Source organism: Pseudooceanicola nanhaiensis DSM 18065 (genome assembly GCF_000688295.1).
Taxonomy (GTDB): domain Bacteria; phylum Pseudomonadota; class Alphaproteobacteria; order Rhodobacterales; family Rhodobacteraceae; genus Pseudooceanicola; species Pseudooceanicola nanhaiensis.
Map to the genome: position 1 here is coordinate 57,672 of NZ_JHZF01000017.1, position 85,808 is coordinate 143,479.

79 protein-coding genes (1 of these 79 only partly in view) are annotated in these 85,808 nt (G+C 68.7%); 50 read left to right on the top strand and 29 right to left on the bottom strand.

Annotation, left to right across the window (positions count from 1 at the left end; translation table 11 throughout):
* Positions 1-502: the 3' portion of an efflux RND transporter permease subunit gene (locus Q344_RS0120440; RefSeq protein WP_028288415.1), read on the top strand. Its footprint begins 2,621 nt before the window's first position; only the last 502 of its 3,123 coding nucleotides appear in the window; the start codon falls outside the window, past its left edge; its stop codon occupies positions 500-502.
* A gap of 277 nt (positions 503-779) precedes the next feature.
* On the opposite strand, the gene Q344_RS0120445 is transcribed toward Q344_RS0120440, so the two are convergent.
* Genes Q344_RS0120445 through Q344_RS26420 form a run of 5 tightly spaced genes read right to left on the bottom strand, consistent with a single transcriptional unit; the run spans position 780 to position 5,370 of the window.
* The gene (locus Q344_RS0120445) at positions 780-1,652 is read right to left on the bottom strand and encodes an SMP-30/gluconolactonase/LRE family protein (RefSeq protein WP_036540169.1); all 873 of its coding nucleotides are present in this window, start codon (positions 1,650-1,652) and stop codon (positions 780-782) included.
* 11 nt (positions 1,653-1,663) lie between these two features.
* Positions 1,664-2,107 (bottom strand): tripartite tricarboxylate transporter TctB family protein, encoded by a 444-nt coding sequence (locus Q344_RS0120450; protein ID WP_028288417.1) that lies wholly within the window; start codon positions 2,105-2,107, stop codon positions 1,664-1,666.
* Positions 2,100-3,611, bottom strand: coding sequence for a tripartite tricarboxylate transporter permease (locus Q344_RS0120455; protein ID WP_051630944.1), 1,512 nt, complete (start codon positions 3,609-3,611; stop codon positions 2,100-2,102). The genes Q344_RS0120450 and Q344_RS0120455 overlap by 8 nt, the downstream gene beginning before the upstream one ends.
* A gap of 55 nt (positions 3,612-3,666) precedes the next feature.
* Positions 3,667-4,731 carry a type 2 periplasmic-binding domain-containing protein gene (locus tag Q344_RS0120460; protein WP_028288419.1) on the bottom strand — a complete coding sequence of 355 codons (1,065 nt, stop codon included), beginning with the start codon at positions 4,729-4,731 and terminating at the stop codon, positions 3,667-3,669.
* 24 nt (positions 4,732-4,755) lie between these two features.
* On the bottom strand, positions 4,756-5,370 hold the full coding sequence (locus Q344_RS26420; RefSeq protein ID WP_028288420.1) for a hypothetical protein: 615 nt from the start codon (positions 5,368-5,370) through the stop codon (positions 4,756-4,758).
* A 184-nt stretch (positions 5,371-5,554) separates the two neighbouring features.
* On the opposite strand from Q344_RS26420, the gene Q344_RS26425 reads away from it, so the two are divergent.
* Entirely contained in the window at positions 5,555-6,475 is a 921-nt protein-coding gene (locus tag Q344_RS26425) for a LysR family transcriptional regulator (protein WP_169739211.1), read from the top strand.
* Positions 6,476-6,727: 252 nt separating this feature from the next.
* On the opposite strand, the gene Q344_RS0120475 is transcribed toward Q344_RS26425, so the two are convergent.
* The 3 genes from Q344_RS0120475 to Q344_RS25290 all read right to left on the bottom strand — a co-directional run bounded on the left by Q344_RS0120475 (position 6,728) and on the right by Q344_RS25290 (position 10,861).
* Positions 6,728-9,181 (bottom strand): vitamin K epoxide reductase family protein, encoded by a 2,454-nt coding sequence (locus Q344_RS0120475; protein ID WP_036540203.1) that lies wholly within the window; start codon positions 9,179-9,181, stop codon positions 6,728-6,730.
* A gap of 69 nt (positions 9,182-9,250) precedes the next feature.
* The gene (locus tag Q344_RS0120480) at positions 9,251-9,796 is read right to left on the bottom strand and encodes a hypothetical protein (protein WP_156954773.1); all 546 of its coding nucleotides are present in this window, start codon (positions 9,794-9,796) and stop codon (positions 9,251-9,253) included.
* A 108-nt stretch (positions 9,797-9,904) separates the two neighbouring features.
* Positions 9,905-10,861, bottom strand: coding sequence for a CAP domain-containing protein (locus Q344_RS25290; protein WP_169739212.1), 957 nt, complete (start codon positions 10,859-10,861; stop codon positions 9,905-9,907).
* A gap of 306 nt (positions 10,862-11,167) precedes the next feature.
* Here Q344_RS25290 and Q344_RS0120490 point away from each other — a divergent pair, with 306 nt between their 5' ends.
* Entirely contained in the window at positions 11,168-11,878 is a 711-nt protein-coding gene (locus Q344_RS0120490) for a cytochrome c oxidase assembly protein (protein ID WP_036540170.1), read from the top strand.
* Positions 11,875-12,384, top strand: a complete 510-nt coding sequence (locus tag Q344_RS0120495; RefSeq protein WP_028288425.1) for a CopD family protein — start codon at positions 11,875-11,877, stop codon at positions 12,382-12,384. Before Q344_RS0120490 ends, Q344_RS0120495 begins: the two co-directional genes overlap by 4 nt.
* Here the strand turns inward: Q344_RS0120495 and Q344_RS0120500 are convergent.
* Positions 12,351-12,866, bottom strand: a complete 516-nt coding sequence (locus Q344_RS0120500; RefSeq protein ID WP_028288426.1) for a DUF2231 domain-containing protein — start codon at positions 12,864-12,866, stop codon at positions 12,351-12,353. The genes Q344_RS0120495 and Q344_RS0120500 overlap by 34 nt on opposite strands.
* A gap of 78 nt (positions 12,867-12,944) precedes the next feature.
* Here Q344_RS0120500 and Q344_RS0120505 point away from each other — a divergent pair, with 78 nt between their 5' ends.
* From Q344_RS0120505 to Q344_RS24645, 3 genes are read left to right on the top strand one after another with little or no spacing between them, the layout of a single operon-like run.
* Positions 12,945-13,541, top strand: a complete 597-nt coding sequence (locus Q344_RS0120505) for a cytochrome c oxidase subunit II (RefSeq protein WP_229669243.1) — start codon at positions 12,945-12,947, stop codon at positions 13,539-13,541.
* On the top strand, positions 13,538-15,994 hold the full coding sequence (gene ctaD / locus Q344_RS0120510) for a cytochrome c oxidase subunit I (RefSeq protein WP_028288427.1): 2,457 nt from the start codon (positions 13,538-13,540) through the stop codon (positions 15,992-15,994). The genes Q344_RS0120505 and ctaD overlap by 4 nt, the downstream gene beginning before the upstream one ends.
* A complete protein-coding gene (locus tag Q344_RS24645; protein WP_051630947.1) occupies positions 15,991-16,344 on the top strand; it encodes a hypothetical protein in 354 nt (117 codons plus the stop codon). The genes ctaD and Q344_RS24645 overlap by 4 nt, the downstream gene beginning before the upstream one ends.
* A gap of 15 nt (positions 16,345-16,359) precedes the next feature.
* Here Q344_RS24645 and Q344_RS0120520 read toward each other — a convergent pair whose 3' ends face one another.
* The 5 genes from Q344_RS0120520 to hmgA are packed head-to-tail and all read right to left on the bottom strand — an operon-like array spanning position 16,360 to position 21,897.
* Entirely contained in the window at positions 16,360-16,548 is a 189-nt protein-coding gene (locus Q344_RS0120520; RefSeq protein ID WP_028288428.1) for a DUF2783 domain-containing protein, read from the bottom strand.
* A gap of 6 nt (positions 16,549-16,554) precedes the next feature.
* A complete protein-coding gene (locus tag Q344_RS0120525) occupies positions 16,555-18,183 on the bottom strand; it encodes an FAD-dependent oxidoreductase (protein ID WP_036540172.1) in 1,629 nt (542 codons plus the stop codon).
* 54 nt (positions 18,184-18,237) lie between these two features.
* Positions 18,238-19,188, bottom strand: coding sequence for an MBL fold metallo-hydrolase (locus Q344_RS0120530; protein WP_028288430.1), 951 nt, complete (start codon positions 19,186-19,188; stop codon positions 18,238-18,240).
* 53 nt (positions 19,189-19,241) lie between these two features.
* On the bottom strand, positions 19,242-20,492 hold the full coding sequence (fahA, locus tag Q344_RS0120535; RefSeq protein WP_028288431.1) for a fumarylacetoacetase: 1,251 nt from the start codon (positions 20,490-20,492) through the stop codon (positions 19,242-19,244).
* Between the two features lie 49 nt (positions 20,493-20,541).
* Positions 20,542-21,897 carry a homogentisate 1,2-dioxygenase gene (hmgA, locus tag Q344_RS0120540; RefSeq protein ID WP_028288432.1) on the bottom strand — a complete coding sequence of 452 codons (1,356 nt, stop codon included), beginning with the start codon at positions 21,895-21,897 and terminating at the stop codon, positions 20,542-20,544.
* Between the two features lie 160 nt (positions 21,898-22,057).
* Here hmgA and Q344_RS0120545 point away from each other — a divergent pair, with 160 nt between their 5' ends.
* On the top strand, positions 22,058-22,507 hold the full coding sequence (locus Q344_RS0120545; protein ID WP_028288433.1) for a MarR family winged helix-turn-helix transcriptional regulator: 450 nt from the start codon (positions 22,058-22,060) through the stop codon (positions 22,505-22,507).
* A gap of 28 nt (positions 22,508-22,535) precedes the next feature.
* Here the strand turns inward: Q344_RS0120545 and Q344_RS24650 are convergent, their stop codons facing one another.
* Positions 22,536-23,324, bottom strand: coding sequence for an IclR family transcriptional regulator domain-containing protein (locus Q344_RS24650; RefSeq protein ID WP_051630950.1), 789 nt, complete (start codon positions 23,322-23,324; stop codon positions 22,536-22,538).
* A 110-nt stretch (positions 23,325-23,434) separates the two neighbouring features.
* Here Q344_RS24650 and Q344_RS0120555 point away from each other — a divergent pair, with 110 nt between their 5' ends.
* Positions 23,435-24,142, top strand: coding sequence for a 3-oxoacid CoA-transferase subunit A (locus Q344_RS0120555; RefSeq protein ID WP_028288434.1), 708 nt, complete (start codon positions 23,435-23,437; stop codon positions 24,140-24,142).
* Complete coding sequence (locus Q344_RS0120560) at positions 24,139-24,822, top strand: 3-oxoacid CoA-transferase subunit B (RefSeq protein WP_028288435.1); 684 nt, start codon at positions 24,139-24,141, stop codon at positions 24,820-24,822. The genes Q344_RS0120555 and Q344_RS0120560 overlap by 4 nt, the downstream gene beginning before the upstream one ends.
* Positions 24,823-24,948: 126 nt before the next feature.
* On the opposite strand, the gene Q344_RS0120565 is transcribed toward Q344_RS0120560, so the two are convergent.
* Positions 24,949-27,048, bottom strand: coding sequence for an acetate--CoA ligase family protein (locus tag Q344_RS0120565; RefSeq protein WP_028288436.1), 2,100 nt, complete (start codon positions 27,046-27,048; stop codon positions 24,949-24,951).
* A 20-nt stretch (positions 27,049-27,068) separates the two neighbouring features.
* Entirely contained in the window at positions 27,069-27,842 is a 774-nt protein-coding gene (locus Q344_RS0120570) for an IclR family transcriptional regulator (protein WP_028288437.1), read from the bottom strand.
* Between the two features lie 173 nt (positions 27,843-28,015).
* Here Q344_RS0120570 and Q344_RS0120575 point away from each other — a divergent pair, with 173 nt between their 5' ends.
* From Q344_RS0120575 to Q344_RS0120595, 5 genes are all read left to right on the top strand, one after another.
* Entirely contained in the window at positions 28,016-28,789 is a 774-nt protein-coding gene (locus Q344_RS0120575) for an enoyl-CoA hydratase/isomerase family protein (protein WP_028288438.1), read from the top strand.
* Between the two features lie 48 nt (positions 28,790-28,837).
* Positions 28,838-29,989 carry a TAXI family TRAP transporter solute-binding subunit gene (locus Q344_RS0120580; RefSeq protein ID WP_051630951.1) on the top strand — a complete coding sequence of 384 codons (1,152 nt, stop codon included), beginning with the start codon at positions 28,838-28,840 and terminating at the stop codon, positions 29,987-29,989.
* A gap of 94 nt (positions 29,990-30,083) precedes the next feature.
* Complete coding sequence (locus Q344_RS24655) at positions 30,084-31,985, top strand: TRAP transporter permease (protein ID WP_211249937.1); 1,902 nt, start codon at positions 30,084-30,086, stop codon at positions 31,983-31,985.
* An 11-nt stretch (positions 31,986-31,996) separates the two neighbouring features.
* Positions 31,997-33,163, top strand: coding sequence for an acyl-CoA dehydrogenase family protein (locus Q344_RS0120590; RefSeq protein ID WP_028288440.1), 1,167 nt, complete (start codon positions 31,997-31,999; stop codon positions 33,161-33,163).
* A gap of 13 nt (positions 33,164-33,176) precedes the next feature.
* Positions 33,177-34,769, top strand: a complete 1,593-nt coding sequence (locus Q344_RS0120595) for an AMP-binding protein (protein WP_028288441.1) — start codon at positions 33,177-33,179, stop codon at positions 34,767-34,769.
* 15 nt (positions 34,770-34,784) lie between these two features.
* On the opposite strand, the gene Q344_RS0120600 is transcribed toward Q344_RS0120595, so the two are convergent.
* The 4 genes from Q344_RS0120600 to Q344_RS0120615 all read right to left on the bottom strand — a co-directional run bounded on the left by Q344_RS0120600 (position 34,785) and on the right by Q344_RS0120615 (position 39,247).
* Positions 34,785-35,978, bottom strand: coding sequence for a CaiB/BaiF CoA transferase family protein (locus Q344_RS0120600; RefSeq protein WP_028288442.1), 1,194 nt, complete (start codon positions 35,976-35,978; stop codon positions 34,785-34,787).
* Entirely contained in the window at positions 35,975-37,687 is a 1,713-nt protein-coding gene (locus Q344_RS0120605) for an acyl-CoA dehydrogenase family protein (protein ID WP_028288443.1), read from the bottom strand. The genes Q344_RS0120600 and Q344_RS0120605 overlap by 4 nt, the downstream gene beginning before the upstream one ends.
* A 44-nt stretch (positions 37,688-37,731) precedes the next feature.
* Complete coding sequence (locus Q344_RS0120610; RefSeq protein ID WP_028288444.1) at positions 37,732-38,490, bottom strand: IclR family transcriptional regulator; 759 nt, start codon at positions 38,488-38,490, stop codon at positions 37,732-37,734.
* An 85-nt stretch (positions 38,491-38,575) separates the two neighbouring features.
* Complete coding sequence (locus tag Q344_RS0120615) at positions 38,576-39,247, bottom strand: DnaA N-terminal domain-containing protein (RefSeq protein ID WP_028288445.1); 672 nt, start codon at positions 39,245-39,247, stop codon at positions 38,576-38,578.
* Between the two features lie 477 nt (positions 39,248-39,724).
* On the opposite strand from Q344_RS0120615, the gene Q344_RS0120620 reads away from it, so the two are divergent.
* Positions 39,725-41,020 carry an AAA family ATPase gene (locus tag Q344_RS0120620; protein ID WP_028288446.1) on the top strand — a complete coding sequence of 432 codons (1,296 nt, stop codon included), beginning with the start codon at positions 39,725-39,727 and terminating at the stop codon, positions 41,018-41,020.
* A 10-nt stretch (positions 41,021-41,030) separates the two neighbouring features.
* Entirely contained in the window at positions 41,031-42,137 is a 1,107-nt protein-coding gene (locus Q344_RS0120625) for a ParB/RepB/Spo0J family partition protein (RefSeq protein ID WP_028288447.1), read from the top strand.
* A 188-nt stretch (positions 42,138-42,325) separates the two neighbouring features.
* Here Q344_RS0120625 and Q344_RS0120630 read toward each other — a convergent pair whose 3' ends face one another.
* The 3 genes from Q344_RS0120630 to Q344_RS0120640 form a co-directional block, all read right to left on the bottom strand.
* Complete coding sequence (locus Q344_RS0120630) at positions 42,326-42,655, bottom strand: type II toxin-antitoxin system RelE/ParE family toxin (RefSeq protein WP_036540175.1); 330 nt, start codon at positions 42,653-42,655, stop codon at positions 42,326-42,328.
* Complete coding sequence (locus Q344_RS0120635; RefSeq protein ID WP_028288449.1) at positions 42,652-42,918, bottom strand: type II toxin-antitoxin system ParD family antitoxin; 267 nt, start codon at positions 42,916-42,918, stop codon at positions 42,652-42,654. The genes Q344_RS0120630 and Q344_RS0120635 overlap by 4 nt, the downstream gene beginning before the upstream one ends.
* 116 nt (positions 42,919-43,034) lie before the next feature.
* Positions 43,035-44,876 carry a feruloyl-CoA synthase gene (locus Q344_RS0120640; protein ID WP_028288450.1) on the bottom strand — a complete coding sequence of 614 codons (1,842 nt, stop codon included), beginning with the start codon at positions 44,874-44,876 and terminating at the stop codon, positions 43,035-43,037.
* 105 nt (positions 44,877-44,981) lie between these two features.
* Here Q344_RS0120640 and Q344_RS0120645 point away from each other — a divergent pair, with 105 nt between their 5' ends.
* The 11 genes from Q344_RS0120645 to Q344_RS0120695 all read left to right on the top strand — a co-directional run bounded on the left by Q344_RS0120645 (position 44,982) and on the right by Q344_RS0120695 (position 55,294).
* Entirely contained in the window at positions 44,982-45,767 is a 786-nt protein-coding gene (locus Q344_RS0120645) for a crotonase/enoyl-CoA hydratase family protein (protein ID WP_028288451.1), read from the top strand.
* Between the two features lies 1 nt (position 45,768).
* Positions 45,769-46,239 carry a MarR family winged helix-turn-helix transcriptional regulator gene (locus Q344_RS0120650; protein WP_036540177.1) on the top strand — a complete coding sequence of 157 codons (471 nt, stop codon included), beginning with the start codon at positions 45,769-45,771 and terminating at the stop codon, positions 46,237-46,239.
* Position 46,240: 1 nt separating this feature from the next.
* The gene (locus Q344_RS0120655) at positions 46,241-47,119 is read left to right on the top strand and encodes an amidohydrolase family protein (protein ID WP_028288453.1); all 879 of its coding nucleotides are present in this window, start codon (positions 46,241-46,243) and stop codon (positions 47,117-47,119) included.
* A gap of 24 nt (positions 47,120-47,143) precedes the next feature.
* Complete coding sequence (locus Q344_RS0120660; RefSeq protein ID WP_028288454.1) at positions 47,144-48,268, top strand: C4-dicarboxylate TRAP transporter substrate-binding protein; 1,125 nt, start codon at positions 47,144-47,146, stop codon at positions 48,266-48,268.
* A 50-nt stretch (positions 48,269-48,318) separates the two neighbouring features.
* Positions 48,319-48,813, top strand: coding sequence for a TRAP transporter small permease subunit (locus Q344_RS0120665; protein WP_028288455.1), 495 nt, complete (start codon positions 48,319-48,321; stop codon positions 48,811-48,813).
* Complete coding sequence (locus tag Q344_RS0120670) at positions 48,810-50,111, top strand: TRAP transporter large permease (RefSeq protein WP_028288456.1); 1,302 nt, start codon at positions 48,810-48,812, stop codon at positions 50,109-50,111. Before Q344_RS0120665 ends, Q344_RS0120670 begins: the two co-directional genes overlap by 4 nt.
* A gap of 112 nt (positions 50,112-50,223) precedes the next feature.
* Positions 50,224-50,955: a GntR family transcriptional regulator gene (locus Q344_RS0120675; RefSeq protein WP_028288457.1), complete on the top strand. Its 732-nt coding sequence runs from the start codon at positions 50,224-50,226 to the stop codon at positions 50,953-50,955.
* A 19-nt stretch (positions 50,956-50,974) separates the two neighbouring features.
* On the top strand, positions 50,975-52,378 hold the full coding sequence (gene ligM / locus Q344_RS0120680) for a vanillate/3-O-methylgallate O-demethylase (RefSeq protein ID WP_051630953.1): 1,404 nt from the start codon (positions 50,975-50,977) through the stop codon (positions 52,376-52,378).
* 130 nt (positions 52,379-52,508) lie between these two features.
* On the top strand, positions 52,509-53,486 hold the full coding sequence (locus Q344_RS0120685) for a TRAP transporter substrate-binding protein (RefSeq protein ID WP_028288459.1): 978 nt from the start codon (positions 52,509-52,511) through the stop codon (positions 53,484-53,486).
* 12 nt (positions 53,487-53,498) lie between these two features.
* Positions 53,499-53,993 (top strand): TRAP transporter small permease, encoded by a 495-nt coding sequence (locus Q344_RS0120690; RefSeq protein ID WP_036540221.1) that lies wholly within the window; start codon positions 53,499-53,501, stop codon positions 53,991-53,993.
* Positions 53,990-55,294: a TRAP transporter large permease gene (locus tag Q344_RS0120695; protein WP_028288461.1), complete on the top strand. Its 1,305-nt coding sequence runs from the start codon at positions 53,990-53,992 to the stop codon at positions 55,292-55,294. The genes Q344_RS0120690 and Q344_RS0120695 overlap by 4 nt, the downstream gene beginning before the upstream one ends.
* Before the next feature lie 332 nt (positions 55,295-55,626).
* Here Q344_RS0120695 and Q344_RS0120700 read toward each other — a convergent pair whose 3' ends face one another.
* Together Q344_RS0120700 and purU are read right to left on the bottom strand one after the other, a co-directional pair.
* Positions 55,627-56,376 (bottom strand): sulfite exporter TauE/SafE family protein, encoded by a 750-nt coding sequence (locus Q344_RS0120700; protein WP_028288462.1) that lies wholly within the window; start codon positions 56,374-56,376, stop codon positions 55,627-55,629.
* 8 nt (positions 56,377-56,384) lie between these two features.
* Complete coding sequence (gene purU / locus Q344_RS0120705; RefSeq protein ID WP_028288463.1) at positions 56,385-57,269, bottom strand: formyltetrahydrofolate deformylase; 885 nt, start codon at positions 57,267-57,269, stop codon at positions 56,385-56,387.
* A 375-nt stretch (positions 57,270-57,644) separates the two neighbouring features.
* Here purU and minC point away from each other — a divergent pair, with 375 nt between their 5' ends.
* Genes minC through minE form a run of 3 tightly spaced genes read left to right on the top strand, consistent with a single transcriptional unit; the run spans position 57,645 to position 59,475 of the window.
* Positions 57,645-58,349: a septum site-determining protein MinC gene (minC, locus tag Q344_RS0120710; protein ID WP_051630955.1), complete on the top strand. Its 705-nt coding sequence runs from the start codon at positions 57,645-57,647 to the stop codon at positions 58,347-58,349.
* Complete coding sequence (gene minD, locus Q344_RS0120715; RefSeq protein WP_028288465.1) at positions 58,346-59,194, top strand: septum site-determining protein MinD; 849 nt, start codon at positions 58,346-58,348, stop codon at positions 59,192-59,194. The genes minC and minD overlap by 4 nt, the downstream gene beginning before the upstream one ends.
* Positions 59,191-59,475 (top strand): cell division topological specificity factor MinE, encoded by a 285-nt coding sequence (minE, locus tag Q344_RS0120720; protein WP_028288466.1) that lies wholly within the window; start codon positions 59,191-59,193, stop codon positions 59,473-59,475. Before minD ends, minE begins: the two co-directional genes overlap by 4 nt.
* A gap of 133 nt (positions 59,476-59,608) precedes the next feature.
* Here the strand turns inward: minE and Q344_RS0120725 are convergent, their stop codons facing one another.
* Both Q344_RS0120725 and Q344_RS0120730 read right to left on the bottom strand, forming a co-directional pair.
* On the bottom strand, positions 59,609-60,310 hold the full coding sequence (locus Q344_RS0120725; RefSeq protein ID WP_028288467.1) for a histidine utilization transcriptional repressor HutC: 702 nt from the start codon (positions 60,308-60,310) through the stop codon (positions 59,609-59,611).
* On the bottom strand, positions 60,307-61,668 hold the full coding sequence (locus Q344_RS0120730) for a formimidoylglutamate deiminase (RefSeq protein WP_028288468.1): 1,362 nt from the start codon (positions 61,666-61,668) through the stop codon (positions 60,307-60,309). Before Q344_RS0120730 ends, Q344_RS0120725 begins: the two co-directional genes overlap by 4 nt.
* Positions 61,669-61,739: 71 nt before the next feature.
* Here Q344_RS0120730 and hutI point away from each other — a divergent pair, with 71 nt between their 5' ends.
* The 15 genes from hutI (at position 61,740) to Q344_RS0120810 (ending at position 80,207) form a co-directional block, all read left to right on the top strand.
* Positions 61,740-62,933, top strand: coding sequence for an imidazolonepropionase (gene hutI / locus Q344_RS0120735; protein ID WP_028288469.1), 1,194 nt, complete (start codon positions 61,740-61,742; stop codon positions 62,931-62,933).
* Positions 62,930-64,468: a histidine ammonia-lyase gene (gene hutH, locus Q344_RS0120740; RefSeq protein ID WP_028288470.1), complete on the top strand. Its 1,539-nt coding sequence runs from the start codon at positions 62,930-62,932 to the stop codon at positions 64,466-64,468. Before hutI ends, hutH begins: the two co-directional genes overlap by 4 nt.
* Entirely contained in the window at positions 64,465-65,265 is an 801-nt protein-coding gene (hutG, locus tag Q344_RS0120745) for an N-formylglutamate deformylase (protein WP_028288471.1), read from the top strand. The genes hutH and hutG overlap by 4 nt, the downstream gene beginning before the upstream one ends.
* Positions 65,262-66,947 carry a urocanate hydratase gene (hutU, locus tag Q344_RS0120750; RefSeq protein ID WP_028288472.1) on the top strand — a complete coding sequence of 562 codons (1,686 nt, stop codon included), beginning with the start codon at positions 65,262-65,264 and terminating at the stop codon, positions 66,945-66,947. Before hutG ends, hutU begins: the two co-directional genes overlap by 4 nt.
* Before the next feature lie 225 nt (positions 66,948-67,172).
* Complete coding sequence (locus tag Q344_RS0120760; RefSeq protein ID WP_028288473.1) at positions 67,173-67,802, top strand: glutathione S-transferase family protein; 630 nt, start codon at positions 67,173-67,175, stop codon at positions 67,800-67,802.
* A gap of 135 nt (positions 67,803-67,937) precedes the next feature.
* Positions 67,938-68,588 carry a TetR/AcrR family transcriptional regulator gene (locus Q344_RS24660; protein WP_036540180.1) on the top strand — a complete coding sequence of 217 codons (651 nt, stop codon included), beginning with the start codon at positions 67,938-67,940 and terminating at the stop codon, positions 68,586-68,588.
* Between the two features lie 165 nt (positions 68,589-68,753).
* On the top strand, positions 68,754-69,659 hold the full coding sequence (gene osmF / locus Q344_RS0120770; protein WP_028288474.1) for a glycine betaine ABC transporter substrate-binding protein OsmF: 906 nt from the start codon (positions 68,754-68,756) through the stop codon (positions 69,657-69,659).
* 98 nt (positions 69,660-69,757) lie between these two features.
* Positions 69,758-70,843, top strand: a complete 1,086-nt coding sequence (locus tag Q344_RS0120775) for an ABC transporter permease (RefSeq protein ID WP_188781532.1) — start codon at positions 69,758-69,760, stop codon at positions 70,841-70,843.
* Positions 70,840-71,775, top strand: a complete 936-nt coding sequence (locus Q344_RS0120780; protein ID WP_028288476.1) for an ABC transporter ATP-binding protein — start codon at positions 70,840-70,842, stop codon at positions 71,773-71,775. Before Q344_RS0120775 ends, Q344_RS0120780 begins: the two co-directional genes overlap by 4 nt.
* Positions 71,772-72,518 (top strand): ABC transporter permease, encoded by a 747-nt coding sequence (locus Q344_RS0120785; protein WP_028288477.1) that lies wholly within the window; start codon positions 71,772-71,774, stop codon positions 72,516-72,518. Before Q344_RS0120780 ends, Q344_RS0120785 begins: the two co-directional genes overlap by 4 nt.
* Positions 72,519-72,795: 277 nt before the next feature.
* Positions 72,796-73,566, top strand: a complete 771-nt coding sequence (locus tag Q344_RS0120790) for an enoyl-CoA hydratase/isomerase family protein (protein ID WP_028288478.1) — start codon at positions 72,796-72,798, stop codon at positions 73,564-73,566.
* Complete coding sequence (locus tag Q344_RS25725) at positions 73,559-75,769, top strand: acyl-CoA dehydrogenase family protein (protein WP_084178525.1); 2,211 nt, start codon at positions 73,559-73,561, stop codon at positions 75,767-75,769. Before Q344_RS0120790 ends, Q344_RS25725 begins: the two co-directional genes overlap by 8 nt.
* A 12-nt stretch (positions 75,770-75,781) precedes the next feature.
* Positions 75,782-77,890 carry an acetate--CoA ligase family protein gene (locus Q344_RS0120800; protein WP_028288479.1) on the top strand — a complete coding sequence of 703 codons (2,109 nt, stop codon included), beginning with the start codon at positions 75,782-75,784 and terminating at the stop codon, positions 77,888-77,890.
* A 530-nt stretch (positions 77,891-78,420) separates the two neighbouring features.
* Positions 78,421-79,374: a Bug family tripartite tricarboxylate transporter substrate binding protein gene (locus Q344_RS24670; protein WP_051630957.1), complete on the top strand. Its 954-nt coding sequence runs from the start codon at positions 78,421-78,423 to the stop codon at positions 79,372-79,374.
* A 176-nt stretch (positions 79,375-79,550) separates the two neighbouring features.
* The gene (locus Q344_RS0120810; RefSeq protein WP_028288480.1) at positions 79,551-80,207 is read left to right on the top strand and encodes a TetR/AcrR family transcriptional regulator; all 657 of its coding nucleotides are present in this window, start codon (positions 79,551-79,553) and stop codon (positions 80,205-80,207) included.
* Here the strand turns inward: Q344_RS0120810 and trhA are convergent.
* On the bottom strand, positions 80,204-80,863 hold the full coding sequence (gene trhA, locus Q344_RS0120815) for a PAQR family membrane homeostasis protein TrhA (RefSeq protein WP_028288481.1): 660 nt from the start codon (positions 80,861-80,863) through the stop codon (positions 80,204-80,206). The two genes, Q344_RS0120810 and trhA, sit on opposite strands and share 4 nt — an antisense overlap.
* 183 nt (positions 80,864-81,046) lie before the next feature.
* Here trhA and Q344_RS0120820 point away from each other — a divergent pair, with 183 nt between their 5' ends.
* From Q344_RS0120820 to Q344_RS0120830, 4 genes are all read left to right on the top strand, one after another.
* The gene (locus Q344_RS0120820) at positions 81,047-83,548 is read left to right on the top strand and encodes a cation:proton antiporter (protein WP_028288482.1); all 2,502 of its coding nucleotides are present in this window, start codon (positions 81,047-81,049) and stop codon (positions 83,546-83,548) included.
* Between the two features lie 184 nt (positions 83,549-83,732).
* The gene (locus Q344_RS26730; RefSeq protein WP_268238670.1) at positions 83,733-83,855 is read left to right on the top strand and encodes a hypothetical protein; all 123 of its coding nucleotides are present in this window, start codon (positions 83,733-83,735) and stop codon (positions 83,853-83,855) included.
* A gap of 55 nt (positions 83,856-83,910) precedes the next feature.
* On the top strand, positions 83,911-84,369 hold the full coding sequence (locus Q344_RS25295) for a tripartite tricarboxylate transporter TctB family protein (protein ID WP_051630959.1): 459 nt from the start codon (positions 83,911-83,913) through the stop codon (positions 84,367-84,369).
* On the top strand, positions 84,369-85,808 hold a 1,440-nt coding region (locus Q344_RS0120830; RefSeq protein ID WP_028288483.1), incomplete at its 3' end, for a tripartite tricarboxylate transporter permease. The genes Q344_RS25295 and Q344_RS0120830, both read left to right, overlap by 1 nt.

Consider the following 85,808-nt stretch of genomic DNA (forward strand, 5'->3'; position numbering starts at 1 on the left):
GCTCGCCGCGGTCTTCCTCTCGCTGGCCGCGCTCTACGAAAGCTGGTCGATCCCCTTCGCCGTGATGCTCGCGATGCCGATCGGCGTGCTCGGCGCGCTGATCGGGGCCTGGCTCGGCGGCTACGAGAACGGCGTCTTCTTCCAGGTGGGCCTGCTGACGGTCATCGGCCTGACCGGCAAGAACGCGATCCTCATCGTGGAATTCGCGCGGGAAAGGGTCGAGGCCGGGGAAGAGCTCATCTCCGCCACGGTCGAGGCCGCCCGCCAGAGGTTCCGTCCCATCGTGATGACCTCGATGGCGTTCTCGCTGGGCGTGCTGCCGCTGGTCCTGTCCATCGGCGCAGGCTCCGGCGGGCGGAACGCGATCGGCGCCGGCGTCCTGGGCGGAACGATCTCGGCCACCGTGCTGGGTGTCCTGCTGGTGCCGCTGTTCTTCGTCATCGTGACGCGTCTGTTCACGCGGCGGCGCAAGCGCCCGACCGGCGCACCTGCGGAGGTCTGACCGCGCGCCGAAGGCAAGCGTGAGCGGAAACGGTTTGATTAGCCAATAGGCACCGCCCTGCGTCCACGCGGACCTTTGCAGTTCCGTGCCGCGTCGGGTGAGGAAGGCGTCGCAGTGCGGGCTGCGTCGCTTCTCGCCGAAGGCGCGTGACTCTGCGCGGTTCCTGACAGCACCCAAACGGTGTAAGACTTGTTATGTTTCATCCAGGGTGCCGGCGACGCCTTGAGGCGGAGTGGCCTCCGCTCCGCCCAGGGCGGGGATGCTGCGACGGTCCTCCTCACATATTCGAGAAACGCGGCTCCGGCAGCCCGGGCGTCGCGACACGAACCGCGAAAAGCCGACCGGCCAAGACATCGTTTTCGTCCAGATCGCCACGTGTCATGTAACGCGCCGTAGTGATGTACAGCGTGCGCAGGTCCGGCCCACCGAAAGAGATCATGGTGGGGTTCACCGTCGGCACGGCAATCCGCGCGACCTCACGCCCGTCCGGCGAGACACGCACGACAGCCCCGGCACCATAGAGCGCGGACCAGTAGTGACCTTCGCTGTCGACGGCCGCGCCATCCGGATGTTCGCCACTGGATGTCGTGAACACCACGTCTCGCACGTAGGTGTCCGGCGCGCGCGACGGCGTCAGGCGATAGACGACCCGGCTGCGGCTGTCGGAATGGTAGAAGCTTTCCGTCCCGACCGGAAAAGCCAGGCCGTTGGAATTGACGAAGCCACGTATGGCCACCACGACGCGGCCGTCCGGATCGATGCGGTAGAGCGCACCGTCGGGCGCGTCGGGCGCGGTGCCGAATGTGCCGACCCAGAAGCGCCCCTGGCGATCACACTTGCCGTCGTTAAGGCGACAGGTCGCCGCGTCGTTGGGCGTGGTGGCGAAATGTTCGATGGCACCCGTGGCCGGGTCGAGCAAAAGAAGGCGGTTGCGCAAGGCGCAGAGAACGCGCCCGTCCTCGCACAATGCGAAAGACCCGATTTCTTCCGGCATGTCCCACCTCCGAACCCCGCCGGCCGCGTCCAGCCGATAGAGGCAGGGCGCGTGGCTATCGACCCACCAAAGCGCGCCATCGCGCGCGTCCCACGTCGGGCACTCGCCAAGTTCGCTGACGACGTCGGTGATCGGTTCAGGGCGACTGTCGAGCATGTCGTCATCCTTCAATACAGGGGAAACCACGGTTCGGGCAGCGGCAGGCGCAGAACGCGTTCCACCAGAACGACCAGGAAAAGCAGGGTTCCAACCGCGGCCGGAACGGCAAGTGTCCATTTCTCGCCTTGCACCAGCATGTAGGCGAGCACGAAAACCGGGGCGGCAACGGGAAAGCCGAATGCGATGGCCGCTGCGAAGAAGGCGCCCATCCACAGGCAGCACCGCAGCACCGGCCGGAGGGGCGGGCCTTCCCACGACGCGACTGGGCTGGCCTTTACGAAGGGCAGGATCGTGTGGATCACGCCGCAGACGATCATCACGCTGCAGATGAAGACCGGGAAGGTTGCCGCCATCGCCTCCCATTGCAGGGCCGCAAAAAGTGCGGCCAGCGCCATCAGCGTGAGCGCCACGCCGAACCACCAAGACGGGTCCCTGAAGGGGGTGTCACGCATTGCCGCCTCCTGCCTGCTGGGCCCTCATCGCACGATCGCGCCTCCCGCGCAGGACCATCGCTGCGAGGAATGCGAGTGTCAGGCCCAGCGTCGCCAAGACGATCGGGCGCTGCCAGAGCCAGGAGGCGCCATAGACCTGCACGGAAATGAAGAAGTTCGCTTCGGCCAGTTGCCCCAGCACCATGCCGATCAGCAACGGAACCCGCGGCCAGTCATAGGCCTTCATGAACAGCCCGAGCGCGCCGAAGACGGCAAAGGCGATCAGGTCGTTGTAGCTGTTCGATGCGAACGTCGCGCCGATCGCCATGAAAGTGATAATCAGGGGGGCGATCACGCTCGCCCGGACCTGGCAAAGCTTCACGATATGCCGCTGCAGGACAAGGCAGATCAAGGCAACGACGATGTTCGCAAGGATCACGGTCCAGAGCATCTGGAACGTCAGCGGCAGCTGTTCGTTCAGCATCGCGCTGCCGGGCCGCAATCCGACGATCAGGAAGACGCCCAGCATGACCGCCATCGAGGCATTGCCGGGAATCCCGAGCGCAACCGTCGGGATGATGGCGCCGGGCTTCTGGGCCGTGGTCGCGGATTCAGCCGCGAGGACACCCCGGATATCGCCCTTGCCGAACTGCGAACTGTCCCTCGCGGACTGGACCGCGTGAGAATAGCCCAGCCATTCCGCCGCCGATCCGCCAAGGCCGGGAACCACGCCACAGACCCCGCCGATGACGGAACAGCGCACCACCAGCCACCGATGTCGGATCGTGTCGCGCAACCCTTCGAGGGCCCCGCCCTTCACCGCGAAGTCCCGCGCGATCGAGGTCCGCGACGCCATCAGCTCCATGACTTCGGGCACGGCGAAGAGGCCGAGCGCCACGGGAACCAGGGGAAGCCCGTCTTCGAGGTAGCTCCAGCCCAGGGTGTACCGGTAATCCCCTGTCGCCCCTGCCACCCCGATGCAGGAGATCAGAAGACCGGCAGCCGCGACCATCAGCCCGCGTGCGATATTCGGCCCGACCAGCGAGCCCGACATCACCAGTCCCATCATGGCCAGCATGAAGAATTCCGGCGACCCGAAACTGTTGATCACGGGCCGGATCACCGGCAGCAGGACCAGGAAGATCACCGAGAACACGATCGTTCCGACGATGGAGGCGAAATAGGACGCCGAAAGCGCCCTGCCGGCCTCGCCCCGCTTGGCCATCGGGTAGCCGTCGAGGTAGGTCGCCTGCGCCGCCGATGTCCCCGGAATACCCAGAAGGACCGCCGGGATCGCATCCGTCTGCGTCGTCACGGCATACATGCCGAGGAGGAAGGAAAACGCCACTTCGGGCGGTTGCCCGATCGCGAAGGGAAGCAGCAGCCCCATGCCCGTCAAGCCGGAGAGGCCGGGCACGAGGCCGAAGAACATCCCCGACACGATCCCGACCATGGTCCATACGAGAACCTTGGCGGTGAAGATCGTGCTCAGCCCGATTGCAAGCGCCCCGAAAATATCTTCCATGGATCCTCCCTCCCGGTTTGCCCGGACGCGACTCAGGTCGCGTCCGGGCGCGGTCTCACTTGAAGTACGCCGGGGCGAGTTCCATCAGGATCTCGACCACCTCGGGCGCCTTGAAGCCATCGTGGAGCGCTTCCAGCTTTTCCCGCGTTTCGGCGGTGTCCGAGAACGGGCGGACTGTCGCCTCCATTTGCTCTACCGCCGCTGCGTATTCGGGGTCCGCCACCGCCTTGGAGAGGGCGGTTTCCCAGGCCTGGACGTATGCTTCTGGCGTCCCGGGGGCGAGCAGGTAGATGAACTGCACGGCGGCCGCCTGATTGAAGGCCGAGAACAGTTTGTACTGGGGGGTATCCAGCGCATCGGGCTTGTATTCGCGAATGAGCTCGTCGAAGGTCGGCGCGTCGATGCTGGCATCACGCACAAATCCGTCCGGCCCGGGAATTCCGACCTGTCCGAAGGCATGAACCGTTCCCGCCTCCTCGACGGAGTCCTGCTGTACAGCGTAGTAATCGCCGTTCAGGCTCGTGATCGTGGTTTCTCCTGTCAGGACGGACTGGAGGTTGTTGCCGGCGGCGCCAAACCCGCCGATGATCCGCGACCTGGCGCCGAACATTTCTGCGAAGACATTGAAACGATTGCCGTTCAGGTCGGCTGGTGACGGTGCACTGAACAGCAACGGCTTCGGCGTGTCCGCAAGGTCTGCGGGGACTTCCACGCCCAGGTCGTTCCGGATCAACACCACCGTATTGACGGGCTGGCTGCCTGCTATCCCGAAGTCGCGCACGTCGAGTTCGAAATCCTTGAGCGTCACCCACCGTGTCGGGATCGAGTTGCAAAGGCAGATCTCGAGCCCGTCCGGCCTGGACGAGTTGTGCATGTAGGTGGCGGCCTGGATGCCAGCGGCTCCTGGCCGCGGCTCGACCACGACGGTCGGTTCGCCCGGCAGGTATTTGGCCACGAAGGGCGCAAGCGTCCGCGCGAACAGGTCGGTGGACCCGCCGGCCGCGAAATTCTGCACGATGCGGACGGTCTTGCCCGAAAAATCGGCCTCTTGCGCGGCGGCCACATTGGGTATCGCAAATGCGGACGCCATTGCCAGCGCTGCGAAAATCTTCTGTCTCATAATCTCCTCCCAGAGTTGGTGATGTCAGGTGGCGCTGGATCCGATGCAGCGCGTCGCCACCACCGAAGTATCGGTCATGTAGCTGCGTCTGCGCGCGAAGCTCTCGACCCATCGTGGCTTGGACTGCTCGGGCGGCAGGTTGAAGAACCGCGATGCAGACCAAGCCTCGAGGTCGTCGTACCTGGCGATCAGCAGGTAACGCGTCACGCCGTTTTCGGGCGCGGTGTGCCACATGCCGACGACGTGGCACTTCGTGTCTTTTTCAAACTCGTCCCACACGGGGATCGTGTCGGCCTCGAAGCTCCCGGCCTTGTCGCTTAGAACATGGAACCACCGGTTGGTGAACATCGCCCTGCTTTCCTCGAGCAGGTCGAGATCGCGCTCGGAGGCTGGCGACAGCGCCTGGCGCGTGACAGACACCACGTCATTCAGCGCTTCGATCTCCTCTACCGCCGCGTCCATCCGGGCCTGGTCCTCGGCGGACAGCACGGCGAAAACGGTGTTGACGCTTGCACCGATCTGGGGCGCGAAGAGGCCGATCGCCCGTACCGCGCCGTCGGCCAGCCTCAGTTCACGCAACTGGCGTCCCACGGCGTCCCACCGGTTGGGTGCGGTCGCAACGGTCAGGTATTCCTTCATCTGGCAAATCTCCTTCAACTGCGCTCCGAAAGGGGCGCATTGCCGTGGTCGTTTTCGGATTTCCTCCCATCGGGCAGCCTTCGCCGCCCGTCCACGGATAAGTTTAGACGGGGCGAGCTATAGAGATAAAATTCATAAAACCGTAAGCCCATCGGCAGAACCGATGGGCTGTGGAGTCGCTGCCGTGGATCGAAATCACCGGAACTTCCTCCTGGTGTCAGAGGCAGGCAGTTTTTCTGCAGCGGCCCGGTCACATGGGATCAGCCAGTCAGCATTGTCTGAATCGGTGTCGAAGCTCGAAGATCACTACCGGGTGCAACTCTTCGATCGCGTCGCGCGTGGGGTCCTGCTGACGGAATACGGCCAGATCGTCCTCGAACGTGTGAAGGCGATCCGGGCCGAGTACGACAACACCGCCCGCGAGATCGAGGCGCAAAGGGAAAAGTCGCTGGCCGAACTCCGGATAAGCTGCGGCCCTCGCTGGGCCATCAACCTGATGCCTGCCTTGATCGCCAGCCTGCAAAACGAGTTCCGGGGCTTCAACGCACGCGTCGTCATGGCCCATCGGTCTCAGATCATGGAGTCCCTGCAAAAGCGTGAGACCGACGTCGGTGTCTGCGGCATCGCGAAACCGCCCCAAGACCCCGGCCTGGCATACGAGATGCTTTCAACGGTGCATTCCAACATCTTCGCAAGGGAAGGCCATCCGGTGCACGCGACCGGCTCGGCAGTCGACCTTTCGGAATGGCCCTGGACGAACCTCCACCGAAGCCCCGTCGAGCAGCTGTTGCCCGAGGACGTGATCCTGAAGATGTCTCGAAAGCACATGGTCACGCTGACCACCGACAGCTTCACAATAGCGCTGCGCCACGCCGCACTCAGCGACAATCTGCTGATAATCCCCGAAGCCCTGGCCAACCTGGCAAAGAGTTATGGACTGAAGGCTGTCCAAGGCCACCTGCCAATCCGCGAGTTCCGAACGGCGGTGTTCTACCATCGCGCGATACAATCCCGCCCCGTGATCCGGCGACTAATCACCGTGATCCGCGACTGGGACAACGGCGGGCAGGACGAGGCGGCACTGGCCAGAGCATTATCGCGATAAATGCATACACCAGCGCTTGGAGGCCTGGGTATCCCGAACCGCGCGGACCGTTCCGGATGCACGACGTTCAAGGCGATCCCCGCCGCCTCGCCTGACGGGCCAAGAGTTGAGGGTCCCGAAACGACCGGACATCCGGCCGTGGCTTCCGTCACCGTCCGAAATTCGGGGAGGTGTCAAACAGAAGCGTGAGGCCGAGGACCGCGATGCTTCCTGCCCCGCCGCCACGCCGCAAGAGCACACGCGGCACCGGCCTCAGACCACGACCCGCGACCACGCGCCGTAGCCGTGGCGGACCGGACCACGGGGAATGCTCGCCGAGACAAGGGCGAGCCCGGCCGCAATGTCGGCCCCGCGCTGAAGCCATGTGCCCGCCATCACCAAGGCACAGACCACCAGACCGGCGCCGAGACAGACGTTCAGGAACCGCACCGGACGCGCGCTTTCTGCCAGTGCAGTCACCGCGACGGTCACCGCGAGCGCGCCGACCAGGTGATCGGCATCGGCCAGCATCCCCTCCGTACCGAGCGTCAGGCGGGTGAACATCAGCCACACCCCGATCGCCACGCTGGCGCAGAGCCCCCATGTGAGGCCGACGCCACCGCCCAGCATCTCGCCGAGAAGGGCACGCGGCGGACGCTCGAAGCTTTCCTGCCGCAGGTCGTCCGGCCCTTCGTCGGTGTCGCCCGTGAGGAGGATCCGCAGCACGGGGCGTCCGGCGCGGCGGCGGCGGGCGAGGAACTGGCAGGTGGCGATCAGCTCGTCCACCGAATAGGGAATCTGGATCAGCATTGCCGCCGCAGTCAGCAGGCAGAGCGTGCACCACGTGCCCAGCAGTATCGGCTGGATCACGATGAAGGTGATCGAAACGATACCGAGCGGCACGATCATGATGCCGAAGATCAGCACCAGCCACGGCATCGTCCGCCAGCGCCGGGCCGAGCCGACCAGCCCGATCAGGATCTCGAGCTGGTAGGTCAGCGCGCCCAGGCCGGCGTCCGGCACGGGCCAGGCTTCGGAAACCGAGGAGGTGATGATCTCCTCGGTGCCGTTCTTCGGGTCCTCCGGGCTGCCCGGAAAGAACGGTTCCCACACCGACTCCACATGGCCCAGCTGATAGGCGGCCAGGTAGCGCGAGATGAAATAGCCGATGAACGCGAGCGCGATGATCGGCAGTCTCTGGGTCCAGTCCGAGGGCGAATAGTCCCAGCCCTTCGGGATCGTCGGGCCCGTCACGGCGGCCATCGTGCCGACCCCCGGCGCCGGCCGTGTGCAGACGGCCAGGCCGAAGATGATCGCACCCACGAGCGAGCCGTTCAGATAGGCCGCGGGGCTTTCCGTCCAGAAAACCAGTGGCGCCGTCATCACCCAGGTCGCCACCACGGCCACGCCCCAGCGGACCAGCGCCGCCCGCCACGATAGGGCGAGGAAGCTGCCGGCCATGACCAGCCCTCCCGCAACCATGTCGCTCAGCAGCATTCCGGTGTCCGCCGCATACCCAAGCAGCATCGGCGCGATCAGCAGCCATGCGCCCATCCCGATATTGAGGAAGTGGGCCCAGATGTGCGCGGCATGCGCACGGCGGAACGCCTCCTCCGCCTGTCGGCGCAGCGATTCAGGGTCGTCCCGGTCGGCGGCCGCCTCCAGCCAACGAGGCTTGGTGAGCCCGTTGGCCTCGTACCACGCTACCGGATCCTCCTTGAGCGCGCTGACCATGGCCGGCAGCGTCTCGCGCAGCGAATGACGGGGGCGCCAGCCGAGAAGCGCCTCGGCCCGGCTGATGTCGAGTTCGTAATGGTCGTCCGCCATGCGCACCATGAACGGCTTGATGAACGGTTCCTCGCCGTGGTCGAAATCGTCCGGCACGACGGGTTCGGATTTCTGCTGGAGCCATGCGCCGGCGGCCGCCAGAGGCTTCGGGACCGACAGCGTCGTCCAGTCGTCTTCGTCGTGGATCAGCCGCGCCAGTGTCTCCTGCAGCTCTCCGTATCCCATGGCTTCGGATTCGCCGACGAGGATCACCGCCTCTTCGGGCAGCTCGGCGCGGCGGTCCACGACCCGGGCGAAGGCGTCGAGCATGTCCTCGCGATGAAGAAAGGACTGGCCCGTCGCGAGGTCTCCGGAATAGGCATGCGCCTTCGGATCGCGTTCATAGATGCGCCGGATCTGCTCGGCCAGCGTGGGCACCGCGGTGGATTCGTCGTAGAGCCCGGCCAGGTGCAACAACACGAAGGGGATGCCGCCGTGCTCTTCGCGTATCACCGCCTCCGTCTCGGCCTTCGACTCCGGATAGGCCCATTGAGGGTCAATCTGCGTCGTCTCCGTGATCGGCAGTCCCGGCGCGCCGGGGCGATGCACCAGCATCGTCCCGGAATAGACGAAGCGTTCGACGGTATAGGCCGACAGGGCGTTCAGCAGGTTGCGCGTGCCCTCGACGTTGACCTTGTCGTAGAGCGGGTTTTCCTCGCCCGAGAAGTCGAAGAAGGCGGCAAGGTGGATGACCGCGGCAAACCGGCTGCCATGCGCCTCGGCCACATCCTCGAGCGCCCGCGCGACCGAGGCCGCGTCGGTGATGTCGAAGGCGAAGATCCCCTCGCCCGCCTCGAGGTCGAGCCCCACGACCTCGTAATCGGCGCCCAACCTTTCACGCAGGGCCCGGCCGATCGATCCGGCGGCTCCGGTTATAAGGACTCTCGGTTTCTCTGTCATCTCCACCCGGCCAGTTCGTCTCTGCGGTCCCGCTCGGGCCCCGAAGCGGGGCGCGGCCCGCCGCCCGGCTCAGCGATCGTCGACGATGATCGTCACGTCCTCGGTGCCTGCCGTCTCCCAGGTCAGGATGTCCTCGGCCGTGAACCCCGCGCTCTCCAGGGCGCGCCTCGCGAAGATGTTCAGCCGGATCTGATCTCGGATGCCTGCGATGACCTCCGCGTTTTCGCGCAACACCTCGGTCAGGGACTGAGCGTGATAGGCATCGTTTCCCTCGAGGTCGCTGATCGGAACGACGTGCACCGACCCCTGCGAGGAAAGGTGGGAAAGTGGATCCTGCGGCATGGCGGTCTTGCTGCGCACGCTGTCGATGACCGCCTGGACGTCGTCCAGCATGTCGCGCGAGGGATAGGAGTCTTCCACATTGGTGGCCGCGTCTTCCTTGGTGTCGGCGTCCGAGCTCGCGGTCTCGGGGTCCGAAGGGGGCCGGGTGACATCTGCCGCCGGGTCCTGCGTGCCGGCCGACGCGCTCGCGCCGCTGTCCTCCTGCGTAGGCGCCGCGGCTGCTGGCGCCGCTGCAAGCATGAGAATGCCCAAAGCGCATGCTGTCGTTTTCATCATTGCCTCCCGCTGGCTCTGAAATCTGGAGTTGCAAATCCAACAGGAGCTGCCGGGAAATGTTCCCGAGCGATCGGACCTCGTGTCGGAGACGAGCCGCTGCAGCGCTCAACGCTCGGCCGCGAGGACAAGGATGGCCAGCTTGCGACCGCGCCCGTCCCTTCGGACAACCATCGCGTAGTGCGTCATCTGCGGATCAAACAGGTTGGCCCGGCGCGCATCCTGGTCGAGCCAGTCGTTCACGAAGGCGCGCACGTCGCCCTCCGTGATCACCTGGCCGCACCCGCCACATTCCGCCATCAGCGCCTTCAGATCCCGGAAGGCGCGCAGACTGCGTGGCATCGTGGCGAAGAGGTCCAGATCCTGCAGTCGGAAGCTGTCCAGGTCGGACGGCACCGCGTCCAGGATCGCCTCGCGCAAGGCCGAGCTGCCGGCGACGGGCGGCAGGCCGGCTTCGTGTCGCGCTGCGTTGAGCTCGTCACCCGCCAATTCCATTACGTCGCCGTCCTCGACCTCAGCGGTGCCCTTGCCGCGTGACGTCCCCGGACCGGCAAAAGTCTGAACGGCATAGATCACACCGTCACCGGACGCCGCACCGAAACCGAACCGCGCAAGCCCGCGCCGCAGGATGTTCGCACGATGCTCGGGACTGTCCATCCAGCCTTCGTGGAACTGCGAGATACGGTCCCGGTCGAGCGCACCACAATTGCGGCACATCGCGATGTTCTCGGCGACGAGTTCCCATTCCCCGCCGCCCGCGTCGAGAAACCTCTCTCGCGGCCCGTCACCGCCCGGGGTGACATGCGAATAATATCCGCGCTCGAGCATGTCCTCGGCATGGAGCTGCGCGGCCTCGTCCAGAACGTCTCCGCCTTCGAGCGGCGGCAGACCCTCGTCCTGCCGCGAGGTGTTCACGTGTTCGAGGGCGGCGGCGCGCAGGGCGGCGATATCCTCGGCACCCGACGCCTGGCCGGACATGACGAGCAGCGCGAGGGAGAGCATTCCCGCCCAGGCCAGGACACGCCTGCGTATTACGGTCAAAGCTTCGCCCGGCGCGATCGCCACAGCCGGCAGGTCGAGGAGGTCCGAGCTCCGCAATTCACCCCTGTTCATCCACCGCTCCCTTGCACGTTCCGAGTCCGGGAAACGGAAACGGGCGCGCAATGTTCCCGGACTCGACGCTCACCCGGGATGGGGGCCGTCGGAATCCTGCCCCCGGGTCCCGTCGGAAGACCGGATTAAGTCCGGCGACTGCCTGAGAAAGATTTGCCGCCCCGGACTGCGGTGCTACAACGACGTACAGGTTTTGAACCTCTTCCGCATCCGGCGGCAATCGGCAGTTCGAGCAGAGTGCGCAGCGAGGTGAGTTCCTTGACGACACTTTTCCCAGGCAGCTATTGCGGCGACGCACCTTCGCCGGACCTGATCTGGCAATCCTTCAATCTCGACCCGTATCTGCTGGCCGTTCTCGCACTCCTCGCCGTCGCGCTGCGGCGGCAGCCGCCGGCGCTGGTCGCGGTGGCCGTGCTGGCCGTCGTGTTCGTCTCGCCATTGTGCGCCATAGCAGTGGCCCTGTTTTCGGCCCGGGTGGTGCATCATGTGCTGTTGGTCGCCGTCGCGGCCCCGCTTCTGGCGGCGGCGCTTCCCGCGCCGCGCCGGGCGCGGGTCATCCCGCTGCATTTCATGCTGTCCACCGCGGTCCTTTGGGTCTGGCACCTTCCTCAGGCCTATGACCTGGCGCTGCGCGACATCGCAGTCTACTGGATCATGCAACTTTCCCTGCTCGGATCCGCGACCCTGTTCTGGCGCGCGGTACTTGTCGGCGCAGAGGCGATCGGCGGCGTGCTCTGGGGCCTGGCCGGCCTGATCCAAATGGGCCTGCTCGGCGCAATTCTGACCCTGGCCCCCGCCCCCCTCTACGACTCCCATGCGCAGGCGCCCTATCTCTGGGGGCTGACGCCGCTCGCGGATCAGCAACTCGGCGGCCTTCTCATGTGGGTGCCGGCCATGCTGCCCTATCTCGTCGTGATCGCCGTGCTCGCCCGGCGCGGGTGGCGGTCCGCATCCGTGGCCTCTGCATGACCTTCGCCACGTCACTGGTTCCGCATCTTAAGGCGCTGCATATCAGCATGCTTCTCCTCTGGTGCGGCGGGCTGTTCGCCCTGCCGCTGATGCTGGCGCGGCATGACCCGGCCATAGGTCAAAGCGACTACTCCCGCATCCGCCAGGCCACGCACTATGCCTATACCTTCGGCATCACCCCCGCGGCCGTCCTCGCCATCGCATCGGGGACGGCCCTGATCTTCCTGCGCGACCTCTTCGTGACGTGGCTTTTCGCAAAGCTGGTCTTCGTCGCAATGCTGGTGATCTTTCACGTCTGGATCGGCTATGTCCTCGTCGCCGTGGCGGAGCGGGAAGGCGAGCATCGCGCCCCGCGCCCTGCCCTGCCGCTCATCCTCCTGACGGTCTCGATCCTGGCCGTCCTGTCACTGGTCCTCGCCAAGCCGGAACTGGGCGAGTTCCCGGTGCCCGGATGGCTGCGCGAGCCGCGCGGTCACCCCTTGCCCTTCGACGTGCCCAGACGATGATCGAAGACCAGTTTCCCCCCATGCCATCCCGTCGCCATCACCACGAGCACGTTGAAGCCCGACAGCACGATGCCGTAGGGCAGAACCGCGGCCTCGTAGCCCTGAAGCCGGTATCCCCAGTTGGTGCCGAGCAGGGACAGCAGCAGCACCGCGATGACGAAATGCGTCCAGGCAGGCGCCCGGATGCGGATGCCCGGCACCAGCAGCAGCTCGGCCGTTCCCGTCGCGCCGGCCAGCAGACCCAAGAGGAATGCGGTGCCCGCCGCCCAAATCGCGGCACGGGCCCAGAACAATTCACCCGACCACCAGTAGAACAGGTCGGCCCCGAAGGCACAGAAGGTGAGCGCCACGGGAAACGCCACGCTCATCGCATGGAGCGGATGCCCCCAGAGACCGACGAGCGACTCCGTCTCTTCGTAGCCGGGGTGCTCCACGATCGGATCGGAAAGCGTGTCCGGTTCGTTGATCATCTTCTTGGCCATGCCCGGTCCCTACCACGCGGATGTCTCGGAGGTATAACACTCATTCTGCTTCCCGGTTGCGAGGAGAGCCTGTCCGCCGTGCATCCGGCCGGTCCCGCGGCGGCCACGATCGCCACGCTGTGGTGGGTGCTGCTCGCGGGCGCGACGGCGATCTTCCTCTTCGTGGCCGGGTTGATCGTCCTCGCCTGGCGGCGGGCGCCGGGAAAAAGCGATGAACGCGTCTTCGTCGTGGGTCTCGGGCTGGCCTTCCCGCTGGTGGTGCTGGCCGCGCTGCTGGCCTACGGGCTTTTCATCGGGGAACGCCTGCTGCCCCGGGCCGGTCCCGATGTGGTGACAGTGCAGGCGGAGGCGCGGCAATGGGCATGGCGCTTCGGCTACGCCGATGCCCCGGGCCGCGTGACCGAAGGCGTGCTGCACATACCGGCGGGCCGTCCGGTCGACGTGGCGATCACCACGGCCGATGTGATCCATGCCTTCTGGGTGCCGCGGCTGGCCGGCAAGCTCGATGCCGTGCCGGGGCGGGTGAACGTGCTGAGGATCGAGGCCGGGTCCCCCGGCCGCTACGAGGGCCTCGGGTCGGAATACAACGGCCCCGGCTACCGCGATCACCGTTTCACCGTCGTGGCGCATGACCCGGCCGGGTGGGACCGTTTTCTACAGGACGAGACGCCTTGAACACGCTGCAACGCCATCGCGCCCTTTCGCGCATCTGGGCCTCCGACAGCGGCTGGAAGCGCTGGTTCACCACAGTGAACCACACCGACCTCGGCCGCATGTTCCTGGCGGTGGCGGTGCTCTTCTTCATCATCGGCGGCATCCTCGCGATGCTGATCCGCGCCCAGCTGGCGAGCCCCCGGTCGGCCTTCATCGGGCCGGAGCACTACAATCAGATCTTCACGATGCACGGGACCATCATGATGTTCCTGTTCGCGATCCCCCTCTTCGAGGGGCTCGCGGTCTACCTGCTGCCCAAGTTGCTGGGCACCCGCGACCTGGCCTTCCCGCGGCTCACCGCCTTCGGCTTCTGGTGCTACGTCTTCGGCGGGTCGATGATGATCTTCTCCCTGCTGGCCGGCATGGCCCCGGACAGCGGCTGGTTCATGTACCCGCCGCTGTCCTCGACCATCGCCGCGCAGGGGATCAATTCGGACTTCTGGCTGATCGGCATCACCTTCGTCGAGATCTCCGCGATATCCGCAGCGGTGGAGATCTGCGTCACGATCCTGCGCTACCGCGCCGTCGGGATGAGCCTTTCCCGGATGCCGATCTTCGCCTGGTACGCGCTGGTGACGGCGGTGATGATCCTGACGGGCTTCCCGCCCCTGATCCTCGGCTCCATCCTGCTCGAGCTCGAGCGCGCCTTCGACATGCCGTTCTTCCAGGTGGCCGCCGGCGGTGATGCGCTGCTCTGGCAGCACCTCTTCTGGCTCTTCGGCCACCCTGAGGTCTACATCATCTTCCTGCCCGCGGCCGGCGCGATCTCGACCATCCTGCCGGTCATGGCCCGCACCCGCCTGATGGGCTACGGCTGGATCGTCGCGGCGGCCGTCTCACTGGGCGTGCTCAGCTTCGGGCTCTGGGTGCACCACATGTTCACGACAGGCATCCCCCACATGGGCCTGGCGTTCTTCTCGGCAGCCTCGACACTGGTGGCGGTGCCGACCGCGGTGCAGCTGTTCGCATGGATCGGCACCCTCTGGCAGGGCCGCCCCGACATGCGGCTGCCGATGCTCTGGCTGCTGGCCTTCTTCGCCACATTCGTGATCGGCGGCCTGACCGGCGTCATGGTCGCCATCGTGCCCTTCGACTGGCAGGCGCACGACACCTACTTCATCGTCGCGCACCTTCACTACGTTCTCGTCGGCGGCTTCGTCTTCCCGATGCTGGCCGCCCTCTACTACTGGTTGCCGCATTTCGTGGGGCGGAAGACCTATTTCAACCTGGGGAACACGGCCTTCTGGCTGGTCTTCACCGGTTTCCACGGGACGTTCCTGCTGCTGCACTGGGCGGGTCTGCTCGGGATGCGGCGGCGGATCGACAGTTACGCGCCCGGACAGGGATGGGAGCTCATCAACCTGTTCGCCTCGGTCAGCAGCTTCGTCATGGCCATCGGTTTCGCGCTCGTCCTCATCGACGTCGTGGTCAACGCCGCCGTGGCGGTCCGGGGGTCGCGCGATCCGTGGCACGCCGGCACGCTCGAATGGGCCATGCCGACGCCCCCCGCCCCCTACAACTTTGCCAGCATACCAACCGTCGCGTCGCGCGATCCTCTCTACGACACGCCGGACCTGCCGGTGCGGATCGCCCGCGGCGAGGGCTATCTCGGCGATTGCGCACGAGAGCGGAGGGAGACGCTGTGCGTCGACGTCGCCACCGGGGCGCCGCGCCACATCACCGTCTTCCCCGGCAACACGGCCCTTCCGGCACTGATGTCGGCGGTCACGGGACTGTTCTTCCTCGGCATGCTGGTGAAGGCCTACTGGCTGGTGCCGCTCTCGGCCCTTGGCGTGATCTGTTGCGCGATGGTCTGGGTCTGGAGCCTGTCGCCGAAGCAGGCCGAAGGCGCGCTTCACGCCGGACACGGGCTCGCTCTGACCACCGCGGCCGAGGTCGCCGACCCGCCCGGATGGTGGGGCTCGCTGTTCCTGCTGCTGGCGGACGGGACGTTCTTCGGATCGCTGCTTTTCGGGTATGCCTTCCTGTGGACCATCGCTCCGAACTGGCCGCCGCCGGCCTATGTGGAGGCCGGTCTCTGGCCGCTGCTGTGTCTCGGGGCCGGCGCCGTGCTGACACTGGCAGGCGCCCGGGTTGCAACCCTGTCGGGATCGGCGCTCGAAGCGACGGGCCTTCTTGCGCTCGGCGCGGGGGCGACGCTGATCCTTGCCAGAGCGCCCGACCCGACCGCGCATGCCTATGACGCCACGATCTGGGTGCTCATGGGCTACGCGCTCGTGCACGTCCTCATCGCGCTGCTGATGACCGGGGTCCTCTCGATGCGCCGCCTGGCCAGCCATCCGGCCGTCACGACCACCGGCGCCGCCCGGATCGTGCGGCTGTGGAGCGACTACGCCGTCGCGGTCGCGCTCATCACCTTCGCCGCCGCCGCCCTGCCCGGGGTCCTGGCATGAGATCGCTCCTGCGACTGGCCCTTCCGCTGACGCTCTGGCTGGCCTGCTTCAGCGCGGTCTACGGTCTCGCCGGGCTGCTCTGTTCCAGCCGGTGGAGCCCGGTCGCGGACGACACCACGCGGCTGACCCTGCTCGCCCTCGCCGCGATGGCGGCGGTCGTCCTCCAGGCGGGGCTCGTGCTGGCCCTCCGGTCGCCGCGGTGGCAGGACCCCGACACCACGCTTCGCCGGGCAAGCCTGGTCCTTGCCGTCGCGGCCTTGGTCAGCACGATCTGGACCCTCCTGCCGCCTCTCCTGACGACGCATTCCTGCGACACCGGTGAACAGGCGCATCTGCCCGAGATCCGGTGACGGGTCGGCCGCCCCCTAGTCGAGGCTCGCCTTGCGCATGGCCTCGGACAGGACCTCCGGATCGCCGATGTGATTGGCCAGCAGCAGGATCAGCCGGGCGTTGAAGGCCGCGCTCTCGTCGTCGGAGAGCCCCTCGTGGCACCGGATCAGCTCGGCGTAAAAGGAATCCGGCGCGGGGATGTTGGGCGTCGTGGTCAGCTCCATCGGCGGTCACTCCTTTCCGCAGGCACGGCGCAGGGCCGCGCGCAGGGCGCTCTCGTCGTAGCCGCTCCAGCGGGCGACCACGTGCTGGTCGGGGCGGATCAGGTAGACGGCGCCTTCCGCCTCGCCCAGGTAGCGCAGGGCCAGCGCGCCCGAGGGATCGTCCGCCGCCGAAACGGCCCGCCGCGTCGCGGTCACGCCGTCCTCGGTCACGGTCTCCGGCGCCTCGGCATCGACGGTGAGGATCGTGAATCCGCCGCCCAGCCCCTTCAGCAGGAAGCCGTTTCCGAGCGGCGCATCAGGGCAGGGCGTGCCGGGACGGGACCGCGCGGGGCCGCCGGGCAGCGCATCCTCGCCGGTGAGCGACAGCCCGTCGTAGGAGCAGGGCACCGAAAGGCGCCCCGAATTGACCAGCGGCCGGGCGAATTCGTAGCGCTCCGCAAGCTCTAGGACCGCGTTGCGGAAGACATGGCTGATCTTCGACTTGGGCGTGATGAAATCCGTCGCCCGGGTCGAATTCAGGATGTTCTCGTCCGCCCCGTGGGCGCGCTCCTCGTGGTAGCTGTCGAGCAGGCGGTCGGGCGCCTCGCCCCGGATCACCATGCCGAGCTTCCAGCCCAGGTTGTCCGCGTCCTGCATCCCCGAATTGGCGCCCCGCGCGCCGAACGGGCTGACCTGGTGCGCGGCATCGCCCGCAAAGATCACCCGGCCGTGGCGGAACGCCTTCATCCGGCGGCACTGGAAGGTGTAGATCGAGGACCAGACCAGCTCGTAATCCACCTCCGGGCCCAGCATCGCGTCAAGCCTCCGGCGGACGTTCTCCTCCTTCAGCTCTTCGGCGCGGTCGACATCCCAGCCGATCTGGAAATCGACCCGCCAGACATCGTCCGGCTGCTTGTGCAGCAGGGTCGAGGCGCCGGCCTTGTGGGAGGGTTCGAACCAGAACCAGCGCTCGGTCGGGAAGCTTTCAGACAGCATCCTGATGTCGGCGATCAGGAAGCTGTCCTTGAAGACCCGCCCTTCGAAATCGAGCCCCATCATCGAGCGCAGCGGCGAGCCTGCCCCGTCGCAGGCGATCAGCCAGTCGGCGAGGATCGTATAGTCCCCCTCCGGCGTGGCGACCGTCAGGATCGTGTGGTCGTCCCTGACCTCCACGGCCTCGACGCGGTTCTTGCCGCGGATCTCGATCGGCGCACCGTCGGCCTGCGCCTCGCGGACACGCTCGACGAGGAACTTCTCGAAATAGGGCTGCTGGAGGTTGATGAAGGCGGGGAAGCGGTGCCCCTCTTCCGGCAGCAGGTTGAAGTCGTAGATCTTGCGATCCTGGTAGAAGACCTTGCCGAGGTTCCAGACCACGCCCTTGTCCAGCATCGGCCCGGCGCAGCCGTATCGGTCGGCGATCTCGAGGCTGCGTTTCGCGAAGCAGATCGCGCGGGAGCCCTGGCCGATCCCCTCGTGGTCGTCCAGCACCACGACCGGAATGCCCTGCAACCCGAGATCGAGCGCCGTGGCGATACCGATGGGACCGCCGCCCACGACGACGACCGGATGGCGCACCGGCGCCGCGGCGTCCTGATCGGCGGAGCGCGCATAGGGGTACAGCCGGAAGGCCAGCCGGTATCGGTCGTCCAATGGCATCGTCGTCTCCTCCCGATCCGCCGCCGGGCCCCCGGAAGGGCCCGGCGCGCGGGATCAGCCCTGAAGCTGGTTCCACATGTCCTTGTCGCGCGCGGCCGTCCAGACGCGCGGGGTGTCGATGCCGCGGGCCTCGTCATAGGCGCGCGCCACGTTGAACGGCAGGCAGTGTTCGTAGATCGCGTAATCGCTGAACTTCGGGTCGCATTCGGCGCGGCAGGCGTCCCAGGCTTCCTTCAGCGTGCCGCCGCGGGCCACGACCTTGGCGATCGGCTTGTAGGTCGAATTCACGAAGTCGGCCGTCGCGGCGATCGCCTTGGCGACCATCTCCTCGCCGACGAGCGCGTCCCCGCGGCCCGGCGCGATGGCCTTGGGCTCGAAGGCGGCGATGTTCATCAGCGTGTCTTCCCAGTCGGCGAAGTGCCCGTCCCCGCAATAGCAGGCCGAGTGGTATTCGACGATGTCGCCGGTGAACATGACCTCCTGGTCCGGCACCCAGATCACCGCGTCGCCGGCGGTATGGGCGCGGCCCAGCTTCATGATGTCCACGCGGCGTTTGCCGAGGTAGACGGTCATGCTCTCGCTGAAGGTGGTGGTCGGGCGGGTCAGGCCGGGGATTTCCTCGTGCCCCTGGAAAAGGCGCGGGAAGCGGTCGAACTCGCTTTCCCAGTCCTCCTGGCCGCGCTCCTCGACCATCGCCGCGGCGACGTCGGACATGATGACCTCGCGGGCGCCGTAGGCGCTGGCGCCGAGGACGCGGACGGCGTGGTAATGGGTCATCACGAGATGCGAGATCGGCTTGTCCGTCACCTCGCGCACCTTCTCGATCACCATCCGCGCAAGGCGCGGGGTCGCCTGCGCCTCGACGATCATCACGCTCTCGTCGCCGATGATGACGCCGGTGTTGGGATCGCCCTCGGCGGTGAAGGCATAGAGCCCCTCGCCCACCTCGGTGAAGCTGATCTTCTTGTCTGCCATGTCGCCCGCGGATGCGAATGCCTTGGCCATGCTGTGTCCTTCCGTTCGTTCCGCCGGGGGTCTGCCCCGGCCTCGTGCCTGTGTCAGCGCGCGTAGGGATCGTCGAGCGCGGCGATCACCTTGCCCGTGCAGGCCCCGAAGCCCACGCGGTAGCCGTCGCCCTGCGCCGCACCGCGCAGGGTCAGCGTATCGCCGTCTTCCAGGAAGCTGCGCGTCTCGCCCCCGGGAAGCGTCAGCGGCTCCTGCCCCGACCAGCTGAGCTCCAGGAGCGATCCCCTGCTGTCCTTCGCCGTCCCCGAGATCGTGCCGGAACCCAGCAGGTCACCGACCCGCATCGGGCAGCCGCTTGTCGTATGATGCGCCAGCTGCTGCGCGGCGGAGTAATAGAGCTCGCGGAAATTGGTGCGCGAGATCGTCGTCTCCGCACCGCCCTCCGGGGCCAGCGCGACCTCCAGGTCCACGTCGTAGAGCATCGGCCCCGGTTCCCGCAGGTAGGGCAGCAGCTCCCTCTCGCGCTCGGGGGTCGCGGTGCGGAACGGCGCCAGCGCCGCCTTCGTCACGATCCAGGGGCTGATGGTCGTCGCCGTCGCCTTGGCCTGGAAGGGCCCGAGCGGCTGGTATTCCCAGGCCTGGATGTCCCGCGCGGACCAGTCGTTCAAAAGGACGTAGCCGAAGATCATGTCGTCGGCCTCCTGCACCGTCACCGGCCGGTCCGAGGCCTGCCCGATGATCGCCCCCATCTCGAGCTCGAGGTCGAAGCGCCGGCACGGCGCGAAGACCGGCAGCTCCGCGTCCGGCGCCCTCAGCTGGCCCCAGGGCCGGCGCACATCCGTCCCCGACACCACGACCGAGGACGCCCGCCCGTTGTAGCCGATCGGAATCGACAGCCAGTTCGGCGGCAGCGCGTTCTCGGGGCCGCGGAAGATCGAGCCCACGTTGAAGGCGTGATGCCGGCCGGCGTAGAAATCGGTGTATTCGGCCACGGTGATCGGCATCATCATGGTCACATCCGCCTGCGCCACCAGATGGCCCGGCAAGGGCTCCGCCCCCTCGGCCAGCAGCGCGGTCACCTGGCTGCGCAGATCGGCCCAGGCCTCGGGCCCGAGCTCCATCACATCGTTCCAGTGCGGCACGTCGAAGACGGGCGCTCCGCCAAGATCGACGAGCCCGTCGCCCTCGGCCTTGCAGAGGTCGAAGATCATGTCGCCGATCGCCACGCCGCAGCGGGGCATCGAACCCTCGCCCGCGTCGAAGACGCCGTAGGGCAGGTTGTTCAGCGGGAAGTCGGTCTGCGCGGAATTGGCGCTCTCGACCCAGCTTTTGCGAAGCGGCATCTGTCTTCCTTCATCCATCCTGTCCGAAAGGGCCCCTGCCCCCCGGCGCTCACTTCCGCCCGGGCGTGCCGTCGAACTTCTTCTCGAGGCTGTCCCAGCAGTCGATGTAATCGTCCTGCAGCGGCGCCTCCCTGCCGGCGAATTCCGTCAGCCGCTGCGGGAATCGCGTCTCGAACATGAAGGACATCGTGTTCTCCAGCTTCACCGGCCCCAGGTTCGCGTTCGACGCGCCCTCGAAGGCCTGCTTGTCCGGCCCGTGCGGCAGCATCATGTTGTGGAGCGACATGCCCCCCGGCACGAAGCCCTGCGGCTTGGCGTCGTACTGGCCGTGGATGTTGCCCATCAGTTCGGACATGATGTTCTTGTGATACCACGGCGGGCGGAAGGTGTCCTCGGCCACCATCCAGCGGTCGCGGAACAGCACGAAGTCGATGTTCGCCGTGCCCGGCACGCCCGAAGGCGCCGTCAGAACGGTGAAGATCGAGGGGTCCGGGTGATCGAAGAGGATCGCGCCGACCGGGCAATAGGTCTTCAGGTCGTACTTGTAGGGCGCGTAATTGCCGTGCCAGGCCACCACGTCCAGCGGCGACTGCGCGATCTTCGTCTCGTGGAACTCCCCGCACCACTTGATCGTCAGGGTCGAGGGCACCTCGCGGTCCTCGAAGGCCGCCACCGGCGCCTTGAAGTCGCGCGGGTTGGCCAGAGCGTTCGCCCCGATCGGGCCGCGGGCGGGCAGCTCGAACTTCTGGCCGTAATTCTCGCAGACGAACCCGCGGCACGGCCCCTCCAGCACCTCGACCCGGTAGACGAGCCCGCGCGGGATGATCGCGATCTCCTGCGGCTCCACGTCGATGATCCCGAGCTCTGTCGCGAAGCGCAGCCTGCCCTGCTGCGGCACCACCAGAAGCTCGCTGTCGGCGGAATAGAAATAACTGTCCTCCATCGACGCGGTGACGAGGTAGACATGCGCCGCCATCCCGACCTGCGTGTTCACGTCGCCCGCCGTGGTCATGGTCCGCATGCCGGAGAGCCAGGTCAGGTCGTCCCCGGTCGGCTCCACCGGATCCCAGCGGTACTGCCCCAGGCTCGTCACCCCCTCCGGCGTATGCGGCGCGGTCTTCCAGTAGGGCAGCTCGATGCGGGTGTAGCGGGTCGAATGCTTCACGCTGGGACGGATGCGGTAGGTCCAGGTGCGTTCGGGCGGATGGGCCGTGAAGGCGGTTCCCGAAAGCTGCTCGCCATAGAGCCCGTAATTGCATTTCTGGGGAGAGTTCATGCCCTGCGGCAGTGCGCCCGGCAGCGCCTCGGTCTCGAAATCGTTGCCGAAGCCGGGCATGTAGCCCTCGTGCGTCCCCGTCGTGCCCGTGGCGCGGACCATGCCCTCCGGCAACTCGTGCTTGGTCATCGTGGATCCTCCCGAATGCGGCGCCCCGCGGATCGCGCCGGGCACCCCCGGATAGAACGTTGCAGCTGCAACGGAGTCAAGCATTCGTTGCAACTGCAACAAAAATGCTTGCGCCGCTCCGCCCCGGCAAGGATAGTCGCCGGAACGCCAAGGAGCCGCGATGAGTGAGGACCCCCCTCCCCTGCCCGAGTTCGACCTGTACGGCTTCACCCCCTACAGGCTGGCCGTCGCGGCCAAGCGGACGAGCGAAGAGCTCGCCCGGCAATACCGCGCCCGGTTCGGCATCTCGATCCCGGAATGGCGCGTGCTGGTGCATCTCGCGCATTCCGGCAAGGTCTCCGTCCGGGACATCGAGGCGCGCGTCGCGATGGAGAAATACGAGGTCAGCCGCGCCGCCAAGCGCCTGCGCGAGGCCGGCCTGATCGAGAGCCGGGAGAACCCCGAGGACCGGCGCCTGGTCCTGCTGACCCTCACCCCCGCCGGGCGCGCCATGATGGCGGACCTCCTGCCGATGGCCCGCGCGCACCAGAAGGCCCTGGAGGAGCGGCTCGGCACGGCCTTCCGGCAGCTCGAGGCCGGGCTGGAAGAGCTCCTGAAGCACACCAAGTGACCGCGCTTCCGGCGCGACTGCCCGCCCCTCACCCCTCCCGGTGCAGCCGCACGGGCGAGGACCAGATCTCGCGCTGCAGCCCGCGCTGCACCCGCTGGAGGTCCGGCAGGAACAGCTCCGGCAGCGCCTCCGGCCCCTCGTGGATCGCCGCCATCCCCACGTTCAGCGCCGCCACCGTCTGGCCGTGCACGTTGAGCAGGGGAACCGCGAGCGAGCGCAGCCCCAGCTCCACCTCCTGGTCGATCAGCGCGTGGCCCTGCCGCCGGACCTCGTCGATCCGCGCCATGATCTCCGCGGGCTCGGTCACGCTGAACCGGGTCCGGGGCGCGAGCGCCGAACGCTCGACAACCGCCCGCGCCTCGTTCTCGGGCAGCGCCGCCAGCAGCACCCGCCCCATCGAGGTGCAATGCGCCGGCAGCCGCGACCCCGGCATCAGCCCGATCGACATCACCCGCTTCTGCGCCGCCCGCGCGATATAGACGATCTCGGTATCGTCGAGGATCGAGACCGAGCTCGACTGCCCGATCCGGTCCGACACCTGGTCGAGCCACGGCTGCACCTGGCGCGCCAGCGGCAGCGACGCCAGCGCCCCGACCCCGAGCCGCAGCGCCCGCGGCCCGAGCGAGAAGTACTTCCCGTCATATTGCGCATAGCCCATCTGGTGCAGCGTCAGCAGGCAGCGCCGCGCCGTCGCGCGATCGAATCCGGTCTCGGCCGCCACCTGCGAGACGCTCATCGCGGGCCGCTCCGCCCCGAAGAGCTCGAGCACCCGCAGCCCCTTCGCGAGCGAGGCGACGAAATCCGTATTCCTGCTCACACTGTGAACATCCCCGCACACGATCCGAACAAATCTCACATACCGCGCACCTCCGATGGTGTCCACGCCGTGCCCGCCCTAGTCTCCGCCCGGCATGAGAGGAGACATCGATGGACAAGACCATAGCCACCCCCGCCGCGGCGGTGGCCGACATCCCTGACGGCGCGGTCGTCATGATCGGCGGTTTCGGCGGCTCCGGCGCGCCGATCGAACTGATCCACGCGCTGATCGACCGGGCCCCGAAGAACCTCACCGTGATCAACAACAACGCGGGCAACGGGCACGTGGGCATCGCCGCGATGATCGAACAGGGGCTGGTCGCGAAGATGATCTGCTCCTTCCCGCGCTCCTCCGACCCGGTCGCCTTCACCGAGGCCTACAAGGCCGGCCGGATCGAGCTCGAGGTCGTCCCCCAGGGCACCCTCGCCGAGCGCATCCGCGCCGCGGGCGCCGGCATCCCCGCCTTCTACACCGCGACGAGCTACGGCACCGATCTCGCCGAGGGCAAGCCGGTCGAGGAATTCGACGGCAAGCACTACGTCCGCGAGCGCTGGCTCAGGGCAGATGTCGCGCTGATCAAGGCGCATCACGGCGATCCCATGGGCAACCTGACCTACCGGATGGCGGGGCGGAACTTCAATCCGGTGATGGCCATGGCCGCCGATCGGACCATCGCGCAGGTGTCGAGGATCGTCGCCCCCGGCGACATCGACCCCGAGCACATCGTCTCCCCCGGCATCTTCGTCGATGCGGTCGTGGAGGTCCCGAACCCCGTGCAGGAGGAAATCCTGATCCGCGAAGGAGCCACCTACCCATGAGCAGCCTCGACGACATCAAGCTCACCAACGCCCAGATCGCCTGGCGCGCCGCCCAGGACATCGAGGACGGCGCCTATGTGAACCTCGGCATCGGCTTCCCCGAGATGGTCGCGCAATACACGGTCGAAGGCCGCACGCCGATCTTCCACACCGAGAACGGCGTCCTCGGCTTCGGCCCGGCGCCGGCCCCGGGCGACGAGGACTGGGACCTCATCAACGCCGGCAAGAAGGCGATCACGCTCAAACCGGGCGCGGCCTTCTTCCACCACGCCGACAGCTTCGCCATGGTGCGCGGCGGCCATCTCGACGTCGCCATCCTCGGCGCCTTCCAGGTGGCGCAGAACGGCGACCTCGCGAACTGGTCCACCGGCAAGGGCGCGATCCCGGCGGTCGGCGGCGCGATGGACCTCGTGCAGAGCGCGAAGCGCGTGGCCGTGGTCACCGACCACGTGACGAAGACGGGCGAGCCGAAGCTGGTCGACAGCTGCACCATGCCGCTGACCGGCGTGCAATGCGTCACCCGCGTCTACACCTCGCTCGCCGTGGTCGACATCGCGGAGGGCCATTTCGTCCTGCGCGAGAAGCTCCCCGCGATCTCCTTCGACGAGCTGCAGGACCTCACCGGCGCCGAGCTGAAGACCGAAGGCCCTGTCGCGGATCTCACCGTCCCCGAAACCTGAGCCCCCGGCCTTCCTCTGGTCCATGTATCCCGGGGGAGTCGGGCCGAAGGCCCGACGGGGGCAGAGCCCCCTTCCCGAAAAAAATGGATCGCGTGCGCCGCGCGTTTCGCGCGGCGCTCCGCTGGATCAGGCCTCCTCGCCCCGGGGCAGGATCAGCGCATCGAGCGCCACCGCCCCCTCCGCACTTGCCAGCAGCGGGTTGATCTCGATGCTCTCCACGCCCTCGGCATTGGCCGCCGCCAGCACCGAGACCCGGGCGATGACCTCCGCCACCGCGCGCCTGTCCACGCCCGGCCGCCCGCGCACACCGTCGAGGATCGCGGCCCCCTTCAGCCGCGCCAGCATCCCCTCCGCCGCCTCCGCCGTCACCGGCGCCCGGGCGAGGGCCACGTCCTTCAGCACCTCGGCCAGCACGCCGCCGAGACCCACCATCACCATCGGACCCATCACCGGGTCCAGCTGGCTGCCGACGATCAGCTCGACCCCCTCCCCCGCCATCGGCGAGACCAGAACGCCCTCGATCTCCGCCCCCGGCACCTTCGCGGGGATCTCCGCCAGCATCCGCGCCGCCTCGGCCCGGACGGCATCGGCATCGGCGAGGTTCAGCGCCACGCCGCCCACTTCCGTCTTGTGCGCGATCTGCGGCGAGACGATCTTCAGCACCACCGGGAAGCCCATCTCGGCCGCCATCTCCGCCGCCTCGTCGGCCGTCGCGGCCACGCCCTCGGGCAGCACCGGCACCCCCGCCGCGGCGAGCCGCGCCTTGGCCTCGGCCTCGCCCATGGAACGGACCGCGATCCCGGGCGCACCGACGTCGGGCAAGGCGCCGGTGGCCACCCGGTCGAACCCCTGCGCCACCCGCGCCATCGTCGCCAGCGCCGCCACCGCGCGGGAGGGATCGGCAAAGGTCAGCACCCCCTCGCGCTCATAGGCCCCGGCCTGCTCGTCGTCGAAAAGCCCGATCAGCGCGAAGGGCTTGCCCTGCCCGGCGAGCGTCTCCAGCAGCACCTTCCGCAGCCGCGGCCCCAGCACCGGCGAGGCGGTCCAGGAGGTGAAGAAGGCGGTGTAGCAATCGTAATCGCCCGCCCGCATCATCTCGGCCAGGTATTCCGGTATCAGGTCGAAATCGTTCAGCGCATGGGCCGTGATGTCGACCGGGTTGCGCGGCGAGGCGAAGGGATTCCGCTCCAGGAGCTTCCCGACCGACGCCTCCGGCATCGGCGGCACCGAGAGCCCGTGCTTCTCGGCCGCATCCGCCATCAGCACCCCGGCCCCGCCCGAGACCGTCAGGATCCCCAGCCGGTCGCCCCTGGGCAGCGGCCCGGTGGTCGCGGCGTAGAGCACGTCGAACATCTCCTCCGTCGTCTCCGCCCGCACCGCCCCGAACTGCTTGATCACCGCCTGGAAACTCGCGTCCGACCCGGCGAGCGAGGCGGTATGCGACTGCACCGCCCTGGCGCCCACCTCCGAGGAACCGACCTTCATGATGGTCACCGGCTTGCGCAGTTCCCGCGCCCGCGCCAGCGCGCGGATCAGCGTCTCGACCCGGTTCACGCCTTCCATGTAGAGCCCGATCGCGCCGACCTCGTCCGACTCGACCATGTATTCGAGACATTCCGCCACCGAGACATCCGCCTCGTTGCCGGTGGAGACCCAGCCCGCCACCCCGAGCCGCCGCGCCTTCGCCATCGACAACAGGTGCGTGCCATAGGCGCCGGACTGGGTGATGAGCCCGATCTTCCCCCGCGCCGGCATCCCGCCCTCGAGCCCGGTGGTGAACGTCCCGCAGGCCCCGGAGGCGGCGGAGTAGAACCCGAGGCAGTTCGGCCCCAGCATCCGGATCCCGTGGCGCTGCGCGATCTCCAGCATGTCGGCCTGCGCCGCCGCGCCCTCCGCCCCGACCTCCGAGAAGCCCGCCGAGAACACCACCACCGCCCGGACGCCCTTGCGCCCGCAGGCCTCGAGCGTCTCCGGCACCCGCGCCGAGGGCACCGCGAGAACCGCGAGGTCGACCGGACCGGGGATGCTCTCCACATCCGGGAAGGCCTTCAGCCCCTGCACCTCGTCCCGCGTCGGGTTCACCGGGTACAAGGGCCCATCGAACCCCGCCGCCTTGCAGAAATCCACCGGCCGCCCGCCGATCCGGCCGGGGTCGTTCGACGCCCCGATCACCGCGATCGAGCGCGGCGCGAAGAAGGCCCCGAGGCCCGTCACGTCATCCGTCATGCTTCCTCCCTCGGGGCGCCTCAGACCTCCCGGCGCCCGAACACGTTCAACTCGATCAGCTGCCCCGCCTCCCGCAGGGCGCAGGCGGCCTCGCGCAGGGCCTCCGCCTCGATCTGGTCCGAGATGCTGATCGCCGACATTCCCAGCCGGGCCACGCCATCGGTGTCGCGGATCGCGACGGCCGCCATGCTCAGCCCCTTGAAGAGATGCCCGAAGTCGAAGGCATAGCCCTCGACCTTGGCACGCTGCACATCCTGCCAATAGGCCTCGAACCCAGGGTCGCGCTGCCATCGCAGGCCGGCATAGGCCTCGCGCAGGGTGGCCCGGTCGATGTCGCGCACCGCCGCCACGCAGCGCCCGATGGCCCCCGCGAGGTCGGGCAGGCGCGAACCCTGACGCATGTCGGCATGCACCACCTTCGTCGGAACCACCCGGTCCGACAGCACGATCCGCCCGGTCGGCGAAATCGTCCAGAGCGCCACCAGCACCGAATGTTCGGCGCAGATCCGCTCCATCACGGGGCGGATCATGTCGGTCGGATTGCGCCCGAGCATCGGCGCGGCGAGCTCCAGCACGCCCATGCCGAGGGCGTAGCCCTTGGTGTGCTCGTCGAAGGTGACGAGCCCCTCCTTCGCCAGCGTCTTCAGGATGTTGAAGGTGGTCGAGACGTTCAGCCCGCATTCGCGCGCGACGATGGCGACGCCCTCCGGCTCGTCCGCCTGCGTGAGCCGGCGGAGGATCTTCACGGCGTTCTCGACCGCGCCGACATATTTCTGAGGTTCCGCCGCCTTCATGGCTTTTTCTCTTGTCCGAATGTTATTCTTTATACAGAATAGCCACGACAGCGCAAGGCCCGAGAGCGTCGATCGCCGACGTCAGCGCCCTGCAACCCGCTGTTTCACGGGAGGAAATTCGTGTCTCGACCATCGGGCAGCCTGAAGGAATCGGCCTTGGCGGAGGCCATGGCATGACCGCCGCCTGCCTGCGAACCGAGGACCGCGCGGGCGGTATCCGGCTGATCGCGATGATGGAGCCCGACCGCCGCAACGCCCTGTCCGACGCGATGCGCGGCGCCCTGCGCGACGCGCTCAGGCTGGCACATGACGACGCCGCCGTGAAGGCCATCGTGATCACCGGCTCCGGCGGCTGCTTCTGCGCCGGCGGCGACATCAAGGGGATGGGCCAGCCGGCCCCGGTGGCGCTCGAGCGGCTCGAGGTGGTGCATGACGTCATCCGGCTGATCGCGCTCGGACCGAAGCCGGTGGTCGCCGCGGTCGAGGGCGCGGCCTATGGCGGGGGCATGTCGCTCGCCGCCTGCTGCGACGTGGTGGTGGCGGCCGAGGGCGCGCGCTTCTGCGCCTCGTTCTCGCGCGTCGGCCTCGTGCCCGACATGGGCGCCATGTGGTCCCTGCCCCGCCGCATGGGTGCGGCCCGGGCGCAGCGGATGATGCTGGACGGGCGCGAGGTGAAGGGCCCCGAGGCGGTCGAGCTGGGGCTCGCCGATCTTCTGGCCGACGGCGACACGGTCGACACCGCGGTGGCGGAGGCGCAGAGGCTCGTGCCCGCCGCGCCCCTGCCCGCGGCGCACCTGCGCCCTATCATTGCACGGTATCACGGCGATCTGACCGCCGTGCTGGCGGCGGAGCGGGAGGCGCAGGCCGCGCTCTTCGCGACCCGCGATCACGACGAGGCACGGCGCGCCTTCCTCGAGAAGCGCGCGCCGGAATTCAACGGGGCCTGAAAGCCCCCCGGCGCGAGGAGAGGCGCCGGACACCAAGGGAGGAAGACAATGACCAGACTGAACCGCCGCCAGACGATGGCGCTCATGGGGGCTGCGGGCCTCGCACCGATGGCCCCGGCGATCCTGCGCGCGCAGGACAAGCCCGCCGGGCTGCCCGACACGATGATCTGGAGCACCTACGACGTGGGCTCCACCGGCTATGTCGAGGCGACCGCGATCGCCGACGCGATGATCAAGAACTACGGCACCCGCGTGCGCCTGCTGCCCTCGGGCTCGGGCGTTGGCCGGATCATCCCGCTCAAGCAGGGGCAGGCCAACACCGCCTGGCTCGCCAACGAGCTCTACTTCGCCACCCGCGGCATCTTCGACTTCGCGACGCCCGAATGGGGCCCGCAGAACATGCGCACGATCTGCGGCCGCCCGGCGAGCTTCGGCATCGCCGTCACGCAGGAAAGCGGGATCGAGACCATCGAGGACCTGCGCGGCAAGCGCGTGGCCTATGCCGCGGCGAACCCCTCGGTCGCGATCAAGGTCGACACGATGATCGGCTCCAAGGGCCTCACCCGCGACGATGTCGAGGTGATCGAGTTCCCGTCCTACGCCGACACGCTCCGCGCCCTGACGCAGGGCCAGGCCGACGCCGCCGGCGGCGCGCTGACCGCCGCCGCGCTGACCGAGCTCGAGGCCTCGCCCCGCGGCATCCGCTGGCTGTCGTTCGACCCGAACGACAAGCAGATGTGGGAGAACATGAACAAGATCGCGCCGCTCTTCTCGCCCTACCGCGAGACGATCGGCGTGGGCGTGACCGGCAAGGACCCGGTCGACGTGGTGGCCTACAAGTACCCGATGGTCACGGTCATGCACGACGCCGATCCCGAGATGACCTATGGCTTCCTGAAGGCGCTGGACGAAAGCTATCCGGGCTACAAGGACGCCGCGCCGATCATGGAGAGCTGGGGCATCAAGCAGTCGGGCACCACGCCGATGGACGCGCCCTTCCACGAAGGCGCGATCCGCTACCTGCAGGAAATCGGTCAGTGGACCGACGAGCAGCAGGCCTGGAACGACGCCGCCGTGAAGGAGATCGAGGCCCTGATCGCCGCATGGCCCGACTTCCTGTCGGAGAACAGCGGCCTCTCGGGTGACGAGCTTGCCGCCGCGTGGGATGCGAAGCGCAAGGAAATCACCGCCTCGCTCTGACGCGACAGGCCCCTGCCCGGGGCCGCATAACGAGTGACCGGCCGTCCCGTGCGCACCGCGCGGGACGGTGCTCCCGATTTTCCCGAGGCTCACGATGACCGACGCAGAGTTCCGCCCCTCCGCCATGATGCGCGCCGCGCGCGTGGTGGTGATCATCCTTTCCGCCATCGGCATCGCCATCGCGATGGTGCAGACCCTGCCCATCATCTCACCGGGCCTGCGGCCGATCACCTCGGCCTATTACTATTCGCTGCTCGGCGTCTTCCTCGCCGTCGTCTTCCTCAAGTTCCCCTCGGACCGCCAGGGCCGGGCGACCTGGCTCTGGATCGCGGACTGGATCATGGCCGCGCTGGCGCTCGTCATCTGCCTCTACTTCGCCACCCTCGCGCGGAAGATCATGACGGCGGGGTGGTCCTTCTCGGCGCCCTTCTGGCCCACCGTCGGCGCCTCGATCCTCTTCCTGCTCTGCATCGAGGCCGTGCGCCGCAGCGCCGGCATGATCCTCGCCATCGTCTGCGCGGTCTTCGGCTTCTACCCGATGGTCGCGGATTCCATGCCCGGCGTGCTCTGGGGCAACCAGTTCACCTGGAACGCGCTGGTCGCGGGCCATGCCCTGGGGACCGAATCGATCATCGGCATCCCGTTCCGCGTCGTGGCCGACCTGCTGATCGGCTACATCATCTTCGGCGTCGTGCTCGCCCTGCTCGGCGGTGGCGAATTCTTCATGGCGCTCGCGCTGAAGCTGCTCGGCCGCACCCGCGGCGGCCCGGCCAAGGTGGCCATCGTCGCCTCGTCGCTCTTCGGCTCGCTCTCGGGCTCGGTCGTGTCGAACATCATCACCACCGGCACCTTCACGATCCCCTCGATGAAGAAGGCGGGCTATTCCCCGCATTACGCCTCGGCGGTCGAGGCCTGCGCCTCCACCGGCGGCACGCTGATGCCGCCGATCATGGGCGCCGCCGCCTTCCTGATGGCGACCTTCCTCGCCGTCCCCTATGGCGAGGTCATCGCGGCCGCCGTCATCCCCTCCCTGCTGTTCTACGCCGCGCTCCTGCTGCAGGCGGATTGCTACGCCGCCCGCAACGACCTGCAGGGCGCCGATGCCGAGGACATCCCCTCCGGCCGGTCCGTCCTGCGCCAGAGCTGGATCTTCGTCGCGGCCCTCGCCGTGCTGATCTACGTGCTGCTGGTCCTGCGGCTGGAAAGCTACGCGCCCTGGTATGCCACCGGCGTGCTGATCGTCGGCGGGCTGCTCGATCCGCTCTACCGCGCCCGCGTGCTCGGCTTCGCCAGGATGATCGAGGAATCGGGCGCCGCGCTCGCCCATCTGATCGGCATCCTCGCCGGGGTCGGCCTCGTCGTCGGCGCGCTGTCGATCACCGGGGTGGGCTCGGCCTTCGCCCGCGAGCTGGTGCAATACGCGAACGGCAACGTCTACCTGCTGCTGTTCTACGGCGGCCTGACCTCCTTCGTCCTCGGCATGGGGATGACCGTCTCGGCCTGCTACGTCTTCCTCGCCATCATCCTCGCCCCCGCCCTGGTGCAGGCGGGTCTGAACCCGATGGCGAGCCACCTCTACATCCTCTACTGGGGGATGCTCTCCTACATCACCCCGCCGGTGGCGCTGGCCGCGATCACCGCCGCCTCGGTCGGCAAGGCGGACGCGATGAAGACCGGCTTCACCGCCATGCGGCTCGGGATCATCCTCTTCATCCTGCCGGTCTTCTTCGTGCTCGAACCCGCGCTCATCGGCCAGGCCGACGCGATCCACGTGGCGACGGCGGTCCTCACCGCCGGCTTCTCGGTGGCGCTCCTCTCGGCGGGGCTCTCGGGCTGGCTCTACTTCTCGGGCCGCCTCTCGATGGTCGAGCGCGTGATCGTCATCGGCGCCGCCCTCCTCGGCCTCTACCCCGAACCGATCTCCGACATCGTGGGCGTCGCGGTGGCGCTCGGCGTCTTCGCCCTGCATCGCTTTCGCGGCCCCGCCCCTGCCTGAAAGGATCCCGCATGTCCGTCGATGACGACACCTTCGACCAGCTTCTCGACACCGTCACCCGCTTCACCCGAGAGCGCCTGATCCCCGCCGAGGACCGCGTGGAGGAGGAAGACGAGATCCCCGAGGAGATCGTGCAGGAGATGCGCGAGATGGGCCTCTTCGGCCTGTCGATCCCCGAGGAGATGGGCGGCATCGGCCTGACCACGCTCCAGGAATCCCGGCTGATCGAGGCGCTCTGCTACGCCTCCGTCGTCTTCCGCTCGCTGATCGGCACGAACGTCGGCATCGGCAGCCAGGGCATCGTCATGGACGGCACGCCCGAGCAGGAGGCCGAATACCTGCCGAAGCTCGCCTCGGGCGAGATGATCGCCTCCTTCGCGCTGACCGAGCCCGACATCGGCTCGGACGCCGCGCATCTGAAGACCACCGCCCGGCGCCACGGGTCGGATTTCGTGATCAACGGCACCAAGCGCTACATCACCAATGCCGTGCGCGCCGGCGTCTTCACCGTCTTCGCCCGGACCGATCCGGACCGTGACGGCGGCGATGGCGTCTCGGCCTTCCTGGTCCCCGCCGATACGCCCGGCATCACGGTCGCGAAACCCGACCGCAAGCTCGGCCAGCGCGGGACCAAGACCTCGGACGTCATCTTCGACGACGTGCGCATCCCGGAAGAGAACATCATCGGCGGCCCGCAGAACCTCAACCGGGGTTTCCGGACCGCGATGAAGGTGCTCGACCGCGGCCGGGTGCATGTCGCCTCCATCGCCGTCGGCACGGCGCAGCGGATGCTCGACCTCGCCACCGCCTATGCGCTCGACCGGGTGCAGTTCGGCCAGCCGATCGCGCAGCACCAGTTCGTGCAGGGGATGCTCGCCGAAAGCCAGGCCGAGCTGCTCGCCGCCCGCCACCTCGTCCGCGCCACGGCCGCCGAATACGACAGCCGCGGCCAGGCGATCCTGATGGCGTCCTCCTCGAAATTCTTCGCCTCCGAGATGGCCTTCCGGGTCGCCGACCGCGCCTTGCAGATCCACGGCGGCGCCGGCTACATGGCCGAATACCCGATCGAGCGCCTGTTCCGCGACTGCCGCCTCCTGCGCATCTACGAGGGCACCAGCCAGATCCAGCAGGTCATCATCGCCCGGCGCATGATAAAGGAATACGAAGACCGTGCCTGACGGAAGAGAGACCATGACCGGCGACCTCACCTTCGACGCCATCATCACCGCCCGGCTCGTCATGTCCTCTGCCGCCGACCCGAACCCGGTGTTCGTGACCGAGGACGGGGCGCATGTCTCTCCGGCCGCCTTCGACCGGATGGCGGGCCAGGCCGCCGCATGGCTGCGGCAGCAGGGGGTGGCGCGGGGCGACCGGATCGCGGTCTGGCTTCCGAACGTCACCGAATGGATGGCGCTCCTGTTCGGCGCGGCCCGGATCGGGGCCGTCGTCGCCGCGGTGAACACCCGCTACCGCACGGCGGAGCTGCACCACATCCTGAAGAGCTCCGGCGCGAAGCTTCTCGTCTTCGAAAGCTCGGACCGGCACGCCGATTTCCGCGCCATGATCGACGCGCTGGACCGCTCCGACCTGCCCGACCTCACGGCGCTTGCCGCCATCGACGGTGCGCTTCCCGCGGTGCAGGGCCTGCCCGTCACCCATTGCCGCTTCGACGACCTCGATCCCCTGCCCATGGGCGAGGCGCGGGCCTCCGATCCGGTCGCGCTCTTCACCACCTCGGGCACCACCAGCCTGCCGAAGCTCGTCCTGCACACGCAGGCAAGCCTTGCCCTTCACGCCTGGAACTGCGCCCGCGCGCACGGGTTCGACCAGCCGGGGGCCGAATTCCTCGCCGCCATGCCCTTCTGCGGCGTCTTCGGCCTGAATGCCTGCCTCGCCGCGATCGCGGGCGGCGCGCCGGTGCACCTGCTCTCGGCCTTCTCGGTCGGGCCCGCCCTCGTCATCGCGAAGGCGGCCAGGATCACCCATTTCTTCGGCTCGGACGAGATGTTCCGCCAGATGTGGGCCGCCGACGCGGACGCCCTGTCGCAGGCCCGCCTCTGCGGCTTCGCCGCCTTCACGCCCGGCCTCGGCGCCGTGCTGCGCGAGATGGCCGAGGCGGGCCTCCCCCTCGCCGGGCTCTACGGCGCGTCCGAGGTCAACGCGCTCTTCTCGATCCAGCCGCAGAGCCTTCCGGTCGAACAGCGCCTTCAGGGCGGCGGCCTGCCTTCCTCCGGCCCGCAGGTCCAGCTGCGCGTCCGCAACCCCGAGACGGGGGAGCTCTGCCCCGACGGCGAGGCCGGGGTGCTCGAGATCAGGGGCCCCACCAATTTCGCGGGCTACTTCCGCAATCCCGAGGCGACCGCCAGGGTCGTCGATGCCGAAGGCTGGTTCACCACCGGAGACGCGGCCTATCTCCGCGGCGACGGCACCTTCGTCTACCTCGCGCGGAACGGCGATTTCATCCGCCTCTCGGGTTTCCTCACCGACCCCGCCGAGATCGAGGAGGTGATCGAGCGCCACCCGAGCGTCACCAAGGCGCAGGTCGTCGGCGTCACCCACAAGGGCCAGACGCGGCCCGTCGCCTTCGTCCTGCCGGCCGAGGGAAGCTCTCCCGACCCGGCCGGGATCGTGGAGCATACGGCCGCGAACCTTGCGCATTACAAGGTCCCCGTCCTGGTCATTCCGCTCGACGCCTTCCCGACGACGGAAAGCGCCAACGGCGTCAAGATCCAGAAGGCGAAGCTCCGCACCATGGCGGAGGAAAGGCTCGCCGGGGGCGCCTGACGCCCCCGGCCGCGCTCAGGCCATGTCCCGCGGGGCGACGCCGCTGGCGATCAGCTCCGCGATCTCCTCCTCGCCATAGCCGAATTCCTTCAGCACCTCCGCCGTGTGCTCGGCGAACCTGGGCGGCTTGCGCCGGAAGCTCGCCGGCGTGTCGGCCGGCTTCGCCGGCGCACCGAGCCCGCGGTAATCCTCCACCTCCACGACCATCTCGCGATGCGCGGTATGCGGATGGCTCAGGCTCTCGCCCACGGTCAGGATCGGACCCGCAGGCACCCCGGCCGCGATCAGCCGCTCGCCCAGCTCCGCACCATCGGTGTCGGCCATCGCCGCCTCCAGCACGACCCGCAGGTCCTCGCGGTTGATCACCCGGTCGGCGTTCGTGGCAAAGCGCGCATCCGCGGCGATCTCCGGCGCCCCGATCTCGGCGCAGAGCTTGCGGAACTGCCCGTTGTTCCCGACCGCCAGATAGACCGGCCGCGTCGCGGTGGCATAGGCCGAATAGGGCGAGATGTTCGGATGATCGTTCCCGGTCAGCTTCGGCAGCTTCCCCGACCGGAAGTAGTTCGGCGCATGCGGATGCAGCAGCTGCAGCGCGGAATCGAACAGCGCCGATTCCACGAACTGCCCCTTCCCGGTCGCCGCGCGATGCGTCAGCGCCATCATCACCCCGATCACGGCATTCAGCCCGGTGACCATGTCCACCACCGGCAGCCCGACCCGCATCGGCCCGGTGTCCTCGTTGCCGTTGACCGACATGATCCCGCCCATGGCCTGCAGGATCGCGTCATAGCCCGGCATCGCCCCCATGGGCCCGTCCGCCCCGAACCCGCTCACCCTTGCATAGATCAGCCGGGGGAAGCGCGCGCGCAGCACCTCCTCGTAGCCCAGCCCCCACTTCTCCATCGTCCCGACCTTGAAGTTCTCGAGCAGAACGTCGGCGCCTTCGAGCATGCGCAGAAGCACCTCCCGCGCCGCCTCCTGCCTGAGGTCCAGCGCGATCGCCCGCTTGTTGCGGTTCAGCCCCTCGAAATAGGCGGCCGTCCCGTCGTGGAACGGCGGGCCCCAGCCCCGGGTCTCGTCGCCCATCGGGGGCTCGATCTTGATCACCTCCGCGCCGTGGTCGCCCAGCACCTGCCCCGCGAAGGGCCCGCCCAGCACCCGGCTGAGGTCGATCACCTTCAGCCCCGTCAATGCACCCTGTCCGCTCATTCCGCTGCCTCCATCATCGGTTTCGCCTCGTATAGGGCCCGGTCGAGCAGATCTCCATCCGCCTCCGTATCCCCGCCGCCCAGGGGATCGCGCGGCATCAGCTTGTGCTTCAGCACCAGCCCCGCCAGCCGCGACCGGTCGCCCGAGGCGCCCGTCATCCGCGCGTCCTCCCAGGCCATGATGACCGCCGAAGCCGCGTTGTAGACCGCCGACGCCGCCTGCCGCACCTCGCCCTCGCGCGCGCGGTCGGCGGCCACCGCCTCCATGTAGTCGCAGGCCCGCGCCAGCGCGTCGTCCAGCCCGCCGGGCAGCATGTTCCCGGCCTCCTCGGCCAGCGCCTCCAGATGCGCCCTGAGCGCCACCAGCGCCCCCTCGCGCTTCACCGCCCGGGCGACGTCGAGCGCCACGATGTTGCTCGTCCCCTCCCAGATCGAACCCAGGTGCGCATCCCGCAGCACCCGCGCGTCCGAGAATTCCTCGATGTAGCCGCAGCCGCCCCGCACCTCCATCGCGTCGCCCGCGACCTTGCGCGCGTCCCGGCAGGTCCGGAACTTGAGCAGCGGCGTCATGATCCTGAGCACCTTCGCCGCGGCCGCGTCTCCCGCATCCGCGCGTGCCAGCACCCGCGCCGTATGGAACACCATCGAGCGCCCCTGCTCCGCCGTCACCAGCATCTTCAGAAGCTGCCGCCGCATCAGCGGCAGATCCGCCAGCCGCTTGCCGAAGGCCGTCCGGTTGCGCGCGATGAACATCGCCTCGGCGACCGAGCGGCGCATCATCCCCGCCGAGCGCACGCCATTGGCCAGCCGCGACATGTTGATCATGTCGGTCATCTGCTTGAACCCCTGTCCCGGGTCGCCGACCAGATGCGCGACCGCCCCCTCGAGCGCGATCTCGCCCGAGGCCATGGACTTCGTCCCCATCTTCTCCTTCAGCCGCAGGATGCGATAGGCGTTGCGCGTCCCGTCCGGCAGCCGCTTCGGCAGCAGGAACAGCGACAGCGCCTTCGTCCCCTCCCCGGCCCCCTCGGGCCGCGCCAGCACCATCGCCAGGTCGGCGTCGGGGTTCGAACAGAACCACTTGTCGCCGTGAAGCCGCCAGTTGCCGTCCGCGTCCTTCCGCGCGACCGTCTCGATCGCGCCGACGTCGGATCCGGCCATCTGCTCGGTCATGAACATCGCGCCCTGGAACAGCAGGTCCATGTCCTGGCTCGTCAGCTGGTCGAAATACTCCGCCACCAGCTCCGGGTCGCCGAACTTCACCAGCGTCCGGGTCAGCGAGTCGGTCATCGACAGCGGACAGCAGAGCCCGAACTCCGCCTGCACGAACAGATAGACCAGCGCGTATTTCGCCAGCGGCGGCAGCTTGTCGGGCCGCCCGAAGACGCCGCCGCGATGGCTCATCGCCGCCAGCCCGAACTCCCCGAAGGCGTAATACTCGAGCCGCTCATAGGCGGGATGCTTCTCGACCCGCTGGTCCTCGGCCCCGATCCGGTTGCGGATCCTCAGCTCGGGCGGGTTCTTGTCCGCCGTCAGCGCAAGCTCTTCCAGCTCGCCGCCGACCAGCCCCCCCATCCGGTCGAGATGCGGCAAGAGCGCCGCGAAGGTCTCGGCGTCGAGGTAGACCTCCAGCAGCCGCCGCATGGCCGGATCCGCGCGGAAGGCGTTCAGCCCCGCGCTGTCGGGGATGTTGCGATGAATCTCGGGCATATATTCCTCCTCCCGCGCCGAGGCGCGTCAAAATCGTCTCTGAATCAGGCCGTAACGGGCGCCTCCAGCGCGGCTTCGCCACATTCCTCGACCAGCGCGGCGCGGATCATCGCCCCGATCTCGGGCATCCGCGGCAGCACCCGCGGCTCCGGCCCCGCGGCGGTCACCGCGAAGACGCGGCCCCCGATGCGCACCGGCAGCGCCACCCCGCCCAGGTCCGAGGAATAGGCCGAGGCCGACATGAACCAGCCCCGCGCCTCGGCCTCCGCGATCTGCGCGCGCACGGTGTCGGCGTCCATCGGCGTCGTCCGGTTGTATTTCACGTAGCGCACCCGCCGCAGCAGCGCGTCCCGCTCCGCCTCCGGCATCCGCGCCAGCAGCGCCTGCCCAGAGCCGGTCACATGGATCGGCAGCCGCGTCCCGGTCTGTGCCGCGTAGCGCACCAGCTGCGGGCTTTCCCGCACCGCCAGCACGACGACGCTCAGCCCCGAGGCGCCCGCGATCCAGACCGTCTCCCCGGTCTCGTCGCCCAGCCGGTCGATCGCGCGCAGAAGCGCGTCGGGCAGCGGCTCGGCCTCGCTCACCGCCTGCGCCATCGCCAGCCAGCGCGGCGTCGGGTAATAGGCGCCCCGGGTCCGCGGCTCGTAGAGATAGCCCTTTTCCGCCAGCGTAGAGACGATGTTGAAGGTCGAGGACCTTGGCCAGTCGAAATGCGCCATCACCTCGGCCACCGTCGCCGGCGCCTTGCGCGCGGCGAAGAACTCGAGGATCGAAAGCACGTTTTCGGCCTGTCTGACCAGCATGGGAGACTCGCTCAGGTCCAGAATGTTGGCCCCTAAAGTCCACATTTCTGGATGAGACGCAAGGTCAGCTTCCGGTCAGGCGGTCCTAATGCTCGATCCGGACCTCGCCGAGCGTCGGGTCGATCCGGCGGGCCAGGCTGGTCAGCCGGGTCAGGAAATGCGTCCGCACATAGGTTGCATGGAACGCCGAGGGCGCGGCGAGCACCAGCCGCCCCTGCCCCGCCTCGACCTCGCTCAGCCCGTGGAACCAGGCGCCATAGGTCACCGGATCCTCCGCATGGAGCCGGGCCTGCGCCGTGGCCCAGACCCCCTCGCCCGCCATCGGCACGGGGCCCCGCAGCGGCACGACGTTGCTCTCGGGCGCCTCCGGACGCCCGCCGACCCGCTCGACGAAATCCGGCCCGATCAGCGGCCAGGCCGGCCGCGTGTCTTCCATCATCCGCTCGAGGTCGAGGCCGTAGACGCTCAGCCGTCCCCGCGCGCCCTTGCGCTTCTGGACCAGCCAGCCGAGGCCCCGCAGCACCGCCATCTCGCGTTTCACCGTGCGCTCGTCGACCGACCACATCCGCGCGATCTCGCGCTGGCCGACACACAACTCGTCGCGCTGCCAGTTGTAGCGGGCGGTGATCAACGCCATGATCCGCATCACCCGCCGCTGGACGATCTTGTCCTGCGACAGGGCAAAGGCCATCAGCGCCGAAAGAATGTCGTACTTGCGCGCGCCGGCCTGGGGGCCGACCGCCTTGGGCTTCTGCATCACCGTCTCCTGCCGCCGCGTCTTCTCGGTGGAAGATGGGCCTACCTCGTTGCCGGACCGTTGGGGCCTCGGACTGTGGGTCGAGTCGTCTCTCAACGCTCTTCCTCATCTTGGTGGCATTAACGTCCGGTTTCTCGATTCTGTCAAGCGGAGGGTGCCGGAGGGGAATTCCAAACCAATACCATTTCGAAGAAAAGGGTATCCACTGGTATTGGGGGACATCCAGCCTGTCCCCCAATAGACACGAAACGTCCCCTATTCGAGACGATTTCGCTGCCGTCCTGTCCCCTATTCGGGGCCCTTGTCCCCGGCGGTCCAGGTACCGCTCGATTCGGGTCCGAGCCCTGACGAGCCTGGGAAAAACCTTCCCTGCGGGGAAGATCGCACAGGACGCTGATGCCGGTAAACCTTTGTTTTGCGTTTTTCCGAAATCGGGCGTATTTCAGGAAGCACAAAGAATTAACGTTGAGGCGCAGCATGTACGACCATACCGAGCTTGCCCGGCTCCAGGCGCAATCCCTGAAGATGCAGGGCTGGATCCGGCAGCAGACCTTCAGCCCGGAGAACCGCAAGACGCTCCGCCGCTTCTCCTCCTGGGAGGTGGCCGAGCTGATCTTCCGCATCAACCAGTCCACCTTCCGCGGCCGCCTCGCCGCCGACCCCTCCCTTCCCGGCGGGGAGGTCGAGGAGGACGGCCGCCAGCGCTGGTATTCGCTCGACGAGATCAACGAGCTCCGCCGCCGGATGAAGATCAACCGCAAGAGCCTGATGCCCCCCCGCCCCGCCGGCAAGCGCGCCTTCCGGGCCGCGGTCGCCAACTTCAAGGGCGGCGCCGGCAAGTCCACCGTCGCGCTCCACCTGGCCCATGCCGCCGCGCTCGACGGCTACCGCGTCCTGCTGGTGGATTTCGACCCGCAGGCGACGCTGTCGCACTCGATGGGGCTCACCGACGTGGCCGAGGATTACACCGTCTGGGGCATCATGGCGCGCGACCTCATCAAGGAGACCGACCGGATGAACGCCGCCGCCACCGGCGCGGCCTCCGGGACCGCCCTGCCCCAGCGAAAGCTGCCCGCCTCGATCCGCGACATGGGCCTCGACGAGCTGCGCCACGGCGACTTCATCAAGACCACCGCCTGGTCCACGATCGACATCATCCCCTCCTGCGCCAATGCCGCCTTCGTGGAGTTCGCCTCCGCCCAGTACCGGCACCTGAACCCCGAATGGACCTTCTTCGCCGCCGTCTCGCGCTACCTCGACGGGCTGGGCGACGACGATTACGACCTGATCCTCTTCGACTGCCCGCCCGCGATCGGCTACCAGTCGATGAACGCGGTCTTCGCGGCCGACATGCTCTATATCCCCTCCGGCCCCGGCTACTGGGAATACGACAGCACCACCTCCTTCATCGGCCAGCTCTCCGAGGCGCTCGAGGATCTGAGCCACGGCTTCGGCGAAAGCTTCCCCGCGGGGAAGGTCGCGCTGCCGAAAAGCTTCGCCGACATCCGCTTCCTGATGACCCGCTACGAGCCCGGCAACGACCTGCACCGCGCGATGCTTGAAGCCTTCCGCAAGGTTTTTGGCGATCATGTGACGGAGCATCCGATCGAGATGACCCGCGCCGTGGAGCAATCCGGGCGGTTCCTCTCCTCGGTCTACGAGATCGACTACCGCTCGATGACGCGGGAGACCTGGCGCCGGGCGCGCGCCTCCTTCGACCGCGCCTACGAGGAGTTCAAGGGCAACGTCATCGCCGCATGGGACAAGGTGTGAGGGCCGGATCATGGTGAAGAAGAGACGCATGTTCGACATCGAGATGCCGGAGGAGGGGCCGCCCGAAACCTTCCCCGCGGGGAAGGTCGAAGCCCCCTCGGCCGAGCCGCGCCGCCGCGGGCCGATGGCGACCGCCATCGGCGAGACGGCCGAGAGCAGCCGCGAGCGCGCCGAGGTCGAGGCGCAAATCCGGGCCGAGAACGACGCGCTGGCGCATGAGCACGTGAAGCTGAAGCGCCTCGGGCTGGTGCTGGAGCTGGTGCCGCTGGAGGCTGTCGAGACCTCCAAGCTGATCCGCGACCGCGCCGCCGGGCCGGACATGGAGCTTGCCGGGCTCAAGGCCTCGATCACGGAGCTGGGGCTCTCGAACCCGATCCGGCTGGAGGCGCGGCCCGACGGCCGGTTCGAGCTGATCCAGGGCTTCCGCCGTCTGGCGGCCTACCGCGCCTTGCTGGAAGAGACCGGCGATGCCGAGGCCTGGGGCCGCATCCCGGCCGCCGTCAGCCAGCCGGGCGACGACCTCGACGTGCTCTACCGCCGGATGGTGGACGAGAACCTCGTGCGCAAGGACATCTCCTTCGCCGAGATGGCGCAGCTGGCGCTGGACTACGCGGCCGATCCCGGCACGGCGATCGAGGATCCGGACAAGGCGGTGGCGGAGCTCTTCAAGTCCGCGGGCTACCAGAAGCGCAGCTATGTCCGGAGCTTCATCAAGCTGATGGAGCGGATCGGCCCGGCGCTGCAATTCGCGCCGGACGTGCCGCGCGCGCTCGGCCTCGCCCTGGCGCAGCGGCTGGAGGAGGTCGACGGGCTCTCGGGCGTGATCCGGCGCGAGCTGGCGGAGCTCGACAACCGTTCGGTGGTGGACGAGCTCGAGGTGCTGCGGCGCCATGCCGGGATGTCGGAAGGGGCACCGGCCCCCCGGGCGCCGGCGGTGAAACCGGCGGGGGCAGGCGGCAAGGCCAAGACCTCGTTCCAGTTCGACCGGGCCGAGGGGCGCGCGAAATGCACCGCGGCCAACGGACGGCTGGAGGTGCGGCTGGACCGGGATTTCTCGACCATCGACCGGCGGCGTCTGGAAGAGGCGGTGCGCCGGATGCTTGACCAGCTGGAGTGAGCGATCTTCCCCGCGGGGAAGGTTTCGGGGCCGGGGGCAGGGATGCCGCCGGCCCTTTTCCTTTGCGTCGCGGTGCGTGGGGGGGCATGGCGCGCAGGACCTTCCCTGCGGGGAAGGTGGACGCGGCGCCGCGGCGGCGTTGCGAGGGTGCCGTCACCGGAGCCTTCCCCGCGGGGAAGGCTCCGGCCTCAGCCCCGCAGTGCGCGGAGCGCGGCGATCCGGGCCGGCAGGTCGGTGCGAGCGTGCAGGAAGTCGACGAAGATCACCTCTGCCTCGGTCTCCAGGAAGACGGCGAAGTGCTCTCCGGCGCGGGTGAAGCGCAGGCCGGTGGCGGCGCCGTCGTCCAGCAGCAGGGCGCAATCCTGCGTGCTGGCGCGGCCCTCGGCGGCGGCGGTGCAGCGGGCGACAAGCTCTTCCTCGTAGAGCTCCGCCTGGACGGGGCCGAAGGTGTCGAGGGTCCAGAGCGCGATGTCGATCAGGCTGTCCTGGGCGCGGGGCGTCAGGCGCCAGGGCTTCACGGGGCGGACCGGCGGCGTCGGGCTTCGGTAAAGGCGGTGCGGATGGCCTCGGCCCCGGTGCCCTCGGCCCGTGCGCCCGAGAGCGCCTCGTCGAGGCCCGCCCGCAGGCGTTCGCGGAGGGCGAGGGTCTGGCTCTCCTCCAGCTCCAGCAGGCGCAGCCCGGCGCGGAGCGCTTCGGAGGCGTTCTGGTAGCGGCCGGTGGCCACGAGCGATTGCACCAGCGCTTCCTGTTCCGCGGTGAGGACGACGTTGCGGGTGGTCATGGCGCGACTCCTTCGGCTATTGGCAATATATGCCAATGACGCCGCGTGGACAAGGCCGGGCAGGGCAGGGGGCGCGCCGGGGCGGGCGGACCTTCCCCGCGGGGAAGGTTCCGGGGCTAGGCCTCGGCCTCCGCGGGCCGGATCACGCGGGCGTCGTCGGACCAGAGCCGCGCGGCCAGCGCCGCGCGGTTCCGCAGGACCGCGCGCTGGTTGATCGAGCCCTTGTCTGTCACCTCGCCCCGGTCGAACTCCAGCGGCGCGGCGAGGAAGATCATCCGCGTCACCCGGTTGGAGGAGCCGGTCGCGCGACTTGCATGGGCCGCCAGTCGTTCCGCCGCCGCCCGGCGCACCGCGGGATGGTCCAGAAGCGCCACGCCCTGCGTGCCGTCGCCCGCGATCGCGGCCAGGGCGGTCCAGTTGGGCACCACGAGCGCGCCGAGGTCCTCCTGCCCTTCGCCCGCCGCCACCACGTCGGAGGCGAGGCCGCCCAGATCGTCGGTCAGCTGCGCCCGGACCGGCCCGACGGCGACCCAGGTGCCGGAGGCGAGCTTGAAGTTCTCGGCCAGCCGCCCGTCGAAGAGCAATCCCTTCGCGGGGTCGTCGGGATCGGCGAAGCGGAAGGCGTCGCCGAAGCAGTAGAAGCCTTCCTCGTCGAAGGCCTCGGCCGTGAGCGTGTCGTTGCCCCAGTAGCCCGGCGTGATCGAGGGGGACTTGATCCGGCCCTCGAGCTTGTCGCCCTGCGGGACCAGCTTGAAGGTCACCCCGTGGGCCGGGATGCCGAGGTTGCCCGAGGTCTTCTGCCGCTCGGTGCAGCAGAGCGCGAAGGGCCCGGTCTCGGTTGAGCCGAAGCCGGTGGTCAGCAGGACGCCGCCGGGCACCATCTCCTCGGCGACGCGGGTGAGGCGGTCCCAGACCGGCTGGGACATGCCGGCCCCGGCGTAGAAGAGCATCTGGAGGCGGCTGAAGAAGGTCTTGCGGAGTGCGGCGTCGGTCTCGAACGCCTCGAGCAGCATCTGGAAGCCGAGCGGGACGTTGAAATACCAGGTCGGCGCCACCTCGCGCAGGTTCTCGATGGTGCGGGCGATGCCGTCCCGGGTCGGGCGGCCGTCGTCGATGTAATAGGTCCCGCCGTTGGTGTGGACCATGTTGAACACCTTGTTGCCGCTGGCCGTGTGGTTCCAGGGCGCCCAGTCGACCACGACCGGCGGGGTCTTCGTCATGAAGACGAAGCATTGCCGGATGATCTGCTGGTTCGAGACGAGCATCCCGTGGGTCTGGATCACCGCCTTGGGCGTGCCGGTGGTGCCTGAGGTGAAGAGGAACTTGGCCACCGTCTCGCCGGTGATGGCGGCATGGGCCGCCTCGGCCGCCTCGGTCGGGGGCGTCGCGAGGAGGGTGTCGAAGGGGATGACCTTTCGGCCCGGCATCGTGCCGGTGAGGGTGGTGACGGGGATGGAGGCGTCGAAAACAGTCTCTATTGCGGGGGAAAAAGGCTCCAGCCGGTCCGCGAAGATGAGGCCGGGGTGGAGCTGGTCGGCGATGTCGCGGAGCTTGAGATAGTCTCCGCCGGTGAGCGCATAGGCCGGCGCGAGCGCGGCGGAGGGGATGCCGACGTGCTGGGCGCCGAGGGCGATCAGGGCATGGGCGATGGAATTGCCCGAGAGAATCAGCACGGGCCGGTCCGCGGAGAGGCCGAGCCCCAGCAGGGCGGTGCCGATGGCGCGGATCCGGGCGGCGGCCTCGGCATAGGTCAGCTCGATCCAGGCGCGGTCGGGGCCGCGTTCGGCCATCCAGACGGTGTCGGGCGTGCGCGCGGCCCAGTCCATGAACGCGTCGGTGATCGCGGCGGGGCAGGGGTCGAGCGCGCCCTCCTGCCAGACGAGGATGGACCCGTCGGGCCGCGTCTCGCTGCGCACGACGGGGTCCCAGAACATCGCGTCCTGTGCGGTGGCGGTCATGACTCCTCCTTCACTCCCGATCCGGCTTCACGTTGACTCGAATCGCGGATATTGTCTACGTGGAAACAGAATTGCGCCGGCCGAGAGGCGGCGAAGGGAGGACAGATGAGCGGCACCGACGACCTCGTCACCTACGAGATGCGCGGCGATGTCGCGTTGCTGGGGCTCAACCGTCCCGAGAAGCGCAACGCGATCTCGGACCGCTTCGTGGAGGCGATCCACGACGCGGTGACGCGCGCGTCCTCGGAGGCGAAGGCGGGCGTCATCCACGGTCACGGCACCCATTTCTGCGCCGGGCTCGACCTGTCGGAACACAGCGAAAAGCCCTTGTTCGAGGCTGTCAAAGGCTCGCGCCGCTGGCATGCGGTGTTCGATGCGATCGAGCGGGGCACGATCCCCTTCGTTTCGGCCATCAGCGGCGCGGCGGTCGGCGGCGGCTTCGAGCTGGCGGCCGCGACGGCGATCCGGGTGGCGGAGACCAACGCCTTCTTCGCCCTGCCGGAGGGGCAGCGGGGCATCTTCGTCGGCGGCGGCGGCTCGGTGCGGATCGCGCGGCTGATCGGACCGGCCCGGATGGGGGACATGATGCTCACCGGCCGGGTGCTGGATGCGGTCACGATGGAGGCCTGGGGCGGCGTCTCCTACGTGGTCGAGACGGGCGAGGCGGTCGACAGGGCGGTCGAGCTGGCCGACCGCATGGCCGGCAATGCCGAGTTCACCAATTACGCCATTCTCAACGCCCTGCCGCGGATCGCGGACATGTCGAGCGAGGACGGGCTCTTCACCGAGAGCATGGTCGCCTCGCTCGCCACGATGACCCCGGAGGCGAAGCAGCGGCTGAAAGACTTCCTGGAGAAGCGGGCGGCCAAGGTGGAGGCGCCCGGTGGCTGACATGCTGGACCGCGGCACCCATGACGGCGCGGTCCGCTTCGGGCCGCTGGCGGAATCGCTCGGCCTTCTGCTCAGGCTCTCGCAGCTGCACAGCTTCCACGATTTCTACACCGCGCTGGAACGCCACCACGTGCGGCCCGGCGAGATCTCGATCCTGATGATGATCCGGGAGAACCCCGGCATCCGTCAGGGGGTGCTGGCGAGCGCGCTGATGATCAAGCGCGCGCACATGGCCAAGATGGCGCGACGGCTGGAGGATGCGGGTCTGATCGAGCGGAGCGTGCCCCCCGACGACCGCCGCGCGATGGAACTTCGGCTGACCGCGCAGGGAGAGCTGCGGGCCGCCGAGATGACCCCCGATCTGGAAGCGCACGAGGCGCGGAATTTCGGCGGGCTGACCCCGGAGGAGGCGGCGACGCTCAGGACGTTGCTGCGGAAATACCTGGCGCTCGACGCGCCGAAAGAGGACTGACATGAACATCGACGAGCTGGTTGCCATCGACATCCACACCCATGCGGAAGAGCCCTGCTGCGGCCACCGCGACGACGGCTACGACGAGTTCCAGGCCGGCATGGCGAAGTATTTCAAGAACCCGGCCGGCAAGGACGGGATGCTGCCCTCGGTCGAGCAGACGGCGGCGTATTTCCGCGAACGCAGGATCGGCGCAGTGATCTTCCCGGTCGATACCGAACGCGAGACCGGCTTCCGGCGCTATTCCAACGAGGACGTGGCGCGGATTGCCGCGGAGAACGACGATATCCTCATTCCCTTCGCCTCGATCGACCCCGCGAAGGGGAAGGCGGGCGCGCGGGAGGCGCGGCGGCTGGTGAAGGAGTTCGGCGTCAAGGGCTTCAAGTTCCACCCGACGATGCAGGGCTTCTATCCGAACGAGCGGATGGCCTATCCGCTCTACGAGGCGATTGCCGAGGAAGGGGCGATCATGCTGTTCCACACCGGGCAGACCGGGGTGGGATCGGGCATGCGGGGCGGCATGGGGATGCGGCTGAAGTACTCGAACCCGATCCATGTGGACGACGTGGCGGTCGATTTCCCCGACACGCCGATCATCCTGGCGCACCCCTCCTTCCCCTGGACCGAGGAGGGGCTGATGATCGCGCAGCACAAGCCCAACGTCTATATCGACATGTCCGGATGGTCGCCGAAGTACTTCCCGCCGATCTTCGTGCATTACGCGAATTCGATCCTGAAGAAGAAGATGCTCTTCGGGTCCGACTGGCCGGCGATCACGCCGGACAGGTGGCTTGCGGATTTCGAGACGCTCGATCTCCGGGAGGAGGTGAAGCCTCTGATACTCAAGGAAAATGCAGCGAGGCTTCTGAAGTTGATGTGACATGTAGTTCAGGGAGGATGGAACATGTCGGTGATGAAATGGACCGCTGCGGCGGCTGTCGGTCTGATGCTGGGGCTTCCGGCGGGGGCTGACGCGAAGGATCTCAAGATCGCCTCGGGCGCGCCGCCGCCGCACCCCGCGACGAGCCACCTGTACAATGCGCTGGCCGAATACCTGGCGGAAGACCCGAACAAGACCTTCAACGTGATCCAGCTGGGGCCCGAGGTCGTCGGGCTCGGGGCGATGAAGGACGGGCTTCAGACCGGGCTTGTCGACATGGGCAACCTGCTGCCGCTCTACTTCCCGGCCGAGCTGCCGAACTTCGCGCTGGCGGGCGAGCTGTCGCTCTCGGGCAAGGACGCCCATGCCATGGGCGCGGCGCTGACCGAATACACGGTGAACTGCGCCGAGTGTCAGCAGGAGCTGAAGGATTTCGGGATCGTCTACCTCGGGTCCGGCTCCTCCGATCCCTACATGCTGCTGACCAAGACGCCGGTGAAGACGGCCGAGGACCTGAAGGGCCTGCGCCTGCGCTCCGGGGGCGCGCCCTATTCGCGCTTTGCCGAGAACTTCGGCGCGGTGCCGGTGTCGATCAGCGTTCTCGAGACCTTCGAGGCGATGAGCCAGGGGACGATCGACGGGACCATGGCCTCGATCGGCGACCTGCTGGCCTTCCGGCTGGTGGAGCTGGTGAAGGGCGCGACGGCGATCCCGCTCGGCACCTACTTCTCGACCTCGAACTTCGCGACCGCGCAGGCCGCGTGGGACGACATGACGCCGGAGGAGCGCGGCATCCTGCTGGAGGCCGCGAACCGGGCCAACGCCAACTTCACGCAACGCTGGGGCTATGACTTCCCCGGGATCGCGCGCAAGGCGGCCGAGGAGGCGGGGATCGAGTTCGTCGAGGCCGATCCGGCGCTGGTGCAGGCGGCCGCGGATTTCGCCACCGCCGACCGGGAGACGGCGGCGCAGGTCTCGCAGGAGCGGTTCGGGATGGACGACGCCTCGGACCGGGTGGCCGAGTTCATCGCGCTGGTCGAGAAGTGGGAGGCGATCTCGGAAGAGGTCGGCCACGACCGCGACGCGATGGCCCAGAGGGTCTGGGACGAGGTCTGGTCGAAGGTCGACCTCGCGACCTACGGGCAGTGACGGGCAGGGGGCCGCGGGCGATCCGCGGCCCCGTTTCGTTGGGGGGGTTCATGCAGGCAATGGAACGGCTGGCCGACCGGGTGTCGCAGGGCCTCGCCCTGATCGGGGCGGTCGGATTGATGGCGCTCTTGGTGCATGTCGCGGCGGAGGTGCTGGCGCGGAACCTGTTCTCGCGCCCGATCCCGGCGACCAACCAGATCGTGTCGCATTACTACATGGTGCTGATCGCCTTCCTGCCGCTCGCCTGGGTGGAGCGGCAGGGGGCGATGATCTCGGTCGAGCTGACCGAGGGGTTCATGTCGCCGCGCATGAAGCGGGTGAGCGATTTTACCGTCGCGGTGCTGGCGGTGCTGATCTATGCCGCGCTCGCCTGGGTGACATGGGCGGACGCGGTGAAGGCCTGGCGGGTCGGGAGCTTCGTCGACGTGCTGGGCCACCGGCTGGCGATCTGGCCGACGTATTTCCTGCCGCCCCTGGGCTTCGCGCTGGCGGCGCTGGTGATGGTGATGCGGGGCATATCCGCCCTGCGGGGGGATGACGCATGAGTGTCGAGACGGGGTTCTGGGGGATCGGCGTGCTGTTCCTCCTGCTGCTCCTGCGGGTTCCGGTGGCGCTGGCGCTGATCGCGGTGAGCTTCGGCGGCGTGGCCTGGTTGCTGGGGGTGACGCCGGCGCTCGGGATCATGGCGAACACGCCCTATTCCTTCGTGGCGAGCTGGACGATGAGCGCGGTGCCGATGTTCCTGCTCATGGGCTTCGTCGCCTATCACGCGCGGCTGACGGAGGGGCTGTTCACCGCCGCCAAGGCGCTTTTGTGGCGGGTGCCGGGGGCGCTGGCGGTGTCCTCGGTCTTTGCCTGTTCGGGCTTCGCGGCGGTCTGCGGGTCGTCGCTGGCGACCTCGGCCTCGATGGGGCGGATCGCGATTCCGGAAATGGTGCGGGCGGGCTATTCGCCCTCGGTCTCGGCCGGGGCGATCGCGGCGGGGGGGACGATCGGGGCGCTCATTCCGCCGTCGATTCTGATGATCCTCTACGGGGTCTTCGCCGAGACCTCGATCACCGACGTGTTCCTCGGCGGCGTGACGGTGGGGCTGCTGACCGCGCTCGGCTACATCCTCGTGGTCTTCGTCATCGCCGTGGCCCGCCCGGACCTCATCCCGCGCGGACGGCTGGAGGGGGCGCAGGTGCCGCTCTCGCGGGCGCTGAGGGAGGTCTGGCCGGTGGCCGTGCTGATCCTGCTGGTCTTCGGCGGGCTCTTCTCGGGCTATTTCACCGCGACCGAGGCGGGGGCGGTCGGGGCAGGGGGGGCGATCCTATGCGCCGCTCTCGTGGGGCAGCTGAACCGGGAGGTGATGAGGAAGTCGCTGCTCGAGACGCTTTCGACCACCGCGTCGCTCCTGATCATCGGCATCGGCGCGATGATGTTCACCCGGTTCCTGGGGATCACCGGGCTATCGGGCTTCATCGCGCGGACCGTGGGGGCGGCGGATATCGGCTACGTGCAGCTCATGGTGATGGTCGTCATCGTCTACCTGCTGCTCGGCATGGTGATGGAGCCCTTCGGGGCGATGCTGGTCACGCTGCCGGTCTTCCTGCCGCTCCTGAACGCGGAAGGGATCAGTCTGATCTGGTTCGGCGTGCTGGTGGTGAAGCTGCTGGAGATCGGGATGATCACGCCGCCCGTGGGGCTGAACGTCTTCGTCATCCGGAACGTCGCGGCGGAGCATGTGACCACGGCGCAGGTCTTCCTTGGCGTGGCGCCGTTCTTCCTGGCCGATCTTCTGGTGACGGCGCTGATCATCGCCTTCCCGGGGATCGTGCTGGCGCTGCCGGGGCTCTGGTAGGTTCTGTATACAGAATGGGGTGCATTTCAGGTATATGCGCCGCCGAAATCACGGATTGACCAGTTTCTGTATACAGCCTAGCCTTCCCCAGCGACTCATGCCGGGGGAGGACATGAAGCGACCCGAACGCAACGCCCAGTTTGCCCGCGCGCTGATGGAGCTGCGCTCTCTCGTGCTGAAGGGCACCTATCCGGGCGGCGAGCGGCTGCCCGAGACGGTGCTGGCCGAACGGCTCGGCCTGTCGCGCACGCCGCTGCGGCAGGCGATGGACCGGCTGGTCGACGAGGGGCTTCTCGAGCGGAACGAGACCGGGGGCTGCCGCGTCGCGACCTTCTCGATGGACGACATCAAGGACGCGATCGAGCTGCGCGGCGTGATGGAGGGCACCGCCGCCCGGCTGGCGGCCGAGCGGGGGACCGACCCGATGCTCGCCGCCCGCATGTCCGAGGTGCTGGAGGCGCTGGACGAGGCCGTCGCCGGAGAGCTCGACTTCAAGGCCTATGTGACCCTGAACGGGGAGTTCCACGACCTGCTCGCCCGGCTTGCAGGCTCGGCCGTGGTCGCGCGCGAGGTCGAACGGGCGAGCCGCCTGCCCGCGGCGTCTCCGACCGCGTTTCTTCAGGGACAGGTGATGATCCCCGATTTCCGGGACTCCCTGCGCCGCGCGCAGGTGCAGCACCGGGCGATCTTCGAGGCCATCGTGAACCGCGAGGGCGCCCGGGCCGAGGCGCTGGCGCGCGAACATGCGCGGCTGGCGCGCAGCAATCTTGAATACGTGATGAGCGTGGGGCCGGACCTCGTGGAGAGGGTGCCGGGCCTCGCGCTGGTCGCGGAGGACACCTGAGGGAGGAAAGGAAACCCAGATGCCAAGTCTCAACGACGTGATGAAGGACTGGAAGAACCCGGTCGAGATGCTGCGCAATTCGCAGGCCGGGATGTATGTCTATCCGGTGGTGACGCCCGAGTTCCAGAACTGGCGGGACGAGCAGAAGGCCTGGCGCGAAACGGCCGTGCTCTTCGACCAGAGCCACCACATGGACGAGGTGATCGTCGAGGGTCCGCAGGCGACCGAGTTCCTGAGCCATCACGGCATCAACTCCTTCGCCAATTTCGACCTGAACCGCGCGAAGCACTTCGTGCCGGTCACGCCGAACGGCCACGTGATCGGCGACCACATCATCTTCCGCGAGCGCGAGGACAAGTACATCCTCGTCGGCCGCGCGCCGACCTCCAACTGGCTGATGTTCTGCGCCGCCTGGGGCAAGTGGAACGTCCGGCTGCGTCACGACCCGCGCTCGCCCTCGCGCCCCGAGGGCGAACGGGTGATCCGCGAGCATTACCGCTACCAGATCCAGGGGCCGGACGCGCCGAAGATCTTCGAGAAGATGAACGGCGGCCCGGTGCCGGACATCAAGTTCTTCCATGTCGACTGGATCAACATCGGGTCGAAGAAGGTGCAGGCGCTGCGCCACGGCATGTCCGGCGCGCCGGGGCTCGAGGTCTGGGGGCCCTACAAGGACAAGGATTACATCCACTCCACGATCATGCAGGCGGCGAAGGACGCGGGCGTCAGGCTGGTGCAGTGCGGCAGCCGCGCCTATTCCACGAACACGCTGGAATCGGGCTGGATCCCCTCGCCGCTGCCGGGGATCTACACCGGCGACGGGATGCTGAACGATTACCGCGACTGGCTCGGCTCGGACATGTACGAGGCGGCGGGCGCGATCGGCGGCTCCTTCGTGTCGGACAATATCGAGGACTATTACGTCAACCCGTTCGAGCTGGGGTATGATTTCTACATCGGCTGGAAGAAGGACGACTTCATCGGCAAGGCGGCGCTTCAGAAGATGAAGGGCGCAGAGTCCAACCGCAAGAAGGTCACCTTCGAGTGGAACCGCGAGGACGTGCTGAAGGTCATCGCCTCGGCCTTCGAGGAGGGCACGCCCTACAAGTGGATCGACTTCCCGCAGCCGAACTATGCCTCGTCCTCCGCCGACATGGTGATGGATGGCGACAGGATGGTCGGGATGTCGATGTTCAACGGATATTCCTACAACGAACGCTGCCTGCTGAGCCTCGGCGTCGTGGAGCAGTCGGTCAAGGTGGGCGACGTGCTGACCCTGAAATGGGGCGAGCCGGACGACACCGCCAAGACCTCGGCCGAGAAGCACAGGCAGGCCGAGATCCGGGTGCGGGTGTCCGAGACCCCCTATGCCAGGGAGGCCCGCGAAAGCTATGCGGAGAGCTGGCGGACCAAGTCGGCCTGAGGCACCGGGCTATAGCGCGAACTTATCGCGCAACCGGTGAAATGAATTGATGTATCGGACGTGGGGTGACTATCGTCCGGCATCAGGCCCGTCCCCGATGCAGGGGCGGGCCGCCACCAGGGAGGAAAGCATGAAACTCAAGCACCTGTTTGCGGGCGCCGCCGTCGCGGCCGTCTCTGCGCTGCCGCTCGGCGCGACCGAGCTGAAATTCGCCAACTTCACCCCGCCGTTCCACACCATCAACGCCAGCGTCATCGAAAAGATGAACGAGGAGCTTTCGGCGGCCACGGATGGCGCGCTGACGGTGCGCGGCTACCACGGCGGCGAGCTGGGCGCGGGCCCGGTCGAGCAATACGTGCGCGCCGTGCAGGGCGTGGCGGATCTGGTCTGGGGCCTGCCGGGATACACCTCGTCGCAGTTCGAGAAGACGATGATCGCCGAGCTGCCGGACGCGATCCCCCTGGACAAGCCGGGGTACGAGGCGCTCTGGGCGGCCTATGACCAGATCTCGGGTGAGTTCCCGGGGACCAAGCCGATCGCGCTCTGGGGGTCGGAGCCCAACATCTTCATCATGAAGGACGTCGAGATCCGCACGCCCGGGGATCTTCAGGGGCTGAAGGTCCGCGTCGCCGGCGCGACCGCCGCGAAGGTGGCCGAGGCGCTTGGCGCGACGCCGGTGCAGATGCCGATCAGCCAGGTCTACAACGCGCTCCAGACCGGGCTGATCGACGGCGTGATCACCGGCGCCTCGACGCTCTCGGACTTCAAGCTCGACGAGGTGGCGAACAGCTACACGACGGGCGCGAACCTGGGCCGGCTGGTGTTCTACACCGTCATGGGGCAGGGGAGCTATGACGCGCTGAGCGACGAGGAGAAGGCGGCGGTGGATGCCGTGGCCGGGGCCGAACTGTCGCGCAATGCCGAGGAGTCCTGGCAGGCGACGGCGGATGCCGCGCTCAAGGCCGCGAAGGAGTCGGGCGACAACACGGTGATCGAGCTGTCCGACGACGAGGCGCAGGCCTTCTCGGACGCCGTGGCCGACGTGGTGAACGGCTATGTCTCCGAGGTCGGCGGCGAGGACACGCTAGCGGCGATGCGGGGGGAATAGGTGCTTTCCACCATGCGCAAGGTTGCGGACGGGCTCATCGGCCTGTCCGCGGCCATCGGCGCGGCGGCGCTGGTGATCGAGGTGGGGGTGATCCTCGTCGACGTGATCGGGCGGGCCTTCGGGCACCCGATGTTCGGCTCGCAGGACCTCATCACCATGACGATGACGATGCTGGTCTTCGGCGGCATGGCGCTCTGCGACCGGAAGGGGGGCCATATCGCGGTGGACCTCTTCGAACGGAAATTCCCGGGCTGGTTCAACCGCGCGGTCGACATCTTCTCGGCCCTGCTCGGCGCGGTGATCTTCGCCTTCATCGCCTGGGCGATCTGGGACAGCGCGAAGCTGAGCCAGATGCTGAACCTGTCGACCAACCTCCTGCGGCTGCCCAAGGCGTGGTTCCAGTGGGGGATCTGCGTGCTGTCGGTGGTGACCGCCTTCTCGATGGCGCTGCGCGCGCTCGAGCTGACGCTCTCGGGCCGGGACCTGCGCGCGGAGCGGCCCGCATGAGCGCCGGTGCCGTCGGCCTCTGGGGCATCGCCGGTCTGTTCGCGCTGCTGCTGATCCGTGTGCCCGTGGCCTTCGCCATGTTCCTCGTGGGCTTCCTCGGGATCTGGCACCTGAACGGCTGGAACGCGGCCATGGGGCTCCTGGCGTCCGAGACCTTCACGCTGGCCTCGAGCCCCGAGCTTGTCATCATCCCGCTGTTCATCCTGATGGGGAACGTGGCGGGCCACACCGGGATGAGCCGGCAGCTCTATGATGCGGCCTATGCGCTGATCGGGCAGGTGCGGGGCGGCCTCGCCTCGGCCACGGTGATCGGCTGCGGCGGGTTCGCGGCGCTGTCGGGCTCTTCCGTGGCCTCGGCGCTGACGATGGGCAAGGTGAGCCTGGCCGAGATGAACCGCTTCGGCTACGACACGCGGCTCTCGACGGGCGTGGTCGCGGCGGGGGGGACGCTGGGCATCCTGATCCCGCCCTCGACCGGCTTCGTGATCTACGCGATCCTGACCGAGCAGAGCATCGGGCGGCTCTTCCTCGCGGGCGTCTTCCCGGGGCTTCTGCTGCTCACGGCCTTCGTGCTGACGATCACGATCCTCTGCTGGATCCGGCCGGAGTTCGGCCCGGCGGGGCCCGCCACCACGCTGACCGAGAAGCGGCGCGCGCTCGCCGGGGCCTTTCCGATCCTGTCGGTGATCCTGCTGACCATCGGCGGGATCTACGCCGGGTTCTTCTCTCCGGTCGAGGCGGCGGGGGTCGGCGCGGGGCTGGTGATCCTCTACGGCGTGCTCACCCGGAGGCTGGATGTCCGCGCGTTCTGGGCGGCCTGCAAGGACTCCATCGTCACCACGGCGACGGTGATGCTGATCCTGATCGCGGCGCATCTCATCAACCCGTTTCTCGCCCTGAGCCATATCCCGACGGTGGTGGGAGAGGCGCTCGACGCGCTGAACCTCGGCGTGCTCGGGACGCTGGCGGTGATCCTGCTGGTCTACATGATCCTCGGCTGTTTCCTCGAGGGCTTCGCGATGCTGGTGCTGACGCTGCCGATCTTCTTCCCGGTGGTGATGGAGCTGGGCGTGGACCCGATCTGGTTCGGCGTGCTGGTGGTGCTGACGCTCGAGATGGGGCTGATCTCGCCCCCCGTGGGGATCAACGTCTTCATCGTGAAGTCGGTGGCCCCGGATGTGCCGCTGGGTCGGATCTTTCGCGGCGTGCTGCCGTTCTGGGCGGCGATGATGGTGACGCTGGCGGTGCTGGTGGCCTTCCCGCAGATATCGCTGATCCTGCCGGATACGATGTTCAATTGAGGGGTGGGGCCGGGTGAACCCCGCCCTACGGGGGCTTGCTGTGACGACCGTGACCTCCGTAGGCTGGGCTTGAGCCCGGCACGGCGCTGCGGTTGAGCGGTTGACCGAGTCCGGAATCAAGCCCGAAGGGCGCCGGACAAGCGCCGGCCCGTCCCCGCGGGCTGGCGCTTTGGTGACGTAGGCGCCGAGTGTCGGCATGGGCGCTACCACGGCCGGGATAAAGCGCGAGGCTCGGAGGGAGGGAAGCGCCATCCCACGGGCCGGCGCTTGTCCGGCTTGTGCTTGTGGCGAGGGCGGTGGTCCGGAGGGGTGAGCCGCGCTTGAGCCCGGGCCTACATCTTCCAAAGCGCCGCCGCGCCTTCCCAGACGAGGCGGATCGACAGGAGCAGGAGCGCCACCTCGATCACCGCGACATAGACCCGCTCGGGCAGCAGCTTCGTCAGGCGGTTGCCGACGAAGGTCCCGGCCACGGCCACCGCCATCAGGGTCAGCAGCACCGCGAGGTCGATATGCGCGAAGAGCCCGACCGCCCAGTAGGCCGGCACCTTCGAGAGGTTCACCACCGCGAAGGTGATCGTCGTGGTCCCGGCGAAGACCAGCTTGGGCAGTTTCTGCGGCAGCACGTAGGTCTGGAACGGCGGGCTCCCGGAATGGGAGATGAAGCTCGTCACCCCCGTCATGATCCCCCAGAAGACACCGCGCGGCAGGTCGGCCGGGCGCGGCGGCAGGTTCCGTCCGCGGGCGAGCCAGGACCGCGCACAATAGGCCAGCCCGATCAGGCCGGTGGCGATCAGGAACGCCTCGGCCGGGAGCACCGGGGCGAGCAGGGTCGCGATCAGCACGCCGAGCAGGCTGGCCGGGATCAGGATCGCGAGGTTCCTCGAATCGAAATCCCGCCGGAAGAGCCAGACGCCCACCATGTCGCTCACGATGAAGACCGGCAGCAGCATCGCCGCCGCCGCCAGCGGATCCATCCGGAGCGCCAGCAGCGGCACCGCGAGGGCCCCGACCGAGGCCAGCCCGCCCTTGGACATCCCCACGATGAAGGCGGCGAAGAGGACGAGGAGGCCGGGAAGCTCCAACGCCCCGGTCAGCCCATCCTCTCCGAGGCATAGGATCCGGGCGAGGCGGGGAAGACGACCGTGCGGTTGCCGTTCAGGAAGACGCGGCGGTGGATATGCGCGTGGATCGCGCGGGACAGCACGCGGGCCTCCACGTCACGCCCGAGCGAGACGTAGTCCGACGGGCTCTGCGCATGGGTGACGGCGACGACGTCCTGCTCGATGATCGGGCCCTCGTCGAGGTCGGCGGTCACGTAATGCGAGGTCGCCCCGATCAGCTTCACGCCGCGCTCGTAGGCCTGCTTGTAGGGGTTCGCACCCTTGAAGCTCGGCAGGAAGGAATGGTGGATGTTGATGATCCGCCCCGACATCTTGCGGCACATCTCGTCCGAGAGGACCTGCATGTAGCGGGCGAGCACGATCAGGTCGGCCTCGGTCTCTTCCACGATCTCCATGATCTGCGCCTCGGCCTTCGGCTTGTTCTCCTTGGTGACCTTGATGCAGTGGAAGGGCAGGTCGTGGTTCACGACGACCTTCTGGTATTCCATGTGGTTCGAGATCACCGCGACGATGTCGATCGGCAGCGCCCCGATGCGCCAGCGGTAGAGCAGGTCGTTCAGGCAATGCCCGAAGCGCGAGACCATGATGATGACCTTCATCTTCACGTCGGTCCCGTGGAAGGCGAAGTCCATGTCGAAATCCCCCGCGATGCCGGCGAAGGACTCGGACAGCGCCTCGGCGGTCGCGCCGTCCTCGGAGACGAAGATCGTGCGCATGAAGAAGCGCCCGCTCTCGGTGTCGTCGAACTGGGAGCTGTCGGTGATGTTGCAGCCGTTCTCGGCCAGGAAGGTGCCGATCGCGCCGACGATCCCTCGCGTGCTGGGACAGGAAACGGTGAGGCAAATCTGGGTCATGCGGGTGCTTTCCTTCTGCGCCGGCGGCGCGCGGGTGGAGTTATCGCACATCACTCGACCTCGCGTATCGAAGCAAGGACGGGAACGACCATTTCGGTGCCGAAACCGCTGCCGGAGGCGCTGGCGGGGAACGAAGTGTAGCGCATCGGAAAGTCGGGAAGGGAGGTGTGCGCCGGCGGATCCCCGCACCGGGCGCGGCTTGACGTGGCGGGATGCCGCCCAGCGCCGTGACGCGCCGGATTGGGGGGTGGAATCCGGGCGCGGAGTCATTAGGAAGCTCGCAAAACCGGCGCGCGAGTCGCGACCATAAAAACGAGCAGGAGCACAGGTCACGTGCAAGACCAGGATGCCCGGAGCCGGAGCGGAGCCGCTTCGGTGACCGCGAGGCCGTTCCAGATCCGCGGCAGGTTCCTGACCGCGATCGCGATCCGCGTGGAGAGCGATCCGGCCTCTCCCGCCTTTCACGCCGCGCTCGACGAGCAGCTGAAGCAGACGCCGCAGTTCTTCGGCGACGCCCCTGTGGTGATCGACTTCGAGCGCATCCCCGAGCTCGCCGACCTGAACCGCATCCGCGACCTCGTCGCCACGCTGCGCCGCAAGGACCTGCGGGTCTTCGGCGTGCAGAACGCGAGCCCGGCCCAGGCCGAGGCGGCGCGCCAGATCGGCCTCATTCCGATCCACACCGGCCGCGAGGCGCCGCTGCCCTCGAACCGGCAGCGCCGGGCCGAGCGGCTCGAGAAGCTGCTGCCGCCGGAGAACCGGATCATCTCGACCCCCGTGCGCTCCGGCCAGACGGTGGTGGTCGAACGCGGCGACCTGACGGTCATCGGCTCCGTCGCCTCGGGTGCGGAGCTGGTCGCGGGCGGCTCGATCCACGTCTACGGGCGGATGCGCGGCCGGGCCATGGCGGGCGTGCATGGCGACGAGAAGGCCCGCATCTTCTGCCAGAGCCTCGATGCCGAGCTTCTGGCCATCGCCGGTCTCTACCGGACCAGCGAAACCTTCGGCCCCGAGATCCTGAACCGGGGTGTGCATGTCTTCCTGGAAGACGAGAAACTACGCGTGGAGGCGTTCGCATGACGACGCAATTGAAGGACACGGCGCCGCTCGGGAGGATCATCGTGATCACCTCGGGCAAGGGCGGCGTGGGCAAGACCACCTCGGCCGCGGCGATCTCTGCCGGCCTGGCCAAGCGCGGCCACAAGACGGTCGTGATCGACTTCGACGTGGGCCTGCGGAACCTCGACATGATCATGGGCTGCGAGCGCCGGGTGGTGTTCGACTTCATCAACGTGATCCAGGGCGATGCCCGGCTGAAACAGGCGCTGATCAAGGACAAGCGGCTCGAGAACCTCTTCGTGCTGCCGACCTCGCAGACCCGCGACAAGGACGCGCTGACCCAGGAGGGTGTCGAGGCCGTCCTGAACGAGCTGAAGGAAGAGTTCGACTACATCATCTGCGACAGCCCCGCCGGGATCGAGCGCGGCGCCCAGATGGCGATGTACTTCGCCGACGAGGCCGTGGTGGTGACGAACCCCGAGGTGTCCTCGGTGCGCGACAGCGACCGGGTGCTGGGGCTGCTGAGCTCCAAGACCCGCCGGGCCGAGAAGGACGGCGCGGAGCCGATCAAGGCGCAGGTCCTCCTGACCCGGCACGACAAGGGCCGGATCGAGAAGGGCGAGATGATGACCGTCGAGGACGTGCTCGAGATCCTCGCCGTGCCGCTTCTGGGCATCATCCCCGAGAGCACCGCCGTGCTGCGGGCGTCGAACATCGGCACCCCGGTCACGCTGGACGAGCCCTCGGCCGCCGGCACCGCCTATGAAAACGCGGTGGCGCGGCTCACCGGCGAAGAGGTCGAGATCAGCGTAGAGGACGACCGCCGTCCCGGATTCTTCGGGCGGCTGTTCGGGCGCACGGCATGAGCTTGTTCGGTTTCACCCTCAGGCCGCGCCGGGCTGCCTCGGCAAAGACCGCAAAGGACCGGCTCCAGATCCTTCTCGCGCATGAACGGCGGGGCGGGGCGGAGACGCCCGATTACCTGCCGGCCCTGCAGCGGGACATCATGGAGGCGATCCGCAAATACGTGAAGATCGGGGACGACGACGTGAACGTCCGGATGGACCGGCGCGACGACGTCTCGAGCCTCGAGATCAATATCGAGCTGCCCGAGGCGGCTCCGAAGGCAAAGGCCGGGCGCGCCTGATCAGGGCGCGCCTCCGGCGGCGAAGGTCTGCCGCCACAGGCCGGTGAACCGCCGCGCCTTGCCCTGGTCCAGCGCGCCCGGCAGCGGCGGCGAGGAAGGTCCGCGGACGATCCCCCGGCGCGCGTGCTGCCCGTCAGAGCCGCGTGTGCATCCGGTAGCCCGGGTGGAACACCAGCCGGACCGAGGTGATCATTCCCGCCCCCGTCCACGTGGTCCGGTCCAGCACGAAGAGCCCGGTGCCCGCGGGGCAGGAGAGCACCTCGGCCTCCGCCCCCCCCGCCGAGAGTGCCGAGAAGGTGAAATCGCCGCCCTCGAAGGGCACTTCCCGCACCAGCCATTCGTTCGGGCTGATCGCGCTGAAATCCTCCGCCAGCACCGCCGGCACCGCCTCCGGATTGATCCAGCGGTTCTCGTAGACATAGGGCGCGCCGTCGGCGGTGTGCAGCGTCCTGAGATGCAGGAGCTTGCGCCCCGGCGCCACCTGCATCCGCGCCGCCACCTCCGCAGGCGGCACAGGCATCTCGCGCGAGAGCACCCGATGGCCGTAGGCCTGCCCCTTCGCGACGATCTCTTCCCGGATGACCGGGATCTCGAGCTGCGCCTTGCGCACCGGGTTCACCGCGACCCGCGTTCCGGCCCGCCGCCGCCGGTCGAGCAGCCCGGCCTCGGCCAGCTCCCGCAGCGCGCGGTTGACCGTGGCGCGCGCGCAGCCGAATTCGGCGGCGAGGTCGGCCTCGTGGGGGATGAACTCTCCCGGCCGCCAGACCCGCTGGGTGATGCGGCGGCGCACCTCCTCCTGCACGCCCTGCCACGTGTTGATCTCGGGGGTCGTCAAATCGTCTCTCCCAGCTCGCGCATGGCCGCGCGGTAGCGTGCCGCGATGCCCTCCCGCCGTATGTGGCGCCCCTCGGTCACGACATGGCGCCCGGCGGACCAGACCTCGCGCACCATCCGGTCGTCGCCCGCGAAGATCCAGGTGTCGAGCAGCGTATCGCCCCGCCGCCCCTCCATGTCCAAATGGCGCCCGTCCAGCGCCAGCAGGTCCGCCCGCAGACGCGGCGCGATGGCCCCGGTGTCCCGCCCCGCCGAGAGCGCGCCGCCCGCCAGCGCCGCCGCATAGATCCGCCGGCCGGTCGACAGCTCGGGCGCGGCCAGCGCCGCCCGCGAGCCATCCCGCAGACGCTGGGAATATTCGAGCGTGCGCAGCTCCTCGGACAGGGCGATCCGGATGTTGCTGTCCGACCCGATCGACAGCGCCCCGCCGTTGTCCATCCACCGCACCCCGTCGAAGATCCCGTCCCCGAGGCTCGATTCGGTGATCGGGCAGAGCCCCGCAACGGCACCGGAGCGGGCCAGCCCCTCGGTCTCGTGCGGCTGCATCCGGGTGCAGTGGATGAAGGTGCAGCCCGCGTCGGGGGCCATGTGTTCGAGCACCCATTCGACCGGGCGCAGGCCCCGGGCATCGCGGACCTCCTCGACCTCGGCCACCTGTTCGGCGAGGTGCATGTGAAACGGTCCGCCAAGCGCCCGCAGCCCCGGCAGCGCCTCGGGCGCGACCGCCCGCAGGCTGTGCGGCGCGACGCCGAGCCTTGTGTCGGCGGGCAGCCCCTTCAGCGCATCGCCCGAGGCCGCGTGCAGACGGACGAAGGCGTCCGGATCCGTCCCGAACCGGTCCTGTCCGGGCCCGAGGGGCCGCCGGTCGCAGCCGCCGAACTGGTAATGCACCGGCAGGAGGGTCAGCCCGATCCCGGTCTCGGCCGCGGCCGCCGCGATCCGCCCCGCCATCTCGGCGGGGTTGGCGTAGGGCGCACCCCCGGGCTGGTGGTGGAGGTAGTGGAATTCAACGTTCGTCGCATAGCCGGCCTCCAGCATCTCCATCTGGACGAGGCTCGCGATGGCCTCGACATGCTCCGGGGTCAGCCGGTCGAGGAAGCGGTACATCAGCCGCCGCCAGGTCCAGAAGCTGTCCGACGGATCCGGCCCGCGCCGCTCGGTCAGTCCCGCCATGGCCCGCTGGAAGGCATGGCTGTGCGCGTTGACCGGGGCGGGGAGCAGGATGTCGACCGCGTGATCGGCGCCTCCCGGCGCCCCCGTCTCGACCGAGGCGATCCCGCCCGCGTCGTCCAGCGTGACGAGGACGTTCTCGGCCCAGCCTTCGGGCAGGAGGGCCTGCGCGGCGCGGATGGTCTGCATGGGGAACCCCGGTTGACAGTTTAATATGTGCAGACATATACCGGCGAAGAACGCGCTTAACAAGGTGAGTCATGCTGCTGCACAACGCCACCCTCGCCACGATGGAACCCGGCGCGCCCTATGGGCTGGTCCGCGACGGCGCGGTGGTCATCGAGAGCGAGACGATCCTCTGGGCCGGCGCCGCGGCGGAGCTGCCGGAGGCGCACCGGCAGCACGAGCGGCACGATCTCGGCGGCCGTCTGGTCACGCCGGGCCTGATCGACTGCCACACCCATATCGTGCACGGCGGCGACCGCGCGCGGGAATTCGAGATGCGGCTCGAGGGCGCCTCCTACGAAGAGGTCGCGCGGGCCGGGGGCGGGATCGTCTCGACCGTGCGCGCCACGCGGGAGGCGACGGAGGAGGGGCTTCTCGCCTCGGCCCTGCCGCGCGTCGATGCGCTGATCGCGGAGGGCGTGACGGCGATCGAGGTGAAATCCGGCTACGGGCTCGACATCGAGACGGAGCTCGCGATGCTGCGCACCGCCCGCCGGATCGCGGCGGCGCGCCCGATCCGGGTCCGCACCAGCTTCCTCGGCGCCCATGCGGTGCCGCCCGAATACACGGGCCGCCCGGATGCCTATATCGACGAGGTCTGCCTGCCCGCGCTCGACGCCACCCATGCCGAGGGTCTGGCCGACGCGGTGGACGGGTTCTGCGAGGGCATCGCCTTCACCCCCGACCAGATCGCGCGGGTCTTCGACCGGGCCCGCGCGCTCGGCCTGCCGGTGAAGCTGCATGCCGAGCAGCTTTCCAACCTCGGCGGCGCGCGGCTGGCGGCGCAGTACGGGGCGCTTTCGGCGGATCATCTCGAATACGCCGATGCGGGCGATGCTCAGGCGATGGCCGGGGCAGGGACCGTCGCGGTGATCCTGCCCGGCGCCTTCTACACCCTGCGCGAGACGCAGCTCCCGCCGATCGACGCCTTCCGCGCGGCCGGCGTCCCGATGGCGCTCGCCACCGACTGCAATCCCGGCTCCTCGCCGCTCTCCTCGCTCCTGCTCACGATGAACATGGGCGCGACGCTCTTCCGCCTGACGCCCGAGGAGAGCCTCAGGGGCACCACGACCCACGCCGCCCGCGCGCTCGGGCTGACCGACGCGGGCGCGATCCGGGCGGGGCTGCGGGCCGACCTCGCCATCTGGGACGTCGCCACCCCGGCCGAGCTCGCCTATCGCATCGGCTTCAACCCGCTCTGGAAACGCATCTTCGGAGGCCGCCTGTGACACTCACCCTGACCCCCGGCGCCGCGACCCTCGCCCAGCTCGAACGGCTCTGGCGCGAGGGGCTTGCGGCCGAGCTGGACCCCGCCGCCCGCCCCGCCATCGACGCCGCCGCCGCGATGGTGGCCGAGGCCGCCGCCGGGGAGGCCGCGATCTACGGGATCAACACCGGCTTCGGGAAACTCGCCTCGGTCCGGGTGCCGCCGAAGGAGACCGCGCAGCTTCAGCGCAACCTGATCCTGTCGCATTGCTGCGGGGTCGGGGAGGCGCTGGACGTGGCCACCACCCGGCTGATGATCGCGCTGAAGCTTTTGTCGCTGGGCCGTGGCGCCTCGGGCATCCGCTGGGAGACGGCGGCGCTGTTGCAGGGGCTGTTGGCGAAGGGCGTGACGCCGGTGGTGCCCGCGCAGGGTTCGGTCGGTGCCTCGGGCGACCTCGCGCCGCTGGCGCACATGGCGGCGACCCTGATCGGGGAGGGGGACGCCGTCTACGAGGGCGAAACGCTGCCCGCCCGCGAGGCTCTCGCGCGCGCCGGGCTCGCGCCGGTGGTGCTGGCCGCCAAGGAGGGGCTGGGCCTCATCAACGGCACCCAGTTCTCGACCGCCTGCGCGCTGGCGGGCTGGTTCGAGGCGATGCGCAATGCCGAGAGCGCCGTCGCCGCCTCCTGCCTGTCGACGGATGCGATCATGGGCTCGACCGCGCCACTGGAGCCGGCGCTGCACGACCTGCGCGGCCATGCCGGGCAGATCGACGTCGCCCGCGCCATGCGCGCCATCATGCAGGGCAGCGCGATCCGCGAGAGCCACCGCGAGGGCGACACGCGGGTGCAGGATCCCTATTGCATCCGTTGCCAGCCGCAGGTGACCGGGGCCGCGCTGGACCTGCTGCGCTTCGCCGGCCGGACGCTGGAGGTCGAGGCCAACGCCGTCTCGGACAACCCGCTGGTGCTGGTGGCGCAAGGCAAGATCGTCTCGGGCGGGAATTTCCACGCCGAGCCCGTCGCCTTCGCCGCCGACCAGATCGCGCTGGCGATTTCCGAGATCGGCGCCATCGCGCAGCGCCGCGTGGCGCTGATGGTGGACCCGACGCTTTCGTTCGACCTGCCGCCGTTCCTGACCCCCGAGCCGGGCCTGAACTCCGGCCTCATGATCGCCGAGGTCACGACCGCCGCGCTGATGAGCGAGAACAAGCACCTCGCGCATCCCTGCTCCACGGATTCCACGCCCACCTCCGCCAATCAGGAGGATCACGTCTCGATGGCCGCGCACGGGGCGCGGCGGCTGAAGCGGATGAACGAGAACCTTTCGGTGATCCTGGGCGTCGAGCTGATGTGCGCCGCGCAGGGCGTCGAATTCCGCGCGCCGCTGACGACAAGCCCGATGCTGCAGGACCTGCTCGAAACCGTCCGGGCCGAGGTCGAGACCCTGCGGGAGGACCGCTACATGGCCGACGACCTGTCCCGCGCCGCGGCGCTGGTCCGGGAGGGGCGCGTCTCGGACAGCTGCGGGATACGCGCGCTGCTGGAGGGCGCGGAATGACCCCCGTCGAGGTCGTCCGCGGCGACGGGCCGGTGGTGCTGGGCCTGCCCCATACGGGGACGCATGTGCCCGAGGCGATCAGGGCCCGGCTGACGCCGCGCGGCCGCACGCTGTCGGACACCGACTGGTATGTCCACAGGCTCTACGACGGGCTTCTTCCGGGCGCGACCACGGTGCGGGCGACCTTCCACCGCTACGTGATCGACGCGAACCGGCCGCCCTCGGGCGAGAGCCTCTATCCGGGACAGAACACCACCGGGCTGATCCCGCTGACCGATTTCGACGGCCATCCGCTGTGGGAGACCGAGCCCGCGCCCGAGGACATCGGTTCGCGCCGCCGCGACTACCACGACGTCTACCACGCCGCGCTGGCCGCCGAGCTGGAGCGCGTCCGCGCGAAGCACGGCATCGCGATCCTCTACGATTGCCACTCGATCCGGTCCGAGATCCCCTTCCTCTTCGAGGGCCGCCTGCCGGATTTCAACATCGGCACCAACTCGGGCCGGAGCTGCGCGCCCGCGATCGCCGAGGCCACCGCCCGGATCTGTTCCGAGGCCGAGGGCTATACGTCCGTCCTGAACGGCCGCTTCAAGGGCGGCTGGACGACGCGCCATTATGGCCGCCCCGCGGAGGGCCTGCACGCGATCCAGATGGAGCTCGCCCAGGACACCCACCTGATGTCCGAAAGCCCGCCCTTCGACTACGACCCGGCCGGCGCCGCGCAGCTCCGCCCGCACCTCGCCGCGATCCTGCATGCGCTCGAGGATTACGCCTTCACCCAGGGAGCCACCCGATGACCAACCCGCGCCACAACCTCCGCGACATCTATCCGCCCACGGGGACCGAGATCACCGCCAAGTCCTGGCAGACCGAGGCGGCGATGCGGATGCTGATGAACAACCTGCACCCGGACGTGGCCGAGAACCCGCACGAGCTGGTGGTCTACGGCGGCATCGGCCGGGCGGCGCGAAGCTGGGAGGATTTCGACCGGATCGTCGCGGGGCTGCAGGACCTCGAGGCCGACGAGACGCTGCTGGTGCAGTCGGGCAAGCCGGTGGCGATCATCCGGACCCATGCGGATGCGCCCCGGGTGCTGATCGCGAACTCCAACCTCGTGCCGCACTGGGCGACCTGGGAGCATTTCAACGAGCTCGATCGCAAGGGGCTGATGATGTACGGCCAGATGACCGCCGGGTCCTGGATCTACATCGGCACGCAGGGGATCGTGCAGGGCACCTACGAGACCTTCGCCGAGGCCGGGCGCCAGCATTACGGCGGCGACCTGACCGGCAAGTGGATCCTGACGGCGGGCCTGGGCGGCATGGGCGGCGCGCAGCCCCTGGCGGCGGTCTTCGCCGGGGCCTGCTGCCTTGCCGTGGAATGCGACGAGACGCGGATCGATTTCCGTCTGCGCACCCGCTACCTCGACGAGAAGGCGCGGACGCTGGACGAGGCGCTCGATATGATCGCGCGCTGGACCGCGGCGGGAGAGGCGAAATCCGTGGGCCTTCTGGGCAACGCGGCCGAGGTCTTTCCCGAGCTCGTCCGCCGTATGAAGGACGGCGGCGCGCGGCCGGACATCGTGACCGACCAGACCTCGGCCCATGATCCGCTGCACGGCTACCTGCCGGCGGGCTGGTCGGTCGGCGACTGGCGCGCGCAGCAGGAAAGCGACCCGAAGGCGGTGGAAAAGGCCGCCCGCGCCTCGATGAAGGCCCATGTCGCGGCGATGGTCGATTTCTGGAACGCGGGCGTGCCGACGCTCGATTACGGCAACAACATCCGCCAGGTCGCGCGCGAGGAGGGGCTCGAGAACGCCTTCGCCTTCCCCGGTTTCGTGCCCGCCTACATTCGGCCGCTCTTCTGCGAGGGCATCGGCCCGTTCCGCTGGTGCGCGCTCTCGGGCGATCCGGAGGACATCCACAAGACCGACGCGGCGATGAAGCGCCTCTTCCCCGAGAACGAGCACCTGCACCGCTGGCTCGACATGGCGGCCGAGCGGATCGCCTTCCAGGGCCTGCCCGCGCGGATCTGCTGGATCGGGCTGGGCGACCGGCACCGGGCGGGGCTGATGTTCAACGAGATGGTCGCGAGCGGCGAGCTGAAGGCGCCCATCGTGATCGGGCGGGACCACCTCGACGCGGGCTCGGTGGCGAGCCCGAACCGCGAGACCGAGGCGATGAAGGACGGATCCGACGCGGTGTCGGACTGGCCGCTCCTGAACGCGCTCGCGAACACCGCGAGCGGCGCCACCTGGGTCAGCCTGCACCACGGCGGCGGGGTCGGCATGGGCTTCAGCCAGCACGCGGGTGTCGTGATCGTGGCCGACGGCACGCCCGAGGCGGCGAAGCGGCTGGAGCGGGTGCTCTGGAACGACCCGGCCTCGGGCGTCTGGCGCCACGCGGACGCGGGATACGAGAGCGCCATCGCCTGCGCGAAGAAGCACGGGCTGCGGCTGCCGGGGATCCTCGGGACCTGAGTCGGGCAAGGAAAGGAAGGCACTGACCTGCGGCGGTCGTCGCGCAGGTCGCACTTCGCCGAGCTCTACGACCTCGAAAACGTTCCGCTGGAGATGGTCAATCCCCGGCAACACCCCCAGTATGCCGCCGCGAAGGGGCAGCCTCCGGACGAGATGGTCATGGCGATGATCGGGATCCGGGAGAGCGCGCCCCTGCCCACGGATTTCGCCTGAGGAGGGGCGTGCATGAAACTCTACGACTACAAGATGGCGCCGAACTGCCGGCGCGTGCGATTTTTCGCGGCCGAGAAGGGCGTGTCGCTCGAGTGCGTCGACGTGGACCTGATGACCCGGGAACAGCTCGGCGATGCCTATGTCGCGGTGAACGAGCGCCGGACCGTTCCGCTGCTCGAGCTCGACGATGGCACGCGGCTCACGGAATCGGTGGCCATCTGCCGGTATCTCGAGGAGACGACGCCCGAGCCCGCGCTCTTCGGGACCGGCGCGCTCGGCAAGGCGCGGGTCGAGATGTGGCACCGGCGGGTCGAGCTCGAGGGGCTGATGGCCGTGGCCGAGGCGCTGCGCAACACCTCCGAAGGCTTCCGCGACCGCGCGATCCCGGGGCCGCAGAACTTTCCCCAGATCCCCGAACTGGCCGAGCGGGGGCAGCGTCGGCTCGATGCCTTCTACGCGATGCTCGACGCAAGGCTGGGCGAAAGCCGCTACCTCGCCGGTGAGGATTTCTCGATCGCCGACATCCTCGGCGTCGTCACGGTGGACTTTGCCAAGGCGGTCAAACGCCGGATCCCCGAGGAGGCCACCAACCTCGCCCGCTGGCATGCCGAGGTCTCGGCGCGGCCCGCCGCGAAGGCGTGATCCGGCGGCGTCCGTGACCTGAAGCTGCCCCCGGCCCTCCGGCCGGCCGGCTGGGCCCGCGGGCTTGATCGGCCCGAAACCCGGGGGCTAGGATAGCCCTTCGCCGGCCCGACCGGCGGAGGGAAGGGAGTTCCGATGCCAGAGCCCCGGCGGCAGCCCTACGGCACGGCCAGGCTGGCCCTGATGGAGACGGCGGAACGGCTGTTCGCCGAACGCGGGCTGGACGGCGTGTCGCTGAACGAGATCACCGCCGCGAGCGGGCAGCGCAACGCCTCGGCGCTCAGCTACCATTTCGGGTCGCGCGAGCGGCTGATCGAATCCATCGTCGCCTGGCGCATGGCAGAGATCGACGCAGAGCGCCGCGCCATGCTGGACCGGCTGGTCGCGGAAAGACGCACCGGCGATCTGCGGGGCCTTGTCGAGGCGCGGGTAAGGCCCCTTGGCGCGACCCTCGCACCCGGAAGCCGGGCGCGGCACTACGTCCGCTTCCTCAACCAGATCTACGCCAGCCCCAACTTCGGCTTCATCGACATGACCGCACCGCAGTTCGGGACCTTCTCGCTCGGCACCGTGCGGCGCCACATCGCCGCCTGTATCGCAGAGCTTCCGCCCGACATCGTCCAGGCCCGGATCCGGACCACGCAGGCGCTTTCGGTGATCGCGCTCAGCGACGCCGAAAGCGGGATCCGCCGCGCGGAGCAGGAGGGCGGGCGCTTCGACCTCGACGCCGCGATCCGCAACATCGTGGACATGCAGGTCGGTGCCCTCACCGCACCCGTCACCTGAGGCCGCGGGGCGGCGTCGCGGGCGATCCTCCGGCCCCGCATTTCGCGCTCTGCCGAATTTCACCTGGCCGGATGGACTTGGCGGCGGGCCACTTCCTTCTACCTTGCCCTTAGAGCCTGCGCCGAACGGCGTGTGAACCATCCCGGCACGAAACGGATTCCGCCCATGAAAAAACCCCTCATCCTCGCCGCCACCCTGTTCGGCGCCTTCACGACGGCCGCGCAGGCCGACATCGTCGTCTCCTCCAAGATCGACACCGAGGGCGGTCTCCTCGGCAACATGATCGCCCTCGCGCTCGAGGACGCGGGCCTGCCGGTGGAACGCCGGCTGCAGCTCGGCGGCACCCAGGTCGTGCGCGAGGCGATCCTCGCCGGGCAGATCGACATCTATCCCGAATACACCGGCAACGCGGCCTTCTTCTTCAACGAGGCCGACAGCGACGTCTGGAAGGATGCGCAGGCGGCCCATGACCGCGCGGCCGAGCTCGACGCCGAGGCGAACGACATCACCTGGCTCGACAGCGCACCGGCGAACAACACCTGGGCCATCGCCCTGACCGGGCCGGTGGCGCAGGAGAACGGCCTGACCACCATGTCCGACTTCGGCAAATGGGTCGCCGGCGGCGGCGAGGTCAAGCTGGCCGCCTCGACCGAATTCGTCTCCTCGCCCGCCGTCCTGCCGGCGATGCAGGAGACCTATGGTTTCGAGCTCTCCGAGGACCAGACCGTGATCCTGTCGGGCGGCGACACCGCGGCCACCATCCAGGCGGCCGCGCGCGGCACCTCGGGCGTCAACGCGGCCATGGTCTATGGCACCGACGGCGGCGTCGGGGCGACCGGGCTGGTCGTGATGGAGGACGACAAGGGCGTGCAGCCGGTCTATGAGCCGACGCCGATCGTCCGCGCCGAGGTGCTCGAGGAATATCCCGCCATCTCCGAGGTGCTGAACCCGATCTTCGCCGAGCTGGACATGACCACGCTCCAGCAGCTCAACGGCCGGATCCAGGTCGGCGGCGAGCCGGCCGAGGCCGTGGCGCGCGAGTACCTCACGCAGGCCGGAGTGCTCGACTGATCGCCCTCTCCGCAACGACCGGGGAGGCGCGGCACAGCGTCTCCCCGCCCGGCCTTCTCTTCGTCGTTCTCGGCCTGGCGGCGCTGCTCGCCCCGTTCATGACGATCGCCGCCAACCGCATCGTGGCGGGTGAAGGCGTCCCTGCCTGGGCGGTCGCCGCCCCCGCGCTCGTGGCGCCGGGGCTGGCGGCGGTGGTGCTGGGGCTGCTGCTCGGCCTGCCGCTGCACTGGCCGCGCCTGCGGCTTCTCGGCGCGGTCATCGGCCTCGGCGGGCTGCTCTGGCTTCTGATGCAGGGCGCGCCGGCGCTGCTGGAAGGGGCGGGCGATTATGCCCGGGTCTCCCCGGCGATCGGGTTCTGGTGCCTGCTGACAATCCTCATGCTCCTGATGGCCGACGCGCTGGCGCAACTGGCGCCGGGCCCGGTGATGCGCGGCGCGATGCTGGGGGGCGTCCTGGCGACGCTGGCCCTGATCCTGTGGTCGGGCGCGCTGGCGCCCCTGTCGGTGATGCAGGAATTCAGCAGCCGGAGAGCCGCCTTCGCCGATGCCGCCCTGCGCCACCTTGCGCTTGCCTTCGGATCGCTCGCCACGGCGGCGGTCATCGGGTTCCCGGTCGGTCTGCTCTGCCACCGGAACCAGAGGCTGCGCGGATCGGTCCTGCCGGTCCTGAGCTTCCTGCAGACGATCCCGTCGCTGGCGATGTTCGGCCTGATGATCCCGATCCTCGGGTGGATCGCCCTCAACGTGCCCGGCGCGCGGGCCTTCGGCATCGCCGGGATCGGCTTCACCCCCGCCTTCCTCGCGCTGGTGCTCTATTCGCTCCTGCCCGTGGTCGCGAACACCGTGGCGGGCCTTGCCGCCGCGCCCCCGACCGCGATCGAGGCCGCTCGGGGGATGGGCATGACGCCGAACCAGCGCCTGCTCCGGGTCGAGCTTCCGCTGGGCCTGCCGATCATCCTGACCGGCCTGCGCATCGTGCTGGTGCAGAACATCGGGCTGGCCGTCATCGCCGGGCTGATCGGCGGCGGCGGCTTCGGCACCTTCGTGTTCCAGGGGCTGAACCAGACCGCGACCGACCTGATCCTGCTGGGCGCGCTGCCGACGGTGGCGCTGGCGCTCGTCTCGGCGATCGTGATGGACATCCTGGTGGAACTGACCCGCCCTGACGCGACGAGGACCGCATGATCGAGATCGACCGTATCACCAAGGTCTACAACGGCGTGACGGCGGTGGATGCCGTCACCATGACCGCCGAGAGCGGCACGATCACCGTGATCGTGGGCACCTCCGGCTCGGGCAAGACCACGCTCCTGCGGATGATCAACCGGCTCGAGGAACCGACCTCGGGCGAGGTGCGGATCAACGGGGAGTCGACCCTCGCGACCAAGCCGCATCTTCTGCGACGTCGGATCGGCTATGCGATCCAGGGGCACGGGCTGTTCCCGCATCACAGCGTGGCGCGCAACATCGGCGCGGTGCCGCGGCTGCTGAACTGGCCGAAGGAGAAGATCAGCGCCCGCGTCGACGAATTGCTGACGCTGTTCTCGATGGAGCCCGACCAGTTCCGCGACCGCTTCCCGGCCGAGCTGTCGGGCGGCCAGCAGCAGCGCGTCGGCGTGGCGCGCGCGCTGGCATCGCGGCCGGACGTGCTGCTGATGGATGAACCCTTCGGCGCGCTGGACCCGATCATCCGGGCGCGGGCGCAGGACGACCTCCGCCGGATCCAGCGCGCGCTCGGCTCGACCATCGTGCTGGTGACCCACGACATGGAAGAGGCGATCCGCCTGGGCGACATGGTCGCGGTGATGGACGGAGGGCAGCTCGTCCAGCACGCCCCGCCGGCCGAGATCGTCACGAAGCCCGCGACCGGTTTCGTCGCCGACATGGTCGGCGACATGGAACGCCCCCTGCGCCTGCTGTCGCTGGTGCCGCTGTCCGAGGTGATGGAGGACGGAGACGCACCGGGCGAGGCGCTGCCCGCCGACAGCAGCCTGCGCGACGCGCTCTCCGCCTGTCTGTGGACCGGGCGGACGGCGGTGCCGGTGGAGCGCGACGGCCTGCCCGCCGGGCGCGTGACGCTGGACGCGATCCGCGCCCGGGCGGAGCTGGGCGCATGAAGGCCGGCGCCATCCTGCGCCCGGCCGTCATCCTGCTGCTTCTGGCGCTGGTCCTGAAGCCCGAGTGGTTCGTTCCGCTCTTCGCCCCGCTCGCGCCCGAAGGGGCACCGGTGATCTATGCCCGCAGCTCGCTCCTGTCGCTGTCGCTCAGCCACCTGGGCCTCGTCGCGGCCGCCACCGCCGCGGCGACGCTGGTCTCGGTGACGCTGGCGATCCTCGTGACCCGCGATGCGGGCGCGGCCTTCCGCCCGCTGTCGCGCACGATCACCAACATGGGCCAGACCTTCCCGCCGGTCGCCGTGCTCGCCCTCGCGGTGCCTGCCCTGGGCTTCGGGGCCGGGCCGACGCTGGTGGCGCTCTTTCTCTACGGGCTGCTGCCGATCTTCGAGAATTCCATCACCGGGCTCTCGACCCTGCCGCCGGCGACGATGGAGGCGGCGCGGGGCCTGGGCCTCAACCGCTGGCAACGTCTGATCCAGGTGGAGCTGCCGCTGGCCCTGCCGGTGATCCTGACGGGGATCCGCCTGTCCTTCGTGATTTCGCTGGGGACGGCGACCATCGGCTCCACCGTCGCCGCCCGGACACTGGGCGAGGTGATCATCGCGGGGCTTCTGACCAGCAACACCGCCTACGTGCTGCAGGGCGGGCTGATCGTGGGGCTCTTCGCGGTCGTGGTCTACGACGCCCTCATCCTGCTGGAGGCGCGGATTGCCCGGCGCTCCGGGATGGCGGACCCGCGGTGAGGTGACGCGGCGCCGTCGCGTTCCTGAAATCGACGCTTACCGATCGTTCGGTAGATATGTGTGATTTGGTGATTGGTGGGCTCAGGCGCGAGGGCTGCGCGGGGAGTTCGTTTGCGGCGGGTGATCCCGATGAAATCCAGTGTTCGCAGGGGTTTGGAGCATAGACGCGCCGGAAGGCCCTGAAAGCGCGCACCGCCGATCCCGCCCCTGACCGAATTGACAGACCGGCGTGACGTCATTTCTACCTTACCGAAAGGTAGATTTTTCGGAGCCAGCCATGCCGTATGAATACTTGAAGGTCGAGGTCGAGGATTATGTCGCGACCGTCACGCTCAGCCGCGCACCCGTGAACGCGCTCAACTACGACATGCGGCAGGAGATCATCACGGTTTTCGACTCGATGAGCGATGACCCGAAGGTGCGCTGCGTGGTGCTGACCTCGGACCAGCGCGTCTTCTGCGCCGGGGCCGATCTGAAGGACCGCCCCTCGACGGACGAGCTGGGCACCTTCTGGGCCCACAACCGGGCGGTGCGGGAGACGGGCAATGCCATCAAGGAATGCGCCAAGCCCGTCATAGCGGCGGTGAACGGCGCGGCGCTCGGGGCCGGGTTCGGCCTGGTCGCAGCCTGCGACATCATCTACGCGACCGAGGAGTCCGTGCTCGGCATGCCCGAGATCGACGTCGGCCTTGCCGGGGGCGCCGCCATGCTGCGCGAGTTCTTCTCGCGCTCGCGGATGCGCCGGATGTTCTTCACCGGCTGGCGGGTGCCCGCGCCCGAGCTCTATCGCATCGGCATGATCGAAGGCGCGCTGCCCGCGGACGAGTTGATGCCCGAGGTGATGAAGCTCGCCCGCGAGATCGCGTCCAAGAGCCCGGACGGCATCCGCTATGCGAAGATGTCGGCCAACATGGTGGAGAACATGCCGCAGCGCGACGCCTACCGGATGGAGCAGAACTTCACCGTCGCCCTGTCGCGGACCGAGAACGCCCAGGAGGCGCGGCGCGCCTTCGTCGAGAAACGCAAACCGGTGTTCAAGGATGTCTGAGGCCGCCCGATCCGCCCCCCTGTCGGACGAGGCGGCCGCCGCCTTCGCGCGCGAGGTCCGCGATTTCGCGCGGGCCGAATGCCCCGAGGACATCCGCGATGTCGTCCGCAATTCCCGCAAGCTCACCCGGGACGTCTGGGCGCGCTGGCAGAGGATCCTTTACGACAAGGGTTGGGGCGCGCCGAACTGGCCGGTGGAGTTCGGAGGCACCGGCTGGGACCCGCAGCAGCGCTACATCTTCGACACCACGCTCGCGGAATGTGAATGCCCGCCGCAATATCACCACGGGCTGCGGCACCTCGGGCCGGTGCTGATCGCCTATGGCACCGAGGCGCAGCAGGAGCGGTTCCTGCCCGGCATCCTGACCGGCGAGGATTGGTGGTGCCAGGGCTTCTCCGAGCCCGGTTCCGGCTCGGACCTCGCCTCGCTCGGGACCCGGGCGGTGCTGGACGGGGACGCCTATGTCGTGAACGGCCAGAAGATCTGGACGAGCCACGCGCAGGAGGCCGACTGGATCTACACGCTGGTCCGCACCTCGTCCGAGGACAAGAAGCAGAAGGGCATCACCTTCGTGCTGATCCCGCTGTCCGCCCCGGGCATCACGGTCAAGAAGATCGAGACGATCGACGGCATCCACCACGTCAACGAGGTGTTCTTCGAGAACGTCCGCGTGCCGGTCGAGAACCGCATCGGCGAGGAGGGGCGGGGCTGGACCTACGCGAAGTACCTTCTGTCCCACGAACGCCTCGGCGGGGCGAACACCGCGCCGCTGTTCCAGATGTTCGGGAACGTCCGCACGCTGGCCGGGCGGGCCCCGGGCGGCGCGGCGCGGCAGGCCGACATACGCCACCGGCTGGTCACGAACGAGGCGCGGCTCGTCGGGCTGAAGGAGCAGGGCCGGATCGCCGTGGCCACGGCCATGAACGGCGAACCGCTCGGCGTCATGCCGTCCGCCATCAAGCTCCTGTCCTCGGATCTGAGCCAGAACCTGAGCACGCTCGCGCTCGAGATCACGGCCAGCGCCCATGCCGGAGATCTGGGCGCTCACGGCGACCCGGCGGCCGCGCATTGGGCCAGCACCTATTATTACAACCGCTCCCGGTCGATCGTCGGCGGCACGAACGAGGTGCAGCGCAACCTGATCGCGCAGCAGCTCTTCTCGGGTGGCGTCGATTCCGTCCATCCCCCCGCCTTCCCGGGCGAGATCCACACCGCCGCCCTTCGCTTCGCCCAAATGGCAAAGGACCCGACCTGGGCGGACGTTGCCGCGCTCGGCTGGCAATTGACGATGGTGCCGGAAGAGGACGGCGGGCTTGGCGCCTCGCTCTCCGATCTGGCGGGCGCGATCGAAGGGGCGGGGCGGGGCGGCCTGGCGATGTCGCTGGCCCTGCATTGCGGCGTGACGCCGCTGCTGCTCTCGGCCGCTCTGGCGGGTCCGCAGCGCGACGCGGCGTTGCAGGGGCATCTCACCGGCGCGGCGCCGGTCCTGACCTGGCTGCCGGACGAGGCCGCCGCCCGGCGTCTGGAGGTGCGGAGCACGCCCGACGGTCTGACCCTGCGCGGCAAGGTCCGGGGTGTCGCCGCCCTTCCCGACGCGACGGCGCTTCTGCTGGCGACGGGGCCGAGGCTCATCCTCCTGCCGCTCGACCATGAGGGCGTGACGCCCGTGCCCGCCGTCGACCTCGCCGGCAACGCCACGCTCGGCTACGACCTCGACCTCACGCTGCCCGCCGCGGTGGAAGTGCTGAGCGGCGATTCCGCGCAGGAGGCGCGGGACCGGGCCTTCCTGACGGGCGGGCTTCTGACCTGTGTCGAATCCGTGGGCCTGATGGCCGCGACGCTGGGCCTGACCCTTGCCTATCTCGGGGAACGGCGCCAGTTCGGGCAGCCGCTGTCGGAGTTCCAGGTGCTGCGGCACCGGGCGGCGGACATGCTCCTCGACCTGATGAACGCCTCGGCCCTTGCCGCCCATGCGGTCGCCGAGACGATGGAGGGGCAGGGGCGCCGGGCCGCGAGCCTGGCGAAGATGTCGGTCTCGCGCGCTGCGCGCCGCTCTGCGGAAAGCGCGATCCAGCTGCATGGCGGGATGGGCATGACCGAGGAGATGGCGGTCACGCCATTGAACAAGAGACTGATCCAGGCGGGGTTCGAGTTCGGCGATGCGATGCATCACGAGGAACGTCTGGACCTGATGAACAGTTGAACGGAACGCAGCATGAAAGATGACCTGACGGGCAGCGCGATCGCCGCGATCTTCTCGCCGCGCAGCGTGGCGGTGATCGGCGCCTCGAGCAATCCCACAAAGCTGGGCGGGCGGCCGGTCGCCTTCCTCAAGGATTACGGCTTCAAGGGCGAGATCTATCCGGTGAACGCCGGCCAGGCCGAGGTGCAGGGGCTGGTCTCCTACAAGGACGTCCGCGACATCCCCGGCCCGGTCGACCAGGCGGTCATCGTCGTGCCCTCGCAGCATGTCGAGGAGGCGCTCCGGGGCTGTGCCGAGAAGGGCGTGAAGGTCGCGCAGGTCCTCAGCTCGGGCTTCGCCGAGGCGGACGAGGCCGGGCGCGCGCGGCAGGAACGCCTGATGGAGATCGTGCGAGAGACGGGCATCCGGATCACCGGGCCGAACGCGCTCGGCTCCGTCTCGCCGCCCGACCGGTTCTGCGCGACCTTCTCGACGGCGTTCCAGGGCATGCATCCTCCGGCCGGCAACGTCGCGGTCGTGACCCAGAGCGGGGCCTTCGGATCCTGCACCTACGTGATGATCGCGCGCCGCGGGCTCGGCCTGTCGCGGATCGTGGCGACCGGAAACGAGGCCGATGTCGCCACGGCCGAGGTGATCTCCTACCTCGCGGACGATCCGGAGACCCGCGTGATCTGCGCGGCGGTCGAAAGCTGCCGGGACGGCGACGGGCTGAGGGCCGCGCTGCGCAAGGCGGCCGCGGCGGGCAAGCCGGTGATCTTCATGAAGGTCGGCGCCTCCGAGCTTGGAGCCAAGGCGGCGGCGACGCATACCGGGGCGCTCGCGGGGAATGACAAGGTCTTCGACACGGTCATCCGCGAGGGCGGCGCCTGGCGGGCGCGCTCGATCGAGGAGATGGTCGATCTGGCCTATGTCTTCGCGGTCGGCCCGGCCCCGCAGGGCCCGCGGGCGGCGATCGTGTCCCTGTCGGGCGGGATCGGCGTCATGATGGCGGATTCGGCCGAGGGCAGCGGGCTCGAGCTGCCGCCGCAGTCGGATGACCTGCGGGCGCGGGTACACGACATCCTCGACTTCGCCGAGGGGTCGAACCCGCTCGACGTGACCGCGCAGGTCGCGGTGCGGCAGCAGACGCTGCCGGTGATCTACGACACGCTTCTGGCAAGCGGCGAATATGACGCGATCATGCTCTACCTCGCCAATTCGGGCATGTCGCCGACCGCCTTCGCGCCGCATCTGGGCTACGTGCTGGAGGTCCGGGCCAAGCACCCCGACAAGGTGATCGGCGTCATAACTCCCGCCCATCCCGAGGTGCAGAAGGCGCTGGAGGAGGCAGGCGTCCTCGTCTTCGAGGATCCCTCCCGGCTGGTCCGTGCCCTCGGCGCGGCCGGATCTCTCGCCGGGCTGCGCGCGGCGGCCCTGGGGGTCGCGTCGGACGCGGGGACTGCGCCGCGTGCCGATCTTTCGCAGCCGCTGACCGAGGCCCGCGCCAAGCGCCTCCTGGCCGACGCCGGGCTGCCCGTCCCGGCAGAGGCGGAATGCGGCGATGCCGAAGCCGCGGCGCGGGCCGCCGACGGGATCGGCTATCCGGTCGCCATGAAGATCCTCTCGCCCGATATCGCGCACAAGACGGAGGTGGGCGGCATCGCCCTCGACCTGAAGGACGCCGAGGCGGTGCGCACGGCTTTCACCCGCATCACCGACAGCGCGCGCCGGCTGGCGCCGGACGCCCGGATCGACGGTGTCATCGTCGCGCCGATGGCAGGGGAGGGGGCCGAGATCATCCTCGGGCTGCACAACGACCCGGTCTTCGGGCCGATGATCCTGGCCGGGGCGGGCGGCGTCATGGCCGAGATGCTGGGCGACGTGAGCTTCGCCTCGGTGCCCGTCAGCCGGGAGGCGGCGGAGCGCATGGTCGCGCCCGGCGATGGCTGGACCCGGTTGCTGGACGCCTGGCGCGGCCGCCCCGCGCGGGACCGGGCGGCGCTGGTCGAGGCGATCTGCCGGCTGTCGGATTTCGCCGTCGCCAACGCGGACCAGGTCGACGGGGTCGAGATGAACCCGATCCTGGTGCGCAGCGAGGGGGCCGCGGTGCTCGACGCGCTGATCGTTCCGCGCTCCGCCTGATCGAACCGGCAGGGCCGCCCCGGGGAGTCCCGGGCGGCCGCGGACATCCGGCCTTCTGGCGAGAACGCTGCGTCCGGGGCTGTTCGACCTGCGGCTTCCCTGCCGGAGGCAGGGGGCCAGAACGGCCGTCTGGGGGCGCTGCGACGGCGGATGGCTCGTTTACCGATCGGTTGGTATAGTATTGCCGCGTCCGGGGCCATCAGCGCAGCCTCCGAGCCGTCCAGATATGTGCGATCTGGGTCCGGCTTCGAGGGCCGGACGCCTCCAGGGTAGGCCTTCACGATGGGGCCCGGCTCGGTGAAATGTCGGGGCGTTCTGAGAATAGCGCAATCTAAACAAGTAGATAAGGATAGACATCCTTTCGCAAAGCAGGCGGCTGCAGCGTCCATTTCGGCGTGACGCCGCGGGGCTCCCGCGCTCCGCCGCCTCCCCCGCCGTCGCCATGAATCTGTTGCGCGAATCCCGTCTCTCCATAGGCTGTTAACCTACCGGTCGGTTAATACATGACTGACATGAGAGGAGGAGACCCAATGTTCAAGACGCTGCTCGGGGCCGCTGCCATCGCCGCGTTCACCGCCACCGCCGCCATCGCGCAGGAGGACTACCCGTCCGACACCGTGCGCATCATCGTGCCCTATTCGCCGGGGGGCGTGACCGATTTCTACGCCCGGCTGATCGCTCCGGAGCTGCAGGAGGCCTGGGGCCAGACGGTCGTCGTCGAGAACAAGCCCGGGTCGGGCTCGCTCGTCGGCGCGATGGAGGTCGGGCGTGCAGAGCCCGACGGGCATACGCTGCTGCTCGGCTCCTACGGGCTGCTGTCGAACCAGATCCTCCTGCCGGATTCGCCCTATGATCCCGAGAGCATCGACCCCGTCTACCTGCTGGGGCGCGGCGCCAACATGCTGGTCATCAGCGGCGAATTCGAACACGACACGCTGGACTCCCTGACCGAATACGCCAAGGCGAACCCCGGGCAACTCCGCATCGCCTCTTCCGGCATCGGGGCGAGCCCGCATATCGCCGCGCTCATGTGGGCCGACCGCGCGGGGACCGAGTTCCTGCACATTCCCTACCAGGGGACGGCGCCGGCGATGACCGATGTGCTCGCGGGCCGGGTCGATGGCATCTTCGACGGCATCTCGGGCATGGCCAACGTGCGGGCCGGACGGACCAAGGCCCTCGCGATCGCGGCCGAGCGGCGCCACCCCGAAGCGCCCGACGTGCCCACCTTCCGCGAAAAGGGCATCGACCTGGTCTTCGGGTCCTTCTTCGGCTTCTTCGTCCCGACCGGCACGCCGCAGGAGGTCCAGGACAAGATCTTCACCACGATCGCCGAGATCGCGCGGCGCCCGGACATCGACGAACAGCTCGTCAAGCGGGGGCTCGATACCGCGCCGCGGACCGAGGCGGAGTTCGAGGCGTTCATGTCCTCGGAACTGGCGGAGCTTCAGCGCCTCTCGGACGAGGGCAAGCTGTCGAGGTGAGAAGCGCGGTCCGGCGCGCGCGTGCCGGGCCATCGCGGCACCGGCCTCTGGCTGAACAAGACTTGTGAAGGGCAGGGATGCGCCATAACCTGTCGCCTTCACGTTCGCCGCCGACGCGGGAGCATGTCTCAGAGGTCGGCCGCAGCCGGCCGCCCCGGTAAGTGGAGCGTCAGACGGTGCGCCAGAAGCGAGCTTCAGACACAGGCAACACCGACCCCGCCCGGATCGACCGGCGCACGCAGATCATCGAGGAGGCCTCGCTCCTGTTCTCGCGCAGGGGCTACCTCGGCACCTCGCTGCGCGACGTGGCGGACCGCTGCGACATGACGAAGGCGGCGCTCTATTACTACTTTCCCGACAAGGAGAGCCTGGTCCGCGCGGTCTACGTGACGCGGATGACCCAGCTCAACCGGTCGATGCGGCAGGTGCTGAGCCGTGCCCCGGACGATCCGGTCGCCCGGATCGCGGCCTTCGTGCGGCATTGCGCCAACCGGATCGACGGCAACCGCGAATCCTGGATGGTGGGCAGCCAGCTCTTCGGCTCGATCGAGGCGGCGCCGGGCACAGAGGAGGCCGTGGCGCTGCGCGACGAATTCGAGGCGCTGCTCCGGACCGAGATCGAGCGCGCGATGGACATGGGCATCTTCCGCCGGAACGATTCCCGGCTGACGACGCGGATGCTCCTGTCCTGGGTCAATTACATCCCCCGCTGGCACAAGCACGGCACGGGGCTGTCGGCGGAGCAGGTCTGCGACAACTTCCTGAACATCTCGCTGAACGGGCTGCTTCTCGCGCCCGGAGAGACGGAGACGCAGCCGACAGGCCCGGGCTAGGCGAGCGGACCCTTCACCATCTGCGCGATCGCGCCGAAGAAGCACGCCGTGCCGAGAAGGACGAAGACGTGCCAGATCGTGAAGTGGAACGGCAGGCGGTCGAAGATGTAGAAGGCCACGCCGAAGGTGTAGCAGAGCCCTCCGGCGACCACGCAGGCCAGCACTCCCGGCGGCAGGGCGAAGATCATGTCGCGGTCCACCACCACGGCGGCCCAGCCCATGCCGAGGTAGAGCGCGATCGACAGCCAGCGGAACCTGTGCGGGGCGAGCATCTTGAGCGCGGCCCCCGCCGCCGCCGTGCACCACATGGTGATGAGCAGCGCGGCCGGATGCGCCGCGGCCAGCAGCGACAGGGGTGTGTAGGTGCCCGCGATCTTGAAATAGATTCCGCTGTGGTCGAGGCGCCGGAGAAGGCCCTGCCACCGCACGCTGTCGAGCATGTTGTAGAGCGCCGAGAACCCGAGCATCGCCACCAGCGTGACGCCGTAGATCCCGGCCGCGAGAATCACGGGCGTCTCGTCATGCACGAGGATCACCCACACCAGCAGGAACGGCACCGCGATCAGCGCCAGCGACAGGCCGACCACGTGCACCACGGCATCGCTGAGCCGCTCGGCACGGCTGTAGGCAGGACGAATTCCGGGCTGCAGGAGCATGAATGTACCTGTGGGTCCAAGAGGGAGGAAAGCTCCTGTTGACGGACCACGGCGCGGCAGTGCAGTCAATCCTCTCGGTCGCTCCGACACCGTCACCGCACCCGACGTCAGCGGCGTTTTCACGCCGTTGCCGCATCGGGTTGCAGATGGTGCCGGTGTCGCGTCTTCTGCTAATCCGGGCCCATGGACATCATCATCCTCACCACCGTAATCGCGTCGTTCTTCGTCGTCATCGGCGCGGCCGAACCGCTGGCGGCGCGGCTTCGGCTGCCCTACAGCGTGATCCTCGCGGTGCTGGGCATCCTGATCGGTGTCGGGGCGACCTTCTTCCTGCGCACGACCCTGACAGACGCGCTCAATCCGGTGGCCGAGGCCATCCTCGGGCTGCCCATCCGGTCGAACGTCTTCCTCTACGTGTTCCTGCCGACGCTGCTGTTCCAGGCGACGCTCGGGATGAACCTGCGGCGGATGCTGGACGACTGGGTACCGATCCTCGTTCTCGCCGTGGTGGCCGTGGTGGTGGCGACGGTCGGGATCGGATACGCCCTGTCCTGGGTCAGCGGCCTGCCGCTGGCGGTCTGTCTGCTGGTCGGGGCGATCGTCTCGACCACGGATCCCTCGGCGGTGGTCTCGATCTTCCGGTCGATGTCCGCGCCCCGCCGTCTGGCGCGGATCATCGAGGGCGAGAGCCTGCTGAACGACGCCGCGGCCATCGCGCTCTTCGGCCTGTTCATGGGCTTCGTGATGCTGGGCCTGCCCGATCCGGACCTCGGCGAGGCGGTGGCGCGGTTCCCGGTGCTGATCCTCGGAGGGGCGCTCAGCGGCTGGCTGGCGGCGCGCGTGGCGGTCTGGATCATGGGGCTCTTCGGCCGGCACGAGCTGGCGCAGCTGTCGGTCTCGGTGGCGCTTCCCTACCTCGCCTATATCGGGGCCGAGCAGATCGTCGGCGCCTCGGGCGTGATCGCCGTGGTCGCCGCCGGTCTGACGCTCAACCTGACCGCGCCGGGCCGCCTGTCGCCGCAGGCGTGGCTCAACATGCGCGAGCTCTGGGACGTGCTCGCGCATTGGGCCGGGGCGCTGATCTTCATCCTCGCCGCCCTGCTGATCCCGCGCCTGCTGGAGGAGGTCCGGCTGGAGGACTTCGGGTTGATCGTCGTCGTCGTCGTCGCGGCCATCGCGGCCCGGTCGGTGATCCTGTTCGGGCTGCTGCCACTCCTGACCGCGCTCAGGCTGTCGCCGCCCGTGGATCGGCCCTACCGCATCGCGATCCTCTGGGGCGGGCTGCGCGGGGCGGTGACGCTGGCGCTGGCGCTGGCGGTGACGGAAAGCCTGCGGGTGCCGGGCGACGTGCAGCGCCTTGTCGGCATCCTCGCCACCGGGTTCACGCTCTTCACCCTGATCGTGCAGGGCACCACGCTGCGGCCGGTGATCCACCGGCTAGGGCTCGACCGGCTGTCGGCGATGGACGAGGCGCTGTCACGGCAGGTCGTGGCCGTGGCGCTCCAGACGGTGCGCGAGGACGTGGCGCGCAGCACCGAGGATTACGACCTCAGCCGCGAGATCGTGCGCTCGGAGGCCAAGCGCTTCGGCGACCGGCTGCAGGAGGCCGTCCGCGCGGCCGAGGCCAGCGCCGACATCCTCGACCGTGACCGCATCACGCTGGGGCTGATCGCGCTGGCCGGGCATGAACGCGACGCGATCCTGCAGAAGATGCGCGAACGGACGATCTCGGCCCGGATGGCCGATCAGGTCCTGTCCGAGGCCGACAGGCTGATCGAGGGCACCCGCACGGCGGGGCGCAACGGGTACCAGCGCGCAGCCCGGCGCAGCGTGGCCTACGGGCGCACCTTCCGGGCCGCCGGGCTCTTGCACGGGCGGCTCGGCCTGCCGGGGCCGCTGGCCCGGATGACCGCCGACCGGTTCGAGCTGCTGCTCTCCCAGCACCTGATCCTGCGCGATCTCGGCGTCTTCATCGAGGGCCGCATCCGGCGCATCCACGGCCGCCGCGTGGCCGACCTGCTGCACGAGCTGCTGACCCGCCGGATCGAGATGGTGGAGACCGCGCTGGAGGGGCTGCGGCTGCAATATCCGGGCTATGCCGAGGAACTGGAACGCCGTTTCATCCGCCGCACCGCCCTCAGGCTGGAGGAGCGCGAATATACCGTGATGCGCGAGGACGGGCTGATCGGCGCCGAGGTCTACACCGCCCTGATGCAGGACCTCAACCTGCGCCGCGCCAAGGCCGAGGCCCGCCCGCCCCTCGATATCGCGGTTCAGCGGACGGCGCTGGTGCGGCAGTTTCCGCTCTTCTCGGATCTCGACGAGGCCACGCTGAAGCGGCTGGCCGGTGCGCTCAAGACCCGCTACGTCGACGCGGGCGAGGTGCTGATGCGCCGCGACACCGCGGCGCCGAGCGTGTTCTTCATCGCCTCCGGCGCAGTCAAGCTTGAGACCGCCGGCCAGTCGTGGCGGCTCGGACCCGGAGAGATGTTCGGGCAGATGGCGATCCTGACCCGCCGGCCCCGGCGCGCCGAGGCCCATGCCATCGCACCGACGACGCTGATGGTCCTCGACGAAGACCGCTTCCGTCGCCTTCTGGCCCGCAGCGACCTGCTGCGCAGCGCGGTCAAGGCGAGCGCCGAGAAACGCGGCATCGAGCCGTCCGAAGTGCTGGGCGGAGTGTAGGGCCGGCGACCAAGGCGCTGTCCGGCCTCCGAATCCCGGGCCTCGACTTCACGTATCTGGGAAACGCGCGTGGCCGGACTTTCTCCTTGAGCCTGACGCCGCGGCACGCCTACCGTTCTTCTGACTGACCGGACGGTCAGATTGCGCGCGGCTCCCAGGTCGCGCGCCGGAGGAGGAGGATCCCATGAAAAGCACTCTCGCGGCCCCGGCCGCCACCATCACCCTGTCCGGCGCGCAGGGCCGATCCCGTGCTGAAGGAGTTGGTCGGGCCGGGCCGCCCGACGCCGCGGTGACGATCCCCTCTTGATGACCATCTCGGAGCGGCCCGAGGGCCGCGCGACCCATTTCCGGACGCCGATGCCATGAGATCCTACCTGAACCGCGACCTGATGACCGGAGCCCTGATCTTCGGCCTCGGGCTTGCCGCGACGCTCTATGCCCAGTCCAGCTATCAGCTGGGCACCTTCCGGACACCCGGTCCGGGCCTCTTCCCGACCCTCGTATCGAGCCTGCTCACCCTCGTCGGTGTGGGACTGCTGCTGCAGGCGCTGCTGGCCCCGGTGCCCGAGACCCTGCCGCAGTTCGAGACGCGGCCCTTCGTCCTCGTCATGGTCGCGGTCGCGGCCTTCGCGGTGATCTTTCCCTATCTCGGCTACGCGCTCGCGGTCTTCGCCCTGTCGCTGATCTCGAGCTTCGCCGACGACCAGATGAAGCTGACCCGCAAGATGGTGCTTGCCGCGGTCGTCACCGGCATCGCCGTGCTGCTCTTCCGGGGGATCCTCGGCGTGCGCCTGCCCGTCTTCGGCATGGGAGGCTTCTGATGGGCGGCATGCTCGACAACGCGATGCTCGGGCTCGAGGTCGCCCTGCAGCCCGAGAACCTGCTGTTCTGCTTCATCGGGGTCTTTCTCGGGACCATCCTCGGGGTGATCCCCGGGATCGGGGTGCTGGTGGCGATCTCGCTCCTGTTCCCGATCACCTTCCATATCGAGCCGGTGGCCGCGCTGGTCATGCTGGGCGGCATCTACTACGGCACGACCTACGGCGGCTCGACCTCGGCGATATTGCTGAACGTGCCGGGCACGCCCTCGTCCGCGGTGGCCTGCCTCGACGGCTACCCGATGGCGCAGAAGGGCCGGGCGGGAACCGCGCTGTTCATGACGACGGTGGCGAGCTTCTTCGGCGGCACGGTCGGCATCCTCGCCCTGATGGGCTTCTCGCCGATGATCGCGGCCTCGGCGCTGAAATTCGGCTCGGCCGAGTATTTCGGGCTCATGGTGCTGGGCCTGATCGCCGCCTCGACGATCGCCTCGGGCTCGATGCTGAAGGGCATCGCGATGGTCCTCGTCGGGATCCTCATGGGGCTGGTCGGCTCGGACGTCTACACCGGCACGATGCGGTTCACCTTCGGGCAGATGGCGCTCTACGAGGGCATCTCGATCATCGCGCTCGCCATGGGGATCTTCGGGATTTCCGAGGTCGTCACCTCGATCCGGTCGGTCAAGCGCGCGGGGTCGGTCAGGTACGACATCTCTTTCCGGGCGATGATGCCCACGCGGTCCGAGATGCGCGCCTCGTGGATGCCGATGATCCGCGGCTCGATGATCGGCTCGTTCTTCGGGGCGCTGCCGGGGACGGGCGGGCTGATCGCCTCCTACATGTCCTACGCGGCCGAGAAGCGGATCGGGAAGACCGAGACCTTCGGCAAGGGCGCGATCCAGGGGGTGACGGGGCCGGAATCGGCCAACAACGCGGCCGACCAGACCGCCTTCATCCCCACGCTGACGCTGGGCATCCCCGGCTCGCCGACGATGGCGATCATCCTCGGCGTGCTCATCATCCACGGGATCGAGCCGGGGCCGATGGTCGTGGTCAACCAGCCCGACCTGTTCTGGGGGCTGGTGATGAGCTTCTGGGTCGGCAACCTGATGCTCCTGGTGCTCAACATCCCGATGGTGGGCGTCTGGGTCCGGCTGCTGCGGATCCCGTTCCACCTGATGTATCCGGCCATCCTGATGTTCATCGTGATGGGCGTGCTGACCACCTACAACAACGCGATCCAGGTCTGGGTGCTGCTGATCATGGGGGCCTTCGGCTATGTCATCCGCTACCTCGGCTTCCAGGCGGCGCCGCTGATCCTCGGCTTCGTGCTCGGCCCGCTGATGGAGGAGCATTTCCGCCGGACACTGCTGCTCTCGGGCGGCGATTTCGGCGCCTTCCTGTCGAGCGGCATCGCCCAGGTCTGCCTCGGCGCCTCGGCG

Coding starts and splice junctions, on each gene's coding strand:
- Q344_RS0120445 (WP_036540169.1), bottom strand. CDS start 1,652: ATGCTCGACAGTCGCCCTGAACCGATCACCGACGTCGTCAGCGAACTT.
- Q344_RS0120450 (WP_028288417.1), bottom strand. CDS start 2,107: ATGCGTGACACCCCCTTCAGGGACCCGTCTTGGTGGTTCGGCGTGGCG.
- Q344_RS0120455 (WP_051630944.1), bottom strand. CDS start 3,611: ATGGAAGATATTTTCGGGGCGCTTGCAATCGGGCTGAGCACGATCTTC.
- Q344_RS0120460 (WP_028288419.1), bottom strand. CDS start 4,731: ATGAGACAGAAGATTTTCGCAGCGCTGGCAATGGCGTCCGCATTTGCG.
- Q344_RS26420 (WP_028288420.1), bottom strand. CDS start 5,370: ATGAAGGAATACCTGACCGTTGCGACCGCACCCAACCGGTGGGACGCC.
- Q344_RS0120475 (WP_036540203.1), bottom strand. CDS start 9,181: ATGACAGAGAAACCGAGAGTCCTTATAACCGGAGCCGCCGGATCGATC.
- Q344_RS0120480 (WP_156954773.1), bottom strand. CDS start 9,796: ATGAAAACGACAGCATGCGCTTTGGGCATTCTCATGCTTGCAGCGGCG.
- Q344_RS0120495 (WP_028288425.1), top strand. CDS start 11,875: ATGACCTTCGCCACGTCACTGGTTCCGCATCTTAAGGCGCTGCATATC.
- Q344_RS0120500 (WP_028288426.1), bottom strand. CDS start 12,866: ATGGCCAAGAAGATGATCAACGAACCGGACACGCTTTCCGATCCGATC.
- Q344_RS24645 (WP_051630947.1), top strand. CDS start 15,991: ATGAGATCGCTCCTGCGACTGGCCCTTCCGCTGACGCTCTGGCTGGCC.
- Q344_RS0120520 (WP_028288428.1), bottom strand. CDS start 16,548: ATGGAGCTGACCACGACGCCCAACATCCCCGCGCCGGATTCCTTTTAC.
- Q344_RS0120525 (WP_036540172.1), bottom strand. CDS start 18,183: ATGCCATTGGACGACCGATACCGGCTGGCCTTCCGGCTGTACCCCTAT.
- Q344_RS0120530 (WP_028288430.1), bottom strand. CDS start 19,188: ATGGCCAAGGCATTCGCATCCGCGGGCGACATGGCAGACAAGAAGATC.
- fahA (WP_028288431.1), bottom strand. CDS start 20,492: ATGCCGCTTCGCAAAAGCTGGGTCGAGAGCGCCAATTCCGCGCAGACC.
- hmgA (WP_028288432.1), bottom strand. CDS start 21,897: ATGACCAAGCACGAGTTGCCGGAGGGCATGGTCCGCGCCACGGGCACG.
- Q344_RS0120545 (WP_028288433.1), top strand. CDS start 22,058: ATGAGTGAGGACCCCCCTCCCCTGCCCGAGTTCGACCTGTACGGCTTC.
- Q344_RS0120555 (WP_028288434.1), top strand. CDS start 23,435: ATGGACAAGACCATAGCCACCCCCGCCGCGGCGGTGGCCGACATCCCT.
- Q344_RS0120560 (WP_028288435.1), top strand. CDS start 24,139: ATGAGCAGCCTCGACGACATCAAGCTCACCAACGCCCAGATCGCCTGG.
- Q344_RS0120565 (WP_028288436.1), bottom strand. CDS start 27,048: ATGACGGATGACGTGACGGGCCTCGGGGCCTTCTTCGCGCCGCGCTCG.
- Q344_RS0120570 (WP_028288437.1), bottom strand. CDS start 27,842: ATGAAGGCGGCGGAACCTCAGAAATATGTCGGCGCGGTCGAGAACGCC.
- Q344_RS0120575 (WP_028288438.1), top strand. CDS start 28,016: ATGACCGCCGCCTGCCTGCGAACCGAGGACCGCGCGGGCGGTATCCGG.
- Q344_RS0120580 (WP_051630951.1), top strand. CDS start 28,838: ATGACCAGACTGAACCGCCGCCAGACGATGGCGCTCATGGGGGCTGCG.
- Q344_RS24655 (WP_211249937.1), top strand. CDS start 30,084: ATGACCGACGCAGAGTTCCGCCCCTCCGCCATGATGCGCGCCGCGCGC.
- Q344_RS0120590 (WP_028288440.1), top strand. CDS start 31,997: ATGTCCGTCGATGACGACACCTTCGACCAGCTTCTCGACACCGTCACC.
- Q344_RS0120595 (WP_028288441.1), top strand. CDS start 33,177: ATGACCGGCGACCTCACCTTCGACGCCATCATCACCGCCCGGCTCGTC.
- Q344_RS0120600 (WP_028288442.1), bottom strand. CDS start 35,978: ATGAGCGGACAGGGTGCATTGACGGGGCTGAAGGTGATCGACCTCAGC.
- Q344_RS0120605 (WP_028288443.1), bottom strand. CDS start 37,687: ATGCCCGAGATTCATCGCAACATCCCCGACAGCGCGGGGCTGAACGCC.
- Q344_RS0120610 (WP_028288444.1), bottom strand. CDS start 38,490: ATGCTGGTCAGACAGGCCGAAAACGTGCTTTCGATCCTCGAGTTCTTC.
- Q344_RS0120615 (WP_028288445.1), bottom strand. CDS start 39,247: ATGCAGAAGCCCAAGGCGGTCGGCCCCCAGGCCGGCGCGCGCAAGTAC.
- Q344_RS0120620 (WP_028288446.1), top strand. CDS start 39,725: ATGTACGACCATACCGAGCTTGCCCGGCTCCAGGCGCAATCCCTGAAG.
- Q344_RS0120625 (WP_028288447.1), top strand. CDS start 41,031: ATGGTGAAGAAGAGACGCATGTTCGACATCGAGATGCCGGAGGAGGGG.
- Q344_RS0120635 (WP_028288449.1), bottom strand. CDS start 42,918: ATGACCACCCGCAACGTCGTCCTCACCGCGGAACAGGAAGCGCTGGTG.
- Q344_RS0120640 (WP_028288450.1), bottom strand. CDS start 44,876: ATGACCGCCACCGCACAGGACGCGATGTTCTGGGACCCCGTCGTGCGC.
- Q344_RS0120645 (WP_028288451.1), top strand. CDS start 44,982: ATGAGCGGCACCGACGACCTCGTCACCTACGAGATGCGCGGCGATGTC.
- Q344_RS0120650 (WP_036540177.1), top strand. CDS start 45,769: ATGCTGGACCGCGGCACCCATGACGGCGCGGTCCGCTTCGGGCCGCTG.
- Q344_RS0120655 (WP_028288453.1), top strand. CDS start 46,241: ATGAACATCGACGAGCTGGTTGCCATCGACATCCACACCCATGCGGAA.
- Q344_RS0120660 (WP_028288454.1), top strand. CDS start 47,144: ATGTCGGTGATGAAATGGACCGCTGCGGCGGCTGTCGGTCTGATGCTG.
- Q344_RS0120665 (WP_028288455.1), top strand. CDS start 48,319: ATGCAGGCAATGGAACGGCTGGCCGACCGGGTGTCGCAGGGCCTCGCC.
- Q344_RS0120670 (WP_028288456.1), top strand. CDS start 48,810: ATGAGTGTCGAGACGGGGTTCTGGGGGATCGGCGTGCTGTTCCTCCTG.
- Q344_RS0120675 (WP_028288457.1), top strand. CDS start 50,224: ATGAAGCGACCCGAACGCAACGCCCAGTTTGCCCGCGCGCTGATGGAG.
- ligM (WP_051630953.1), top strand. CDS start 50,975: ATGCCAAGTCTCAACGACGTGATGAAGGACTGGAAGAACCCGGTCGAG.
- Q344_RS0120685 (WP_028288459.1), top strand. CDS start 52,509: ATGAAACTCAAGCACCTGTTTGCGGGCGCCGCCGTCGCGGCCGTCTCT.
- Q344_RS0120690 (WP_036540221.1), top strand. CDS start 53,499: ATGCGCAAGGTTGCGGACGGGCTCATCGGCCTGTCCGCGGCCATCGGC.
- Q344_RS0120695 (WP_028288461.1), top strand. CDS start 53,990: ATGAGCGCCGGTGCCGTCGGCCTCTGGGGCATCGCCGGTCTGTTCGCG.
- purU (WP_028288463.1), bottom strand. CDS start 57,269: ATGACCCAGATTTGCCTCACCGTTTCCTGTCCCAGCACGCGAGGGATC.
- minD (WP_028288465.1), top strand. CDS start 58,346: ATGACGACGCAATTGAAGGACACGGCGCCGCTCGGGAGGATCATCGTG.
- minE (WP_028288466.1), top strand. CDS start 59,191: ATGAGCTTGTTCGGTTTCACCCTCAGGCCGCGCCGGGCTGCCTCGGCA.
- Q344_RS0120730 (WP_028288468.1), bottom strand. CDS start 61,668: ATGCAGACCATCCGCGCCGCGCAGGCCCTCCTGCCCGAAGGCTGGGCC.
- hutI (WP_028288469.1), top strand. CDS start 61,740: ATGCTGCTGCACAACGCCACCCTCGCCACGATGGAACCCGGCGCGCCC.
- hutG (WP_028288471.1), top strand. CDS start 64,465: ATGACCCCCGTCGAGGTCGTCCGCGGCGACGGGCCGGTGGTGCTGGGC.
- hutU (WP_028288472.1), top strand. CDS start 65,262: ATGACCAACCCGCGCCACAACCTCCGCGACATCTATCCGCCCACGGGG.
- Q344_RS0120760 (WP_028288473.1), top strand. CDS start 67,173: ATGAAACTCTACGACTACAAGATGGCGCCGAACTGCCGGCGCGTGCGA.
- Q344_RS24660 (WP_036540180.1), top strand. CDS start 67,938: ATGCCAGAGCCCCGGCGGCAGCCCTACGGCACGGCCAGGCTGGCCCTG.
- osmF (WP_028288474.1), top strand. CDS start 68,754: ATGAAAAAACCCCTCATCCTCGCCGCCACCCTGTTCGGCGCCTTCACG.
- Q344_RS0120775 (WP_188781532.1), top strand. CDS start 69,758: ATGACGATCGCCGCCAACCGCATCGTGGCGGGTGAAGGCGTCCCTGCC.
- Q344_RS0120780 (WP_028288476.1), top strand. CDS start 70,840: ATGATCGAGATCGACCGTATCACCAAGGTCTACAACGGCGTGACGGCG.
- Q344_RS0120785 (WP_028288477.1), top strand. CDS start 71,772: ATGAAGGCCGGCGCCATCCTGCGCCCGGCCGTCATCCTGCTGCTTCTG.
- Q344_RS0120790 (WP_028288478.1), top strand. CDS start 72,796: ATGCCGTATGAATACTTGAAGGTCGAGGTCGAGGATTATGTCGCGACC.
- Q344_RS25725 (WP_084178525.1), top strand. CDS start 73,559: ATGTCTGAGGCCGCCCGATCCGCCCCCCTGTCGGACGAGGCGGCCGCC.
- Q344_RS0120800 (WP_028288479.1), top strand. CDS start 75,782: ATGAAAGATGACCTGACGGGCAGCGCGATCGCCGCGATCTTCTCGCCG.
- Q344_RS24670 (WP_051630957.1), top strand. CDS start 78,421: ATGTTCAAGACGCTGCTCGGGGCCGCTGCCATCGCCGCGTTCACCGCC.
- trhA (WP_028288481.1), bottom strand. CDS start 80,863: ATGCTCCTGCAGCCCGGAATTCGTCCTGCCTACAGCCGTGCCGAGCGG.
- Q344_RS0120820 (WP_028288482.1), top strand. CDS start 81,047: ATGGACATCATCATCCTCACCACCGTAATCGCGTCGTTCTTCGTCGTC.
- Q344_RS26730 (WP_268238670.1), top strand. CDS start 83,733: ATGAAAAGCACTCTCGCGGCCCCGGCCGCCACCATCACCCTGTCCGGC.
- Q344_RS25295 (WP_051630959.1), top strand. CDS start 83,911: ATGAGATCCTACCTGAACCGCGACCTGATGACCGGAGCCCTGATCTTC.